This is a genomic window from Corynebacterium sp. ACRQK (assembly GCF_022345965.1).
In the GTDB taxonomy this organism is placed as follows: Bacteria; Actinomycetota; Actinomycetes; order Mycobacteriales; family Mycobacteriaceae; genus Corynebacterium.
Map to the genome: position 1 here is coordinate 1 of NZ_JAKRMU010000001.1, position 114489 is coordinate 114489.

Below are 114489 nucleotides of genomic sequence, written 5' to 3' on the forward strand. Positions count from 1 at the left end.
GTTGTTAGCGGTGGGGTCACGCCCGGTCCCTTTCCGAACCCGGAAGCTAAGCCTACCTGCGCTGATGGTACTGCACCTGGGAGGGTGTGGGAGAGTAAGTCACCGCCGGCACTAAAACTAAAGAAGTGGGGTGTGGGTCGTTGTAGCCTTTCAAAAGGTTGCAGCAACCCACACCTCATTTTTTATGCCTTTATCGCAAAGCTGCGGAAAAGTAGGCGTCATTAGTAAAAGTCAACAACATTGCGCCTCCGCAACAAGCGAAACTAGGATTGATAAGGTTCACGGGACGGGCCCTACAACCCGAAAAGACGAAGACGACGGAAGGTGTACCCCCAAGCATGGCTGAAAACTCAAGCAAAAATCGCGGACGCGGTGGCCGGCCCCAGGGGGAGGGCAAATTCCGCAACAAGGGCGGCTTCAAGCCCAACCGCGGCGGTCGCCCCAGCCGCAACTCCAACAAGAAGCGCGGCTCCAACTGGGAAACCCAGCGTGGCCCACACAGCGGCCCGCAACGGACCGGCTACCGCGAAGAGCGCCTCAACAAGCGGCTTAACGAACCAGAGGTTCCCCAGGATCTCGATCCGAAGGAGCTCGACCCTTCCGTACGCCAGGAACTCCGCAGCCTCTCCAAGGACAACGCGGACATGGTGGCAAAACACCTGATCATGGCCGCCACGCTCCTAGACGATGAGCCGGAGAAGGCGCTCGCCCACGCTCGCGCCGCCAAGGACCGCGCAGGTCGAGTCTCCGTTGCCCGCGAAACCTGCGGCATTGTTGCCTACCACGCAGGCGAGTGGAAGGAAGCCATCTCCGAGCTGCGCGCTGCTCGCCGTATGGCTGGAGGTCCCGGTTTGCTGCCCGTCCTCGCCGACGCGGAGCGCGGGCTAGGCAAGCCCGAGAAAGCCCTGGAAGTAGCCAACGACCCGCAGGCCGACAAGCTCGACGCCGAATCCAAAGCAGAGCTGGCCATCGTCGTCGCCGGCGCCCACCAGGATCTCGGCCAGTCCGACGAAGCCCTGCTGGCCCTGGAAGCTCAGCTGGACAACGCCGAGGCCCCAGACGTAACCCGGATGCGCCTGTACTACGCCTACGCAGACGCGCTTGCCACCGCCAAGCGCACGGATGAAGCGATTGACTGGTTCACTCGTGCAGGCGAAATGGATACCGAAGAGGTTCTGGACGTTCCGGATCGTCTGGCTGAACTGGGCTCGGACTCTAACGGTGCAAATCAGGACAAGGATAAGTAGCCCATGGCACACCCGCTGCTGGATAACTACGACGCTCTGCTGGCGGACCTCGACGGCACCGTGTTCTCTGGCCACACCCCGATTCCTGGCGCGGCAGAAGGCCTGGCAGGCCGCAAGGTCATGTACGTAACCAACAATGCCTCGCGCGCCCCGCAGCAGGTCGCCGAGCACCTGAACTCCATGGGCTTCCCGGCGAAGGCGGAAGAGGTAGTTACCTCCGCCATGGCCGCCTGCGACCTGGGAAAGCGCTACATCGCCGAGTGCAGTATCGAGCAGCCAATTGCATACGTTATCGGCCACGATTCCTTTAAGCAGTTGGTGGCCGACGCCGGTTTCGAGCTTACGGAGACCGCCGACGACCAGCCGCATGTTGTTTTCCACGGCCACAGCCCGGACAACAACTGGGCACGCCTCTCCGAGGGCGCCCTGGCCATCCAGCGCGGCGCCCGCTACTTTGCCTCCAACTTGGATACGACCTTGCCCTCCGAGCGTGGTTTTCTGGTCGGCAACGGTTCTATGGTCGCAGCCGTGACTTCCGCCACGGGAGTCACTCCCGAATCCGCTGGTAAGCCTGGCCCCGCCATGTTCGAGGTCGCCGCCCGCCGCGTCGGTTCTACGAAGCCCCTGGCCGTCGGCGATCGTCTGGATACCGACATCGCAGGTGGTAACGCCGCGGGGATGGACACGCTCTGCACCGTCACTGGGGTGTCTACCCACACCGATATTATTGACGCCCCTTCGTCCCACCGACCCAAGTTCATTGCGGGTAACCTACGCGACCACCTGCCCGGCTGGTCCGCGAGCGTGGACGAGGGAACAGCTCGCATCCGCGTGACCGCCGGCGAGCTGGGAGACGTGGAAGTCATGGCCGCCGAAGCGCTGGCCGTGGCTGCGCCGCTGGCGTGGAAGCTGATCGACGACCCGGAGATCCCGCAGATCACTAGGGCTGAGAACATCGACTTTGTAGGAGCAGACGCGCAGGCCATGGAGGCCCTGGGAGGTTGGAAGTAAGTGGGCGAGGGGCAACCGAAACCTTCGATGCTGTCGGGGGACAGTAGGCGTCAACAAGAAGAGCTGGCACAGGCCGTCGACGAGCTACTCGCGCGCGACGTCCACGGCGCCGAAGAAGCAGCAGTGCTGGAAGAAGCTCACCGGGTAGTCAACGAGGCACTCGGAGGCGAACGCTAATGGCCAAAAGAGGGCCGAAGCTGCAGCGCCTGGACGCGGAACTGGTGGCGCGGAAGATCGCCCGCAGTCGCGAGCATGCCCAGGAAATGATCAAGTCCGGGCGCGTGACCGTCAACGGCATGCTGGCGAAGAAGCCGGCCAGCGGCGTGGACGGGAACGTATCCATCAAGGTCGCAGAATCCGAGGACGACCGCTGGGCAAGCCGCGGCGCGCACAAGCTGCTGGGAGCACTTGAGGCTTTCGAACCGCAGGGCCTCAGCGTGGAAGGCAAAACCGTCCTGGATGCCGGAGCCTCCACCGGCGGCTTTACCGATGTGTGCCTGGATCGCGGTGCGGCGAAGGTAAAGGCAGTGGACGTGGGCTACGGCCAGTTGATCTGGCGGCTGCAGAACGACGACCGGGTGGACGTGATGGATCGCACGAACGTGCGTACCCTCACCCCCGAAAACCTTGGCGGACAGGTGGATCTGATGGTGGGGGACTTGAGCTTCATTTCTATTCGCCTGGTGCTTCCCGCGCTGTCCGCGTGCGTGATGGAAGGCGGGGATCTGCTGCCGATGGTGAAGCCGCAGTTCGAGGTCGGCAAGGATCGTCTGGGCCACGGCGGGGTGGTCCGCAGCCCCGAATTGCGTGCGGAAGTGACCCGCGAGGTGGCCGTCGAAGCGATGAAGTATGGTTTGAGTACAAAGGCCGTTGTCGCCTCTCCGCTGCCGGGGCCGAGCGGCAATGTTGAGTATTTTCTTTGGTTGGTCAAGGACAGTGCTGCGGTTTCACCTAGCATGGTTGAAGAGGCTGACTACACCGGCTTGGACGAGATGATTGCAACCGCCATTAAGGAGGGCCCGCAGTGACCACACCGGGGACTGACCACGCCGCGGATCAGGGCGCGGAATCTGGTGACAAGGGCACCGAGGCTACTTCGGGCGCGAAGACCGAGCGCGAGGTTCTACTGGTCGCGCACACCGGTGTGCACGAGAACCTAGGCCTGGCGGCGGAGGCAGCGTCGCGGCTGCAAAAGGGTGGCATCAACGTTCGCGTGATGGCCACGGCCGATCCTGCTCCGGTGGCTCGCCACGAGATTCTGGGGCGCTTCAAGCGTTTCGGCCACACCAAGGAAGCCGCCACGGGCGTGGAGATGGTGATCGTCCTGGGCGGCGATGGCACCTTCCTGCGCGCAGCTGACATTGCGCACTCCGCGGACGTACCGGTGCTGGGCATCAACATGGGCCATATCGGCTTCCTTGCCGAGTGGGAGCAGGAATCGCTGCAGGAGGCTGTGGATCGGGTGATCGACCGCGATTACCGCATTGAAGACCGCATGACCTTGTCGATCACCGCCCGCGACATGGACGGCCGTGTGCTGGGCACCGGCTGGGCACTGAACGAATGCTCTGTGGAGAACCTCAACCGCCAGGGCGTGCTAGATACGATCCTGGAGGTCGACGAGCGCCCTGTTTCTTCGTTCGGTTGTGACGGTGTTTTGGTATCGACGCCCACAGGATCCACCGCCTACGCCTTCAGTGCAGGTGGCCCGGTTCTGTGGCCAGAGCTGGATGCGATTCTGGTGGTAACCAGCAACGCGCACACGCTCTTTAGCCGCCCGCTGGTGGTCTCCCCGAACTCGATGGTGGCAGTGGAGACGAACCCGTCGACTTCGCCCGCGACCGTGGTGATGGATGGTTTCCGCCAGATCCACATGCCCCCGGGAGCGCGCGTGGAGATCCGCCGCGGCCCGCAGCCGGTGCGCTGGGTGCGCCTCGATTCGGCTCCGTTTACCGACCGCCTGGTACACAAGTTCCGTCTGCCCGTGACGGGCTGGAGGGGTCCGCGCCACTAGTAATGCTGCACGAACTACACATTCGCAACCTCGGCGTGATCGAGGAGGCGACGGCGGAGTTTTCCACGGGCTTGAGCGTTGTTACCGGCGAGACCGGTGCGGGTAAGACGATGGTGGTTAGTTCCCTGCGTCTGCTTTCCGGGCACCGGGCTGATGCTTCCCGCGTGCGCAATGGCGCGGACAGGGCCAGCGTGGAGGGGATTTTCTCTGCGGATTCCGCTGCCGTGGATGAGCTGGTTGAGCAGGTCGGCGGGTATGTCGACGACGGGGAGGTCATTGCTTCCCGTACGGTGAACGCCACGGGGCGTTCGCGTGCGCACCTGGCAGGCAAGACTGTGGCTGCGGGCGTGCTGGGAGAGTTCGCGGGCCACGTCATTACGATCCACGGGCAAAACGACCAACTGCGGCTTCTGGATCCGGTGCGTCAGCTCGGTGCCTTGGATGACTACGCGGGGCTGGGGGAGAAGGTCGCCACCTACCAGGCTCGCCGCGCTGAGTGGCTGCGTTTGGATAAGGATCTGCGCCGTCGCATGGAGGCGCGCCGCGATCTGGCCCTGGAGAGCGAAACTCTGCAGCGCGCGGTGGAGGCGATAGACGAGATCGACCCGCAGCCGGGCGAGGACGTGGAGGTTAAGGCGCAGATCAAACGCCTGCAGGCCGCGGATGATATTCGCGCGGGTCTGCAACGTGCCCAGGCGGCCCTGGACGGCATGGATGGCCTGTCCGGAGATGATTTCGGCGATTCCGAAGGCGCTAGTGCCCTGGTTGGCCAGGCGACCAACGAGCTGACCAACCTGACGGATACCGAGGCGGAGGGCGGCAACCTTTCCGACCTGGCGGACCGGCTGGGCGAGGTGAGCGTGCTGCTGGCCGACATTTCCTCCGAGATCGGACAGGCACTGTTGGACGTTCCCGACCCCGACGAGCTGGACGGGCTGCTGCAGCGCCAGACCCAGCTGCGAGAGCTGCGCAAGTATGCCGTGGACGTGGATGGGGCGCTGGCGTGGCGCGATCAGGCGCGCGAGCGTCTAGAGTCCATGGACGTTTCCGATGAGGCGTTGCAGAAGCTGCAGGACGATGTCGCGGCTGCGCGGGATGCGGCGCGCGCGGTGGCTGAGGAGTTGTCTTCGGCGCGCGTGAGGGCGTCCAAAAAATTTTCGAAGGCCGTCACCGAAGAGATCCGGGGACTGCATATGTCGGCCGAGATCCGCGTTGACGTGCGGCAGCCCGGTGAGAAAGCGGATGAGAAGGCGGGCGAGCTCGGGCCGCACGGCTTCGACGAGGTGGAGTTCCAGCTGGTGCAGGGGGGCAATGTGAATCCGCTGGCGGGTTCGGCTTCCGGCGGTGAACTTTCGCGCGTGATGCTGGCGCTAGAGGTCGTGTTGGCCGCGGGAACGGAGGGCGGCCGGACGATGGTCTTCGACGAGGTCGACGCGGGCGTTGGCGGTAAAGCTGCCGTGGAGATCGGGCGCCGTCTGGCGAAGTTGGCGGTTGATAATCAGGTCATCGTCGTTACTCACTTGCCCCAGGTTGCTGCGTTTGGTGACGCCCACGTGTACGTGGCTAAGGCGACCTCCGCGGACTCGGTAACCTCCTCGGTCCGCACGCTCAGCGAGGATGAGCGGGTGGAGGAGCTGTCGCGCATGTTGGCTGGTTTGGAGTCCGAGACGGGGCGGGCTCACGCCGAAGAGCTGATAGCGATGGCTACGGAAGCGAAAGCGGAGCTGTAGAAAAAATTTTTCTGCCAGCGGGCGCGGGGGTGTGATCGGCGCTACAGTGGTGCTGTGTTAAGAGGGGGAGCGCGCACCCGCAGCGATCTGCGTGCAGTGTGTGGGGGCTAAGACGGTGAAGCGTGTAGCGGCAAGTGTGTTTCTAATTTTTTTTGGATTTGCGTTGACTGCGTGTGGCAGCGAGGGGGATGAACCTGCACTGACCGGCGCTTTTGCTGAAACTGAGGAGCAACCTACAGGCGACGGGCCTGTGGATAACTCGGGTTCGGGTGAGGCCGAAGGCGACGGCCGTATGCTAAAACCTGAGGGGCACAAGGGGATGTGGTTCGAGACCGAGCCGACGGATCCGTGGGAGCACTATGTGTGGGCATCGCAGAAGTTCGTGGGGGATCCCATAGAACTTCCGAAGCTAGAGGGGAAGGCTCCCGACGATCCGCTGGCTGGTCTGCCTGATGTGTGCAACGAGAAAGTGATCGAGCGAATGGAGGAGGTGGGGTTTGAGCGGAGAAAAGGAATGAGTTTTTCTGGATTTTCGAGATGTGGGTTCTCAGATATTGATTTCAGGGGGTATTCTGTCGGCCCCACGTTCATCTCTTTGACATACGACACGAATATTGATGAAAGAACACGGAAAGTTCAAGAACGTGAGTTAAATCCAGAAGATGATCCCCTGTTGATTGAATGGTTGGATTCAAATGAAGTGGATTGTCGTTATGGAGTGGAAGAAGATGAAATGATTGTAGGATATACAACTTTTCATTCGATAGATGATAGCTATGGCGGGAAGTATCAATGTCATGCCGTAAAGCTAGTGTGGCAGTTATTCTATAATTTGACATAAAGTAAACGGGGGGGACAATGTTAAAGTTCGATTTAGCGGCGCTGAGTAAAGTTCAAAACTCATTAACAGAAGCAAATGATGCGCTAATCACCTTTTCTGATGCTGTCAGGAGCAAAGGAGCCTATACAACGGTTCCTTCGTTGGGTTCAGCGTTCGTGCAGCACAGTACTTTCTGGTCTGGTCAGTCAGGATCAGCGATGGAAGTACTGGACATTCTTAAGTCCAATGTGAGTTGGCTGTTGGAGGTATTCTCCAACCAACTGGAAGGCTTCGACCTGCAGGAGCATTTCAGCAAACAATCCTTTGATCAGGTAAATTCCCAGGTCTCGGTCGCCGACAACAAGATGCGGAAGTTTTTTATCCCAACCCGCGATTCCCGGTCGATCGACAACCTGATGTACAACACGCCCGTGACTGTTGCGGAAGCCACGATGCCGCTTGCGTCCCTCATTTCAGCTTTCCAGGGGGATGATTCCGCGCCTCTCGCGGTCGCGGATTCTTGGGAAAATGCGGCCAAGGCGCTCAAAGACTCCATGGATAACCTCAAGAGCGCATCCACTGGCCTGGCCAGCTCCTCCGAGGGTTACTCCTTCGACACAGCCCGTGAGGCCATCGATGACGTCCACAAAACCGGGCTCGTCGTCGCCTCCAACACCACCGCAATGGCCGGCTCCGTTCGCCAGTTCCCACTCGTTCGCAGCACGAACCTGCAAGCACTTGAAACCATCCAAGCTACAACCTCGCTGATCGCCGACCCTGCGGAACGCCTACTCGCCGAACAAGCCGCCGTCGCCAACTTCGTTTCCTCGCAACTGCAGCCATCCCTAGAGATGGTGCGCCCTCCCGTCTCCAACCTCGGGGTTCCGATCGTTGGGCACTCTGGTGGAGGAACTCTGGACGCCACCACCGTCTCCGCCGCCTCCGCGCAACCGACGGTCACGCACATCAACGGCCACACGAATGCCGTTTCTCCGGCAAGCGCCACGGCGCACGGCGAGCAAGCTGCCAACGCAGCAACGAATGCACCTAAACCCACTGCAGCTCCCGCAGCCACTCACGCAGCTCCCGCGCCAGGTGGTTTGCACACCCCTGCCAACACGCCCGCACCCGTCCAACCCGCAGCGGCCACAGCAGCACCTCAGGCGCCCGGATTTGCGCCCGGAGGCATCACGTCACCGGCACAGGCGCCAACGATAGCCCCGCACCAAGCAGCCACGGCCACCGCCACTCCAACCGCTCCCGGCCAGGGCGGTACTTCCATGCCCGGGACGGAGAACCTCATCAACGCACAGAATCGCTTCGGCGCCGGAAATGGCGCAGCTGGGCGCCCCGGCGCGGTCAGTGAACTGGGAGGCAGGGGGAGCGGCCCACAGCTTCGCAACATCAGTGGAGGCGCCGGTTCCGGAAGCGGTGCAAACTCCGTCACCGGCACCCCTAAGGCAGACTTGCGAAACGTCTCCACCACGGCACCTCGCCCGAACCTCCCGGGCAGCCTGAAAGCAATCTCCAGCCCTCTCCACGCCCCTCACGGCGAGAACGCGCACGCGAACACTCCCAACTCCGGAAAGAGTGCAACCTCTGCAGTCCACGGAACCACTGGCGCAAAGGGCGGTGCTGGAGTGAAGGGCGGCGGGAACGTGGCGTCCACAGCAATGGGCAGAGGAACAAGCATCGGCCGAGCAGGCAAGGGGGAGAAGACTGGTCTGCGCGGGTCGGCGGTGACATTCGGCAAGCAGGATCGCTCGTACTTCCGCCGCATTTTCCTTAGCGGAGAGGATCCGCTGATCTCCGGGAAGAAGGCGCGTGACCGGAAGGAACGGGACGCCGACCGAGCTACTGCGCAACAGACTGTAAAGAAGGTGATTCGTTAGAGCAAAACAGCCTTTCACCGGCGCGCCTAACGCAACACAGGCCACATGAATACCACAATGGTGGGCATGATTTTCTCCCGCAGCGACCAGCCCGGAATCAACGGCGCCACCCGTGACCTCACCGGACCCAAGGGATTTACGAAGGCCAGGATCTCCGAGGGCGACATTGCCATTGTCGACGAACCCGATATCAACCGTGCTAACTGCCAAAAACTCATCGACGCGCGCGTAGCCGCCGTGGTGAACGCACAACAGTTCACCACCGGCCAGGTGCCGAACTTCGGACCGCAGATGATGCTCGACGCAGACATTTTGCTGATCGAAAACGCCGGCGAGGACCTGCTCTCCAAGGTCAAGAACGGCAAGAAGGGCCGCGTTGACGAGGGCAAGGTCTACTACGGCGACCGCTCCATCGGCGGTGGCGAATTCCTGGACATGGATACCGCCGCCACCCGCTTCGAGGACGCCCGCGAGGCGCTCGGCGACCACATGGAAGCCCTGTCTGGCAATATGTCCGAGTTCGTCCGCTCCGAGGCCCCGCTGCTGGTCGATGGTCTCGGCATCCCGGATGTCGACGTGGACATGGACGATCGGAAGGTGCTGGTGGCCAGCCCTGATGCGAACATCGAGCAGAAGCTGAAGGACCTGCGCTACTTCATGCGCGAGTATTCGCCAATCATTGTCGCTGTGGAGAACGCAGCCGACAGCCTGATGCGGGAGGGCTACCGCCCGAACGTGATCATCGGCGACCCGGAGAAGATCTCCAACGAGGCTCTGCGCTGCGGCGCCACCGTCGTGTTGCCCGCAGACCCGGACGGCCACGCGGTTGGCCTGGAACGTATCCAGGACCTCGGCGTGGGCGCCATGACTTTCCCCGCCGCCACCCAGGATCCGACCGACTTGGCGCTGCTGCTGGCCAACTACCACGGTGCATCCATGGTGGTAAGCCTCGGCGAGGCGGAGGATCTTGATCGCGTGTTCCAGCGCGCCCAGTCGCCGGAAACCCCGTCGGCTTTGATGTCCCGCCTGCGCGTTGGCCCCCGCCTGGTCGACTCCACCGCAGTGGCGGAGCTCTATCGTGTTTCCCGCTCTGGCGGCGGTTGGATCTGGGCGCTGCTGGGCATCCTGGTCGCCCTGGCCGCCATCGTTGTGATCATCGGCTTCTCTGGCGATGGATCTTTCGTGGACAACCTCGTGGACACCTGGAACAACTTCGCGCTGAGCGTGCAGGATCTGTTCAAGAAGTAACGCAGGAATAGCAGGGAGACAAGAGGCAAAAGCATGAGCAAGAACTCGAAGGGCTCCGCCGGCAGAGTGATCGCCGGCCTGGGCTTCGGCGTGGCCGTCGGCACAGCACTGGGATTTTTCGCCCTCGCCCCGAACGTGCCGGGCGGGCCTGTGGCAAAGGATTCCTCCGCCGAGCAGGAGCTAAAGAGCGAGCAAACCGCGCGCGAGAAGGCTGAGGGACAGTCCACCGCCAGCGACAAGGTCTTGGGCTCCGTCGCGGGCCCGGCGGTGCGCAACCTGTTGCGCGGTTCGTCGGTAGACCTTTTTGTGCTTCCGGACGCCGACCAGGCCAACGTCGATAGCCTCCAGCGCCTGGTCAAAATGGCCGGTGGGGAAGTCCACGGTGTGATCGAGGTGACGGAGAAGGCGCTGGACGCCAACAATGGAGACTCTCTGAAGTCCATCGCGGCGAACTCCCTGCCGGCTGGCGCGAAGCTTTCGGAAGACAAGCTGGACCCGGGTATGCACACCGGCCAGCTGCTGGGCGCAGCCCTGGGCGTAGGTGACAAGGAAGCCAGCGAATCGGACCGGGGCGTGGCCCTGGGCGCACTATCCAACGAGGACTTCATCGCTTACCAAGGAGAGGCGCCGAAGACCGCCGACCTGGCCCTGGTCGTGGGCGGGGACACTGCCGACGACAAGGACCGCGGCAACTACGGCACCAAGTTCGTCGCCGACTTCGCCGCTGGCTTGGATTCCCGCATGAAGGGCGCCGTTCTTGCCGCCCAGGCAGGCAGTGCAGAGGACGACGGCGCGGTGGGCCAGGTTCGTGCGGACCGGGCTTCGAAGGAAGCCGTTTCCACCGTGGATAACGTGGACACCGTCGCAGGTCGCATCGCCACGATTCGCGCGCTGGGCCAGCAGAAGGACGGCAAGGCGGGGCACTACGGCGCTGCTGCGAACGCGTCGGATGCTACGCCTGAATAGGCTTGTGTTAGGCTGAAACCCCGTAGATAGCGAAGTTTAAGCGTCGTTGATTCGGGAGTTACCTTGGCCACTAATTGTGCAAAGAACAGCACTAAATACATCTTCGTCACCGGCGGCGTGGCGTCCTCGCTGGGCAAGGGGCTCACAGCAGCAAGCCTGGGGCAGCTGCTGTCCTCCCGTGGTCTGCGCGTAACGATGCAGAAGCTGGATCCGTACCTGAACGTTGATCCGGGCACCATGAACCCCTTCGAGCATGGCGAAGTGTTCGTCACCGAGGACGGTGCGGAGACCGACCTCGATCTCGGCCACTACGAGCGTTTTCTGGATCGCAACCTCTCCGCCGCGGGCAACGTGACCACCGGCAAGGTGTACTCCAACGTCATCGCCAAGGAGCGCCGCGGAGAGTTCCTGGGCAAGACCGTCCAGGTGATCCCGCACATCACCGACGAAATCAAGGCCGCAGTGCTGGCCATGGGGCAGCCGGATAAGAACGGCCAGGCGCCGGACGTCGTCATCAGCGAGATCGGTGGCACCGTCGGTGACATCGAGTCCCAGCCCTTCCTGGAGGCCATCCGTCAGGTCCGTCACGAGGCCGGTCGCGAGAACATCGCCTTCATCCACGTTTCTCTGGTTCCTTACCTGGCGCCGTCGGGCGAGTTGAAGACGAAGCCGACCCAACACTCCGTCGCGGAGCTGCGCAGCATCGGTATCGTCCCGGATGCAATCGTCCTGCGCGCCGACCGTGAGGTCCCGCAGGCCATGAAGTCCAAGATCGCCCTGATGTGCGACGTGGACGAGGACGGCGTGGTTTCCTGCCCGGATGCGCCTTCCATTTATGACATCCCGAAGGTGCTGCATTCCCAGCACCTGGATAACTACATCATCCGTCGCCTGAACTTGCCGTTCCGTGACGTGGACTGGACGACCTGGGGCAACCTGCTGGAGAGCGTCCACAACCCGCAGGGCGAGGTGACCATCGGCATCGTCGGCAAGTACATCGACCTGCCGGATGCGTACCTCTCCGTCGCGGAAGCCATCCGCGCTGGCGGTTTCGGTGCCAACGTGCGTGCCAACGTGAAGTGGATCGCCTCCGACGAGTGCGAAACCGAGAAGGGCGCGGCCGAGGCTTTGAAGGATGTCGACGGTGTGGTCATCCCCGGTGGCTTCGGCAATCGCGGCATCGAGGGCAAGATCGGCGCCATCACCTACGCACGCAAGAACAAGCTGCCGCTGTTGGGCATTTGCTTGGGTCTGCAGTGCATCGTGATCGAGGCCGCGCGCACCGCGGGGCTCACCGATGCTTCTTCTACCGAGTTTGACGCCAACGCCTCCACCCCTGTGATTTCCACCATGGAGGAGCAGAAGGCGGCTGTCTCAGGCGAGGCAGACTTGGGCGGAACCATGCGTCTGGGCGCCTACCCGGCGCGTCTGGCCGAAGGCTCCCTGGTCGCTGAGATGTACGGCGCCACCGACGTCTCGGAGCGCCACCGCCACCGCTACGAGGTGAATAACGCATACCGCGAGCAGATCACCGAAGGTTCCGGCCTGCAGTTCTCCGGCACCTCCCCGGACGGCACCCTGGTGGAGTTCGTGGAGTACCCGAAGGACGTGCACCCGTACTTCGTGGCCACCCAGGCTCACCCGGAGTACAAGTCCCGCCCGACCCGCTCCCACCCGCTGTTCCAGGGGCTGGTGGACGCTGCGCTGAAGCACCAGGCTGAACGCCCCTAAACCGGCGCTCCTAATCCAGCGCTCCTACACTAGGGAGTCATGAGCAACGACAGCACCCCGTACCGCGTTGTAGATAGTGAACTGCTGCTGGACGCACCAATCATCGGCGTGCGACGCGATACCATCACCACCGCCACCGGCGAGGCGAAGCGCGAGATCGTGGAGCACTTCTCCGCAGTCGCGGTCGCCGCCGTGCGCGATAACCACGTGATGATGATCCGCCAGTACCGCCACGGCGTGGGCCGCCACTTGTGGGAGATCCCCGCCGGCCTGCTGGATCTGGTGGGGGAGGATCCCCTGGAGGCTGCCCGCCGTGAGCTGGCCGAGGAAGCTGGCCTGCGCGCCCACAACTGGCACCTGCTGGGGGATGTCGTGACCTCCCCGGGCTTCAGTGAAGAAATGTGCCGCGTCTACCTGGCCGAAGACTTGGACGATGACCTCTCCGACTTCGACTTGCCGGAGGCTGAGTTCGAGGAGGCGGAGATTGAAACCCGCTGGGTGTCCATCCCCGAAGCCATTGAGTGGGTGCAGACAGGCAAGGTGGAAAACTCCATTGCCACCATCGCCCTGCTGCACCTGGCCGCAGGCACCCGCCGGGACGTCTCCGAGGTCTTCAACTACCACTCCGGCCTCGCCGATCGCCGCTCCGCCAGCGCGGAAGCTAAGCCCGGCACGGACATGAAGTTTATCCGTTGAGCGCAGAGGCCAACCGCAAGCTCGTCACTGCCTATATCCGGCACTTAAAGACCGAGCGCGATGTGTCCGTACACACCCTGTCGAACTACCAGCGCGACCTCGATCGCTACCTGGAGTGGCTAGGGGCCAAGGCGCTGCAGGACGTCACCGCCGCGGACATCGAGGACCACCTGGTTTATCTCCGCAAGGATCTGAACCTCGCGGCATCCTCCGCCGCCCGCGGGCTGGCGGCGATCCGCGGGCTGCACTCCTTCGCCCATGCCGATGGCCGCTTGCACTTCGACGTTGCAGCGGACGTTCCCACGCCCTCGCTGGGCGGTTCCATCCCGAAGGCCCTGAGCCTGGCACAGGTAGAGGCTTTGCTGAACGCGGTGCCGGCGGGCGACGGGGCGTCCCAAATAAACATCCGCGACCGTGCGCTGCTCGAGATGCTCTACTCGACCGGCGCGCGCATCACCGAACTTCTCGACCTCGACGTTGACGACCTCGACCGGGAACAGCGCGTGCTGCTGGTGCGCGGCAAGGGTGGCAAGGAACGCATCGTGCCGCTCGGTCGCCCCGCGCTGGAGTCAGTGGAGCGCTACCTGGTGCGCGCACGGCCGAGCCTGAACAAGAAGGGCAGCCCCGCGCTGTTCCTCAACAACCGCGGGGCGCGCCTCGGCCGACAATCGGGCTTCAAGATCGTTTCGCAGGCGGCGGAGGCGGCGGGGCTAGAGCACGTTTCGCCGCACAGTCTGCGCCATAGCTTCGCCACGCACCTGTTGGAGGGCGGTGCGGATATTCGTGTGGTGCAGGAACTTCTCGGGCACGCTAGCGTGGCCACTACGCAGATTTACACCAAGGTCAGCCCTGAGCACTTGAGGGAAATTTGGGCCTCATCTCACCCCCGTACCTAGTGCGCCTGATAATCTCTAGGGTGTAATTAAAGGCTTTTTATCACAATCAAGGGAAAGGGCTTGACGGGATCGCCGATGTCACGTTCACAGTCACACGCGGATGCGTTGTTTGATAAGCCCGATCAGCGCATCGGCCTGACCGGACGACCGATCAAGGAGCTGCCGGACCCCGAGCCGTTGGACCGCCACGGCCCGGCGGCCATCATCGCGATGTGCAACCAGAAGGGCGGAGTGGGCAAGACCACCTCGACAATCAACATCGGTGCTTCGCTGGCCTCGTTCGGCCGCAAGGTGCTGCTGGTGGACCTGGACCCGCAGGGCGCACTGTCCGCAGGTCTGGGCATTAGCCACGACGAGTTGGACGTTACGGTCTACAACCTGTTGGTCGATTCTTCGGCCTCTATTCTGGACGCCATCCACTCCAGCCCCGTCGACGGTCTGGACGTCGTTCCGGCGAATATCGACCTGTCGGCTGCGGAGATCCAGCTGGTGAACGAGGTCGGCCGCGAGCAAGCCCTGGCCCGCGCGCTGCGGCCCGTGATGCGCGACTACGACTTCATCATCGTCGACTGCCAACCTTCGCTGGGTCTGCTGACGGTCAACGCGCTGAGCTGTGCGGATTCGGTGATCATTCCGGTGGAGTCCGAGTACTTTTCCCTGCGCGGCCTGGCGCTGCTGATGGACACGGTGGATAAGGTCCGCGACCGCCTGAACTTCAAGCTCGAAGTGCTGGGCATCCTGGTGACGATGTTCGACCGCCGGACCCTGCACGCCCGCGAGGTGATGGAGCGGCTGGTGGAGGCGTTCGGGGACAAGGTCTTCGACTCCGTCATCACCCGCACCGTGCGCTTCCCGGAGACCTCGGTAGCCGGCGAACCGATCAACACCTGGGCGCCGAGCTCATCTGGCGCCGTGCAGTACTCGAACCTGGCGAAGGAAGTCATTGAGCGCGTCGCTCAGCAGATCTAGCCAGCCCGTGCAGGAGCCAGCGCAGTCGGAGCAGCCGGAACAGCCGGAGATCACTGGCTTCCGGGTGGCGCTGGCTAACTTCGATGGCCCGTTCGACCTGCTGCTGCAGCTGATCCACTCCCACAAGCTGGACATCACCGAGGTCGCTCTGGCTCAAGTCACCGACGAGTTCATCGCCTACACCAAGAACTTGAGCTCCAGCGCCGAGGACCTGGACGAGGTCACGGAGTTCTTGGTGGTCGCCTCCACGCTGCTGGACCTCAAAGCAGCCCGCCTGGTGCCGCGCGGTGAGGTGGACAGCGAGGAAGATCTCGCACTGCTGGAAACCCGCGACCTGCTGTTCGCCCGCCTGCTGCAGTACCGCGCCTACAAGCAGGTGGCCGACCTTTTCGCCGACTGGCAACGAGACGCCGCCCGTGCCTACCCGGCGACCCTGTCCCTGGAGGAGCACCACGCAAACCTGCTGCCTGAGGTGAAGATCGGCAAGACCGCCGACGAGTTCGCCGAGCTGGCCGCCGCCGTGTTCCGCCCCAAGCCCGACCACGTGGACACCGGACACATCCACCAGGTCGCGGTCTCCGTGCCCGAGCAGGCCGGGCGGATCCTCAATACCCTCAAGGTCGCCGGCGAGAACTCCTGGGTGACCTTCGGTGCGCTCATCGCCGACGCGGAGCTGAACATGATCGTCGTAGGCCGCTTCCTGGCACTGTTGGAGCTGTACAAGGCCCGCGCCATCGGCATCGAGCAGCCCGAGCCGCTGCAGGACATGTCGGTGGCTTGGACCGGGCTGGATGTCGATCCAGCGGTGGTGGCGGCCAGCAACTGGGAGTAGGCGTCACAAAGAAAGAACAGAAAGGCACACACCATGAGCGATCTAAACCCCAACCCCGCGCCGCTGCCGCAGGTGTCGGTGCTGCGCAGCCGCGTGGAATCGCTGCTGCTGGTAAGCGACGAGGCAGTGACACCCACAGAGCTCGCCCGCGTGCTTTCCAACGAGGACAATGCGGTGCCAGAGGCTGAGGTGGCGCGCACCCTCCACGAGATCGCAGCGGAGTACGACGCCCGGGGAAACGGCTTTGAACTGCGTGAACATGAGGGGGCTTTCCGCTTGTACACCAGGCGCGCGAATTCGGACGTGGTGGAGGCGAAGCTGCTGGACGGCACCCAACAGCGCCTGAGCCGCGCGGCCCTGGAGACCCTCGCGGTGGTGGCCTACCGGCAGCCCGTCACGCGCAGCCAGGTGGCGGCGGTGCGCGGTGTGAACTGCGACGGCGTGATGCGCACCCTTTCCCTGCGCGGGCTGATCGCCGAGACAGGGGAGCAGGGCGGGGCGCACCTGTACTCGACGACCGAACTTTTCCTGGAACAGATCGGCATCGAATCGCTGGAGGAACTGCCGGATCTGGCGCCGCTGCTGCCGGAAGTAGACAGCATCGACAGCCTGGACAATATCGACAATTAAGCAGGTTGAGGGGTATAGTTCGGGCTGATAATTCAAGATTTTAGTTCGAAGGGCTAGAAACACCGTGGACACACCCGCTCGCCGAGACGGCACACCGGAGACCGCTCCGAAAGACATCTACCTATCCCAGGCCAAGCCCGCCAAGCGCCAGCACGTGACGGCGCAGGAGGCAGAGGCCGCCCTCAACAAGCCAGATTCGGAGAAGGCCCAGGTACGCCTGCAAAAGGTGCTCGCTTCTGCGGGCGTGGCTAGCCGCCGCATGAGCGAAAAGCTCATCGCAGCCGGTCGCGTGGAAGTAAACGGCGAAATCGTGGTGAAGATGGGCACCCGCATCGACCCGAGCGTGGACATCGTCCGCGTGGACGGCGAGCGCGTGCAGGTCAACGAAGAGATGGTCTACTTCGTGCTGAACAAGCCCCGCGGCGTGCACTCCACGATGAGCGACGACCTGGGCCGTCCGTGCGTAGGAGACCTGGTGGGTACGCGCCTGAAGGAAGGCCAGGGGCTATTCCACGTCGGCCGCCTGGACGCCCAGACCGAAGGCCTGCTGCTGCTCACCAACGACGGCGAGCTGGCCAACCGCCTAATGCACCCCAAATACGAAGTAAAGAAGACCTACATGGCCACCGTGCTGGGCGAGGCGAGCCGCAAGCTGATCCGCGAGCTGAAGGACGGCGTGGAGCTGGACGACGGCATTGCCCGCGCCGACAGCGTGCAGATCGTGGACGTGTGGCAAGGCAAGTCGCTGATCAAGGTGGAGCTGCACGAGGGGCGCAAGCACATCGTACGCCGCATGCTGAAGGAGGCCGGCTTCCCGGTGCAGGCGCTGGTACGCACCAAGATCCACACCGTGCAGCTGGGCGAGCAGAAGCCGGGCACGATCCGCGCGCTGAACCAGGCGGAACTGCAGAGCATGTACAAGAAGGTCGGGCTGTAGTTAGCCAGTAACCAGCCAGCGCAGCTAAAACAGCCGACATAAACACACAATTATTTAGGGGAACGACCTTTCTATGACGAACGCACCTTTCTACGAGCCCGGCTCCGCGCTGGATCAGCTCGCCAGCGCAAAGAACATTGAGGACGGCGGCCTGATCGTCGCCGTCGACGGCCCGAGCGGCACCGGCAAGTCCACCGTCTGCCGCCGCCTGGCCACCGCCGCGGACGCGAAATACCTGGATACCGGCGCTATGTACCGGGTGGCCACGCTGCATGTCCTGCGTCAGGGCATCGACCCTTCCGAGGAATCTGCACGCGAGGCGATCATCGCCGCCACCGCCGACCTGCCGCTGGAGATCAACGAGGATCCCACCTCCACCGAGGTGCTGCTGGACGGCACCGACGTTTCCGGCGAGATCCGCGGCCCCGAGGTCACCGCGCACGTATCCGCCGTCGCCGCCATCCCGGAAGTGCGCGAGAACCTGGTGGCCCTGCAGCGGTCTCTGGCCTTCGCCGCCGGTCGCTGCGTGGTCGAGGGCCGCGACATTGGAACTGTGGTTCTTGAGGACGCCCCAGTGAAGATCTTCATGACGGCCTCCGCCGAGGTGCGGGCCCAGCGCCGCTACGATCAGGACCTGGAAGCTGGCCGGGACGCGGATTACGAGGCTGTACTCGCGGATGTGCAGCGCCGTGATGAGGCCGATTCTTCCCGCAAGACCTCTCCGCTCCGCCCGGCAGAGGATGCCGTGATCGTGGATACCGGCGAGATGGACATCGACGAGGTGCTGGAGAAGCTGGCGCAGCTGACCCTGGCCAGCGCTAAGCCGGACAGTCTGGATTCCCCGGCAGAGCTGATCTTCCGCACCGCCGATGGCGAGGTGCTGGGGGAGTCCGACTTCTCCGCCGCCGAGTTCTCCGAGTACGACGATGACGAGTTCGACGAGGGCAACGAGTCCGGCCCCGAGGAGTTCTTCATCACCGGCCCGGACGACTTCACCCTCGAGGGCGGCGGCGACATGCCGGAATCCGACGAGGACTGGGAAGCCCTGGAGGAGGCCTTCGGCGTGCTCGGCGACGAGGAGGCCGAGCAGGAGGCCCTGTGCACCGTTGCCATCGTCGGCCGCCCGAACGTGGGCAAGTCCACCCTGGTGAACCGCTTCATCGGCCGCCGTGAGGCCGTGGTGGAGGACTTCCCGGGCGTCACCCGCGACCGCATTTCCTACCTGGGCGAGTGGTCCGGCCGCCGCTTCTGGGTGCAGGATACGGGAGGCTGGGACCCGGACGCGAAGGGTATCCACGCAGCCATCGCCCGCCAGGCGGAGACCGCAATGGAAACCGCCGACGTGATCGTCTTCGTGGTCGACTCGAAGGTCGGCATCACCTCCACCGATGAGGTCATCGCCCGCAAGTTGCAGCGCAGTAAGGTGCCCGTGATCGTGGTGGCTAATAAGTGCGATGCGGACGCGCAGCTGGGCGACGTCGCCGAATTTTGGGCGCTGGGCCTGGATAACCCGTACCCGGTGTCCGCACAGCACGGCAAGGGCGCGGCTGACGTCATGGACGAGGTGCTGCGCGTATTCCCGGAGCACCCGCGCGAGCTCTCCGTCGTTTCCGGTCCGCGTCGTGTGGCCCTGGTCGGCCGCCCGAACGTGGGCAAGTCCTCCTTGCTGAACAAGATCACGGGCGAGGAGCGCTCCGTGGTCAACAACGTTGCGGGCACCACCGTGGACCCGGTTGATTCCATCGTGGAGCTGGAGGAAAAGACCTGGAAGTTCGTGGATACCGCCGGCATTCGCAAGAAGACGAAGCACGCGCGCGGCCACGAGTTCTATGCCTCGCTGCGCACCCGCTCCGCGATCGACGCGGCGGAGGTTGCGGTCTTTCTTGTTGACGCCAGCGAGCCCATCGCCGAGCAGGACCAGCGAGTGCTTCGCATGATCCTCGACTCGGGGCGTGCCCTGGTAGTGGCCTACAACAAGTGGGACCTGGTGGATGAGGACCGTCGCGACCTGCTGGAGCGGGAGATCGAGCTGCAGCTTTCCCACGTCCCGTGGGCCCGCCGCGTGAACATTTCCGCAAAGACGGGCCGCGCGCTGCAGAAGCTGGAGCCCGCGATGATCGAGGCCTTGGAGAGCTGGGATCAGCGTATTTCTACCGGCCAGCTGAACACCTGGCTGCGCGCGGTGATTGCGGAGACCCCGCCGCCGATGCGCGGCGGCCGCCTACCACGCGTGCTGTTTGCCACTCAGGCCTCCACCAAGCCGCCGGTGATTGTGCTGTTCACCACTGGCTTCCTGGAGCACGGCTACCGCCGCTTTTTGGAGCGCAAGCTGCGTGAATCCTTCGGCTTCGAGGGCTCGCCGGTGCGCATCGCGGTGCGTGTGCGCGAGAAGAAGCGCAAGAAGTAGGCGCGAAAAGCAGGCGCTAGCGCAGCACCAGGATCCAGATAGCGATGTGGTGCAGCAGCGCCGCCAGGATCGTGGCGGCATGGAAGACCTCGTGGAACCCAAACCACCGCGGGGAGGGGTTGGGCCACTGCTTGGCGTAGATCACCGCGCCGAGGGAATACACGATCCCGCCCAGCAGCATCAGCAGGCTCACGGCTACGCCCAGCTGTTGGTAGTAGCCCACGGCGCCGATGGCAGCCAGCCAGCCGAGGGTGAGGTACGTGGTGGCATCCAGCCATCTCGGGTGATCAATCCACACCAAATTCAGTACCACTGCCGCGGTGGCAGCCAGCCAGCAGACGGCCAGGATCCATAAACCACCCGTGTTGAACCAACCCCAGCCGGTGAACCATCGCGCGCCGAAAGCGCCGACTGTCACCGGCCCGTAGGTTCCGGCGATGAAGACTGCGATCATGGCATGGTCAGCACGCCGCCAGCTGTTTACCGCGCCCTCGGAGCGCCACGGCACGCGGTGGTAAAGCGCGCTCACGGTGAGCATCCCGGCCAGGCACAGTGCGTACAGCGCCGTGGCAAAGGTCATCCAGGACAAGTGGAACTTGGAGGCCGCGACGATAGTCAGTGCAGTTCCCATTCCACCGAAATACCAGGCCGCGGCGGTGTGCAACCGTCCGCGCATATACGGACGTGGCCCGCGGTCGAACACCGGGCGAGGAGAATTCTTCGTTAGCACTTGAGTTTTATGCACGAAATAAAGCTTACGCCCTTTCGCTCTTAGAACAGCCCCGAAATAACCCCCTGCGCGTTCACATCGATGCGTTCGGCCGCGGGCTTCTTCGGCAGACCCGGCAGAGTCATCACGTCGCCCGTGAGCGCCACGACAAAGCCGGCGCCGATGCGCGGCACCAGCTCGCGGACGTGCAGGGTGTGGCCGCTCGGCGCACCCAGGGTCTTGGGGTCATCGCTGAAGGAATACTGCGTCTTCGACACGCACACCGGCAGCTTGTCCCAGCCATTATCCTTCAGAAACGCCAGATCCTTCATGGCCTGCGGGCCGAACTGCACGTCCGCCGCACCGTAGATCTCCTTGGCAAGTGTACGCAGGGTGGCTTCCACGCCATCGACCGGCTGATAGATCTGGTGGCTGGAGCTGGGGGCGTCCTCACCAGAAACACCATCGACGACCTCCAGCACCGCAGAGGCCAGATCCGCCGCGCCGGCACCGCCCTCGGCCCACACGTTGCACTCCACCACGCGCACGCCGAACTGCTCGCCCCAGTCGGCGACCTGAGCGCGCTCGGTGGCGGTGTCAGAGCTAAACAGGTTTAGCGCGACCACGGGTTCCACGCCGAACTTGCGGATGTTGCTGACGTGGCGCTCCAGGTTGGCCAGACCGGCCTTCAGCACGGAATCGCCGTTGTGCTTCAGCGAGCGAATGGTGGCCACCACGACCGTCGCGGCGACGTCGAGGCTACCGGCGCGGGACTTGATGTCGAAGAACTTCTCCGCGCCCAGGTCGCTGCCGAAACCGGCCTCGGTCAGCACAACCTCCGATAGATCCAGTGCCGTGGTGGTTGCGATCAGCGAATTGCAGCCGTGGGCGATGTTGGCGAAAGGCCCACCGTGCACCAGGGCAGGAGTACCACCCAGGGTTTGCACCAGGTTCGGGTTGATCGCGTCGCGCAGCAGGGCGGTGATAGCACCCGCGCACTTTAGGTCGCCCGCGGTGACAGGCTGGCGGTCATAAGTCTGACCCACCACGATGCGCCCGATGCGCTTCTTCAGGTCCTCCAAGTCGGTGGCCAGGCACAGGATAGCCATGATCTCGCTGGCCGCCGTGATGTCGAATCCTCCCTCGCGCGGAGTGCCCTGCCCCGGCCCGCCAAGGCCCGTGACCACGTGGCGCAGCGAGCGGTCATTGACGTCCAGGCAGCGCCGCCACGTCACGCGCCGCGGGTCGATGCCCAGGGCGTTGCCGTGCTGCACGTGGTTGTCGACAATGGCCGCCAGGGTGTTCGTCGCGGCGGTAATGGCGTGCATGTCGCCGGTGAAGTGCAGATTAATGTCCTCCATCGGCACGATCTGCGCATAACCGCCGCCGGCCGCACCACCCTTGATGCCCATGACTGGCCCCTGGGACGGCTCGCGGATCGCCACCATCGTCTGGCGACCAGCCGCGCGCACCGCGTCCGCCAAGCCGATCAGCACGGTGGACTTGCCCTCACCTGCGGGGGTCGGGCTCATTGCGGTCACGAGCACGAGCTTGCCCTTTTTATTGACGCCCTCACGCTCCGCCCGCAAAGCGGGAACGTCGATCTTGGCCTTTGTCCGGCCGTAGGGGATCAAAGCGGCCTCTGGGATGCCGGCGCGCTCCGCGATCGTGGTGATGGGCTCCAGAGTGTGGGCCTGTGCGATGTCGACGTCGCTCGGTTGGGGATTGCTGGATGCAGAAGAGTTAGTCATATTCCCAGAATAAACATCTACCCCTTATCGCCCCCGTAATAGCGGGTGTAAGCGTGGGGGCAACTAGACTTCAGGGGGTAAGAGGGTAACCCCCCGAATATTCGCAAAACGATTACTTCCAGTGAGGTAGTGAGGTATAGATGACCGACAACGCACACACCAAGAGCGCTCTGCACAGCGATTGGAACGAGCGGCTGGCCCTGGCGCAGGAAATGCTGCCTCTGATCAGCCGCCTGCACCGCGATAAGAACGTGGTGACTTCCATCTTCGGCCGGCTGCTTGTCAACGTCACCGATATTGACATCATCAAGTCCCACCGCTACGCCCGCCGTGTCGTGGAAAAAGAGCTGCCGCTGGAGCAGACCCTGCCCGTGCTGCGCGAGCTGGTGGAGATGAACCTGGGCACTGCCTCCATCGATATTGGATCGCTGGCTAGCCGCTACAACAAGGACTCCGAGGGGCTGACCCTGCGCGAGTACCTGGAGCGTGAGCTGGCGGAAGTCATCGATGGCCCGGAGCAGGTCGAGCCCCGCGACATCGTCCTGTATGGCTTCGGCCGCATCGGCCGCCTGCTGGCCCGCATCCTGGTTGCCCGCGAGGCCACCTATGGTGGTGCGCGCCTGCGTGCCGTCGTCGTCCGTTCCAAGGGTGAGGGCGACCTGATCAAGCGTGCCTCTCTGCTGCGCCGCGACTCCGTCCACGGAGCCTTCGATGGCACCATCACCACGGACGAGGAAAACAACACGATCTGGGCCAACGGCACCCCGATCCGCATTATCTACGCCAACAACCCGGCGGAGATCGACTACACCGAATACGGCATCAACGACGCAATCGTGGTGGACAACACTGGCGTGTGGCGCGACCGGGACGGCCTTTCTCAGCACCTGGAGGCCAAGGGCGTGGCCAAGGTTCTGCTGACCGCACCGGGCAAGGGCGATATTAAGAACATCGTCTACGGCATCAACCACGGCGACATCACTGAGGATGATCGCATTCTGTCTGCGGCGTCCTGTACTACCAACGGCATCACCCCGGTGCTGAAGGTCATCAACGACCGCTACGGCGTGGAGCACGGCCACGTGGAGACCGTACACTCCTTCACCAACGACCAGAACCTGATCGACAACTTCCACAAGGGCGATCGCCGTGGCCGCGCTGCAGGCCTGAACATGGTGCTCACCGCCACGGGCGCGGCAAAGGCCGTGGCTAAGGCTCTGCCGGAGTTCGCGGGCAAGCTGACGGGCAACGCTATTCGCGTTCCCACCCCGGACGTATCCATGGCAGTGCTGAACCTGACCCTGAACCAGGATGTTGAGGCCGACGAGGTGAACAACTTCCTGCGCCGGGTCTCCCTGCACTCCACGCTGCGCCAGCAGATCGACTTCATTAAGTCCCCGGAGGTCGTCTCCACCGACTTCGTCGGTACTACCCACGCGGGCATCGTCGACGGCCTGGCCACCATTGCCAACGGCAACCACCTGGTGCTGTATGTCTGGTACGACAACGAGTTCGGCTACTCGAACCAGGTGATCCGCATTGTCGAGGAGATCGCCGGCGTACGCCCGCGCGTGCTGCCGCAGCGTGCCGCTGCACAGGACCTGTAGTAGTTACTAGTGCTGGTGCTGGGTTATAGCAGCATCAGCAGGAGCATCTGGCAGCCGATAATCTTGCCGATCATCGCTGCCGGGTACACGGTGGCGTAGCCACGCATGGGCAGCTCCGTGTCCGCCTGATCGTTGAGATAACTAATCACCGCGGGGTTGGTAGAGACGCCCGCGGCCATGCCCATCGCCTCGTCCCACTTCAGACGTAGCAGCCACATGCCGACAAGGCCACAGACGATGGCTGAGGTCACGGTGATGATGAAGCCGAGGGCGATGTAGTTGAGGGACGTGATGTCCGTCAGTGCGTCGCGGAAACCCGTGCCCGCGATGGTGCCCACGCCAGCCAGGAAGATGGCCAGACCCAGGCTGCTGAGGGCCTTGTTGGCGTGATAAGGGATTTGCCACCCAATGGGGTCGGTGCGGGCAAGTGCTCCAAAGATGAGACCCATGACGATCGGGCCGCCACCGAAGCCCAGGTTGAGCGTGGTGCCGCCGGGCAGGGGGATGGGGATTGCACCGATGAGCAGACCGATGGCCAAGCCCAAAGTGAAGGGCAGCAGGTTAACGTCCGCCAGGGAGCGTTCGGAATCGCCCAGGAACTGGGAGACCTCGTCGATGCGGTGCTTGGGGGTCACCACTCGCACGCGATCGGAGTAGTGGAGCACGTCGTCCGGGCCGGGAACTAGGTCTTCGTCGCCGCGACGGATGCGGGCAATGATGAAACCATGGCTGATCGGGTCGATGTCTTTGATGCTGCGCCCGGCGATGCTGGGGTTAGAGACGGTGATGCGGCGGTAGCCGATGTAGGAGCTATCCACGTCGATGTCGACCTGCTCGCCGAGCGCGGCCGTGGCCTTGTCTAAGGAGTTCGGCGTACCGGTGATCACCACGATCATGCCGGGGTATACCTCCGCATCCGGGTAGGCCAGCTTGTGATCCTTTTCCTGAACGTCCTCGGTGGCGTGGTGGGGGCGAACCAAACGGGTGACGATGATCTTCGCATTCGCGATGGTGCGCAGGTCGCGCACGCAGCCTTCGATGCCGTCGCGTAGGCGTACGCCGCGGTGCTCCAGCGGCGCATGCAGCACCCCCTCGTCGATGGCGTCCTGGCGGTGGTCGACCTTCAAGAGCTTGGTTCCGATGGCAGCAACGGCGATGGCGCCGAGCACACCGCCGGGGTAGGCCAGGGAGTAGCCGACGACCGGGGCGGCGGCCAGCTCTGGGTGGGTGCCTTCCAGCATGTCCACCACGGCCGCCATGCCGGGGGTGGATGTCAGCGCGGCGGCGAAGGAACCGGTGGCCGTGGCGGCCTCGACGCCGAAGAGTGGCACCAACAGCCACGTCATGCCCATTAGGCCGACGAGTAGCACCACAACGAAGAGGATCATGCGCCAGCCGCGCTCGCGGAAGTCGGCGAAGAAGGCGTGCCCGGCTGTCAGGCCGATGGCGTAGACGAAGACTGCCAGGCCGAATTGGAAAATAATAGGGGGCAGCTGGATGTTGGGGTCCGCCGTGGAGAAGGCAATGGCGACGAAGAGAATCGCCGCGGTGCCCAGCGACATGCCGCCGAGGCGGATCTTGCCGATGGCGAAACCGAGGGCGAGGATAATGACTAGAGCGATCAGCGGGTTTTCAGCAAGGAATGCCAGCATGCTCTTGATCCTATAGAGAAATCCCCGCTCACACGAGGTGAGCGGGGACCCAAGAGAAACCTCAGATTAGGACTTTCTGAGTGGTCGGTTTTTACTTGCCGGAGATCAGGCCAGCCAGGCCGGCGAGTGCGCCGCCGATCAGCTCAACGAGACCCTGGAAGAAGCCTGCAATCAGTTCAATCATGGGAGTGATCCTTTCAGTGTGTAGTGTCGGGCGCTAGGGAATTTTGTGGGTTTGTTAGCGCCTTCACACTAACAATCGTTTGGGGTCTCTAAGCGTTACGCCCTAGATACAATTTTTTCGAGAAAATTGTGAAAGACGTTCTTTTCGGAGGTGAGAGCCAGAAAAGAATTTTCCCTACGCTAGGGTACATGGCACGAATCACTCTCTCGGATCTCTTTACTCGCACCAAGAGCCTCGACGGCGCGGGCTACGGCGCCTACAAGAAGCTGAAAGGCGCCTATAGCGAACCGGATCTAACGGTTTCTATCGACCGCGTGCAGGCCGATCCTTACGCTAGCCCCTCCAAGGTGCGGCTCATCCTTTCCATGAAGGCTGCGGGCATCCCACAGCACCTCGTTGACGATGCCACCGGCAGAGTAGCGGTAGCCGACTTCCTGGCCCGGCGGATTCAAGCCGAGTCCCACCGCTCGCGCAACGTCCACATCGGCGACATCGGTCAGCAGGTCCTCGAACGTACTCACGTGCTGGTCACCCCTGATCGCGTGGAGGCCCGCCTGCTCGTAGGCCTTCCGGCCAAAGGCCGCCGTATCCTGGGCCGCCAGGCCGCACACCTGCTGGCCGATGACTTGCCGCAGCTCGCCGACGACTGCCTGCGCCACGATCGTTTCGCTCCCGCCGATGTGCAGGCCCTCGAAGATCACGTGGCACTCCTGCGCGACCAGGAAGCCCTTCGCGCCCAGCTGAAATCTCGCAAGCTCGTCGCCTTCGTCGGCAACGGCGCGATCCTCCCGCGCGCTGCGGGGGATAGCGACCGCCCACTCGCCGCTAACCAGGCCACGACCTTCGAATCCCCGGAATCGCTTTCCCAAACCTTCGAACTCCCCAGCGGCCGCATCGTCACGGGCATGGGTATCCCGGAGGGGCTCACCGTGATCGTCGGCGGTGGCTACCACGGCAAGTCCACGCTCCTGCGCGCCCTGGAGCACGGCATCTACCCTCATATTTCCGGCGATGGCCGCGAGTGGGTGATCTCCCGTGCCGACGTCGCTAGCGTGCGCGCCGAGGATGGCCGCCCCATCACTGATGACGACATTTCGCCGTTCATCACCAACCTGCCCACTGGCGCCGACACGCGCCACTTCACCACCACGAACGCCTCGGGCTCCACCTCCCAGGCCGCCAATGTCGTCGAAGCGCATGCCGCCGGCGCCTCCGCGCTGCTCATCGACGAGGACACCTCTGCCACCAACTTCATGATCCGCGACCGGCTCATGCAGTGCCTCGTACCGAACAACAAGGAGCCCATCACCCCGTTTGTGCAGCGCGTTCGTTCTTTATATGACGCCACCTCGGTCTCGACTGTCCTGATCGCTGGTGGCTCGGGTGCCTATCTGCGGCTGGGCGATACGGTCATTGCGATGGATGCCTACCGTCCCAGCGAGGTGACCGCACGTGCTCATGAGATCGCGCGGGAGGGGGAAGCACCGGAAGATGCAGGGGAGTTCCGCCATATCACTGCGGAGCGTGTCCCGGCATGCGGAACCCTGTCTTCCCGTAAGCCTCCGAAGCCACGCGGTCTGTCTACAATCAGCGTGGACCGCTCCGATATTGACCTGAGCGCTGTCGGGCAGCTAGTTGCCCCGTCTCAGACGGCGGCGATCGCGGCGGCTCTGGCGTGGTTGTCCAAGAACGCCGATGGCCAGACCCCGCTGGTGGATCTGGTTGCTCGTTTGGAGCGGCAGATCACCGAGAAGGGCCTGGCCGTGTTGGTTCCGGGGCGTGATCACCCCGGCCACCTGAGCCGCCCGCGAGGGGCAGAGATCCTGGCTGCGGCAAACCGCTACCGGGAGCTCAAGCTCACCTAGAGAACCTGGAGCTTGTTCTCCTTGAGAACCTCCATGCCACGGGTCGGATAGTCGGTGATCAGACCGTCGACCTTCGCGTCAATCATCGCCTGCATGTCGGGCTTCTCGTTGACGGTCCACGGCAGAACCTGCAGGCCAGCCTCGTGGGCAGAGGCCACGCTTTCCGGGGTGACCAGCTTGTAGTGCGGAGACAGGAACTCCGCGCCCAGCTGGGTCGCGGCCTTGTTTACGTCGCCGCCAACCTTGTCGTAGTCAACGTCGCCGATCCACTGGGAGCCGGACTTCCACGTGGTGGCGTCATAAAGAAGGGCCAGAGAGATATCCGGCTGTGCCTCGCGTACCAGCGGCAACGAGCGCCAGTCGAAGGACTGGATGGTGGTGCGGGATGTCGCCTTGTTATCGCGGACAACCGGCAGGATCGCGTCGACGAATTCTTGCGGGGTGGCGGACTTCTCGCGCTCCTCTGCCTCGATCTTGGTTTCGATGTTGAAGCGCATCTGCGGGTCGGCAGCGGCGATCTCGAACACGTCCTGCAGCTGTAGCAGCTTGTTTTCTTCCTCGGCCTTCGCATCCGGGAAGTCCTTTAACACCTTGTTGCAGTTCAAGGTCTGCAGCTGCTTCCAGTTCAGCTCGTGGACGAGCTTACCCACGTAGGGGAACTCCGGGTCATTTTCGGTGGCGGGCTTGGTGTCGGTGCACTTGTCGGCCTGGATCTCCGGGTCGTGCCAAACAACTGGGGTACCATCCTCGGCCATCACGATGTCCAGTTCCAGGGTGGATACGCCCATCTTCACGGACTCTTCGAATGCCTTGCGGGATTGCTCGGTGTGCTCGCCGCGGCCACCACGGTGGGACTGCAAGTCGAAGCCCTGTGGCTCTTTTGGCTGGGGCTGGGAGGATCCGGCGATGGAGGAGCCGAAGCCAAAGGAGGATCCGGCGATGGAGCCCTGCGCGGCAGCTGCGGTGCCGGCGGAACCGAGGGAAACGATGGCGGCCACTGCTGCGGCAGCGGTCTTGCGCCAGGTGAGGGATGTCTTCATGCTTTCCTAACTGCGAGTCTTCTTGTCTAAGGATCATGTGCCTAATGCGAGACAACGCACATAAATTTAACAAGGATTCAGCTACTCGGCAGCGCGTGCTAGATCCACCCATTCGTCTTCGCCACGTGTGCCGCCTCGTAGCGATTCCCGGCACCTGTCTTCGCCATGATGCTGGAGATGTGGTTACGCACAGTTCCCGGCGATAAGTGCAGCGCCTTGGCGATGGAAGGGGAGCTCTTGCCCTCGAAAAGCTGCTGGCACACCTCGGTTTCCCTCTCGCTAAGGGGATTATCGGGCGTCAATAGGCTTTCCTGGGCGAGCGTCGGGTCGATAACGCGTAGGCCGACATGGACCCGTCGGATAGCATCGGCGAGCTCCTCGGGGGGCGTGTCCTTAACGATGAACCCGTCCACGCCAACCTCCATGGCACGTTTCACGTACCCGGCCTTGCCGAATGTCGTCACGATCAGGCAGCGGCATCGATTACCGGCAAGCTTCTTTGCGGCATCGATGCCGTTCATCCCGGGCATCTCGATGTCCAGCAGAGCCACGTCGATGGGCTGTTCCTGGGCGAGGGCCACGGCCTCGGTCCCGGTCGCGCATTCGGCAACGACCTCGATGTCCGGCTCCGCGTTCAGCAGCGCGATGAGCGCCCCGCGCACGAGCGATTGATCCTCGGCAAGTAGCACACGAATCGTCATCGGGCGGCCTCCTCGGCCACTGCGCTATCGTCGATCAGCTCGTCGTCGTCTTCCATCGCGATCAGCACGGTACTCAGGCCCTGTTCGCGGCACACAATCAGCTTCCCACCGGCTTCCTCGACTCTTTGGCGCAGGCCGGCCAGCCCGCCTGTACCCTGCGTGGCCTCGCCGTTAAATCCGCAGCCGTCATCGGTGACTTGTAACTTGTCGGCTGTGACGCTCACCCAGCACGCGCTCGCCCCGGAGTGCCGCACCACGTTTGTCGTAAGTTCGCGCAGACCCCAGGAAAACACTGTGTCGTGCGCGCCCGGTGCCTGTAGGAGTTCGGGTAGATGCGCGGTGACGCCCTTAGTTTCCAAAGCCCGGCGCGCCGCCTGCAGCTCACCGGCGAAGGTGGGTGTACGCATTCGGGTGACCGTCGAACGCACCTCCGCCAAGGCTAGGCGGGAGAGGTCGCTGATTTCCTTGAGTTCCTGCCTAGCCTGCTCGGGGTTGTTGTCCATTGCCCGCCTGGCGACCTCGGACTTTAGGTTGATCACCGTCAGCGAATGCCCCAGCAGATCGTGCACATCCGTGGCAATGTCCTCCCGCTGCTGCGCCAGGTCCAGCTCGTGCCGCAGCTTGTGGCGGGATTCATCGTATTGGCCGAAAATCCCAAGTGCGACGAGTAATAACGGCATGACGAAAAGGGTGAGTGCGGCCCAGGTAAGGTCGTCCGGCGACCAGTTCCACACTGCAACTGTCCCGAGTACACCCGTTGCCACCACGATCGGCAGTGCCTTCCGCAGCGTCACCGTGAATCCCAACATCGCGGCCAGGTAGGGGGCAAAGGCCACCGAGCCAGTTTGCATCGCTGGCACGCTAGCCAACGCAATGGCTAGCAGAATGCCCCAGCGCAGCAGTGCCCGCGCTAGTGTTCCCCAGGCGCGGGGGAAGTATCGCAGAGAGCCAAAGGCGTAGAAGTAGAACGCGCCGAAAGCCAGCAGGCATATTGTCATCCAGGCTTTCGCCATAATGGCGAATCCTTCCCCTGTGTAAACCTGCAGGGCGACGGGCACCAGGAATATCAGCCATATTGAGGCGAAGATGGCGGAGTTCAACTGAAACCCGTCGAAAGGGCGCATTAGCTGCGCTCCTTGTCGCGCTTGCCCATCAGCAGGCAGAAGCCTACGAAGATCGCCGTCCATACTGCGATGCTAACCCAGGCGTACCACATCGGGTCGTTGATGAATCCGTGGTCGAGCAGTTGAGCGCCTTCGGCCAGCGGCCAGCGAACCAGCGTCACTGCGCCATACATCGGGGTGAAACGGCCCACCTGCAGCAGCGATCCGCTGAGAGGCATAAAAACGTTTCCGGCGAAGGCCAGGATCACGATGGATGCAGTGGCGATGGAAACCGTGTTCGATTTCGGAACCACCAGCGTCCACGCCAAGCCGTAGAAGCCGAAAGGTATGGCACACAGTACACATGCGACAAAACTCAACGCCCATTGGTCGGCCTGCATGTGGGCCCGGGTCAGTCCGCCGACTATAAACACGGCCACGATCGGCAGCACCGCACGCACGGCGATGCTCAGGACATTGGCGAAGGCTAGCTGCCACGGGCGCAGGGGAGTAAGGGCCAGCTGCCTGCCCCAACCACTGCGGTTATCTGTCACGGAAGTACCCGCTGCGCCGACGGCGCCTACTACGCCGGCGTAGAAGGCCATGCCCAGCATGACGAACGCGGAGACGTTTCCGCCGTTCATTTCCTGATCGCCATATTCCTGCATTGCGCCGAAAATCAGGTAGAAGAAGATCGGCAGGCCGACGCTGAAGAACAAGGTGGTCATGTCCCGGCGCAGGCGTAGTAGCTCGTAGCCAGCGAATTTTAGGGTGGTGCTCATTGCTCTAGGCCTCCTGGTTTTCGTTCGTCAGCGTAAGGAACGTGTCCTCCAGGCTGTGGCTGGTGATGTCGAGATCTCGGGCGTCAGTTTCCGTTAATAGGTACCGGGCAAGCGCGTCAGAGTCGTTGGTTGTGATACGAAGGCGACGGCCGTTTACTTCACTCTTTATGACGCCCCTAAGGCTCGATAGCTCGGGGAATCCACCCGGGAACTCGGCGCTAACCACGCGGTTGGCGCTCATGTTTCGCAACTCGTCGGTGGTGCCGTCGACAACAATCTCGCCTTCGTGCATAAGCACAATTCGCTGGGCGAAATTGTCCGCTTCCTCTAGGTAGTGGGTCGCGAAGATGATCGTGCGGCCCAGCTGCGCCTGATGCTTCATGGAGTCCCAGAAGCGGTGGCGTGCGCCGGCGTCCATACCAGCGGTGGGCTCATCGAGGATGAGGATGTCCGGGTTGCCGAGGATTGCTAGGGCGAAGCGAAGGCGCTGCTGCTCGCCACCGGAGCACTTGCCTACGCGGCGCTTGTAGATCGGCTCCAGGTTGGCCTGCTCGATAACCTCTTCGAGCGGTAGGTGCTCGGGGAATGCGGCGGCGATCATCTCCACAGTGTCCTTCACGGTCAGATCGTGGAGCAGGCCACCGGTCTGCATCAGTGCGCTGATGTTTTGGTCGTACACTGCCTGCTTGGGGGAGCGGCCCATGACTCTCACCGTCCCTGTGGTCGGGGAAGTAAGCCCCAGGATCAGGTCCACGAGGGTGGTCTTGCCCGCGCCGTTGGTGCCAAGCAGTGCAATGATCTCGCCAGGGCGAACGCTTAGGCTTACGTCCTTCAGCGCGTGCACCGGTTTGTTGGAACGTGGGTTGAAGGTCTTGCTGATTCCTCTTATTTCTATGGCGTGGGCCAGTTGTGTCGCACTCATGGTCTTCACGTTATTTCGGGTCTGAAAAGTGCACGGATAGTTTTCGTCACGGAATTCACCATGACGTTTGTCATGGGCTGTCTTGGGTGCTGTAGAAAATCCTGTTCTTTGTTGCTAGGTCGTGGTAACCAAAAAGCAACGATTGGCGTTTTAAAGTAAACGAGATGAGTTTTATAGCTTCCACCAGTTCGCGCGGCGCCTCCAAGAGGCTTCCGGGCGCTTTTGGTGCGTTTGTGGCTTTCGCTCTTCTCGCTGCCTATGCAGTGTATCGGCTTACCCTGCCGGAGGTTCGCTCCTCCTGGTTCACGAACCTCTTCAAGTGGCCAACGGACTTCAAGGTCTATTACAACGCTGCGGTTGCCCTGAATAGCGGGCAGGAGTTGTACTCCCAGCCCTTCGTCGGGGGTTTCCCTTTTACTTATCCGCCGTTTTCGGGCGTGATTTTTAGGGTCTTGCCGTTGGCGCGGTTCGAGGTTGCGGCGAGTATCTGGCTAGGCCTCACCGCCTTGGTGCTGTTTGCTGTGATTATCGGGGTCTTCCGCGAGCGCGGTTATGCCTGGTCCCCGGGGCTAATCCTCGTTTCCCTGGCGGCGCTAGTCGCTTCCATCCACCTGGCTCCGGTTTTCGGTACCTTCTTCTGGGGTCAGATCAACATCTTCCTCATGGGCTTGATCGCCTTGGATTTCCTGCGCAGGCGCACTGGCAACCGAGGCGGGGGTATCTTCAGCGGGTTGGCCGCGGGAATCAAGCTCACCCCAGTGTTCTTCTACTTGCCATTGTTGCTGGGGAGGCGCTGGCGGGCGATGGTCTACATGACCGTAACGATCCTCGCGACTGTCGTCATCGGTTTCCTCTTCGTCCCGGACGCCAAGGCATTCTGGCAAACCAAGATCTTCGAAACGCAGCGCATTGGCGGTGAGGACAACCCGGGAGCGCAGTCCCTCGGCGCCGTCTTGCATCGCCTGGGTTACGACAGCACCGTACTGTGGCTCGTCTGTGTGATCGCCATCGTCGTGCTGTACAGCATCGTGGTGTTGGGCTGTTACCGTCGCGGTAACTACTCGATGATCATGGCCCTCGGCGGAGTTGTTGCCTGCATTATTTCGCCGTTTAGCTGGTATCACCACTGGGTGTTCTTGGTGCCGCTCTTTGTCGTTTTTCTGGACGCCGGGTTCCAGCTGGTACAGGCGGTCTCAGACAAGGTGAAGGGAGTGCTGGGCTGGGTTGTTGAGCAGCTTTTGAGCTTCGCAGTGGTGGCGGTATTGACGGTGGTGTTCCTGCCTTTTGTCGGCAACGCCACTTCGCGCAAATTCGGCTTCTTCGGCCAGAGCGTGGCCCACAATAACCCGTTTTGGCAGGGCGCCTTCACCTTCCTTGGCGTGGCCTTCGTCGTGGTGGCTGCTGCGTACTACGCGGTCCGGTTTTTCACGGACCGTCGTACTACTGGAACCGATCGCGACGCTGCTGATTCTCTGTAAAGGTGCGCTCGGCAGAGTGTTTGGTCTGCCGAACTTCTGACGTTGACGACACCTCACATGTGACGTACAGTTTCCTGTACAGGAGGTGTGCTGTGAAAACGTTTAATTATACCGAATCCCGCGCGAACTACGCGAAGGTGCTCAGCGATGTTGTCGACGATCGCGAGGAAGCCATTATTACTCGAGCTGGTCACGAGGACGTCGTGATCGTTTCGCTCTCCGAGTACGAATCGCTGCGAGAAACTGCTTACCTTCTGCGCTCTCCCGAGAACGCTCGCCGCCTCCTCGGTTCCATCGAGAACCTGGAGCGGGGGCGCGGCGCCCACCACGACCTCATTGAGGACTAATGATTCTCGTTTGGGATGAGTCTGCCTGGGAGGACTACTTGTGGTGGCAGACGGCGGATCGCCGCACCCTGAAGAGAATCAACCGGCTCATTAAAGACATTGCCCGCAATGGTAACGAGGGCATCGGCAAGCCTGAAGCCCTCAAGCACGGCCTATCTGGCTATTGGTCCAGGCGGATCACCGACGAGCACCGCCTGGTGTACAAGGTAGTGGACGGAGAGATTCGCATCGCGGCTTGTCGATACCACTACGGGAGCTGACTTAGAACGGGTAGTCCGTGGCGTCGGGCGTCAAGAAAAGAACGCCAACTACCGTGCCCTCTCGGCTGACGGCGATCCGAGACATCAGTTCGCCGGCTTCATGGTTGAGTGTCGAGACGACGACGGAAGTGCCCGTGCTTTTTGTGGAGAGCGCTTCTGACGCCGGTGCCGCGTTGCGGTCTCCCTTGATGGGCACGATCGTCTGGTCGGTGATCTCCTGGAGTTCGCCGAAGTCGGTCAGGATTGAAGTCCACACGTCCACGATGACGGACCAGGGGAGGTCCTCACGGACGTGTGGGTCGAGCATTTCAATGGTTTCTGCTTCTTCGCCTTTGGAAATGTGGCGAATGAGCTTGTCTGAAATCTCGGGGAGATTGTCGATTGATACTGGGGCCATGGTTTCTCCTGTAAAGGGGTTCCGCACCGCACCGAATCGTTTGAAGGCTGCCTGGCGGGAAACATTGAGCGCTTGCCCAATGTCCGCCCATGAATGTCCCGCATGTCTAGCTTGCGCGACGGCATCTTCCAACTCGTGTTCGGCGAGGCTGACTGCTTGCAGTGTGTGTCGGATATTCGTCAATGGATCCATGACCGTAAGTTAACCATGGGTTGACGGTTGTGTCAACTAGTGGTTGACACGGGGCTGGGAGGTCGCTCTTAAACCTTGAAGTAGTGAAGTGGGGTAGGTGCAGCACGTTAGAGAGTGGGGGCGGTGGCTAAGGGTGGTTTATAGGACAAGACAGCAAGGCTTGAAAGATTGAAGTTGTTCGATATTTCGTTCGAGGGTGACAGCACGGTGTCTATCGGGGGTGATGCACTAGAAGGCGAGGCAGCGCGTGCGTGTCTCGAGAACGATTTTGGACAGTGCGTTTACCGTAGCGGCACTGAGACTTTCGGCCCAAGGAGGCATGCCCGGATGAGTACAGCGGAACTCAATCAGTCCGCCGTTTGGAACACAGCAGACAAGTTTCTGCGCTCCATCGTCGAACCTGAAGATTACGGAGACTATATTCTGCCGATGACGGTGCTGCGTCGTCTCGAGTGCATTCTCGCGCCGACCAAAGACGAAGTTCTCGACCTGGTATGGAGTCTCCAGGAGGAGGGCTTCAGTGACGAGATGATCGATTGGGAGGTACAGGCCCGTTTTGGCCTTTCCTTCTATAACTCTTCTCGCCTGGACCTGACGAGGATCGCCCAGCTCGACGATCACGTATATGAGGCGCTGATGGACTACGTCGGCGCGTTCTCGGCCTCCGTCCGCGATGTGTGGGATGCCTTCGATTTCGCGGTGAAGATGAAGACCCTCGATAGCGCTTCTCGTCTGTGGCCGGTGGTCAAACACTTCGCCACCATCGACATGAGCATGGAGGCGCTGCCGGATGCCCAGATGGGTGACCTCTTCGAGCACGTCATGTACAAGGCCTTCGACACAAAAGGCAAGGCCGCGGGTGCGTTCTACACACCGCGTGACGCGATCCGGCTCATGGTGGATATTCTTTTCGCTTCCGACGACATCGGACTGGCCTCGGACGGTGCTTCACGCACCGTGTACGAAACTTTCTTGCCACGACGGATACAAATGCGTGCGAACTGCGTTTTGGTCGTCTGATTGGTTCAAAACGGAGGCAGCTGGTCAATTCAGCGTTTCGCCCCTATTACGGAGCCGCTTGAGTCTCAGCGAATCGCGTATAATCGCGTATAATTAGACTGGATTCGTCGACTGACGACCTACCCGAACCGAGGAGCGTGTAATTCCGGTGAACATGTGATCTCCACTCAGCTCTGCTGAGACGTGACTGAAGTTACTTCTTCCTATTGGAGATTACTATGCCCGAAATTTTGCTCGATTCTATTTCTTTTTCATTCGGCTCCCGCCTTATTCTCGACCGTGTGAGTTTGCATGTGCCAAACGGTGAACGCGCCTTTTTGATTGGCCCGAACGGGGTCGGCAAATCCACCCTGTTAAGGGTCCTCACTGGTGAGTTGACGCCTGATTCGGGCCGAATTGTTTCTGGGCCTGTTCCTCAGCACGTTCCCGATCCAGAGTCTTTCGACGGCAGCGTTGCGCAATTCCTTGACTCGGCGCTTAAACCGTTTAATGAGCTACTCACGCGCTTCGACCAAGCCACAGAAGCCATGGCAGCGGGAGACACTCATCTAGCAATGGAGTTTGACCAACTTCTTGCCCGGTTGAACGCCCTTGATGTGTGGTCGTTGGATGCACGAGTGAATGAAACACTCGCAGGACTGGGACTCGTAGATTTCATGGGGTCGGGAAGCAATCGAATGATGCAGACCCTTTCGCCAGGTCAGCGTGCACGCCTGAAACTGGCTACCCTGCTGATGATGCGACCTGAGGTGTTGATCCTAGACGAGCCGACCAATCATCTCGATCATGAAGCAGCCGATTTCCTCACTGGTGTTGTCAAGAACTGGAACGGCCCTGTGCTCGCTACGAGCCACGACAGATCTTTCATCAACGACACCGCCACTGCCATCTACGACATGGACATCACCGTTTGGCAAGAACTCGCCAAAGCGGACGGACAGAAAGTCGTGGGCTTGTACCGCAACGCAGGGGACTACACGCACTACCTGCTGGCGAAGAAGACTGCCCGTGCAAAACACCGACAGATCCACGCCGCACAGCAAGCTGAGAAACGCGAGCTACACGAGCATCGGCGCGAAAGCATGAAGATCGCCCGTGGTGGGGTTCGGGTTGAAACCGCAACTCGCAAAGAGAAGAAGTTCTTCACCGATCGCGCAGCAGCCACATCGGCAAAAAGAACCCGAAGTGACGACGTCCGCCTGGAACGCATTTCAGAGCGAGAGATACGGAAACCCCGCCACTACAACCTGGCGTTCCCCTCCCTCAAGATTGACCCCGGAACTGGTTTGGCCGTCTCGCTCAGAGATGCGACAGTGGCAGGTCGGCTTTTGCCGGTTACGTTCGATTTAGGGCGAGGCGAGCACCTCCTCGTGACAGGAGAAAACGGGGCGGGTAAATCAACCCTGCTTAACTGGATCGCCACAGGAAACGCACCCGAGGGGACTATGAACAGTGGCACCCTCACCCGTGATGATCCCGTCGGCGTGGTGCCGCAGACGCTTCCTGATGGTTCAATTGCAGGATTTGACTCGGAGAGGTGGCAAGATGGCGTCGGCGAGGCTGGAAAAGGAATTCTGCATCCTTCAATGTGGAGCACTCCCATCGTGAACTTGTCTGCAGGGAATCAACGCCGGGCTCAATTTGCAGTCGCACTAGCGAAACAGCCAGCTTTGTTGATCATTGATGAGCCAACTAACTACCTTGATTTGGAATCGATGGATGCACTCGAGAACGCGCTACGGGACTGGCGAGGAACTCTCATCATCGCCAGTCATGACCGTTGGCTGATTGAACATTGGCACGGACGTCATCTCCACCTCACTTCTGTTCACCAGTCAGCATCGACATGAGACTTGGGAGTCCTCCCTAAATGTGAAGGTCAGAGTTCCTTTCTTGTCGACCTTGGCGTACTCGCCTCGGATTACCGCGTCGGCGAGGGCGTCGATATAGACGGAGGGCTTGGGTGAGGGCGGTGTGGGCTTTGCCGGTGGCGTCGGGGGAGCACCCTTGGAAGTGCCGAGGAGCTGCTTGCCGGAATCAAAGTCAACAACCTCGTGGATCGAGCGTCACAACGGGTTGCCTTAGATGCGGTCGCTCAGTCATTTTTGATAACGACGAAGTGATCGAAGGCCTGCCATATGTAAAGAAGCCTTAGTTATTCTTTGTAGGTCAGTGCCAGCCCAATACCTGCACCAAGGAGAGTTATTCTTTTTCTGTGGTGATGGTGAGGTCATGCCCCCCAGAATAATGAAATTGGTCGGACTGACAGGATTTGAACCTGCGACCCCTACACCCCCAGTGTAGTGCGCTACCAAGCTGCGCCACAGTCCGCCGAAGCCCTACTAAAAGGGCAACGGCGATAGGTTACCCCACTCCCATCGCCGTTAGGAAATCCCCTGCTTAGACCGGCTGCACAATCTCGTCGGAAACGATGATGCCGTCCGAATCGCAGTAAATGTACTCGCCGGGGATAAAGTCCACGCCGCCGAAGCTCACCGTCACGTCGCGCTCGCCCTCGCCGGTCTTCGTGGACTTGCGCGGGTTGGTGCCCAGCGCCTTGCAGCCGAACTCCATCTGGCCAATCACCTTGGAATCACGGATCGGCCCGTTAATCACCACGCCAGCCCAGCCGTGGTCCTTGCCCAGCCCCGCAATAATGTCGCCCACCAGTGCAGTGTGCATCGACGCATCACCGTCGATCACCAGCACACCACCGGGGTTGTCCTCCTGCAGCACGCTCTTCAGTAGCGCATTGTCCTGGAAGCACTTCACCGTGGTGATCTTCCCGCAGAATTCAACCACGCCGCCCAGGTCGCGGAACTGCGTGTCACAGCTGCGCACGTCGCTGCCAATGATGTCCACCAAGTCGGCGGTTGGAATAAAAGTCAGTTTCTCTTCAGCCATGCCACCTACTCTAGGCGCAAGGCCTCCCACGCCGCGATCATTTCGCCTACACGCTGGCCGGATCCCCTCTGCAGAAGCAGGTGATCCATCCCCTCCAGGCTTACCCAGTCCGCGCGAGGCAGAGCCGTCCGCATCGCATGCGCCTCCGCCACGGGAACCACCAGGTCATCGGGGGAGTGCAGCACCAGAGACGTGGCGTCACTAGAAGAAACAGCAGCCACAGTATCGGCCGAATCGGCCGCGGCGAGCTCATCCAACAGCGCCTGGCCCAAAGAAAGCTCCCGCTGGCGCTCGAACATCTGCATAATCTCCGGCGCGCGCTTCGCGGTTTCCTGCAGTTCGAAGGGCGTGCCGACGGTCACAATGCTCTCCACCGAAGCGACCTCCGCCGCCGCCCGCTGCACCGCGGTTCCTCCCAGCGAGTGCCCCACCAGCAGCTCCGCCCCGCCGAACCACTCGGCGGCAGCGCGCACGTCGGAAACATTCGTCCCCAGCGTGGTTTCCTCGAATTCGCCTCCCGAGTCGCCCAGTCCAGCGAAATCGAACCGCAAGCTCGCATAGCCCGCCCGCGCCAAAGCCTTCGAAATGCGCGTCACCCCAATCGCCCCGCGCGTACAAGTGAAGCAGTGCGCGACGACCGCCCGCCGGGGCGCATCCTCTAATTCCACATCCCGCGGCATATCCACCGTTCCCGCCAACTGCCAGCCACTTTCTGTGGGAATGGTCACGTGAACGGAGCGTATCGTGCGGGTCATGGATCGCCTCTCGCCTCAAGTCGATTAACGTGGTCTACATATTCTTACACCTCAAACTCGAAGGGCACATTCATGGCATTTGACTGGTTCTGGAAGGCAATGGGATCTTCCCCGAAGAAGAATCAGAAGAAAAGCCGGGCCGTGGTCGCTCAGGCCGACTCGTCGCGCTACTCGGGGCTAAGCGATGCGGAGCTTCGTGACGCCGCCTCGGACGTGGTGACCGAACAATCCACTAGCGAGGATGGCCACCACTTCGGTGGGCAGGTAGACGACGCCCCCGCGCTGCTGGCAATCCTGCGCGAAGCGGCAAGCCGGACCCTGAACATGGAGCCTTTCGACGTGCAGATGCAGGGCACCTACCGCTTGCTGCACGGCGACGTGGTGGAGATGGCCACCGGTGAGGGTAAGACCCTAGCCGGCGCGATGGCCGCCGTGGGCTTCGCACTGCAGGGCAAGCGCGTGCACGTCATCACGGTCAACAGCTACCTGGCCGGGCGCGATAACGACTGGATGGGCCCGTTGTTCGACTTCTTCGGGCTAACCCACGGCGCGATCCACGAGGACCTCACCGCGGACCAGCGCCGCGACATCTACTCCCGCGACGTCATCTTCGGAGCCATCAACGAGCTCGGTTTCGACGTCCTGCGCGACCAGCTGATCACCCGCCGTGCCGACCAGGTGCGCACCCCGGCGGACGTGGCCGTGATCGATGAGGCCGACTCGGTGATGGTCGACGAAGCCCTGGTGCCGCTGGTGCTCGCCGGTTCCGAGCCCGGCCCCGCGCCCGCCGGCCGCATTACCGACCTGGTCAAGCGTATGGAGGAAGACAAGCACTTCCATGTCTCCGAGGACCACCGCAACGTCTTCCTCACTGACGAGGGCGCGGCCTTCGTGGAGAAGGAACTGGGCGTGGAGTCCCTTTACGAGGACGAGGGCGAGCTACTAGTGCAGGTGAACGTAGCCCTGCACGCCGAGCACCTGCTGATCCGCGACGTTCACTACATCGTGCGCGACGGCAAGGTTGCTCTGATCGACGGCTCCCGTGGCCGTGTGGCCGAGCTGCAGCGTTGGCCCGACGGCCTGCAGGCCGCGGTGGAGGCCAAGGAGGGGCTGGACGTCACCGACGGCGGCCGCATCCTCGACCAGATCACCATCCAGGCGCTCGTCGGCATGTACCCAGAAGTCTGCGGCATGACGGGTACGGCCCTGGCAGCCGGCGACCAGCTACGTCAGTTCTACAACCTGCAGGTTTCCGTCATTGAACCGAACGTGCCGAACATCCGCTTCGACGAAGCCGACCGGGTGTACGTCTCCGCCGCCGAGCGCAACGACGCGGTGGTCAAACACATCGTCGAGGTGCAGAAGACCGGGCAGCCACAGCTGGTGGGCACCCAGGACGTCGCGGAATCCGAGGAGCTGGCCGAGGCCTTGCTCTCCGCGGGCGTGGAATGCTCCGTGCTGAACGCGAAGAACCACGAGGCCGAGGCGGCCGTCGTCGCCGAGGCCGGCCGCCCGGGCCGCGTGACCGTCTCCACGCAGATGGCCGGCCGCGGTACGGACATCAAGCTCGGCGGCACCGACGAGGCCGAGCACGACGAGGTTGTAGAGACCGGTGGCTTGCACGTCGTAGGCGTGGGCCGCTTCCGTTCCCAGCGCTTGGATAACCAGCTGCGCGGCCGCGCGGGCCGTCAGGGCGACCCAGGCAGCTCCCTGTTCTTCGTTTCCCTGGAAGACGATGTGGTTGCCGTGGGCGGCGCAGGGGAGGAGCTGCAGGCCCAGCCAGAGGAGGACGGCTTGCTGCCGCAGAAGAAGGTTCAGCAGTTCGTGGACCACTGCCAGCGCGTGACCGAGGGCCAGATGTTGGACATTCACGCGACTACCTGGAAGTACAACAAGATGATCAAGGACCAGCGCGACATCGTCAACGATCGCCGCGACACCCTGCTGGATACCGCCGCGGCTTGGGACGACCTGAGCTATCACAACGTTGACCGCGCCGCGGAGCTGAAGAAGCAGGGGATTAGCGAGGAAGTGCTGGAGCAGGCCGCCCGCGAGATCATGCTTTTCCACCTGGATAACGAATGGTCGGAGCACCTGGCCTACCTGGATGATGTGCGTGAGTCTATCCACTTGCGCGCCATTGCCCGCGAATCGCCCATCGACGAGTTCCACCGAATGTCCATCGCCGCCTTCGGCGAGCTGGCAGAGCGTGCCGTCAACAAGGCTCGCGAGACGTTTGACGAGGTAGAGATCACTTCCGAGGGCGCCCAGCTGGGCGAGATGGGCCTACACAAGCCTAGCGCTACGTGGACTTACATGGTGAACGACAACCCACTGTCCTCCTCCGGGGGATCTGTGATGGGGTCTATCGTTCAGATGTTCCGCTAGCTGCTTTAGGGTATTGTTAGACGTATTGTTAAAGCCGAACCGATTAGTTCGAATGAGAGGACTTGAAAGCCATGAGCGATAACACCGGAGTGCCTGAGGCATCTGTCGAGACCACGTCAGTCTTTCGCGCAGACCTTCTGAAGGAGATGGAATCTGGCTCTCAGCACGATGCCTCTCCCGCCGGTGTCGAGGGTCTTCCCGAGGGCTCCGCGCTGCTGGTTGTGAAGCGCGGCCCGAACGCCGGATCCCGCTTCCTGCTGGACCAGGACACGACCGCCGCTGGCCGCCACCCGGACAGCGACATCTTCCTGGATGACGTCACCGTTTCCCGCCGCCACGCTGAGTTCCGCCGCAATGGCGACCAGTACGAGGTTGTGGACGTCGGATCCCTGAACGGCACCTACGTCAACCGCGAGCCGAAGAACTCCTCCGTTCTGTCCAACGGCGACGAGATCCAGATCGGCAAGTTCCGCCTGGTGTTCCTGAACGGTTCGAAGGAAGCCTAAGGAAAAGTGAGCGCACAGAGAAGCCACGCTAGCGCTCCTGCACCTGCCTCCTCACCAGCCGGAAAGGTTCTGCCCACCTCGTCTATTGGCGATGTGCTGAAGCAGCTGAAGCCGGATTTCCCGGACGTCACCGTCTCGAAGATCCGCTTCCTGGAATCCGAAGGCTTGGTTAGTCCGCGCCGTTCCCAGAGCGGCTACCGGCGTTTTTCCCCGGAGGATATTTCCAGGCTGCGCTACATCTTGACCCTCCAGCGGGATAATTATCTGCCGCTGAAGGTTATCCGCGAACGCCTGGAGGCCATGGATTCCGGCAAGGTCACCCCCGTGACCGCCGCCCGCAAGTCCGCCCCCGGTGCGATTTCCCCGGAGCAGATGCGGGCCACGCAGTCCCGCCGCTTGACTCGCGCGGACGTTACGGCGCGCGCCAACGTGCAGGATTCCTTCACCGGATCCCTTATCCGCATGGGGCTGATTTCCGCCGACCCGGCCGGTTTCTTCTCGGTCGATGATGTGGAGATCGTGCAGATCGCGCAGAACCTGACCGACCACGGCCTGGACAACCGCCACCTGAAGGCTCTGCTGACCATCGCGAACCGCCAGTTCGACATGGTTTCCCGCATCGCCGACCCGCTGGCTCACGGCCGGGACGAGAACGCCCAGCAGCGCTCCGCCGAGACCGCCCGCGAAATGTCCGCGCTGATCATTTCCCTCAACACCGCGCTGGTGAAGGGCAACCTTGGCTAAAGGCACCGAAGTCGTCTTCCTCGGCCGCGCTGTCGGTAGCTCGCTCGGGTGCGGCGCGCCCGTGCCCGATTGCCTTATTTTTATGACGCCCCAGCGCACCCACATCCTGCCGATCTGGGTAGAGCCAACGCTGGATCTAGGCGGGCGGCCCACGGATGCCGAGGTACTGGCGAACATCCTGAAGCACGATGACGCGCGCGACCCGTGGTTTGCCCGCATCGTCACCAACTCTCGCGGCCAGATGACCGCCGGTTTGGTGCTGGAGGAAGGGGAGTCCGAGCGTTTCATCGACATTCGCCCCTCCATCCTGGAACCCTTGTGGCACGCAGGCGTGATCTTCGACGTGCGCGTGGAACCCGGAGTGGAAAGCGCACTCATTCGCGTAAACCCCGCCTGGGTCGACGAGCTCGAGGCGAAGCTCAAGCAGGTAGACGAGGACGGCGACCAGGTGGACTTCCTGCTGGACTGGAACCCGGAGGACATGGGCTTCACTGCCAGCGACAACGCGGATTCTGACTTCCAACAAATGTGGGAGGGCCTCGGGCTGTCGAGTGACCTCGACGACTGGCTCAAGGAATGACACGCCTGTTGTTACACGTGTGATTTTTGTGACTCGTGTTAAAGTAATGTTCGGCTAGCGGTTGACTGTGCCGCAAACCGGTCTAATCTTTAGAAGAGAATTGAAATTACACCAGGAGTGTTTCATGCAGGATGCCCTATTCGACGTCCACGGCCCCGACGACGAGGTCGGCTACCGCGTACCGATCGCCTGCCAAGTCGCCGGCATCACCTACCGTCAGCTGGACTACTGGGCCCGCACCAAGCTGGTTCAGCCCAGCATCCGTAACGCCGCCGGCTCCGGCTCCCAGCGCCTGTACTCCTTCCGCGACATCCTGGTGCTGAAGATCGTGAAGGGCCTGCTGGATACCGGCATCTCCCTGCAGAACATCCGCAAGGCCGTGGAAAAGCTGGAGAACCTGGGCGTCGATGACCTCGCCGGCATCACCCTCGTCTCCGACGGCCACACCGTCTACGAGTGCCGCTCCTCCGAGGAGGTCATTGACCTCCTCAACGGTGGGCAGGGTGTATTCGGCATCGCTGTCCCGGGTCTGATGAAGGAACTCACCGGCACCATCACCGCCTTCCCCTCCGAGAAGGTCGTGCAGGACGCCGCCATCGACGAGCTGGCCGAGCGCCGCCGTCGCCGTATGGCCTAGAGCTGCCTCAGAAAAGCTCCCCGCGCCCGCTGGTTCAGCTCCGGCAGGGGACTGTCCCGCAGCTGCGGGGCCAACACTCCACCATTCTCTTCTGCGGTCTCCACCTTGGAGACCGCCAGCGCCTCATCAGCCAGCTGTCTATCCGCTGGCTTCCACAGCTCCGCGCCCGGCTGGCCACCCTCACCCCACGCCTTGTAAGCCTTAATCGCCTCCGCGTCCGGCTTACGCACAACCTCCGCCCTCAGGCAGTGGTCCAGCTCCACCTCGCCCGCATCGTTGAACTCCTGCACCGCATCCTTCAACTCTGCCTCATCTGCAGCCCACACCTGCACCACGAAGTCCCCCTGCGGGCATTCCGGCGCGGCCAAGTCGTCCTGGTTATTCCGCGCCAGTGCAACCCACCCGGCCACCAGGAGCGCCACCACGACAACGGCCGCGAGCGCTGCCCAGACCCATCCGGCAACCCGATAGTTCTGCTTTCCGCTTGCGTGACGTGCCACGATTCTTCTTCCTCCCAGTAGTTTCTATCCAGTGTAGGCCAGCAGCCGCTTGCGCAGCTCCTGTCCGCGTTCCATCAGCCCCTTTTGCCGAGCCACGTACTCCGCCCGCCCCGCCGGGGTCTCGATCCGCACGGGCTCGAAACCCCACTCGCGCAGATCATAGGGCGAAGCCTCCATGTCCAGCCGACGCACGTCGCACGCCAGCTCGAAGCAGTCCAGCCACAACTCGCCGGGGATCAGCGGCCCCAGCTTCGTGGCCCACTTGTATAGATCCATAGTGGCGTGCAGGCAGCCCGGCTGCTCGAGCTGGGACTGCGAGTCGCGTGTTGGGGTGTGGGCGTTGCGGGGCGCTGCGGCGTCCGTAAAAAAGCGATAAGCGTCAAAGTGCGTGCACTTCAACTGCGACGCTTCCACCACCTCGTCGGTACCGGCCGCACCCAGCCGCAAAGGCTCGGGGTGGCGGGGCGCATCTTTGTAGACCATCGCCCACTCGTGCAGTCCGAAGCAGCCGAGCACGGGCGGGTGCCGATACGTCGCCTCCAACAACCGCGCGATATAGCGCACCGTCTTGCCTCGCGCGGCCATAAACCGTTCCGCATCGAGGGACCACACGTCGCCACGGCGCACATAGTGGTCCTTGTAGTGCGGCAGGTCGCCGTCGTCATCCCACACCACACCCTTATTGACGCCCGGATGCCAGTGGCTCAACTTCCCAGGAGAAGTGGGGTAGTAGGTGAACATGAAATCCCACACTGGGTGCCTTTCACCCTCCGCGCGGCGCCGGCGGTGCCCCTCGGTGAGGCGCTGCACGCGCTCCCGGTGGGCGGCTTGTCTATCGCGCCAGTCGTGCAGTACCTCAGTCATGGGTCCAGTCGCGGACCGTACCGACGAGCTCTTCGATGATGTCCTCCAGCGTGATCATGCCGATAATCTGCCCATTTGCATCCACTACCGCGGCGATGTGGCTGGAGGTGCGCCGCATGTTGCGCATTGCTACGTCGAAGCTGGAGCCAGTCTCGACTTCCAGAAGCGGTCGGATGTCCGTGGTATCCAACTGGCCGTCGGGCTCCACCAGGTTGTCCAGCACGTCCTTGACGTGGACGTAGCCGATCCACTTGCCCTTGGCATCGGTAACGGGGAAGCGGGAGTAGCCCGTCTCCTGCACCGCCTTCTCTACGGCCGCGACCTTCATCCGCGGGCCATCCTGTCGGATGCAGTGCACGTCGGCCGCGGGGATCAGCACCTCGTCCAGCGTGCGCCGCGATGAGCTCAAAGCCTTGTCCAGACGGTTGGCCTCCTCCGGGGCGATCAGCCCTTCGGAGCGGGAATCCTGGATCATGCTGGCCAGCTCGGCGGGGGAGACGGTGGAATCCAGTTCGTCCTTCTGCTCCACGCCCACCAGCTTGAGCGTATGGCGGGCGATCCAGTTCAGCAGCTGCATGATCGGGTTTGTGACCTTCACGAACAAAAGGTGCAGCGGCACCACGAACGTCGCCACAGTCTCCGGGCCGGCCAGGGCGATGTTCTTCGGCACCATCTCACCCAGGATGATGTGCAGCATTGTCACGACCAGCAGGGCAATCGCAAAGCTCACTGGGTGCAGCAGCTCCGGCGGTAGCCCCAGCGCCTCAAACGGCGCCTCGATGAGGTGCGCGATCGCGGGCTCGCCGACCTTACCCAGCAGCAGCGAGGCGATCGTGATGCCGAACTGCGCGCCCGCCAGCATGATTGACAGGTGCTCACTGGCGTAAAGCACCCGCTTGGCTCGCTTGTTGCCCGCGGCGATCATGGAGTCCAGGCGATCCCTGCGCGAGGAAATCAGTGCGAACTCCACCGCCACAAAGTAGCCGTTGAGTGCCAACAGGAAGACGGCGAAAACTATGGCCCAAATGTCACCCATTAGTTTGCCTCCTCCTTAGTCAGCGGCTGCAGCAGCACCTTGTCCACGCGCCGGTTATCCATCTCCTTGACGATGGCCCGCCAGCGTCCGGACATGCCCGTTTCGAAGCTCTCCATCATCTCATTATCACCGGCGGGCAGCAGAACCTCATCACCCTCTGCGGGGATGCGCCCCAGCGTGGCCATGATTAGACCGCCGAGCGTATCGTAGTCGCCCTCTGGCGCGGTGTAGCCCACGGCATCTGGCAGCTCGTCAGTGCGCACCAGGCCGGAAACCTCCCAGTGGGTGCCCGTCTTGCGGACTTCCTTGTCCTCTTCCACATCGTCGTGCTCGTCCCACACCTCGCCGAGGATCTCCTCGACCACGTCCTCGATCGTCACGATGCCGGCGGTGCCGCCGTACTCGTCCACGACCATCACCAGCTGCGAGCCCGCGGCTCGCACCTGGTTCAGCACGTCATCGCCGCTCAAGGAATCTGGCACGGAGGGGACGTTCTTCATCAGCTTGTTCAAGGTGGTGGTGGGGCGCGAGTCGTGGGGGATAGTCAGCGCATCCTTCACGTGCACCACTCCGACAGTCTCGTCCAGATCCCCGCGGGTCACGGGAAAGCGCGAGTGTCCGGTCTCCAGCGCCAGCTCGATCAGATCCAGCGCGGTCTCATCGACAGTTAGAGATTCGACGGTCGACCGGGGTGTCATTACATCCTCCGCTGAGGCGTCACTAAACCGCAGCGACAGATCCAGAATCCGCGCTTTAGACTCGGTGAACCCACCGTTGCCTGTCGAGTTCCTAACCAGCGCCGAGAGCTCTTCGGCCGATCTTGCGGACGCCAACTCGTCCGCCGGCTCAATGCCCAGCTTCCGCACAACCGCGTTCGCAGTAGCGTTCATCCCGTTGATGAACCATTTCAGCGCCACGTTGAACGTCCATGCCGGTCGGATAGCGGTTCGCGCCACTTCGATGGGGTGGGTGATCGCCAGGTTCTTCGGCACCAGTTCGCCGAACACCATCGACAGCACCGTCGCCACAATCAGCGACAGAACCAGCGCGATGGGCATGGCGGCGGCCTCGCTTAACCCCATCCACTCCAGCACCGGGTCGAAGAACTTCGCCAGGATCGGCTCTGCCAGATATCCCGTCGCCAGGGTGGTGATCGTAATGCCCAGCTGGGCGCCAGAGAGCAGGAAGGAGAGCTCCCCGTGCGCCTTTTGCAGCAGCTTCGCCGTGCCGTCGCCCTTGGTGCGGGCGTGCTCGTCGATGGTAGAGCGTTCCAGGCCCGTCATCGCGAATTCCACGGCCACGAACAGGCCAGTTGCGCCTGTAAGCAGCACAAACAGGACTAGCCCAACTAGGGAAAGAACTATGTCCACTTGAGTATTCCGACTCCTAAATCTATTTCAGCTCGGCGACCAATTTGGCACCCGGCAGCACGGTTGGGTGTACCCCGGCCTTGGCCATCATTTTCTCGGTATCAGCTTGCTGGTCTGCGAAGGAAAGCGTCACCACCGTGCCGCTGGCCCCGGCGCGGGCGGTGCGCCCGGCTCGGTGGACATACGCCTTGTGCTCTGCGGGCGGGTCGATGTGCACGACCAGTTCCACGTCCTTCACGTCGATCCCGCGGGCGGCAATATCGGTGGCCACCAGTACGGTGTTCTTGCCTTGGGTAAAGCCGTCCAACGCCGCTTGGCGGGTGTTCTGTCCCTTGTTTCCGTGGATCCCCACGGCGGGGACTCCCGCTCGCACCAGCTTCTTGACCTGCCGGTCCACAGCGTATTTTGTGCGCATAAACATTACAGTGCGCTTCCGCAGCTTTCCAATGGCCACGACCAGCTCGTTGCGCTCCTCGCGGCTTTCCACCACGCCCAGCAGGTGGCGCATCGTGTCTACGCTGGCGGTGGCCTCGCCGGTGGAGTGCGTCACGGGGTCGCGCATGTACTTATCCACCAGCACCTGCACGTCGCCGTCCAGGGTGGCGGAAAACAGCAGATGCTGCGCCTGCTTCGGCATGCGGTCCAGCAGTTTGGTCACCTGTGGCAAGAAGCCCATGTCGGCCATCTGGTCGGCTTCGTCGATGGCTACGACCTTCACGTCGGAAAAGTCCAGCATGCCTTGACCCAGCAAATCCAGGGCGCGCCCCGGCGTGGCCACCAGAATGTCTACCGGCCTGGCCAGCGCCGTAATGTTCCGCTGAATCTTCACCCCGCCGACGACCTCAAGCAGCCGCTGACCGGCCGCGTTCGCAATCGGATCCAGCCGCGAGCGCACCTGCGTCGCCAGCTCTCTGGTCGGTACCAGCACCACACCACGCGGCCTTTTTGGTTTGGACGCCCCCCGCCTCAGCAGCTGAATCATCGGCAGCCCGAACGTGAATGTTTTGCCGGAACCTGTCGGTCCACGGCCGAGAACATCCCGCCCCTCGACGGCCGCGGGGATGGCGGCCGCCTGGATGGGGAAGGGCTTGGTTATTCCCTCGGCGGAAAGCTCCTTGGTGATGCAATCATCTAGCCCGAGCTTTCCGAACTCTGATCGGGACAATTACGCTTCGACCTCACTGCGATCCCCGGACCAGAGGGTGTGGAAAGAGCCCTCGCGGTCGGTACGGCGGTAGGTGTGGGCGCCGAAGTAGTCGCGCTGGCCCTGAATCAGGGCCGCCGGCAGACGCTCGGCGCGCAGCGAGTCGTAGTAGGACAGGGAAGATGCGAACACCGGAACCGGCTGGCCCAGCTGGGTAGCCAGGATAACCACGCGGCGCCAAGAGTCGATCAGGCCGCCCAACTCGCCCTTGAAATACGGGTCCAGCAGCAGGGAGGGCAGCTCCGCGTTCGCGTCGTAGGCCTCGCGGATGCGGTTCAGGAACTTCGCACGAATGATGCAGCCGCCACGCCAGATGGTGGCCAAGTCGCGGGGGTCCACGCCCCACTTGTGCTCCTCGGAGCCGGCCTTGATCTCGTCGAAGCCCTGCGCGTATGCCACCAGCTTGGAGGCGTACAGCGCGCGGCGGACGTCCTCGATGAACTCCTCCTTCGGCACGTCCAGGGTGGACAGCTCGCCGCTGGGCAGGTTGCCGATGGTAGCGTCGCGCTGCTCGCGGGCGCCGGACAGCGCACGGGCGAACACGGCCTCACCAATACCGGTGGTCGGGATGCCCAGGTCCAGGGCCGCCTTCACAGTCCAGCGGCCGGTGCCTTTCTGCCCCGCGGAGTCCACGATCACGTCGATCAGCGGCTTGCCGGTCTTCTCATCGGTCTGCGAAAGCACCTCGGCAGTGATCTCGATCAGGTAGGAATCTAGGTCACCCTCGTTCCAGGCCTTGAACACTTCCGCGATCTCCGCCGGCTCCATGCCCGCGCCGTAGCGCAGCAGCTGGTAGGCCTCGCCGATGACCTGCATGTCGGCATACTCGATGCCGTTGTGCACCATCTTCACAAAGTGGCCCGCGCCGTCGGGGCCGATGTGCGTCACGCACGGGGTGCCGTCGACCTTCGCGGCCACGGACTCCAGCAGCGGCCCCAGGGCCTCCCAGGAAGCCGCCGGGCCACCGGGCATGATCGCCGGGCCGTTCAGCGCGCCTTCCTCACCGCCGGAAATGCCGGCGCCGACAAAGTTCAGGCCGCGCTCGGACATCTCGGCCTCGTGGCGGATCGTGTCGGTGTACAGAGCATTACCACCATCAATGATGATGTCGCCTTCGTCCATTTCCTCGGCGAGCTGGGAAATAACGGCGTCAGTACCAGCACCTGCCTGTACCATGATGAGGGCGCGACGGGGCCGCTCCAGCGACTTAACGAAATCGGCGATTGTTTCCGCGGGAACGAAGTTGCCGGTCTCGCCGAAGTCCTCCATGAACTTGTCGGTCTTCGCAGTGGTGCGGTTGTAGACGGCCACGGTGTGACCGTTATTGGCAAAGTTCCGGGCGATGTTGGAGCCCATCACGGCCAGTCCAACAACACCAATCTGGGCGGTTCCTTCAGCAGTAGTCATGGTTTTACATCTTACAGGGCGATGTCTTGGTTAGTCTTAGGCACATGTCCAATATTTTCATTGAACTAATTCGTGTCGCCACCGAGCGTGATCTCACCGAGCAGGAGATCGCCACCCTCAACGAACTGCTGGCCAAACACCCCACCCTCGACCGCACTCTTGGCGTGCAGTACCGCGCCGTCGGCCCGGACAAGATGCAGCTGGCCCTCGAAATCACCGAGGACCACCTGCAGCCCTGGGGTGTGACCAACGGCGGCGTGTACGCCAGCCTGGGGGAGACCGCCGGTTCGATGGCCAGCTTCGTCGCCGCGGGCGCCGGCCCGGCAGTCGTGGGTACTTCTAACCAGACGCACTTCCTGCGCCCGTCCGTCAAGGGCGACGTCATCGTCTCCACCGTCCAGGCAGAGCATGTTGGGCGCACCACGCACCTGTTCCGCATTGAGCACAAGAACGAAAAAACCGGCAAGACCTGCGCCTTGACCTTCCTCAAGACGCAGGTAGTGCCGGATATGCCGAAGGCCTAGTCGGAGACTGCGCGGGTGTCGCGGCCCTCGCCGAAGCGCAGGTTGTCGCGCACCTCGATGGAGCGGATGCCTTCCTTGTCCTCCAGGTCGCGCAGCTTGCGGATCGCGTTGCGCGCGTGCAGCTGCTGGCGGGTTGCCACCAGCTGCCAGCGGCGGCGGGACACGGAGTTCAGGCCCCAGCTGAAAGCTGCGACTGCACGGTTGCGGAAGCCGACCATGTACAGCAGGTGCAGCACCAGCCACATGACCCAGCCGAAGAAGCCGGAGACCTCGGCCTTGTTCATCTTCACGACCGCGTTGAAGCGGGAAACGATCGCCATGGAGCCCTTGTCGAAGTAGCTAAACGGAACGCGCCCCTCGGGGGAGGTGCCGTTGTTGACCTCATCCAGGATGGTGCTTGCCGCGTACTGGCCGCCCTGCATCGCCACCTGGGCCACGCCCGGCAGACGGTCCTTGCTCATCATGTCACCGACGATGAAGATGTTGCGGTGCTCGCCCAGGGTCAGGTCGTCGTTAACCGGCACGCGACCCGCACGGTCGACCTCGATGCCAGCCTGCTCGGCCACGTGCTTGCCCAGCGGAGAAGCGGCGACACCAGCGGACCAGATCTTGGCGTAGGAGGGCACAAAGTGCTCCTCCTCGGTCTTCATGTCCTTGTAGCGCACGCCCTCCTTGGATACGTCGGTGACCAGGGAGTTGAGGATGATTTCCACGCCCAGATCCTCCAGGCGTCGGGCAGCCTTGCGACCCAGGCGTTTGCCGAACGGCGCCAGCACCTGCGGGCCACCGTCGATCAGCAGGATGCGGGTGTCCTCGGTGTTGATCTCGCGGAACTCGTCGCGCAGGGTGCGGTGGGACATTTCTGCCAGCTGGCCGGCCAGCTCCACGCCGGTTGGGCCGGCGCCGACGACCACGAAGGTCAGCAGGCGTTTGCGGGCCTCCGGGTCGGTGGTGATCTCGGCGCGCTCGAAGGCGCCGGTCACGCGGGCACGGATCTCCAGCGCGTCATCGACGGACTTCATGCCCGGCGCGAACTCGGCGAACTGCTCGTTGCCGAAGTAGGACTGGCCGGCGCCGGCCGCCAGGATCAGCGAGTCGTAGTTCAGTACGGCATCGGTGCCGCCCAGGTCGGCGGTGACGGTCTGCTCGTTAATGTCTACGTTGCGGACCTCGCCCTTGACCACGCGGACGTTGTCCTGGTCCGCCAGGATCTGGCGAATGGACGGAGCGATTTCGCCCTCGGAGAGGATGCCGGTCGCAACCTGGTAAAGCAGCGGCTGGAACAGGTGGTGGTTCGTCCGGTCGACGATCGTGACCTGGACGTTTTCGTTCTTAAACTTCTTCGCCGCAAACAGTCCACCGAAGCCCGCGCCGATGATTACGACGTGGTGGCGGTTTGATGTGCTGGTCATCTAGTTGCTTCTCCTCAATGATGGTTGTAATCCGGCACCATCTTAATTGGTTAAGGCGTGTCCTTCATACCGAGAGCCCCCGGTTTTCGAGAAAATTGGGCGCTTTCGGTTGCGCCTCGGAAGGCAAAAGTTGTTTTCCTAGTAACTTCGGGGGGAGTTGAAGCGCAAAAGGAAGGCAAGATGACGTCTCCATACATCGACGAGGAACGCTGGCCGCGCCTGGTTGCCGCCCCGCACTCTCGTTTTATGGGCCGCCGGGCCGAGGCCGTCACCACGCGCATGGAAGCGCTACTTTCTTCTCACGGAATTGCTTTGGACGCCGGCACGGTGCCGCACATGGTCGTTCGGGATGGCCAGGTGATCGATCGGGTGGTCGCTGAGGGCTGGTTGGGTCTGGCAGAGGGATACATGGCCGGGGAGTGGTCCGCCGAACCCCTCCCGGAGGTCCTCGGAGCCTTGATGGATCAACCCTTCGAGGGGAAGTTCGGGGAGTTTTTTGCTCGCCGGACTACGAAGCGCCGCGGCCCTGTCCCGGGGGAGCTGCCAGAGGCTCTCGTAGAGCTCTACGCCGGTGCCACCCGCGCCACTGGTGCCGCTCAATTCAACAGTGCTTCCCGCACGAGTGCGCACGAGGAAGGTATTGATTTCACCTGGTTTGGTGAGCCGGATCCCGTGGAACGTCTCGACCTGGACGACGCGCAGCGCCGCCGCATCACCACCATGCTCGACGAGGCCGAGGTCGACCCCGGCGACCGCGTGCTGGAGATGCCCTCTTCCGGTGGCCAGCTGGCCGTTCAGGCTGCCAAGCGCGGCGCTCGCGTAGACGTCCTGACCAGCGACGAAGACCACGCGGACGCTGTGCGTGCCCGCGTCCACACCGCCGGGGTTGGGGGAGCGGTAAACGTGGAGGTCATTGCCGGGCCGGTGCCCTCCCCACGCCAGTGGTCCGGCCGCTACGAGGCCATCTTCTCCGTCGAACGCATGGAGACTTTAGGACTTGGCGGGTTGAGCCACTACCTCAAGGCCGTCGACCGCATGCTCTCCGACGACGGACTGGCTGTCATCCAGTCGATCATCGCCACCGACGAGATGCGGGAGACCTCTCGCGAGTCCCTGGATGTCATGCGTGCCTACGTCTGGCCCGCCCTGGAGTATCCCACCGTCCAACAGGTTCGCGAGGCCACAGCCGAGCATACCCAGCTCACCGTCGTCGCGGAGAACAACCTCAGCGCCCACCTGCGTGCGACGTTACCTCTGTGGCGTGCGAACTTCCTCTCCCGCGAGCGCCAGGCCGCGGCCGCCGGCTTTGACCCGGTGTTCCGCCACCTCTGGGATTACCAGCTGGCCCTCCACGAGGCTCTGGCCGCCGCTGAGGACATCGGGTGCGTCCAATTCGTCCTCGCCCCTAAGTAGTTTTGCGATTTCCTCGCGGGGCTCGCCGGATAGTTTTAGCGTAATAATAACTATTCGCACATAACCCCGAGAGGAACTCTTCTGTGACCACTCCCACTAACCCCGATGTCATCATCGTTGGCGCCGGTCTAGCCGGCCTCGTCGCCGCCTATGAGGCGCAGAAGTCGGGGCTGAAGGTCCTTATCCTGGACCAAGAAAATCGCAACAACCTGGGCGGACAGGCCTTCTGGTCGCTCGGTGGCCTGTTCTATGTGGGAAGCCCCGAGCAGAAGCTGATGGGAGTCAAGGATTCCGAGGAGCTCGCTTGGCGCGACTGGGAGAACTCCGCGCAGTTCGACGACTCCCAGAACGATTACTGGCCGCGCCGCTGGGGTCGCGAGTACGTTCGTTTCGCAGCCACTGAGAAGCGCGACTACCTCAAGGCGCTCGGCCTCAACGTGCTGCCCACTGTCGGCTGGGCCGAGCGCGGTTCCGGAGACGCCAGCGGCCACGGCAACTCCGTGCCCCGCTTCCACCTGACCTGGGGCACCGGTCCCGAGGTCGTGCGCGTCTTCCGCGAGCCCATTGAGGCCGCCGAGGCAGAGGGCAAGGTCGAGTTCCGCTTCCGGCACCAGGTCGACGAGCTAATCTTAGAAAATGACGCCGTCGTCGGCGTGCGCGGCAGCGTGCTGGAACCGAGCGATCTGGACCGCGGCGTGGCGTCATCTAGAAAGACCGTAGGGGAGTTCGAGCTGCGCGCGCGTGCCGTTGTAGTGACCTCCGGCGGCATCGGCGGCAACCTCGACCTGGTGCGCCGCGCGTGGCCGACCGACCAGTGGGGTCCGGTGCCGAACGACATGGTCACCGGCGTGCCCGCTCACGTGGACGGCCGCATGATCACGATCTCCGAAACCGCTGGTGCGAACCTGGTGAACACGGATCGCATGTGGGCCTACACCGAGGGCATGAAGAACTGGAATTCCATCTGGCCTGGCCACGGCATCCGCATCATCCCGGGCCCGTCCTCGCTGTGGATCGACGCGACCGGCAAGCGCTTCCCCAGCAACATCATCCCAGGTGGCGACACGATCTCCACCATGAAGCACCTCGGTACCACGGGCCACAGCTACTCCTGGTTCATCCTGAACAAGACGATCGCCGACAAGGAGTTCATCTTCTCCGGCTCCGAGCAGAACCCGGATCTGACCATCAAGAAGGTCAAGAACCTGCTCTCCAAGGTCGGCCCTGGCACCCACCCGGCTGTAAAGGCATTCATGGATCACGGCGAGGACTGGGTGGTCGCCGACGACCTGGGCTCCCTGGTCGAGGGTATGAACGCCATCGCCGACGATGATGCCCCCGCCATCGACGTCCACGACCTGCGCCGCATTATCGAGGATCGCGACTCGCAGGTGGACAACAACTTCAGCAAAGACGCGCAGATCAATTACATCCGCACCGCCCGCGGATACCTGGGCGACAAGATCGTCCGCTGCGCCGCCCCGCACCGCCTGCTCGATGAGTCGAAAGGGCCGCTGATCGCCGTCAAGCTGCACGTGCTGACCCGCAAGACGCTCGGTGGCATCGAAACCGACCTTTCCGGCCGCTGTCTGCGTACCGACGGCTCGGTCCTGCCCGGCCTCTACGCCGCCGGCGAGGTCGCCGGCTTCGGCGGTGGCGGCATGCACGGCAAGAACGCTCTCGAGGGCACCTTCCTCGGTGGTTGCATCCACTCCGGCAAGCGGGTCGGCGAGAATCTGAAGGCTACCATTGCTCAGCTCTAGTGAATGGCGCGCTGAGGCGCTGGAAGACGGCGCTGTACCGCTCATTGAGAAGACCCTGCGCCGCATCCGCGCCCAGGACCGGCACTTCAATGCCATCTCGGTACTCCTGGACGATGAAGCGCTGGCAGCCGCCGCCGACCTAGATTCCAGCACCGACCCCGGCCCACTGCACGGCGTGCCGGTGCTCATCAAGGAGGAAGTCGCGGTCCGCGGAGTACCCACCACCTTCGGCACGAACGCGAACCCCACGCCCGCTACCGCCGACGACGAAATCGTTCGCCGCTTGCGCAAAGCCGGGGCGATCATTCTAGGCAAAACTACCATGCCTGCGTTTGGCGCATTCCCGTTCACCGAGTCCGTGGCCCGCGGGATCACCCGCAACCCGCACAATCCGCGTTTTACCCCGGGCGGTTCCTCCGGAGGCTCTGCAGTCGCCATTGCCGCAGGTTGGGTGCCTTTCGCCGTCGGCGGTGACGGCGGCGGGTCCATCCGCATTCCCTCCGCGCACTGTGGCCTTTACGGTCTTAAGCCCGCCCGCGGCACACTGCCGGGGGAGGATCTGTGGTGCCGTCTCGGCACCGCCGGCCCTATCGCTCGTTCTGCACGCGACTGTGCCCTTCTTTTTGACGCCCTATCTGACTCCGTCGCTACCGAAACCGAGGGGGCGTCACTAAGAATCGGTGTGAGCCTGCAACCCTCAACGCCGCTAGCCCCACCGCACCGAGACCACGTCCGTGCTGTGCGCGCGATGGCTGACCGGTTGCGCGGAATGGGCCACGAGGTGCGCGACTGCACACTGCAGCATAAGGATCCGACGGCGGCGTTCGTCACGCAGTTCTTCGCGGGGATTCGCAAGGAGATCGCACAGCTGGAATATCCCGGCCGCATCGAAAGGCGCCACAAGGTCACTCGCGCGGCAGGAGTGTGGGCGCAAGGTCCGGTGCTGCGCTGGGCCGAAGAGTTTTCAGATCGGCTGGGGGAACAGTTGGATCGGGTATTCGACGACATCGACGTGCTGCTGACCCCAACCGTCGCTTCCCGCCCGGCTCGCGCCGGTGTGCTGTCGGGCAAGGGCATGCTGGCTGCGCAGATCGCTAGCTTGCCGTCGGTCGCTTACACTGCCTTGTGGAATGTTTCCGGACACCCCGCGATAAGCATTCCTGCAGGTAAGGGGAGTGATGGCCTGCCTGTCGGCGTGCAGCTAGTCGCCCGCGATGAGCGGCTATTGCTGGAGTTAGCTAGCGCTTCATCACCCGCGCCATAATCTCCGTCATGGCGCGCCGTGGCATGCGCTGCGACACGCTCATCAGCACCTTGTTGAACGTGCCCGCGACCACGGACGGCGGCGGGGACTTGCGCAGCAGTGCTTCGATGCCGGCAGCTACAACGTCGCGGCTGCTCATGCGTTTTAGGCCGCCGTCGGCCCGGTCGCTGCCGGCTACGCGGAAGAATTCGGTCTCCGTCGGCCCTGGACACAACGCCATAATCCGCACGCCGGAGCCCTTGCGCTCGGCGTACAGCCCCTCCGTGAACGACAGCACAAACGACTTCGTGGCGCCGTAAACGACCATGCCAGGGGAGGGCTGGAACCCCGCGATAGACGCCACATTCAGGATGAAGCCATTCCCGCGATCCTCGAACCGTGGCAGGAACATGTGGGTCAGCTCCACCAGCGCGTGCACGTTCACTGCGATCTCCGCGCGGAGGCGGTCGGTTGGGATGTCGCTGAAGGATTCGTAGTTGGCGAAGCCCGCGTTGTTGATCAGCGAGGTCACCGTGATCCCGCGCGTCGAAAGTTCCCACGAGATCTCGCCCGCCACGCCGTGCTCGGATAGGTCTTTGGCTATTACCTCGACCTTTACTTTATGACGCCTCTTAATCTCCGTCGCAATCTTGTTCAGCCGATCCTGGCGGCGTGCGACCAGAACGAGGTTTGCGCCCTTGGCTGCCAGTTGGGTGGCGAATTCCTTGCCGAGACCCGAGCTGGCGCCGGTGATGAGGACGGTTTCTTGGGAGAGATCCAAAGTGCTCATGGTGTTATTTTTACACGAAATCTGGTGGTTGGGTGGCGAAAGAAGAATGGTTCAAACGTTCTAGTCAAGGTTGAGTCTTAGCATTTAATTCGCTAGGGATATTGACATAGTTCGATTATGTGTTCTAAACTAGATTTAGTTCACGAAGGGGATCGTATGAACACCACTACACTCACCACAAACACCACCGAACCACCGCCCGATACCGTCGAACCTTACTACCGGCTTGCGCGTTCCGACGACCCACTAACGGCGACGTCCCGTGCCCTCAATCTGACCCACCTCGCCATGGTCGAGCAGTCTACTCCGGGGCCGGACGACCTCGTTCCCGATCATGTTTCCAAGCTCGCCGTGCGTTTCGGTATCAGCAAGGTAGTGGCGGCCAACTATGCCGACGCTGGACTGATGCTCCAAATCTTCCCACAACTCCACCAGTTGTTCCGCAGCGGCGCTTTCACTATTCGCCATATCCAGCAGGTCACGGAGGCGGTTCAGGCTGTAGCCCCGGACAAGCGCGCCGAGGTGGAGCAGGAGATCCTGAAGGCCCTCAAACCCACCGTGCCGAACCAGCAGGTTCCCACCCCGCGGGCGGCGTACAACAAGGTCAAGGCGATTGTGGGGGATCGGGACAAGCTGGCGGCTCCATTGGACGATACTCCGCCCATGGATACGAATTCGCCGGAGCTGGTGATCGACCGCAGTCAGTACGAGACCACTGCGTTTACCCTCACAGTTCCGCGCCTGCGTGGCGTGGAACTGCACAAGGCGGTGAAGGCGGCCTCCCTGAAGCGCGGATGCTCCATGGGAGAGGCCTTCTTGGTGATGCTCGAGCAAAACATCACCACCGAGGTCACCTTGAACCTGTATAAGGCCGTCGGGTCGCAACCCCGCGGAGTCTTCGCCGAGGACCACTGGCTATCCGAGGCCGCTAGCTGCGAGTGGCTCGCGAAAGTCACCCACCTGGCAGCCCCCGGTTACACCGCGACGGAGGGATACCAGCCGACGGAGTTGCTGCGGGCGTCAGTAATAGGGCGCGATGGGCACTGCCGTTTCCCGGGCTGCGATGCGCCGGGGTACACATGCGACATCGACCATGTGCACCGCCACGCCGACAGCGGACCGACGTCGACGACGAATATGCATCTGCTTTGTCGTACCCATCACCGCCTGAAGACGGCTGGTACCTGGGACGTCGCGCTGCACGCTGACGGCACCGAAGTGTGGACCTCGCACGGTGACGGCCACGAGGTTGTGACCGTGCCCGACGGGCCGCTAGCACGCGAAAACTTCGCGGAGCGTGGGGTGCGCAAGGCGAGGGTGGTGCGCAAACTCAACGAGGAGAAGCTCAACGCCGATCCGATGATGCCTCGCGGGCTGTCTATCACCCGCGAGGAGCTGCAGAAGATGCTGAACTGTGCCTCCGTGGAGGAAATCAAGGAAGAGCTACAGCGACGGATCAACAGTGAAATCACGATTGCCAACGCCATCGCCGAATTGGCGCGAGAGGAACTAAACAGCCAGATCGAGCAGCTCGAACAGCTACAAAAGGACGAAGAGGAGCCGCCGTTCTAGCCACTACTTTGAGGAGGTGACGGGCAGAACCAGCAGTGCACCGAAAACGCAGATGATACTGCACATCAGGAACATGCCGGGGTAATCGAAATGCCTCAGCGCAAGGGCTGCCAGGCCACCACAGAACATATTGCTGACCCCTTGGGTGAGCGACATTAGTGACACGTCGCGCGCACGGTTCTTCTTGCTGGGCAGCGACTCGTTAACCATGGCCTGATCCACGCTGCTGAACACTCCCCAGCTCAACCCCAACAGCATCGCCGCGGCATAAACCAAACCCATGCCGGTGGCGATAGTCATCATGCCCGTAGCAACAGCGACACCAAGTGCCGAGATGACCACCAGAATCTTCCGTCGCTCCAGCCGATCCGACACGCCACCGCTGATAAACGCAGTGATGATGGTGAAGATCGCATACAACAGGGTCAGCCCCAGCACGCCCGCATCCGGATCCGGTATTCCAATGTGATCCCGCAGGTAATACAGCAAGTAGAACAGGCTGGTGTAGTTGGCCAGATGAATCACGAAACGGCTGGTGAAGACAAGCCAATAATTGCGGTACGAGCCCTCGTCGCCGACCGTCGCGGACAGCGAATCGTACGGGCGCACGTGCATGTCCACGTGACCACGACCGAAAGCGAATTGGAAGATAAAGAGAAGGGAAATGACGCCCACAACCCAGTACGCCTGCTGGATCGGCAAAGCCGCGGCAACGGCGGTCCCGCCAACGATTCCGAAGGTGTAGGTCGCGCCGACAATTCCAGACACCAACCCGAACTTCTCCTGCGGGACAACATCTGCGGTGACCGTCATCAGGTTATTCGTTACAAAGGCAACAAACACCTGCACCAGGCACCACAGCCCAGTGAGTACCCAAAAGTCGGGGGTGAAAGACATCAGCAGCAACCCCAGCGTGGCCAGGGGCGCAGCCAGCAGAACCCACGGGAGCCGCTTGCCCCAACGCCCCACCCAGAACCAGCTGCGGTCGGCGATATAGCCGGTCAGCAGGCTCGTTACTACGGCGGTCGCGCCGCCGAGCATCATCATCAGGGCGAGGGAATCCTCCTTGGTGTCCGGCCGTAGTTCAATCATCTGCAAGCCCAGCAGCAGCTGCGTGGGGCCTGCCCAGGTGAAGACGGATCCGAAGAAGGCCACGCCGAACTTCCAATAGAACCACTTCGGCTCGCGCTCGGCGGAAGTAAGAGTCTGCAACATCACTGGCCCTTCTCTCTGAACTTGGCATCGATTTCCGGGGTGATGGCGCCCTCGCGGATCAGCGCTTGCAGCAGACGCCCAGCGGGCTTGACCTGCCGATCAACGTCCACCACGCCAAACTTCTGCGCCATGCCCTCGGACCACTCCCAGTTGTCCACGAAGCACCAGTGGTAGTAACGCTCGACCTCTGGCACGCGGGAAAGCTCCGCCAGGTGATCCAGGATGAAGGCGCAGCGGAAGCGTTCGGCGGCGTCGGCGGTTCCGTTCTCCGTGATCCAGACCGGCAGCTGGTAGCGCTTGGCCAGCTCGGCGGAGACCTCCGCAATCCCCGGCGGGTAGATCTCCCAGCCGAGGTCATTGGTTGGGGTGGCGGGGAAGGTGGCGTCAGAAAAACCGCGAACCGCCGTGCGCGAGTAGTAGTTAATGGCCACAGCATCGGCGAAGACCCCGCCGCTGGGCAGGTCGAGGCTAGGGCGACCGAGCACGGGGTGGAAGCGCCCCTCGAAGAAAGCGGGCTCGATCGCGCCTTGGAAAAGCCATTCGACCAGGGAAGTAAGCAGCCGGTGGATGGGGTTGCGCGGGTTCATGGGCGCGAAGACTCGGCGGTGGTGGGCGAAGGCAACTCGCGGATTATCCAAGCGTGAGTGGATGCGTTGGTAGGCCAGTAGGTGCGCAGCCGCCATGTTCCGCAGGCACGGGCGCACCTTTGGCAGACCCCCGCGGCCGGGTGGGGTGGAGCCGAAGAGGTAGGCCTCGGTGGCGAAGACGTTCGGCTCGTTGATGGTGATCCAGTCGGTCACCACGTCACCCAAGTGGTCGAGCACGACGTCGACATAGCGCAGGAAAATCTCCACGTTCGACTCGCGGGTGAACGCGCCGTTGGCTTCGAACCAGGCGGGATGGCCGAAATGATGCAGGGTGACTAGTGGTTCGATTCCGCGTTCGCGCAGGTCGAGGAACTCTTCTCTGTAGCGTTGAAGCGCGTCGTGGTCGTAGCGGCCGGGCTCGGGTTCCACGCGCGACCACTCCACGCCGACGCGAGCGATCTGCAGGCCGAGGTCGCTCATGAGCTGGTTGTCTTCGCGCCAGCGGCGCCAGTGGTCAGTGGTGGGGTGCGGGGTGGTGCCGTCTTTGGCGACCCACTCGCTCCAGTTGTTGGGGCGCGGTGATCCTTCGATCTGCAGCCCGGCCGATGCGGTACCGATGCGGATGTTGCTGAGGTCCATGTACTTAACTTATTGACGCCCTTAGTTTCTGTTGGCAAAGTTTTCGGTTTTTACCCCATCAGGGGTAGTTGGTTTGGTACAACAAAGTAATGCTCAAGAAAACAGTAGCGCTCGCATGCGCAACAGCCATTGCATTTACCGGATTCGCGTCGCCCGCCGAGGCTGCGCAGATAACTAAGAGGGAGAAGGTCGCATATTCCAATGTGTTCGGCGACCTGCACATGAGGATGCCGAAGACGGTGGACCGAATCGAATACACGACGACCACCTCGGACGGGAAGAAAGCCCAGGTCAGCGGCTACATCGTGGAGCCGGTCGTGGAGTGGAAAGGCGAGGGGCCGCGCCCGACAGTGGTGATCGGCCGCGGAACGGTCGGGCAGGGCGACCAGTGTGCGCCGAGTAGGAACTGGCCGCTGGACGGGCAGCCGGATCCGATCAAGGCGAAGCGGGCGGTGAACCTGGAAGGTATCTACGACTGGGTATTTGCCTCCAAGGGGGTGCGCGTGGTGGTGACGGACTACATCGGTATGGGAACCCCGGGGATTCATACGTACATGAACCGCGACGATCAGGCGCATGCGATGCTGGATGCGGCGCGTGCGGCTGGCGTGGGTGACGGACCGGTGGCGTTTTATGGACACTCGCAGGGCGGAGGCGCGTCGGCTGCGGCGGTTGAGGCGGCGGCTGAGTATGCTCCGGAGCTCAATGTGGTCGGGGCGTATGCATCTGCGCCGCCGGCGGACTTGGAGGCGGTGCAGCGCAACATTGACGGTTCAGACCTTATGGGAGCAATCGGCTTCACAATCAACGGCCTGTTGGAACGCTATCCGCACCTGCAGCCGCTGCTGGATAAGCACCTCAACGAAGAGGGTAAGCAGGCGCTGAAGGATCTATCCACGATGTGCACTGGGGAGATTACGGACAAATATGGCCACAAGAAGACCAGCGAGTGGACAAAGTCGGGCAAGACGCTCGATGAGTTGTTGAAGGCGATGCCCGAGGCGCGGGAAGCTATGGAAGATCAGCGCATTGGGCTTAAGCGTCCGGTGGCGCCGGTGATGGTGATATCTGGGCGTCACGACAAGAACGTCGAGTACAACCAGGCGAAGGAACTGGCGCGCACGTGGTGCGAGAAGGGCGCACAGGTTGAGTACCGCGACGACATCATGCCGCCGGTGGGCGAATACAATCACTTCATCCAGGCGGTGACGGGCGGCGCGTTCGGTATCGACTTCATCTTGAAGCGTTTCCGCGGCGAGCCGCTGGGGCGCACGTGTGAGGCGCCGGTGGGGCAGCTGCAGGGGTCTGTGGAAGGCAGCGCAGCGCTACCCAACGTGGCAGGAAGCTAAAGTGTCATAATGTATATTATCGGCTAATTCCTGGACTGCCACAGCTGATAGCAGGTGGCAGCCAGGAACAGCGCACAGACCGCGGCGAAGAAATACGTCAGGCCCGTGCCCTGCCACAGCAGATAGCCGATAAAGAACAACAGCACCACGATGCGCATGATGCGCGAGTACTTGAGCATCTCTGGAGACATTTGACCGAGCCTACTTATCCTGCTCGAGTACGAGCAATAGATCGATGGTGCCTTCGTCGGCGATCGTTGCGGCGACGAACTGCGGAGTCTGGATGTCGAACTCGCTGCGCTTAAACGGAATGTTGCCCTGCAGGATCACGTTCTCGCCGGTGCGCAGAACCTTCAGCTCGGCGGTCACCGGATTCTTCTTGCCGCGCAGCTCGAGGTCGCCGGTTACTTTCACCTTCTCGGTCGTGCCGTCGTCCGGCAGATTGGAGACGTCGGCGGGCTCCGTCAGTGTGAACGTGGCCTTCGGGAACTTATCGGTGTGCAGGATGCTCTTGCGCACGTTGATGTCGCGTTTTTCCACATCACTGCTGATGCTGGCGACGTCGACCGTGATCTTGCCCTCGGTGAGTTTCTTATCCTCAACCGTGACGTCACCCTCAACGTCCTCGGTGCGCCCCGAGGTGGTCTTGGAGCCCGCGGGCAGCTTCTCGTCGAAGGTGTAGCCAGCCTGCGAAGTGTTGTCGCCGGCTCCCCGTACCACGTGCCAGGAGCCGTCCATTCCCACGCTAGCGGGCTCTCCACCTGCGGTAATGTCGGCAGTTCGCAGTCCCCGGTCGCTAAAGTAGTTCGCCACCAGCGGCCCGAAAGCCATCAGCACACCGACAATCATGCCAATTACGGCGAGAGTGATGATTCCCTTACGCATGCCCTATAGCATAGCTCTTCCTACCTGTGTCCCCTAAGTTGCTCGATGCGGCGAGCAAGGTTCTCTAGTTCTGACGCCAACTCCTCCACCACCTCGGAGGACTCCCCTTCCTTTACCGCGGTGCATAGGTCCTCGGCTGCGCAGCGCAGCTCGAAGAGGTCATCGTGGAACCGCTCGGCCGCGCGCGCCGACATGATGACGGAATCCGCGGGAATCGAGGTGCCCGCCAACTGGGCGCGCTGCTCGTAGGCGCGCTGACGGCACGACTGGTTGCAGAACTTGCGGGGCCGGTTCGTCGGGCCGGGTTCAACTACCCTGCCGCACCAGGCGCAGTGCTTGGGTCGACGCATGGAACAATTCTTACCGAGACTTCGTTGATATGATGGATTAGTTCGAACTGATTTAGGAGTGATGAAGAATGGCCGATCGCGTACTGCGCGGAAGTCGCATGGGTGCCGTTTCCTATGAGACGGATCGCGACCACGACCTAGCCCCCCGCCGCATGGTGAAATACCGCACCGAAGCTGGGGAAATCTACGAGGTTCCCTTCGCTGACGATGCGGAGGTTCCGCAGGAGTGGATGTGCAAGAACGGCCAGATGGGCACGCTGGTTGAGGGCGAAGGCCAGGAATCCAAGCCGGTGAAGCCCCCGCGCACTCACTGGGACATGCTGCGCGAGCGCCGCAGCCTCGAGGAGCTCGACGAGCTGCTAGATGAGCGCATCGAACTGCTCCGTAAGCGCCGCCGCACTGCGGTGAAGCTTATGAAGGAGCAGCAGGAAGCAAATCAGAAGTAGCTACGTACGGTGCCGACGCCGATGCGCCAAGACTCCTGAGCCAGGTTCTTCACCTGGTTAAAGCGGTGCGCGGCACCCCACTTCGTCACCTGCAGCAGAGCCTCGGAGACGATGTTGCTGCTCATCTTGGAATCGCCGATCTCCCGCTCAGTGAAGGTGATCGGCACCTCCCGCACGTCGAAGCCGGCCTCGACTGCGCGCCAAGCCAGATCCACCTGGAAAACATAGCCAGCGGAATCCACGGCATCCAGGTCGATCTCCTCCAGCACCTCGCGGCGGTACGCACGGTAGCCGCCGGTAATGTCGGACAGACCCGCGCCCAGCGCCAGAGAGGCGTAAATGTTGCCGCCGCGGGACAGAACCTCTCGGCTGACCGGCCAGTTCACGGTCTTGCCGCCCTTGACGTAACGGGAGCCCAGGACCATCTCCGCGCCCGCGTCGATGCGGTCCAACAGCAGGTATAGCTGCTCGGGAGCGTGGGAGCCGTCGGCATCCATCTCGCAGAGGATTTCGTAGTCCCGCTCCAGGCCCCAGTGGAAGCCAGCGATATAAGCGCCGCCCAGGCCGCCCTTGCCGCCGCGGTGCATAACGTGAATCTTTGAGTTCTCAGCGGCCATCTCGTCGGCCAGCTCCCCGGTGCCGTCCGGGCTGGAATCATCGACGATGAGGACGTCCACGCGCTCGGGCTCGGCCTTCAGCAGTCGACCGATGATCAGAGGAAGGTTTTCCCTCTCGTTGTAGGTCGGGATAATGACCAGTGTTTTATCGCTCAGCTTAGTCATGAAAAGCTTTCTTACCTCTCCTATAAGTAAATGCCACGGACAGCAGACCCAGAATAGCTAGAATCCATTCCACCCATGGGCCGACGCGGGCTGACAGTGTCATTGTATCGCTTAGGGGCAACTCGGCCTCGAGGGCGTCAGAAGTAAAAATGGCGGTGCGCTGCTCCACCGAACCATCGGGCTTGACGATCGCCGAAACACCCGAGGTCGCGGCGACCACCACTGCGCGATCATACTCCTTAGCTCGCATGCGAGACATTGCGAGCTGCTGGTACGTCATGTCTGTAAACCCGAAGGTCGCGTTGTTCGTCGGGCTCGTGAGAATCTGCGCGCCGCCCTGCACAGCCATGCGGAACGCCCCGTCGAAGCTGACCTCGTAGCAGGTCGCCACGCCGACGGGGACGCCGTTCATATGGACCACTCCATTGTCGTCGCCGGGCTGGAAGTTGCCGGCGCGATCGACATGCTCGCTGAACCTGCGCAGGAAATCACGGAAGGGCATGTACTCGCCGAAGGGCTGCAGAAAGCGCTTGACGTGGCTCTCCCCTGGGCCGTCGCTATCCCAGACCATCATCGTATTGTGCTCCGGGCTGACGGTACCGACGAGGATTGGCGCGTCAATGGACCGCTGGGCGCGTTCAATCTGCTGGCGGGCGGCGGGGTCGCTAAAAGGATTGACATCCGAGGAGTTTTCCGGCCAGATGACTATATCCGGGTGTGAATGCAGCTGCTCAGTGCGCCGCACATGGTTATCCAATACGGCGCGGCGCTGCGCATTGAAGTCCAGGCCTAGACGCGGAACGTTGCCCTGTACGGCGACCACATCCACGGTGCGGTCGGCAGGTGTGGCGGGAATCAACAGCGCATAGGCGGCGATTATGGCCACCACGCCAGCCAAGGAATACGCGGGCGAGCGGTGTTTACGGATACTCAAAGCCAGGAGCAGGCCGATCAGCACCACGGCGAAGGTGACAAGTGCGGGGCCGCCGAGACGGATCAGCCAGCTGATCGGGCCGCTGGCCTGGCCCCACGCGATGCGCCCCCATGGAAAGCCGCCAAAGGGAAAGGAAGAGCGCAGCCATTCAGTGGCGACGAACCAGGTCGGAATGCCGATGATCTGGGTGCTAAGGGGGCGCTGGACTAAAAGCTTTAGCCCTGCGCCGAACAGCAGACTGTAGAGGGACTGGACCAGCGCCAAAGCGATCCAGGCGGCCGCGCCGACGAACTCCCCGACCCACGGCAGTAACAAGCCGTAGATGGTGAGGCCTTGCACCCAGGCCATCAGCATGGCGTGGCGGTGGTCGGCGAAGTAGAACAGCAGCGCGAACCCGAGCGGCGCGGCCCACCACAGGCCGGTCGGCTCAAAGGCGGCAAAGACCATCACGCCGCTAAAGACAGCGGCGAGGAGCCTTAGAATCATCCGTTCTCGCCCGCGCGGTGGTCGATGACGTCTCCCCAACCGCCCGAGTTCTGGATGTGGCTAACGCGCGAAAAGGTGGTCACGCCGAAACGCTCCAGGGAACGGCGCGCAGCCTGGCCCAGCATCCTGCGGATCAAGGAACGGGTCGGCGGAATCAGGAAGAAGATGCCGAAGAAGCTCGAGACAATGCCGGGAACGGCCACGCCCACTGCACCCACCATGGACAGCGCCATGTCGGCCGTGAGCTCGCCGGGATGATCATTCTGCTGCAGCGCGCGGACGGTGAGCTCGCGCATCTGCCAGGTGGCCAGGGCGATACCCAGCACAAACAAGCCCAACAGGAGCAGCAGCGCCCAGCCCCAGCCGATCCACACTCCCAGGAGGATGAAGGCGATGATTTCTACGACGAGATACACGGCGGGTAAGAATTGCATGGCTGTAGGGAGACTCCTATAGTATCTGTCTGAAAATTTGTTATGAAAACGCGATCTTTGTAACGAAATCGTGCTTACATAACGATAACGAAAGTGTGGGAAAAATAGTTCCTACACGCGATAGCTTAACTACGTTTTAGGGAGTACTTCGATGCGTCTACGCCGCTCTATCTTCGCTGCAGTTCTGGCCCCCACGGTTGCTCTGGCATCCGTCACCCCGGCAGTGGCAGAAACTGACACCCAGAATTCCAGCACCAGCTCCAGCTCGACGACAGAGGGCTCTAGCTCCAGCTCGAGCGACTCCGACGAGTGGTGGGAGAACCTGAACCCGATCGCCAAGGTTGCGATCGGCATCGCAGCGGCTACCGGCATCTCCGTGGCCTTCGGAATCCTGCGGACGATCTTCTACAACATCTTCCACGTCTAGCGTGGTGCGCGCCGCCACAGCCAACGCGGGACCACCTGCATGACGGCGGCCAGCAGCTTTAGGGAGCGCGGGATCCACACGGATTCCGCGCTTTCGTCGTTGATAGCGCGCACCGTGGCCTCGGCGACCACATCCGGCGTGGTGGACAGAGGCGCCGGATCCATGCCACGGGTCATACGGCCAATCACGAAGCCCGGGCGCACGATCACCAGTCGCACGCCGGTGCCCTGCAGCGCGTCCTGCATGCCCTGGCAGAAGCCGTCCAGGCCGGCCTTCGCCGAGCCGTAGACGTAGTTCGGGCGGCGCACGCGAGCCCCGGCGATGGAGGAATAGGCCACCAGCACTCCCCTGCCGCGATCCTTCATCACCTGGGACAGCTCCGTCAGGAGTACCGCCTGGGCGGTGAAGTCCGTGTGCAACACGCGGTAGACCTCGGAGGAATCGCGCTCCGCGAGCTCCTGGTCTCCCAGCACGCCGAACATCGCCAGCGCTACGTCCAGCGGGCCGGTGGCCTCGATCTCCGCAATGAGGTCGGCGTGGGAATCCACGTCGGTGGCGTCAAAAAAGAAGGAATCAACCTGCGTGGCACCAAGGCGGTACAGCTCATCGGCCAGGTCCGTGGTTCGGCGGGCGGCAAGCACCAGGTGGTTGCCAGGGGCGAGCAGGCGGGCGATCTCGCCGCCGATTTCGCTGGTCGCACCGAAGATCGCAATTTTCTTAGCCATCGAGGGCCACAACTCCTCGTCTCATTGCGGCGACCGCCTTGCGGGAGGCCGCCTTCACTTCATTGGAATAGCCAGTCAGCTTGATCTGATCCAGCAGGTCGATAACGCGGCGGCACCAGCGCACGAAATCGCCGGGGGTCAGGGTAGCGCCGCTGGCCTCGGCTGCGCGCAGGCAGTACTCCAGCGGAGCGCCGGCGGTCCACTGATGCACCGCGGTGGCAAAGCCCAGCTCCGGCTCGCGCGTCACAGTCAGGCGGTGGCGCTGCTCGTCGGTGGAAAGTTCCTGGTAGATGCGCCACGTCTGGCTGATCGCCTCGGCCAGCGGCTCGGTGGGCACCCCATCGTCCTTGGCACCGGAATCGCGACGGTTCTCGAACACGCAGGTGCTGGCCACTGCCGCCAGCTCCGCCGGGTCGAGCTCGTCCCAGATCCCGCGGCGCAGGCACTGGGCGACCAGCAGATCGGACTCGTGGTGGATCTTGGACAGCCGCTCGCCCTCCATTGTGATGCGGGCGGTGTTGTCCTCGAGCTCCACGTAGTCCAGCTCCGCCAGCAGCGCAAGAATTCGGTTGAACTGGGCGGACAGGGAATCGGATTCCTGCGGCTGCTCCTTCTGTTCGAACTCCAGGCGGCGGGCTGCCTTCAGGTACTGCTCGGCGGCGCGGCAAAGTTCCTCGCGGCCTTCCCAGGCGTGCACCGGGTGGGCGTGCACCTGCTCGCGCAGCTCAACAGCGCGCAGCGAGCGGCGGCGCGCCCGGGGCCGGAGCTTCTTGGGCTTATCCAGCTGCAGACGGCGCAGGTTGGCGGCCACTCCCCTGGCCTGCCGCTTCGGGTTGCGTGCCACGCCTTTGTGCAGGCGCATGTGGCCGATGTGCACCGGGGTGTTGCCGAACATGTCCGGGTTGATGCGCTCCACCCAACCGTCGTCAGTGATGATCGTCGGCCGACCGCGGTGGTCGGCACGCGCAATAACGGCGGTGGTGGGGTTCTTGCCGGTAGGCAGCGCGATCACGTCGCCGGGCTGCAGGGACTGCAGCAGTGCCGTGGTTTCCGTCGAGGCCTCGTCGATGACCATGCGTTTGGCGCGGCGCTCCTCCTGTGAAAGCTCGCGGCGCAGCTGGCCATACTCGGTGACCAGCTGGAAGTCCTCGTTGAGGCTGTTCGACGGGCGGCGCACCTCGCGGATTGTGGCCTTGAGCTGCTTTTCCTGCTGGGCCAGCTCACGGCGGCGCTTTTCAATCTGCTCGGCGCTTTCCACCACCGCGCCATTGGTCTGGTACTGCGCAAAGGAACGCAGCAGCAGCCGGTGGGCCTCGTCCAGCCCCATCGTGCCGATGAGGTTCACGGCCATGTTGTAGCCGGGACGGAAGGTGGAATCCAGCGGATAGGTTCTTGTTGACGCCAAGTCTGCAACCCCATAAGGGTCCAGCCCCTGGCTCCACAGCACCACCGCGTTACCCTTCGTGTCTATGCCACGGCGGCCAGCGCGGCCGGTGAGCTGCGTGTATTGGCCTGGGGTGAGGTCGGCGTGCGTCTCGCCGTTGAACTTCACCAGCTTCTCCAGCACCACCGAGCGGGCAGGCATGTTGATGCCCAGCGCCAGAGTCTCCGTGGCGAAGCAAACCTTCAGCAGTCCGCGGGCGAACAGATCCTCCACGATGTGGCGGAAGGCCGGCAGCATGCCGGCGTGGTGAGCGGCGAAACCGCGCGACAGGGCGCGCCGCCATTGGCGGAAGCCCAGGACGTTCAGGTCTTCCTCCGTCAGATCGGAAACGCCTGCGTCGATCGTGCGCAGGATCTCCTCCCTTTCCGACGGAGACGAGTAGTCCACGCGATCGATCAGCAGGGCGCGGACGGCGGCGTCACAACCAACGCGCGAGAAGATAAAGTAAATCGCAGGCAACATACCCGCGGTGGCCATGTGCTGTACCACGTCGCTGCGTTTCGGCCCGCGGCGCTTGTCGGTTTCCTCGGCCTTCGCCGCAGCGGCGACGACCTTGCGGTTGATGGCGCCGAGGTGCTGCTCCGAGCCTTCGAAAAGGGGCAGGACCTGGCGGCCGACCATCATGAACTGGGTCAGCGGCACCGGCCGCTTCTCGGTGACGATGATTTCGGTATCGCCACGGACAGCGGACAGCCAGCCGCCGAACTCCTCGACGTTGGAGACGGTGGCCGACAGGGACACGAGGATTACGCGGGGGTCCAGGTTGAGAATGGCCTCCTCCCAGACCGGACCGCGGGAACGGTCGGCCAGGAAGTGCACCTCGTCCATGACGACGTGCGTGAGGCTTTCCAGCCGCTCGGAGTCGGCGTAGATCATGTTGCGCAAGACCTCGGTGGTCATCACAACGATGGGCGCGTCGCCGTTGATGGTGACGTCGCCGGTGAGCAGGCCCACGTTGGCCTCGCCGTAGCGCTCCACCAGGTCGTGGAACTTCTGGTTGCTCAATGCCTTGATAGGCGTGGTGTAAAAGCAGGTGCCGTCACCGTGGAAGGCGGCGAACACAGCGAACTCGCCGACGATGGTCTTGCCCGCGCCAGTCGGGGCGGCGACGAGCACCCCCTTGCCCCGGTCGATGGCTTCGGCCGCTTGAACCTGGAAGTCGTCCAGCGGGAAGTCGTACTGGGCGCAGAAGCGCTCTACCTGAGGGCTAGAGAATGTCATCGAAATCGCTGCGGGTGAAGTCTTGAGCCTTGGGATCCTGGCGCTTCGGCGAGTCAATTGGGCGGGCCGCGCTGGTGGACTGCGGCGCCGGGGTTGCCGTCACCGGGGCAATGGGTGCCGGGGTGGCGATGCCGGTGGTCTCGTCATCATCCACCTCGAGCCAGTCCGCCTCGTTCTTTTTGCGGCGCTTGTCGTTCAGGCGGGCGATCTGAGTAGCGATTTCCATCATCGCGCACAGCGAGATCGCCAGGATCACCATCGAAATCGGGTCCTGACCCGGGGTGACGAACGCAGCGAAGAGGAACAGGAAAGCCCAGATGAAACGGCGCTTTTCCTTCAGCTGCTGGTACGTGACGACGTGCGCCAAGTTCAGCAGCACGGTAATGAGCGGCACCTCGAAGCTCACACCGAATATTAGCAGCAGCGCCATGGCGAAGCTGAAGTATTTCTCGCCGTTCAGGGCAGCGATCTGCGCCTCGTCGCCGATGGTCAGCAGGAACTCCAGACCGAAGGCGAGTACGAAGTAGGCCAGCACCGCGCCGACGGTAAACAGCAGGCCGGCGGACATGCCTACGCCCAAAGTCCAGCGCTTCTCGTTCTTGTGCAGCCCCGGGGTGATATACGCCCAGATCTGGCCCAACCAAATGGGCGAGGAAAAGACCATGCCTGCTAGGGCGCCGACTTTCAGGCGCAGCATGAACATCTCGAACGGGCTGGTCGCCAGCAGGCGGCACTCCCCCGCCTCGGAACCGAAGCGGGCTTCCGGCGGCAGGTTGCAGTACGGCCCGCGCAGTACCTCGCCCAGCGAAGGGATCGGACCGACTTCGACGTTGTACCAGATGTAGCCGATAATCGTGCCGATGAAGATGGCAACCAGGGAAATGAATACGCGCTTGCGCAGCTCATTGATGTGCTCGACGATGGTCATCGAACCATCGGCAGGCTTCTTTAGCTTCTTAGCCACTTAACTTTTAAGCGTTGTGCTCGTTCGGCTGCTCGGACTTGGGCTGAGCCAGGTCTTGGGCCTGCTGCTGCTCGGCGGTCGGAGCCTGCTTCTCGGTCAGCTCCTTGTTGTCCTTGTCGGTCTTCATCTCGTCCATCTCGGACTTGAAGATACGCATCGAACGGCCCAGGGAACGTGCAGCGCTGGGCAGGCGGGTCGCTCCGAACAGCAGGAAAATGACCAGAGCGATGATTAGTAGTTCAGGAACGCCAAGGTTCGGCATTATCTACGAGCTTTCTGTCGTTGGGGATCGGTCTTACTATCCTAGCCCGCGAGCCTCGTAGGCATCGAGGCCACGCCGCGCTAGGGCTTTTAAGTTCTCGGCTAATGGTAGCGGTTCTACCTTGCGAATACCGGGTGAAAACCCTAGCAGGAACCGTAAAAACCATTCACCGGTGTCGGGCACGTCGACGACCAGCCGGGTTTCGTCCTCGACTACCCACATGGGGAAGTACTCCAACATCCACCGCAGCGACTCGTCTAACTCCAGGCGTGCCCATTTGTCGCTGAGGCCGAAACCGAAGGGATCCTCTGGGTCGATCTCGGGTACCTGTTGGGCACTGGCCGAACCCTCCTCCCTCAGGTCAAGCCCGTCGATGCGCGCAAGCGCAAAGGTTTTTGTGGTGACGCCACGTTCCCGCGCCCACAGGTAATACTCGCCGTCCACGAGAGCCACATGGTCGGGGTCTACCGTGCGGGTATTGAAGCTATCGCTGGATATCGACTGGTAGTTGAACGTGACCTGGCGGCGGGATTGGATGGCCTCCGAGAGCTGACGGCGCAGCTGCACATAGGCGGGGGTTGAGGGCGCCGTTTCGGGGGTGAAGGAATCCGTGTACTCGCGCCGGGAGCGCAAGAGAGCCTGAATCTTCGCGCTGGCGGAGTCGATGTCCGCCTGTGCCTCCGCCGGCGCGGTGGAGCGCAGTGCCTGCAAGTTCAGCAGCAGCACACCGGCCTCCATCGCGGTCAGGGCCAGCGGGCGATCCAGACCCGCGGAAAACTCCACTGAGGCGTGCATGCGATCCACGGTGACCTCCACCGGCATGTCGAGGATGCTGGCGGGCACGCGGCACTGGGAAACCTGACCGAGCTCGTGGGCGATCTGCGCGGTGGATAGGTCCAGCGCTCGAGAGGCCGCCATCAGGCTGCTGTCCGGGTGGGACCGGAACCAGGCGAGGACGGACAGGGTACGGAGGAACTGTTCGGCATTGGAACGAGGGGGCGTCATGAAGCAGCCTCCTTTAAAACGGCAACAACATCGGCGACGACATCCGGCGGCGAGGTAACCACCACATGGGGTGCGTAGGCAGCGGCGGTGCGGACAAACCAGTCGCGCTCCACCGGGCCGATCTGGCCATGATCGTCGGCCAGGCGCCGCAGCTCCCAGGCGCCAGGTTCGGGGAATTCCACGGTGGCGGTGACCATCTGGCGGCTGCTCAAAAGCCCCTGCTGGATCAGCTGCTGTGGAGTGCCTTCTGGGCGTGGGTGCTGGGCGAATTCGGGGAGGGCGGTGACGGAATCGATGCGCGCCAGGCGGAATGTGCGCTGGGCCTCGCGGTCCGGGTCGAAGCCGGTGACGTAGACCAGGCCGTCCTTGGCGCCGTAGGCCCAGGGTTCCAGGCGACGCAGCTGGGGAGTGTCGACCAGCGAAGGATAGTAGTTGAAGCTTAAGATCAGGCCGTTGTCGAGGGCGCGGAAAATCGCGTCGAGGGAATCGCCATCCAGGGCGGTATGGTCCGGGACGCTGGGGACAGCCACCTCGCCGGTGGACACGCGGTGCTGCATGCCCGCGGCGGCCAGTTTGGTGTATGCGGAGCGGGCGGCGTGCTGCATCTCCCCCGACTGGGCCCACCGGCTGGCGGCGGCGAGGACAGTGGCCTCGCCGTCGGTGAACTCGATATCCTGCAGGAAGGTTTGGGCGGGGTCGAGGAACAGCATGTCTTCGCCTGTGATGTGCACGCCCAGCTCGGCGAGGTCCTGGCGGTCGCGGCTCAGCTGTTTGCGGGCGGAGCCATCCTTGGCGTGCTGATAGCCCTCGACGTTGGCGAGCACCCATTCGATAGAGCGCGGGGTGTCGGAGTTCAGCAGTGCGATCACCAGGTTAAACAGGCGCGTGGCACCCGAAATCCAGTGAGTCTCGACGGGGCGATTGCGGTTCATCGGGCTTCCAGGGACTCGATGATGCGGTCAACGTCCTCGCTAGTGTTAGCGAAGGGGTCGGCCAGCAGGGCCTCGGCACCGTTCTCGCCGTTGACCTTCACGCGCATCCAATCCACCGTGTAGGAAAGTTCCGGGCGGGCGCGGACCGCAGCGATGAAGCGGCCGCGTACCGCCGCGCGGGTTGTTGGCGGGGCTTGGCGGACGGCCTGCTCGATCGTCTCCGAAGCCAACAACGTGCGCGCCAGGCCGCGGCGGGCCAGCACGTTAAACAGGCCGCGGGTGGGGTGAATGTCGTGATACATCAGGTCGAGCTGCGCCAGGCGCGGGTCGATGGGATCCAGGCCGCGGGCGGCGGCCATGCGGTCCAGCAGCGACTTCTTGATGACCCAGTCGATTTCCGTGGAGACCGGTGAAAAGTCGCCCGTGTCGAAGCAGTCCAGCACGCGGCCCCACAGGTCCACCACGGGGGTTAGCTCTGCGTTGGGAGTGCCCCGCTCCGGGTCTTCACGCGAGGCGAGGTAGGCGCAGGCGGCGTCATAGAAAGCGCGCTGGATCTCCAGCGGCGTGGCAGTCGACCCGCTGCGCAGCGCAATGTCCACCTGGCCGGTGAAGTCGCGGGAGATCTCGCGGATAGAGCGGATCTCGTTGGCCATCTCGAAGTCCGGGAGGGCCACGCCGGCCTCGATCATCTCCAGCACCAGCAGCGTGGAGCCAACCTTCAGAGCCGTGGTGACCTCCGACATGTTCGAATCGCCGACGATGACGTGCAGGCGGCGGTACTTAGAGGAATCGGCGTGCGGCTCGTCGCGGGTGTTGATGATGGGGCGTGAGCGGGTCGTCGCGCTGGACACTCCCTCCCAGACGTGGTCGGCGCGCTGGCTCATGGTGTAGCCCGGGCCGAAGTTCTCGTTCGGCGCGCCGGGATAAGGGATCGCGAGCTTGCCCGCGCCACAGATCAGCTGGCGGGTAACCAGGAAAGGCAGCAACTGCTTGCTGAGGCCCTTCAGAGGAATATCACGGCTGACCAGGTAGTTCTCGTGGCAGCCATAAGAGTTGCCCAGGGAGTCCGTGTTGTTCTTCAGCAGATAGACCTTGCCACCGACGGCCTGCTCGGCGCGGTCGGCCAACTCGTGAAACATCAGGTCGCCAGAGCGGTCGTAGGCGATCAGCTGGTGCAGACTATCGCACTCCGCGGTGGCGAACTCCGGGTGCGCGCCGACGTCCAGGTACAGGCGCGAGGCATTCTCGGTGTAGATGTTCGAGCTGCGGTGCTTTTCCACCACGGGGGCGAAGAGCGTGCGGGCAATCTCGTCGGGGCCGAGACGCCGGGAGGAATCCTGCATGTTGGCGATTCCATACTCCGTCTCCAGGCCCATAATGCGGCGGCGGATGGCGGTCACTGGCCGCCCTTTTGTACGTAGGAGCGAACGAACTCCTCCGCGTTGTTCTCCAGCAGTCCGTCGATCTCGTCCAGCAGATCGTCGGTTCCGGTGACGTTCACCTGCTGGGTGCCCGCGCCGGAGGTCTGCTCGATTGCTTCGTCGTCGTCGCGCCGACCGCCGCCGGCGCTGACCTGTCCGCCCTGTGCCATGATTAGTCTTCCTTTCTGCCAATCCCGGAGATCTTGTCCGGGTTGATTTCCTTCAAGCCTGCCACGAGCTCGCCGATGCCGGGGCGCGGTTGCGCTTCCAGCACCGCGCGTAGCTCCAACTGGTTGAACCCGCGGGGGTCGTCCATAGTGATCTGCACCGCGCCGTCCGGGGTGTCCACGATGACGCTATCCCAGTTTGCCGAGAGGATGTCGGCGGAGTAGTTCGCCACCAGGTGCCCGCGCAGCCACGCGCGCGTGGCCTCCGGCGGGGTGTCCATCGCGGCCTCGATCTCCACCGGGTCCAGCAGGGTTTGCATCCGGCCCTTCCGCACCAGGGCGTGGTAGAGCCCGCGGCGCGGGTCGATGTCCGAATACTGCAGGTCCACCAGGGCCAGGCGGGGGTCGGTCCACTCCAGGCCGCGCGCCCTGTAGGCGTTCATCAGCTGCAGTTTGGCCGTCCAGTCCAGCCGGTCGGCGGTGGACAGCGGATCGGACTCTAGATCGTCGAGGAGCTTGCCCCACAGCTCATAGACCTCCAGGTCGTCGCCGCGCAGCTCCATGATTTCCCCCACGCGCTTGCGGATCTCCCGCTGCGTCTCGATGGCCGTGCGTTCTGCCTGTCCGTAGAAGCGCAGGCGGTAGGTGCAGTCCAGATCTCGGGAGACGCGCTGGACGTCAGCCACCGGCTCTAGCAGCCGTAGGTCGCCGAAGTACGCACCCTGGGCCACTGCCGCCAGCACCAGTGCGGTGGTGCCGAACTTCAGGTAGTTGGAGAACTCGCTTAGGTTCGCATCCCCGATGATCACGTGCAGGCGACGCCACTTGTCGGCCTCCGCGTGCGGCTCGTCGCGGGTGTTCACGATGCCGCGGTTAAGCGTGGTCTCTAGCGAGACCTCCGTCTCGATGTAGTCGGCGCGCTGGCTGATCTGGAAGCCCGGCTGCTCCCCCTGTTGCCCCAGCCCGATGCGGCCGGCGCCGCAGTAAACCTGCCGGGTGACGAAGTGCGGGATCAGTGCCGCCTGCACGTCCTCGACGTCCAGGTCGCGCGGGTACAGGTAGTTCTCGTGCGAGCCGTAGCTGGCGCCTTTGCCATCCACATTGTTCTTGTAAATCTTCAGCTCCGGCTCGGCGGCCTCGGCGGCGCGGTGCATGATGATGTCCCCGGCCTTGTCCCACACCACCGCGTCGCGGGCGGTTGTGGTCTCCGGGGAGGAATACTCCGGGTGCGCGTGATCCACGTAGAAACGCGCGCCGTTGGCGGTAATGACGTTCGCCGCGCCGAGCGCGTTCGGATCCAGCACCGGGGCGGAACCACGACGGTAACGGCGCAGATCGAAGCCGCGGATGTCGCGCAGGGGGGATTCGTTCTCGTAGTCCCAGCGGGTGCGACGGTTCACCCCCTGGCCGCTGTGCTCGGCATAAGCCACAACGGCCTGGGTGGAGGTGTGAATAGGGCTGGCCGACGGGTCATCCACGGCGACGATGCCGTACTCCGTCTCCGAGCCAATGATGTGCGGACCAAACAAACTTGTATCCTCCCTAGACCTTGTGCACGTCGATGTCCACGACGCGCTTCGTGCCATGGCCATAGATGCGCGCCCACTCCGCGGGGTTGGTGGTATCTGGCAGATCTTCGGAATCCCCCACCTCGGCCAGAACGGCCGCGTTTACGTGCTCCGGGCGCAGGCCGTCTGTGCCGTTATGCAGCGCGTCCTTGATAGTTAGGGTCTTCGCTCGGTCTACGATGTTCGCAAGCATCGCGCCGGAAACGAAGTCTGCCCAGTACAGGTCCTCGCGACTGCCGTCGGCGTAGTGGAGCGTGACATAGCGGTGCGCCTCGTCGCGGGTAAACAGCTCGTCGACGATGCTCTGCCGCAGGGCCGCCGCTGCTGCGTCGTTGGAACCGGCGGCGGCGGAGAAGTTGGCGTCAATAGGTAGAGAAGCATCGAGGTGCTTCGACAGGATGGCAGCCGCACCGTCGGCATCGGGGCGGGCGATGCGGATCTTCACGTCCAGGCGGCCGGGGCGCAGGATGGCCGGGTCGATGAGCTCCTCGCGGTTCGAGGCGCCGATGATGATGACGTTGCCCGCGGCCTCCACGCCGTCGAGCTCGGCGAGCAGCTGCGGGACGACGGTGGACTCCATGTCGGAGCTCACACCCGTGCCGCGGGTGCGGAACAGCGCTTCCATCTCGTCGAAGAATACGATGACGGGGCGGCCGGAGCTGGCCAGGCGGCGGGCCTGCTCGAAGATCGCGCGGATCTGGCGTTCGGTTTCGCCCACGAACTTGTTCAGCAGTTCGGGGCCCTTGATGTTCAGGAAGTACGGGGAATCCGACTGCGCCAGAGAGTTCGCCACGGCCTTCGCAATCAGGGTCTTACCGTTGCCAGGTGGGCCGTAGAGCAGCACACCCTTCGGCGGGCGCAGGCCGTAGCGGGTGTAGATCTCGGGGTGCAGGAAAGGCAGCTCGACCGCGTCGCGGATCTGCGTGATCTGCTGGCCCAGGCCGCCGATGTCGTCGTAAGTGACGTCCGGGACGTCCTCCAGGATCAGGTTGTTCGTCTCCGCGCGGGGAACGGCCTCGAAGGCCCAGCCGGACTTGCGGTCCACGATCACGGAATCCCCGGTAACCACATCGCCTGCCAGGTCGCCGGCGGCCTTGACCACGTACTCCTCGCCCACCTTGTCGGCGATGATCAGCCGGTCGCCGGTAACCTCCACGACCTGTGCGATGCCGCCGAAGTCCGGCTGGCCGGTGACTTCCACGACCTGCTGGCCCTCCCCCAGGCGCACCATCGCGCCGGGCACTAGCTGGTGCTGTGGGACGTGTGGCGAGACCATCAGGCGCATCCGGCGGCCGGCGGTGAAGACTTCGGCGGTGAAGTCCCGGTTGGCCTGCAGCAGCGTGCCGTAGGTGCTTGGTGGTTCGGCCAGCGCTTCCAGCCGACCGTTGATCTCCTCCAGCTTCGTGCGGCTGGCCTGCAGCAGCTCCACAAGCTTCGCGTTGCGCGCACCGAGTTGTCGGTTAGCGATCTGCAACTCGCGCAGAGTCTGTGGCCCTTCCGCTGATGTGTTCTCGGTCATACTGACCAGTCTACTAACGGCGCGCGCGGCGTTGCGGTCGAGGTGCGGTGACGCCATCAGCCAGCCTGCGTGCCAGGATCAGAAATGCCGTGTGCGCGTTCATCCGGTGCTCGGGGCGGGTGGCCAGGCCATCGACCTTCCACTCACGAACTAGGGATTCCCAGGCCTTCGGTTCGGTGAAGCCGCCCGTCTCGCGGATGCCCTCCATGACCTTCATCAGCTGCGGGACAGTGGCGACGTAGGTCATGAACACCCCGCCGGGGATCAGCACGTCCTTGACGGTGTCCAGCATCTCCCAGGGTTCCAGCATGTCCAACAGCACGCGGTCGACGTCGCCGACATCCTCCTTGGTGACGGTCTTCAGGTCGCCCAAGCGCAGATCCCAGTTGTCCGGATGGCCGTCGAAGTAGTTCTCCACGTTTTCCTTGGCGTAGGCCAGGTGATCCTCGCGGATCTCGTAGCTGATGACCTTGCCCTTTGGCCCTACGGCTCGCAGCAACCAGGTGCTCATGGCGCCGGAACCCGCGCCGGCCTCCAGCACCGTGGCACCAGGGAAGATGTCGCCTTCCACGAGGATCTGGGCGGCGTCCTTCGGGTAGATCACCGCCGCGCCGCGGGGCATGGAAAGCACGTGGTCGACCAGCAGGTGGCGGAAGCACAGGTATTCGGCGGCTCCGGACGACTTGACCACGGTGCCCTCGTGCTGGCCGATTATGTCGTCGTGGCGGATTTCGCCCTTGTGGGTGAAGAAACTCTCGCCCTTGGCCAGGGTGATGGTGAAGTGGCGGCGCTTGGCGTCTGTGAGCTGCACGCGGTCGCCTTCGGTGAAACGGCCGGAATATGCCATGTGGTCTTCCTTCCTGCTTTAAGAGATCCGGTTCATTTTACTAGGGTGGAGCGGGTGACTACGAAACTAGCTCTCTCCCCTTCCCGCGCCAACGACTACAAGCAATGCCCGCTGCTTTACCGTTTTCGGGCCATTGACAAGTTGGAAGAGCCAAGCACGATTGCCCAGGTGAAGGGCACGCTGGTTCACGCGGTGCTGGAAAATCTGCACCAGCTGCCACGCGGCGGTCGCACCTACCCGGCGGCGGTGAAGATGATCCGCCCAGAGTGGGAGAAAATGCGGGCCAAGGATCCAGAACTTTCCGAGTTGGTGCCTGAACAGTCCACCGTGGAGTTCTGGGAGGAGTGCCGCGCGCTGGTGAAGGGCTACTTCCAGATGGAGAATCCGGATGGTTTTGACGCCCACGAGTGCGAGCAATTCGTGAATCTAACGCTGCCCAACGATGTGCCGGTGCGCGGATTCATCGACCGGGTGGACATCGCGGAGACCGGCCAGGTGCGTGTGGTGGACTACAAGACGGGCAAGAAACCCGCGCCCCGCTTTGCGGACTCAGCCCGCTTCCAGATGATGTTCTACGCCCTGGTGTGGTGGCGCATGACGGGCGAACTGCCCACCCAGCTGCGGCTGATGTACTTAAAGGTCAGCGACGACATGGTGCTAAGCCCCACCGCCACCGAGCTGGCTGCCTTCGAGCGCGAGCTGGGCGAGCTGTGGGCACGCATCCTGGCGGATGTGCGCAGCGGCAACTTCCAGCCGCGCACGACCAAGTTGTGCGGGTGGTGCCACTTCCAGGACCTCTGCCCTGCCTTCGGTGGCACCCCGCCGGACTATCCCTTGGAGGTTTCCTCCTCGTAGTCCGTGTACAGCTTGCCCTGGAACGTCGGGTTCAGCAGATTCTCCGGGCTCAAAACCTCGTCGAGAGTTTTCTCGTCCAACAGGCCCTTTTCCAGAACCAGGTCACGCACGGACTTGCCGGTGCGAGCGGCCTCCTTGCCCACTAGGTCGCCATTGTGGTGACCGATCAGCGGGTTCAGGTAGGTGATGATGCCGATGGAGTTCTCCACGTAGCGGCGGCATACGTCGGCGTTGGCTGTGATGTCCACTACGCACAGGGCCCGCAGCGTGGTGCAGGCACGGGCAAGGAAACGAACGGACTCGAACACGCATTGGGCGATGACCGGCTCCATGACGTTGAGCTGCAGCTGGCCAGCCTCGGCAGCCATGGACACCGTCTGGTCGTTGCCGAAAACCTTGAAGCAGATCTGGTTCACAACCTCGGGGATGACCGGGTTCACCTTGGCCGGCATGATCGACGAGCCGGCCTGGCGCTCCGGCAGATTGATCTCGTTCAAGCCGGCGCGCGGGCCGGAAGACAGTAGGCGCAGGTCGTTACAGATCTTCGACAGCTTCATGGCTACGCGCTTCACGGCGGCGTGGGCATTAACGTACGCGCCGGTATCGCTGGTGGCCTCGATAAGGTCGCGAGCCGGTTCGATCTTCAGGCCGCTGACCTCGCTGAGCGCGCGGATAACGGCGTTCTGGTAGCCGGGTGGGGTGTTGACGCCCGTACCGATGGCGGTGGCGCCGAGGTTCATCTCGCGCAGCTGTGCCTGGGAACGTTCGAGCTGCAGTCGCTCCTCGGCGATGTTGTAGCCGAAGGCGCGGAACTCCTGGCCCAGGGACATTGGCACGGCGTCCTGGAGCTGGGTGCGCCCCATCTTCAGGATGTTGCGGAACTCGTGCCCTTTGGCCAGAAACGCGCGCTCGAGGGCATCAAGGTGCTTAATCAGCTGGTCGATTGCGAAGTGCAGACCCAGGCGGAAGCCGGTGGGGTAAGCGTCGTTAGTGGACTGGGACATGTTGACATCATCGTTGGGGTTGATGACGTCGTAGGAACCCTTGGGGTGCCCCAGGTATTCCAGCGCGAGGTTTGCGATGACCTCGTTGGTGTTCATATTCACACTGGTGCCCGCGCCGCCCTGGAACACGTCGATCGGGAACTGATCCATGCAGCGGTGCTCTTCCAGCACCTGGTCACAGGCCCAGATGATTGCTTCCGCTTTCTCATCCGGTAGGGCAAAAATCTCGTTGTTGGCGATCGCGGTGGCCTTCTTGACCATCACCATGCCACGGATGAACTCTGGGATTTGGTTGATGGTGGTACGCGAAATCTGGAAGTTATCTACCGCGCGAAGGGTGTGCACGCCGTAGTAGGCGTGATCCGGAACCTCCATGGTTCCCAGCAGGTCCTCTTCGGTGCGGAAGTTCTTTGCAGCACGCGCCAGCTGGGAGTGTGTTTCAGCCGACGTGATGATGTCAGTGGAGCTCACGACTGTATCGCCGTGAACCTCCGCCGCTGCCTTCGACGGAATTGGTTTATCGGTCACGATTCGTCCTCTGGTTGGGGAACAACTTTCTGTTCCCCCACCCTAACGAAAATGAACCTAGATGCGCGCGATCCTTATGTCGGTGGCCAGAATTGCCTCCGCACCCAGTGCCGAAAGCTCGTCCATCAGGGAGTTGGCCTGGGTCTTTGGCACCATCGCGCGGACAGCCACCCAGCTGTCGTTGGCCAGCGGAGAGACGGTCGGGGCGGACAGGCCTGGCGTGATGGCGGCGACCTTGTCCAGGTTCTCGCGGGCCACGTTGTAGTCCAGCATCACGTAGTTGTGGGCGTGCAGGATGCCCTGGATGCGCTTGATAAGCACCTGCTGCTCCCCGGTGACCTTCGCTCCCTTGCGGCCAACGATCACGGCCTCGGAGACGCACAGTGGGTCGCCGAAAGGCTTTAGCCCCTGCTGGCGCAGCGTCCGGCCAGTGGAGACCACGTCGGCGATGACGTCGGCCACGCCCAGGCGAATGGAAATCTCCACCGCGCCGTCCAGGCGAATCACTTGTGCCTCCAGGCCCCGGTTGGCGAGGTCCTTGCGCACCAAGTTCGGGTAGCTGGTGGCGATGCGTTTGCCGGCGAGCTGCTCTACCGTCCAGTCCTCGTCCTTCGGCGCGGCATAGCGGAAGGTGGAAGCGCCGAAGCCCAGGGGTAGCAGCTCATCGACCTCCTCGCGCGTGTCCGCAGCCAGGTCGCGGCCGGTGATGCCGATGTCCAGGTGGCCAGAGGCGATGTAGATCGCGATGTCCTTGGGGCGCAGGAAGTAGAACTCCACCCCGTTGTCCTCGTCGGCGATAGTCAGAGACTTCGAATCGCCGCGGGTGGCGTAGCCGGCCTCCTTCAGAATCGAGGTGGCCGTCTCGGACAGGGATCCCTTGTTGGGGACTGCGACGCGCAGCATGATCGTGGTGGCTGCCTTTCTCGGGTTTGCTTTCTGGGGGTTTAAAGGTACTTGTAAACGTCAGCGGGGGTCAGGCCACGGCCAACCATCACGACCTGCAGCCAGTACAGAAGCTGGGAGATCTCCTCGGCCAGTTCCTCGTCCGACTCGTACTCCGCGGCCAGCCACACCTCGCCGGCCTCTTCGACGATTTTCTTGCCCTGGAAATGCACCCCGGCATCCAGAGCCTTGACCGTGCCGGAGCCCTCGGGGCGCTCCTTGGCGCGGGAAGACAGCTCGGCGAAAAGGGAATCGAAGGTCTTGAGTTCTTGTTCGTTCACATCTTCCATTGTGGCAGATCGCACACTGGCAGTGGTGGTGTGCCCCAGCTCTGCGTGAATCTGGCGCAGATCCTCCAACGCGAAGCCGCTTAAGCTCTGGGCTCCCCCGCGCAGCTCAGCCAGGGTGCGCACCCCCTGCGGGATCGCGGTTTCCGGGTCGGTGGGGGCGCCCAGCACGCGGCAGCCCGCGTCGCGGGCGGCGGTCATGCCCGTAGTGGAATCCTCCACCACCAGGCACTCGTCGGGGGCGAAACCAAAGCGCGCGGCGGCGGTGGCGTAGATATCCGGGGCGGGCTTGCCATTGGGCACCTCGTCGCCGCACAGGGTGAAGTCGAAGAACTCGCGGCCAATGGAGTTCAGCGAAACCTCCGTCAGGGCGCGGTTCGTGTTTGTCACCAGCGCCATCGGGAACCCAGCGGCCTTGGCTTCGCTAAGAATCTCCCTGATACCGGGGCGGAATTCCAGCTGCCCCGCAAGGAGCTCCTCGACGCGCGTGTACATGAAGTTAAGCCAGTCGGCCTTGGCGGCGTCATCAAGCGCCAACCCCGCATGAGCCGCGCAGATCTCGACGGTGGTGGGGGTGGTCGCGCCGACCGTCTTCTCGCGTACTTCCGCGGTCAGCGGGCGACCCATCTTCTCGCCCATCTCGAAGGTCGCGATGCCCCACAGCGGTTCGGTGTCGACCAGGGTGCCGTCCATGTCCCAAAGTATTGCTTTCATGATGACGTTCAGTTTAGGTCAATTGCGCTTCCCACTGGCGCCCCTGTGCCATAGTTAGTGACGTAGCACACACCCCAGGACTAAGGAGCGCGATGAGCGAGCAGTCGGCATACTTCATCCCCGGCAAGATCACGGAGGAAGAAGGCCAGATCTACCGCAACTACCACCCCACCCAGCACACGGAAAGCCCCTGGGGGCCGGGTTTCCAACACGGCTCCCCGCCCGCCGCACTGGTAGCCACGGTGTTGGAAGACGGTGCGCGAGACGCCGGGCTGTCCCTGGAAGAAGGCCGTTTTAGCCGCATGACCGTCGAGATCCTGGGGGCCGTTCCGCTCAGCGAACTGCGCACCCACGCGCGGGTGGTGCGCCCCGGCAAGCGCATCAGCTTCCTGGAGGCGATCGTCACCGACGAAACTGGCCGCGAGTTCATCCGGGGCTCCGGCTGGTGGATCCGCCGCGGGGATACAAAGGAGATCGAGCGCACCGTCGGCGAGCCCATGCCTGGGCCCTCCGGCGCCGGGGACGGCAGCGACTTCCTCGAACGCTGGGCCAGTGGCTATATCAACTCCATCGAGGCCCGCCGTGCCGACCTGGACGAGCGCCACTTGGACGTCGACGAATCCCGCAACCCCGCGATCTACTGGTCGCGAACCGACCTGCCCGCCGTCGAGGGTAAGGAAGATTCCACGTGGGTGCGCCTGATGAAAACGGTGGACATCGCCAACGGCCTGAATAATCTGCTGGATACGGATAAGTGGACGTACATGAACGTCGATACCACTGTCTACCTGCACCACGAGATGCGCGGCGAGTGGCTAGGCCTATCTGCCGAGGCCAACTACGGCAACGATGGCATCGGTACCACCGTCACGCGAATCTATGACGAGCAGGGTCTGATCGGCACTTGTAACCAGGGGATTATGCTGGCCCCGCGCTAGGCCTCGCAGACGGCCTCGGCCTGGGTAGCCACGAACATATCGTCGGCATCCAGGTCCACGGCCAGCTTCTCCACCAGGGCGAGCAGGTCTTTGATTTCCTCGTCCTCCAGCAGCGCGTCGTCGTGGCGGGCGGAGAGCTCCTTGAGTTTTTCGATGTGCTGGTTGATCACGGCGGTGATCGCGAGGGTGGTTGCGGTCGGCTGCTCGTCGGCGCTCTCCTCGGTGTTCTGCAGGTGCAGAGAGGCGGCTACCTTCCTCAGCTCTGCTTCGTTGCTGGAGGCCACGGACTGCGCAGCCTGCAGCATGCCGTCGACGATGGCCTGTGCGTCGTCCACCGCGGACTCCGGGTACGGGGCTTCCCAAAACTCGCGATCCTCGTCGCGCAGGTAGCTGCCTGTCGCCATTTGGCGCAGGTTGTCGAGGAACTCTTCGCGGGCGGATGTGGTGGCTGTGCTCAGCTGTGTGGTACTCATAAGAGACAGTTTGCCCTGTGTGAGCTAGAGGCGCACGCCCAGCAGCGCATCGATTGCGGTTTTTACTTCTGACGCCGCAGCCTCATCCCCTGCCGCCCCAGCTTTGGTGGCCGCGGCCCAGTCGTCGAGCGCCTCCAGAGCAGCCGCCGTGTCGAGGTCATTGGCCAGGTGGCCGCGCACGGTGGCTACCAGCTCGCGGGCCTCGTCCGCGGTGGTGGAGCCTGCGGCCAGGGCAGCCCGCCAGCTAGCCAGGCGATGCTCGGCGTGGGCCAGCACGTCCTTGGTCCAGTCGCGGTTCTGGCGATAGTGGCCCGCGTACACGCCTAGGCGGATGGACGCGGGCTCGTGGCCGGCGGCGGTGAGCTTGGAGACGAAGACGAGGTTGCCCAGCGACTTGCTCATCTTGGTGCCGTCCAGGCCGATCATGCCGGTGTGGACGTAGTGGTGGGCCATGCGATCCACCCCGTGGGCGGCCTCGGCGTGGGTGGCGGAGAACTCGTGGTGTGGGAAACGCAGGTCGCTGCCGCCGCCCTGGATCGCAAAGGGGGCGCCCAGGCGGTTGACGGCGATGGCCGAGCATTCGATGTGCCAGCCGGGGCGGCCGGGGCCGAAGGGGGAATCCCAATTCGGCTCGCCGTCGCGGCGGGCGCGCCACAGCAGCGCGTCCATCGGGTGCCGCTTGCCAGGGCGCTCCGGGTCTCCACCACGCTCGGCGAAGAACTCCGCCATCTGCTCCTCGTCGTAGCGGGATTCGTAGCCGAACTGTGGCAAGAAGGTGTGGTCGGCGTAGATGTCCGGGTACTCGTCGCCTTCCAACTGGTAGGCGGCGCCGACTTCCAGGAGCTTTGCCACCATTTCGATGACCTCGTCGATGGATTCCATCGCGCCGATGTAGTCGCGCGGCGGGATGACCGCCAGGTCCTCCATGTCGGAGCGGAACAGGTCGATCTGGCTAGTGCCCAAATCCTGCCAATCCACCCCGTCCCGCTCGGCGCGCTCGAACAGCGGATCGTCCACGTCGGTGATGTTCTGCACGTAGTGCACGCCGTGGCCGCCCGCGCGCAGGTAGCGGTGGATCAGGTCGAAGGTCAGATAGGTGGCTGCGTGGCCCAGGTGGGTGGAGTCGTACGGGGTAATGCCGCAGACGTACATTCCCACCTCCCCGGCGGGAATCTCGACGGGCTTAACTGCGTCGTCGGCGGTGTCGTACAGGCGAAGCTGCGGGGCATCACCCGGCAGCTGTGGGACTTCCGGTTCGGGCCAAGAGTGCATGGGTTCCGATTCTAGGCTGGCAGTACCCCGAATGCGAGCAGACCCATAACCGCGAGGCCCAGCGGGATGCGCCACAGCGCGAACCAGGCAAAGGAGTGGTTGGCCACGAACTTCAGCAGCCAGGCGATAGACGCATAGCCCACGGCAAAGGCAATTGCCGTGCCCACGAACAACTGGGCGCCCGAGGCGGCCTGTCCGGCGTCGGGGCTAAAGGCGTCAGGAAGCGAGAAAAGCCCCGAGGCCAGCACAGCAGGGATGGCGAGCAGGAAAGAGTAACGGGTGGCGACCTCGCGATCCAGGTTCAAGAACAGGCCGGCGGAGACCGTGCCGCCGGAGCGGGAAACACCCGGGATGAGCGCCAGGCACTGCGCGAAGCCCATGATCACCGAATCGCGCATGGTCAGCTCGTCGAAGCTGCGCTCGCGGCGACCCATGCGCTCGGCGAGGATGAAGACGAAGGAAAACAGCACCAGCATGGTGGCCGTGATCCAGAGGTTGCGCAGGTTATCGCGGATCAGGTCCTTGCCCAGGTAGCCCAAGACGGCCACGGGCAGGGTACCGACGATGACCATCCACCCCATCCGGTAATCGAAGGTCTCCCGGTGAACGCGGCGGCCGTGCTTGCCGGTGAGGTCGCTGAGCCACTCCCACACGCCCTTGCACCAGGCACTGGCGATGTTCCAGATGTCCTTGGCGAAGAACACCAGCACCGCCAGCTCCGTGCCCAGCTGGATGACGGCCGTGAACGACGCACCGGCATCCTCGCCCCACAACAAGGTGGAGAAGATGCGCAGGTGGCCGGACGAAGACACAGGTAGGAACTCCGTCAGACCCTGGATAAGCGACAGAATGATCGTCTGCGCCCAAGTCATATCTGTAGTCATGGGGATTGAGCCTAGTCCTTCTCCCCCGTCGTGAAAGAGTGACGTGGCCGGGCTGGTAGCGTTAGAAGTTGTGAATGTGCACGTCAATCGCTTTAGCCGAACCCTCTGCGTGACCGCCACTGCCGCCCTGGCCCTGGGGTCACTTTCCGCCTGTGGATCCGAAGAACCGGAAGAAAACGCGCCCGTTGCAGGTGAGCCCGCGCAGCCGCAGGACTCCCCCGATAGTTCGTCCGGTCTGGGCGAGCAGATTGAGCTGGGAGAATCCACCCTCGGAGCCGCGCGCGTGGGGCTTTCTGCCGACGAGAACGCGCCGGGGGCGAACCTGGTTGCGGTTCTTACAAAGGGCAAGGTGCACTTTATTGACGCCACCAGTCCCAAGGACAAACCAAGTCAGGTAGACGTCGACGATTCCTGCGACAACATCTCCACCACCGCGACCGGCGTGGCGGTCGCTTGCCAGGACAAGGCCATCGAGCTGGGCTCGGACGGCAAGGAAACGCGCAGCCTTGACGTAGATGGCAAGGTGACCACCGTGACCTTCCTGGAAAACGGCAAGGCCGTGCTGGGCAAGGCAGGCGAGGACAAGGCGCGCTTCTACGATAAGGACGGCAACGAGACCGGCGAGGCGATCGTGAGCCGGAGCCTGGACGAGGCGGTGTTGGTGAAGCCGCACGGCCGTGGGCAGCGCGCCGCGTTGATCGACCGGGGGCAGACCAGCATCAACGACGTGGACGTGGACGACGGATCACTGAACGCTTCCCTGCGCATCGGCCAGGGCGTGGGGCAGGTGGCCACCGGGCGCGGCGACGACGGCGTGGTGGTTGCCAGCGATGCGCGCCAGGACCAGATGCTGATTTACACCTTGAACGACGTTGTGCGCCTGCACCAGGCAATCCCGACGAAGGCCTCCCCGTGGGGCGTGGCGTGGGATGCGAAGCGCCAACTGGCTTGGGTTGGGTCGGTAGGAGAAAACAAGCTGACGGCCTTCCGCATCGACAGCGGCGCTCCGGTGAAGGTTGCCGAAGTCGAGGCACCGAGCAAGCTACGCGGGGTTCTAGACGCTGCCAATGGCGCGTTAGTACTGGTCACAGAGGACGGAAAGGTCAACGTGTACAGCGCCCGGAACGTGGACGACGCGGTGAAGGATAAGCAGACAGCGCCGGATGACGAGTACCCGGCGGAGAAGGAATAAAAGGGGATCAGAAATGCTAAGGAAGATTCGCCACGGCGCCTACCAGGTGGCGCTGAAGGGAATGTTTACCCTGCGCCCAGAGCGCATTCATGGGCTGATGTCCCGCGGGCTGCAGCAGGTGGCGGGCTCCAGGGCGGCCTTGTCCGCGATGGATGGCGCGCTGGCCGTGCACGATGATGCGCTGAGCCAGCAGATTGCCGGGCTTACCTTCCCACGCCCCCTCGGTCTGGCTGCGGGCTTTGACAAGGACGCCAAGGAGGTAGACGCGTGGGGTCCGCTGGGCTTCGGTTTCGCAGAAATCGGCACCGTCACCGCCCTGGCACAGCCGGGAAACCCCACCCCGCGCCTGTTCCGTCTGCCGAAGGACAAGGCCATTCTCAACCGCATGGGCTTCAATAACGAGGGCTCCCGCGCGGCGGCAATGCGCTTGCAGAAACGCAGCACGGACATCCCGGTTGGGGCGAACCTGGGCAAATCCAAGCTGGTGGCCGCTGAGATTGCGGACCGCGACTACCGCGAGTCCGCCAAGGCCATCGGCGGGGTGGCTGACTACCTGGTTATCAACGTCTCCTCCCCCAACACGCCTGGACTGCGCGACCTGCAGGCGGTGGAATCCCTGCGCCCGATCATCAGCGCGGTGCAGGAGGAAAGCACCCGCCCGCTGTTTGTGAAGATCGCCCCGGACTTAAGCGATGAGGACATTGACAAGGTCTGCGACCTGGCTATCGAGATGGGGGTCACTGGGCTTATCGCCACGAACACCACCATCAGCCGAGAAGGCCTGAAGACCCCGGCCCACGAGGTGGAGGCCATGGGTGCGGGCGGCATTTCGGGCGCTCCGGTAGCAGCCCGCGCGCTGGAGGTTCTGCGCCGCCTGGCGGCCCGTGCCGACGGGAAGCTGGTGCTGATCGGAGTGGGGGGCATCGACACCCCGCGGGCGGCGTGGGAGCGCATCGCCGCTGGCGCCAGCCTGATCCAGGGCTACACACCGTTCATCTACGGCGGCCCGGACTGGATCCGCGAGATCCACCAGGGCCTGTCCGCGCAGCTGAAAGCCCACGGCCTGGAGAATATCTCGCAGGCCGTGGGCAGTGGGTTGCCGTGGGTGGAAGCTTAGCTAGTTCTCGGCCCAACCCCAGATGATGCCGCGGGCGGTGGCCTTGAAGTTCAGGTTGAAGCCCAGGACGGTCGGGGTCTGGCGGTCGTCGATGTCCAGCTCCTCGTCTACCGCGTGGACGGCGAACAGGTAGCGGTGCGGACCGTGGCCAGCCGGCGGGTTGGCACCGTAGTAGCCCCAGGAACGGCTGTCGCCGCGCAATGCCACTGCCCCCTTGGGTAGGCCGCTGAGGTCTTCGTTGCCAGCTCCTAGCTGCAGGGAGGTTACATCCGCCGGGATGTTAAAGACGGCCCAGTGCCAGAAGCCGCTGGCCGTAGGGGCGTCCGGATCAAAACAGGTAACCGCGTAAGTCTTCGTGCCCTCCGGGCCTGCAGACCAGCTCAGCTGGGGCGAGACGTCGTTGCCTCCCAGCTGATCCTCTGGCAGGCGATCGCCATCGGCGAAAGTCTCGCTGGTGACCTCCAGCGCGGGCAGGTCCGTCAGTGGCGCGTAAGGATCCGGGCCGGGGAAACGGTCGTCGATGTAAGTGGGCTGGTGCTGTGCGTTGCTATCGGACATAGCACCACGCTAGTCAAAGCTTTGGGCGAGCGCACTAAAGTGATTATCCAGATACAAGTAACTCACCCTGACCTGTGTATTTGTGCAAATCACTGGCTTGGCATTAAAGTGGCGGGAGTTGCCACCACTTCCTGTGGTGTGCGCAACCCAAGTCCGGGTGGCGGAATGGCAGACGCGCTAGCTTGAGGTGCTAGTGTCCTATTAACGGACGTGGGGGTTCAAGTCCCCCTCCGGACACAACATGAAGATTGCACGCTTTGTAGGCCATGCCTTTAGCGCGTGGTGGGGGCTAAAGCTGCGGTACCGCTTCCTAAGCGTCCTAGTTCCGATCCTGCTGGTCGCTTTCGTCTACTTCGTTCCGAAGCCCGCGGTCGACGATATTCGAACGTGGGTCGCCTCTACTGGCGCGTGGGCGCCGCTGACTTTTGTAGTGCTGTTGGTTGCCTTTACCCAGCTACCGGCCCCCCGCACGATCTGGACCATCGCCGCGGGGGTGATGTTTGGATCCCTGTGGGGCTCGGTGCTGGCACTGGTGGGCGTGGGCGCCTCCGCCGCGCTGTCGCTGATACTGGTGCATGCTGTCGGCGGCACGTGGGTGGAAAAGAAGACCCGTAACGATCAGCGCATCCAGCTGCTGCAAGAAAGGATCGCCGAGCGCGGCTGGATCGCCGTGCTGGGGCTACGCATGGTTCCGGCCATCCCCTTTTCGCTGCTGAACTACGCCTGTGGGTTAAGCCGTATCCCGTTTGTGCCCTATGTGCTGGCCACGATCTTCGGTTCCGCGCCGAATACCATCGCCACTGTCATGGCCTCTGACGCGCTTGCGACCGGTGGCCAGCCGTGGATCCTGATCCTTAGCTTCGTGGTGGTGTGCACCGGTTTCGCTCTCGCCGCGAACGAGATTCGACTCTGGCGCCAGCTGCGCAAAGCCAATGAAGTAGGTTTATAAACATGTTTGCCGTGTATGCCGCCTACAGGGGTCGTTCGCAACGCCGTGGAGAGTACGTCCGCGACGTCGCAGCGGCACTGGAGCGATCCTCGATGGTCGAGTCTGTGGAGATGAAGGGCATCGAGGACTTTGTCTGCATCGCGCCCGGCCCTGACGAGGCCGGCGGTCTAGTGATGTCTTTGTTGCAAGCGGGTGACTTCGCGCTCGGCATTGGCTCGGTGGTGGCGGAGGTTGATGGTGACGCCCCGTCGTCCGTCGCAGATGCCATCGGCGCAGCCACCCGCGCGGTGACCCGCTCGCAGCGGGCGGGAGCGGTATCGGTGCGGATTGAGAAGCCGGGCCCAAGCGGGGTGATCGCCCCAGGGCGTGCGGCGGAGGTGGCCCAGGATATCGCGGCGGCCTTTACCCTGCTGGCACACGTGCTGGCACGGCGCACGAAGGAAGGCCGCGAGGCCACTGCCCTGCTGCGCGCTGGGCATTTGCAGGCCGAGGCGGCAGAGATTGTGGGCATTAGCAAGCAGGCGATGAGCCAGCGACTGGCCGCGGCGGGCTGGCATGCGGAGCAGGCCGGCTGGACCCTGGCCGTGCACATGTTGGCCAGGGCAGACGAGCTAAAGAACTAGCCCTCGTTGTAGGGATTCTCGAGCGCAGCTTCGTCGACGGGCTTGTTCGCCACGGCATTGGCGGCGGCCACAGCCTCGGCGATCTCAGGCGAGGAGGCGGTGTTGAACCAGTCCTCGGAGCTGGACTCGTTGGCCTGCTCGCGAGTGGCATCGTCCACCGGTTTTGGCTCGTAGCGGAACACGCCTTCGTCGTCCTTCTTTGCCAGAGCCTTGGCGAACTGCTCCAGGGAGTCGCCGAACTGCATGGGGATCATCCAGGTCTTGTTGGCAGAGCCCTTTGCCATCTCCGGCAGCTTCTCCAGATACTGGTAGGCCAGCACCTCGGGCGTGACCTGGGCGGACTTGATGGCCGCGTTGACCTTCTGGATGGCCTTGGCCTCACCCTGGGCCTCCAGATAGCGCGCCGCGCGGGTACCCTCGGCGCGCAGGATGGCGGCCTGGCGCTCGGCCTCCGCAGCCAGGATGTGCGCGTGCTTTTCACCCTCAGCGGCCAGGATGCGAGCCTGCTTTTCACCCTCAGCGGTCTTGATGTCCGACTCACGGCGACCCTCGGCGGTCAGAATCATGGCGCGCTTTTCGCGGTCCGCCTTCATCTGCATCTCCATCGACTGCTGGATCGATGCCGGGGGGTCGATGGCCTTCAGCTCCACGCGGGAGATGCGCAGCCCCCACTTGGTGGTGGCCGCATCCAGCTCGCCACGCAGGCGGCGGTTGATGACCTCGCGGGAGGTAAGAGTCTCCTCCAGCGTCATGCCACCGACCACGTCGCGGAGCGTGGCAACGGAGATCTGCTCCACACCCACAATGTAGTTGTTCACGCCGTAGATGGCGCGGGCTGGATCGTTGATCTGAAAGGTGACCACGGTATCGATGGCGACTGTCAGGTTATCCTGCGTGATCACGGCCTGGGGCGGGAAGCTCACGACCTGCTCACGGGTGTCGACCTTGTCGCGGATACGGTCGACAAAGGGAACGAGAAGCGTCAAACCACCAGAAACAGTGCGGGTGTACGTACCCAAGCGTTCGATAACAGCCGCCTCACCCTGTGGGATGAGGGCCACCATCTTGATGATCACCGTAGCGATGATGAGCAGCAAGACCACCAAGAAAATTGTGAAGCTCATAAGTCGTTAAGCCCTTCTATTAGTTCTTCCACACGACCGCAGTCGTGCCGTCGATGTCTATCACCTGTACGGACTCTCCCTGGGAATAAACATCCCCTGGGGTTGCCGAGCGCGCCGACCACAGCTCGCCGGCGATGCGCACCATACCGCCGCTTTGTACTTCGGCACTAACAGCCTCAACCACCACCGCGCTTTTACCTGTCAGTTCGGCGTGGTCGAATGTATGTTCAGAGCGTGCTTGCATAAGGCGTTTGCGTAGGATGGGCCGAATCGTCAAGATGGTCGCCAGTGAAGCCAGACCGAAAACCAGTATCTCTGCCCATACCGGAATCTCCGCCAGCGAAACCCCGGCAGTGATCAGTGCAGCCGCACTGAGCATGAGCAAGGACATATCCGCAACGAGGAGCTCGCCAAGGGCCAACACTCCCGCTGCGATTAACCAAATGATCGGACCCATAGTCAGGATCCTAGTTGGTGTTTCAGTATTCTGGCGGGACAGTAACGAAATCGATCAGCCTTTCCACCGCACCGATAAGAGTGGAGTCCAGATCGCGAAAGGTCTTGGCTGCAGCCGCCACCCGACGCCAACCGTCCTGTGGGGTGCCCCAGCCGAGCTCTTGGCACACGCCTGTCTTCCAATCGATGCCGCGCGGGATCTTCGGCCACTCGCGGATGCCAACGCTTTGCGGCTTCACGGCCTCCCAGATGTCGATGTACGGGTGGCCGGTGACCATCACGTGCGGACCTAAGGATGCGGTCAAACGCGCCTCTTTCGTTCCCTCGACGAGGTGGTCCGCAAGCACGCCCACACGGCGGGTCGCGGAGGGCTGGAACTCGGAGAGCCGCTCCGGCAGATTGTCGAGGCCCTCCAGGTACTCGACCACTACGCCTTCCACGCGCAAGTCATGCCCCCAGACTTGTTCGACAATTGCGGCATCGTGAATGCCTTCCACCCAAATGCGGGAGGGCGCCGCGACTTTGGCTTGTACGTTTTTTACTCGCCGCGAGCCTGAGTTGGAGGTGTGCTGCTTCGGTGGCAGCATCCTGGGATCTACATAACGAGTCAAGGTAATAGGCTTGCCCTCAAGTAGAAATGCGCCCTCGCGAAGCTTAAACAGGCGCGTTTTTCCGTAGCGATCCTCCAGGCGAATGAAGTCGCCGTCGGCGGTCTTCTCCCCACCCACCACGGCGCCGACGAAGTCATCGGCGATGACCTCCACCACCATGCCCAGCTCCGGCGTGACGCGCGGAATGCTGGGTTTCTGGTTGCGAGAGTGGCCCTTCATGATGTCACCGTAATTGAAGCTCATGGGCAACCAGCTTAGGCTAGGAAAAATGACTGATCCGGTACCGACGTGGCTTGGGGCGCAACTGTGGTCGCCCGTGCAGAACACCTCCCTATGGCTGGCCTGGTGGCTGCACGGGATCATCGGGGCAGACGAAGTGATCGACGCCTTCCACGCCACTCAGGGTAAGCATCACCGCTTGGAGCCCGACGGGGGCGGACTGGTGGAGATGCTCGGCCATATCCGCTCCGTGGCCGACGAGGCGCCCGTCGGATTGGACGAACGCCCCTTGATCCAGCTGGCGCTTTCCGGCCCCGGCGACGCGACCGTGCTGCCAGTTGGCCCGGAGGGGGCGTCATTAATCATCGCCGATCGCGACCCCCTGGTCAGTCACGTGCTTAGCCCTAGTGTTATTGACGCCCACCTGGTCAGTTGGTCGTGGGATCAGGTAGAGGGGCCGGTTCCGCCGCTGCCGGTCTACTCGCCGGGCGAGGCGGATCAGCTGCTGCGTGAGGCTGCGGATAATGCAACGCGGATGGTGCGGAACGCGGGGCACGTGCCGAGAGGTGGCGCGGCATTTCAACGCGCCGAGCTGGCTGTGGGGGCCTTAAACGATGCTTTCGGGCTACCCGGGATGCCGCCGGGAGTGCCCAGTCGCGCCGCGAAGCTGATGGCCAGGGCCGATCAGGTGGCGGCGATTGTGGAGGTCACCAAGCGTTCCGAGGTGGGTGCGAGCCTGGACCCTCATCTAATGCCAATGCTCCGGGCGGTAAGAACCGCCCGGATGGTGGCTGTGGACTATGCGCAGCGGGAGCTGTTGCGCTAGATCATCACTCGATCATGCGGACAGCCATGGGCTGCATGCCACCCCAGCGCACATCGGAAATCTTGACGACATCGCCGGACTGCGGGGCTTCGATCATTTTGCCGTCACCGAGGTAGAGGGCGACGTGGCCGGGCCAGAACAGCATGTCGCCGCGCTTGGCCTCCGAGGAAGGAACCTGCTTGCCGGCCGTGTACTGGTAGCCGGAGTAGTGCTGCAGCTCGATGCCTACTTCGTAGAAGGCGTACATCATCAGGCCGGAGCAGTCGAAGCCAACCTTGTTGTAGTCGCCGTGCGCGTCGGCTACACCGCCGTCGCGAATACCCTTGGTCGGGCCGTGGAAGTTGCCGCCGCCCCATGCGTAGGGCAAGCCCAGCTGGCTTTCGGCACGCTTGATGACGCGCTCGATCTTCTCTTCGGCGCTGCCGGAGGTATCGGGGCTGCTCGGATCCAGTGCGTCAGCGATGGCCTCAGCCGGGTTCTCCGGAGTTTCCGGGGCAACGGCCTCGTCGGGAGCCTCGGGTGTCTCTGCAGTCTCCGGGTTCTCCGGAGCTTCAGGAGCCTCGGGAGCCTCTGCAGCTTCCGGGTTTTCCTGCGCCGCTGGTGCGGTGCTAGTACCGGCGCCCATGGCGCGGTCATACTCCTGGCCTGCTGTTTCGCGGCCCGCGTGGGCCGCGGCTGCCACGGCACCATCCGGGTTGCCGGATAATGCGGTGGTGAAGCCGGCCATCAGCGCGGATTCGCCGGCCTTGCGCAGACCGTCGAGGGCAGCCTGGCGCTGGTCATCGCCACTGGGGTTCAGGTCGTAGGAGGACTGCAGCTCCGCCGGGAGCTCCGGCAGACCCGCCGGGTTGCCAAGGGAACCCTGTGCCGGGGATTCGTCGGACTGGTCGGACAGGTCGGACTCAGTGGATTCGTTAGCCTCAGCCGGCTGAGCGCCCTCAGCGTTCTCAGTGGTCTCGGAGTTTTCAGTGTTTTTGGTGTTCTCGGTGTTCTCGGCGGAGTCCTCAGTGGACTGAGTCTCCTCCGCCGGAGTCTCCTGGGACTTATCTTCGGAGTCCTCGGCCTTCTCGACCTCGGCGCCGGCCTTCTCTGCCGCCTTCTCGGCGACCTTGCGCTTGTCCCAGCTAGAAGCCTCCGGGTGGGTGTTGGTAAAGGTTTCCACAGCGGCGCGAGCCTCGCGCAGTGCCTTTTCCGCCTTCGACTTCTCATCGAGCAGGCGCTTGTATTCCTTCTGCTTCTCGGTGAGGCTGTTCTGGGAGTTGTTCAGCGTGTCGCGCGCGGTGTTGTACTTGCTTACTGCGTCGTCGACGGCGGAGTTCGCCTTGTCGCGGGAGTCGCGCAGCGAGGATTCCTCGTTGGCGTTCTGGGTGCGCGCTAGGTCGAGGCGGTCGACCTCGTTCTGTTGCTTCTTGGAGGCTGCGTCGATATAGGAGGAGCGATCGAGCGAGTCACTAACTGCGTCGCTTCCGCCGGCAGCCAGGTTCACTGCGGAGGCGTCGCCTCCTTGGGCGTAGGCGGAACGCGCGATGTCGTTCAGCTTCGCCTGTGCCTTGGTTACCTCGGTATCGGAATCCTTGAGGCGCCCGCGCGCGTCCACGACCTTGTCCTGGGCCGTTTGGGCAGCGGACTGGCTGTTAACGAGGTCGACGCGAGCCTTGTTGGCATCCTCTCGCAGCGACCCCATAAGCGTCTCCATCTCGGAAACCTGGGTCTTAGCGCGAGAAACCTGGCCGACGAGGTCGGCCAGGAAGCTTTCGACGGTGCGCTTGTCGTCGGCCTGGGCGACCATAGTCGTCGACTGCAGCGTCACTCCAGCGGTCACTGCGACGGCCAACACCGTTCGCTTACGGCTTTGTGGTCGTGGTGTCACGATCGATTCTCCTGGTGTTTATACAACTGGCTTTGAAGCGAGTGAAACCCTCGGTCCAGCTGACCGCACTTCCCCATGCGATCAGTACAGGTCCCGTCGGGTGACTCTCAAAAATCACTTCGAGATCAACTCGTTTCAAAAGTTGACACTGGGAACCCTAGAGCACACGAGTCAAGGCCGTAAACTTTTTCACCATGAATCCCATGAATCGCACTAGTCACATAAGTAACGGCAATTGCCTTGACCTGCGAATAGTAACGGAAAAGTTACGAATGTGATTTATGTCACATTTACGAGCGCGTAGGTGTGTCGCATTGCAATGTCCGTAGGAAGCCCTAGCTTCTCTAGATTCACCCTTAAGGTTAGTCAATCCCCCAGGCTTGACTATTTTAAACCGTTATCTACTTCTGCTTAGTCCGCAGCTTTGACAACGAAGCGATTACGGCCGCCACGGCCACTGCTAGAACCACTCCCACGTTGGCCAGACCGGTTGGAGCTTCATACCCTGCTGCCTGATTGAGGAACTCCTGTGTCGCCTCCGGGTGACTGTTGGCGCCATAGAGAATCTTGTAGTTCGATTCGATGGCATAGCGCGACAAATTCTCCGACACTGCCGTCGCCTGACTCGGGGACTTCAGAATCACCGTGTCCGCGTCTGTGCCGTCGAGCACCTTCTGTGCGGCGTCGCGCAGATTGTTGTGGCGCTCCCCGTCCTGACTGATGTAGCCGATCTTTAGGGTGCCTATTTTGGACGCCGACTCTCCCCTCTCGGTCGCCTCAACCACCTCGTTGAGGCCCTTGGATAGGCCGGCCGATCCAGACTCCACCTCGGTCGGGAAATCCTCGGCAACGAAGACTGGGGCGTCATTAAGAGAGGTGATGAGCTGCGCAACGTTGTCCGAAGGGGCAGGGTTAGGCGTATCGGTCATGGGACGTTTTTAGCACCAAAAGAGGGGTGGGGGTATCGGCGACACGCTTAAACCCGCAGGATTCGCAGCAGGACAATCGTACTGTTAAAATTTGTTGTGACGTCGCGGCAAGAATGCTGCCACAATGGTAAGCAGAGCCTCCGCCGCGGGCGGCTGTCCCGTGCGTGGCGGCGACCACATCGACGACGACATTTCGACTAAGAGAAGAGATTAAAGGAGCTCACTGTGGCTGAAAGCATTAACTCCTTCGATTCCAAGAGCACTCTGCAGGTCGGCGAGAAGTCTTACGACTACTTCGCGCTGGATGCTGTGCCGGGAATGGAGAAGCTTCCCTACTCCCTGAAGGTTCTCGGCGAGAACCTGCTTCGCAACGAGGATGGTAAGAACATCACTCGCGAGCACATCGAGGCCATCGCCAACTGGGATCCTTCCGCAGAGCCCAACTTCGAGATCCAGTTCACCCCGGCCCGCGTTATCATGCAGGACTTCACCGGCGTGGCCTGCATCGTTGACCTGGCTACCATTCGTGACGCCGTGGTTGCACTGGGTGGCGACGCAGACGACGTTAACCCTCTGAACCCGGCTGAGATGGTCATCGACCACTCCGTTATCATCGAAGCATTCGGTAACGCCGACGCTCTGGAAAAGAACGTCGAGATCGAGTACCAGCGCAACGACGAGCGCTACAAGTTCCTGCGCTGGGGCACCGGCGCCTTCGAGAACTTCCGCGTTGTTCCTCCGGGAACCGGCATCGTCCACCAGGTGAACATCGAGTACCTGGCCCGCTCCGTCTTCGACAACAACGGCCTGGCATACCCGGACACCTGTGTTGGTACCGACTCCCACACCACCATGGAAAACGGCCTGGGCATCCTGGGCTGGGGTGTCGGCGGCATCGAGGCTGAGGCTGCAATGCTCGGCCAGCCGATCTCCATGCTGATCCCGCGCGTCGTTGGTTTCAAGCTAACCGGCGAGATCCCGGCTGGCGTTACCGCCACCGACGTCGTTCTGACCATCACCGACATGCTGCGCCAGCACGGCGTGGTCGGCAAGTTCGTCGAGTTCTACGGCAAGGGTGTTGGCGAGCTGCCGCTGGCCAACCGCGCAACCATCGGTAATATGTCCCCGGAGTTCGGCTCCACCGCTGCTATGTTCCCGATCGACGAAGAGACCGTGAAGTACCTGGAGCTGACCGGCCGCGACCAGGAGACCTTGGACCGCGTCGAGGCTTACGCCAAGGCACAGGGCATGTGGCTGGACCCGGAGAAGGAAGTCGAGTACTCCGAGTACCTCGAGCTGGATCTGTCCACCGTCGTTCCTTCCATCGCTGGCCCGAAGCGTCCGCAGGACCGCATCGAGCTGAACGACTCCAAGGCACAGTTCCGCAAGGACCTGCACAACTACGTCGACGCCGACGCTTCTGCCTCTACCCCAGACTTCGACGCAGAGGGCCCGGCTACCGAGAACACTTCTGCCCAGGCTGCCGGCACCCCGGCATCCGCTGCTGATGCGAAGGGGAACATTCCTTCCGCAGCAGCAGGCGCAGAGGGCCGCCCGTCCAACCCGGTCACCGTCAACTACAACGGCGAGGACATCGAGTTGGATCACGGTATGGTCGCCATCGCTTCCATCACCTCTTGCACCAACACCTCCAACCCGTCCGTCATGGTCGGCGCTGGCCTGCTGGCACGCAACGCTGCTGCCAAGGGCCTGAAGTCCGCACCGTGGGTTAAGACCTCCATGGCGCCGGGTTCCCAGGTTGTTAACGGCTACTACGAGAAGGCGGGTCTGTGGAAGGACCTAGAGGCCATGGGCTTCTACCTGGTCGGCTACGGCTGCACCACCTGTATCGGTAACTCCGGTCCGTTGCCGGAGGAGATCTCCGCAGGCATCAACGAGGGCGACCTGGCCGCCACCGCTGTCCTGTCTGGTAACCGTAACTTCGAGGGACGCATCAACCCGGACGTCAAGATGAACTACTTGGCCTCCCCGATCCTGGTAATCGCCTACGCGATCGCCGGCACGATGGACTTCGACTTCGAGACCCAGCCGCTGGGTCAGGATCAGGATGGCAACGATGTCTTCCTGAAGGACATCTGGCCGTCCACCGAGGACATCGAGGAAGTTATCGCTTCCTCCATCACCAAGGACCTGTACGCCGAGGACTACGCAAACGTCTTCGAGGGTGACGAGCGCTGGCGTTCCCTGGAGGTTCCGTCCGGCAAGACCTTCGACTGGGATCCGAAGTCCACCTACATCCGCAAGGCTCCGTACTTCGACGGCATGAGCAAGGAGCCGGAGGACGTCAACGACGTCAAGGGTGCACGCGTCCTGGCTCTGCTGGGTGACTCCGTGACCACCGACCACATCTCCCCTGCTTCCACCATTAAGCCGGGCACCCCGGCTGCTCAGTACCTGGATGCAAACGGTGTGGAGCGCAAGGACTACAACTCCCTGGGCGCACGTCGTGGTAACCACGAGGTCATGGTTCGCGGTACCTTCGCTAACATCCGCCTGCAGAACCAGCTGCTCGACGGTGTTTCCGGCGGCTACACCCGCGATTTCACCCAGGAGGGTGGCCCGCAGTCCTTCATCTACGACGCCGCTATGAACTACCAGAAGGAGAACACTCCGCTGGTCGTTCTGGGTGGTAAGGAGTACGGCACCGGCTCCTCCCGCGACTGGGCTGCTAAGGGCACCCTGCTGCTGGGCGTGAAGGCCGTTATCGCCGAGTCCTTCGAACGTATCCACCGCTCCAACCTGATCGGCATGGGTGTAGTCCCGCTGCAGTTCCCGGAGGGTGAGTCCTGGAAGTCCCTGGGCATCGAGGGCACCGAGACCTTCGACATCGAGGGCATCGAGGAGCTCAACAACGGCTCCACCCCGAAGACCGTCAAGGTAACTGCTACCAAGGAGAACGGCGAGAAGATTGAGTTCGACGCCGTGACCCGCATCGATACCCCCGGTGAGGCAGACTACTACCGCAACGGCGGCATCCTGCAGTTCGTTCTGCGCAACATGATGTCCGGCAAGTAAGGAATAACTCCTTATAGGCCTGGCATAAGGCGGTGACCGGCGCCCTCTTCCCCACAGGGAGAGAAGCGCGGGTCACCGCCTTTGTGCTCTTAGACAACACAACGAGGTTAAGCAGATGCCCAAAGTGAGCGACATGGACCTGGCAGAGCGGAAGGTAGAGATCCTATCCGGCGCGCGCCACTGCTTCGCTACCTACGGCTACGACGGCGCGACCGTCGCCCGGCTGGAAGAAACCATCGGCAAGTCCCGCGGCGCGATCTTCCACCATTACGGCAACAAAGATCAGCTGTTTCTCGAGGTTGCCCATGAAGACATGCGCAAGATGGCCGAACTAGCGGCCGACGAGGGGCTGATCGGCGCGATCCGCGCCCTAGTCAAGTCAAAAGACTTGACCGATTGGTGGGGTATGCGAGTGGAAATCACCCGTCGGGTGAACATTGATCCCTGCTTCGCGGCGAAGTGGGAGCTGGACCAGCTGGCGCTACGTGAGACCGTTCGCACCCGCCTGCGAGAACAGCGCGCCAGCGGGCGAATCCGTAAGGACGTGGAGATCGAAACAATTGCCCAGACCCTCGAGCTGGTGCTCGAGGGTGTCCTTGGCCGGCTTGCCCAGCGACAGGGCACCGAAGGGCTATCCGACGCGCTGGACTTCGTGGAAAGCGCGCTGCGTTCCCCCGGACAATAGGCTGTCCAGCCCGGTGAGTAGCATGTAGTGCATGATCGCAATCATGACCGTCACCGGGCTGGACCACACTGGGATTATCGCCGCCGTGTCCACTGCCCTGGCCGAGCTAGACGTCAATATTCTCAACGTTTCCCAGACCATCATGGACGACTACTTCACCATGATCCTGCACGTTCGGATCGACGACTCCCAGCACGGGATCGCCGATGTGCAGGATCGCATGGCGGAGGTCGAGAAGCAGGAGAAGCTTGTCATCCGAGTGCAGTCGGAGGCCATCTTCTCCGCTATGCACGACGTGTAAGAATTCGAAGGGGCTAAAAATGAATCCACGTCGTGGCGTCACCAACCAAAGCAACAACATCCTAGAAACCATCGAGATGATCGAGAAATACCGTCTCGACATCCGAACGGTAACGATGGGCATTAACCTCATGCCCTGCATCCGCGAAACGATGGAGGCCACCGCTGAAGCGGTGTTTGAGCGCGTGGTGGACTATGCGCGGAACCTCGTGCCGGTGGCTCAGGAGATCGAACGCGAGCTGGGCATCCCCATCGTGAACAAACGTATCTCCGTAACCCCGGTGGGCATCCTCGCCTCGGCTGTAGAGGGCAACCCGGTGCGCATTGCAGAAGCGCTAGACCGCGCGGCCACCGAGGTGGGCGTGAACTTCATCGGCGGCTACTCCGCCTTGGTGGACAAGGGGGCCACGCGCGGCGAGCTGGACCTGATCCGCTCGCTACCCGAGGCGCTGAACGAGACTAATGTCGTCTGCGCGTCTGTGAACGTCGGCAGCTCGAAGGCCGGCATCAACATGAACGCGGTCCGCGAGATGGGGCACGTTATTAAGGATGCCTCCACTTATGGTGCGGGCGGTACGCTGGCCTGCGCGAAGCTGGTTGTGTTTGCCAATTCTGTTTCCGACAACCCGTTTATGGCTGGCGCATACCACGGGGTGGAAGAGCAGGATTGTGTGATCAACGTGGGCGTATCCGGCCCCGGCGTGGTTGACCGTGCAGTTGCCGGAATGGAAGGCGCAACGCTCAACGAGGTCTCCGAGGAGATCAAGCGCGCGGCATTTAAGATCACCCGCACCGGCCAACTGGTGGGCGTGATGGCCGCGCAGCGGTTGGGTGTTCCCTTCGGTATCGTGGATCTGTCCTTGGCCCCCACTGCCGAACTCGGCGATTCCGTGGCGCATATCTTGGAACACATGGGGCTCGGCCAGGTGGGCACTCACGGCACCACCGCCGCCCTGGCGCTGCTGAACGATGCGGTGAAGAAAGGCGGCATGATGGCCTGCTCGCGCGTGGGTGGCCTCTCGGGTTCCTTCATTCCGGTCTCCGAGGACAAGGGGATGATCGACGCCGTGCGCAGCGGCGCCATCAGCATCGACAAACTGGAGGCTATGACGGCCATCTGCTCCGTCGGCCTGGACATGATCGCAATCCCGGGCGACACTCCCGCGGAGTCGATTGCCGGCATGATCGCCGATGAGGTGGCCATCGGTGTGATGAACCATAAGACCACGGCAGTGCGTGTCATTCCAGCTGTCGGCACAAAGGTAGGCGACGACGTGGACTTCGGCGGCCTGCTGGGTTATGCGCCGGTGATCGGCGTGAACCGGGCAAGCAGCGCCGAGTTCATCAACCGCGGTGGCTTCATCTCCGCCCCGCTGCACGGCTACCGCAACTAGGAAGGGGTATTCGCTCGCATGGTGGAGGTCTTTAGGTACGGTCGCTCTTCGGTTGTAATCGATGATCCGCTCGATGGGCTCGTGCGGGGAGAGCAATCGGGCACATTCGATCAGCGTTGCACTCTACCCGCAGGGTCGGCCGCACTGAATGCTGCTTTGTCTAACAACGGCCGCATGCCGGTCGCCGGCAACACCGCAGGATTTAGCGTGGTGCAAACGGTGGTGCTGACAATCGGCGTGGTGCTGTTGGGTCTGGGAGGCTTCCTAGTTGCCCGTGGAAGTACGCAGCCTCTGGTGATCGGCTTGGTGATCGGGGCTATCGGCCTGCTGATGGCAGGTGTTGCCCTGTATAGCGCAGCCAAGCGCCGCAGCCGTCTGCGTATCTTGGGCAAGGCCTGGGGAAACGGCTGGCTGCGCTTCGCTCCCGCCCGAGTGGGAGGCGTGTGGATTGCCCGGGTATCGACGCATAACGACAACGGGGAACGCACCAATACCGAGCGGCGCTATTACTACAAGGCGATGGTGCAGGCCTACCCCACCGACGGCGCCGAACCTTTCACGTTTCGCACCGGCGAATTCAACGCCCCCGCCAACTGGGAGGGGCAGCCCTATAACCTGCACATGGCCGACGGTCCCATGGATGTGCTGGAGCCCGAGTTCACGAACGGCTGGACCATCTGCCGGTACATCGCGGGTCGTCCGGAAACAGCCACGATCTCTACCGACTTGTCGGCCAAGCAGGTCAAGGCGGCTCTAGAGGTTTCGCAGGTCCGCTAGGGCCTGCAGCAGCTGGCCGTGGCGGGCGGGGATGCGGGAGCGCAGGATGATCTCCGTTCGCGTGCGCTGCACCCCTTCGACTTCCTGCAATTTCAGGGTGATCTGCTCTAGGTGCTCGTGATCGCGCGCCACCACTCGGCATGACAGGTCGTAGGGTCCGGCGATGGAGTGTGCCTCTGTGATCCACGGGATCCTCAGGATCGCCGCCGTCGCCTGATCTAACGCCCGCTGGTCCAGCGTGACGTGCACGAAAGCGCCTAGCGGGCAGCCGAGCGCGCCCGGGTCGAAATGCGGGGCGAAGCTGCCGATCACCCCCCTTTCCACGAGTTTGTCTATACGACTGCTCACCGTCGCGCGCGCCACCCCGAGCATGCGCGCGTACTCGCGTACCCCGGCCTTGGGTCTTTCGTTGAGTAGCATGCAGAGCTCGATGTCTATCCGGTCGAGGTCTCTCATTCTTCCGACCTTTCTTTGTTACGCCCACGAACGGCCTGTTGGCAAGAAACATCTACTTTTGTGTGCAAATCTGGTCTTGCTTGGGTTGGATTCTAGGCCATTGGCCTAGTTTTCGACCCTGGAACCTAAAAAACCTTTGCTAAATGAACTATTTTTCCGAGCAAGCTATCTGGTTCCACCAGCTGTCGCTTAATGTGATTCAAACCACAAACTGACAGCTCGTACGAAAGGGTGAACAGCGATGACCTCCACCTTCATCCCCGACACAATTTCCACCACCCAGGACCTTCCCGACTACACCCAGTCGCGCTACAGGGAGAAGACTGGCCACATCCACCTGACCGGCATCCAGGCTCTCGTGCGCACCGTGCTGGATCGCGCGGAGGCTGACCGCGAGATCGGGCTGAGAACCTCCAGCTTTGTCTCCGGCTACGAAGGTTCCCCACTGGGCGGATACGACCTCGAGCTGGGGCGCCGCAAATCGCTGCTCGACCAGTTTGATGTGCAGCACTTCCCTGCTGTCAATGAGGAGCTGGGCGTCACCGCCGTAGCGGGATCGCAGATGACGGATCGGGCGACGGTCAAGGAAGGCATCGACGGCGTGGTCGGCTACTGGTACGGCAAGGCGCCGGGACTGGATAGGGCGGCCGATGCGCTGCGACACGCGAATATGACCGGCACCACCAGCACGGGTGGTGCGGTGGCCTTCGTAGGCGATGACCCGACGGCGAAGTCCTCGACGATTCCCTCGGCCTCCGGGCGAATCCTGGCGGATCTGGGGTTGCCGACCCTCGTGCCGGCGGACGCGGGCGACGTGCTGCGCCTCGGAACCCACGCGGTTTGGATGTCACGCTACAGCGGACTGTGGACGGCGCTGCGCATCACCACCCCTGTGGCCGACGGCTCGGCCAGCGTTGATCTGGAGGCTATCCGCACAGCCACGGCGGCCCGTGGCCTGGAGCAGGGCGGCAAGCATGTTCCGGAAGCGCGCCTGCTGGGCAAGCGACTGCTGGATCTGGAGGATACCCGCGTGGGGGAGCGACTGGATCGCGCCTTGGAATACGCCCGCAAGCACCAGCTGAACCGCTGGTGGGGCGCGCGGGACGGCGACCGCGTGGGTGTGATCTGTGCGGGCAACACCTCCCTGGAGGTAGCGGAGGTCGTGGGTGAGGCGCACTTGCGAGTCCTGCAGCTGGCAATGACGTACCCGCTGGACCCGCAAGAGTTAGAGCGCTTCTGTGAGGGACTGGATACTCTGGTGGTGGCCGAGGAGCTCGGCACCCATCTGCTGGAGTCCGTCCGTGCTTGCCTCTACGACCTCCCGGTGCGTCCCACGATCGAGCATGTGAATGACCCGCTGAAGCAGCTGCCCAAGCTCCTGCGCAACGAAGGTATCGAGGTTGCTGGCGTGACGAGCGGCCCAACGCGTATCTCCCTGCCACTAGCGGTCCCCAACCGCGTGCCCCACTTCTGCTCCGGCTGCCCGCACAACCTCTCCACCCGCGCAGATGAGGACACTCTGGTGGGAGCCGGAATCGGCTGCCATGCCATGGTGATGCTGATGGACGACAAGCGCGTAGGCAAGATCATGGGCACCGCACAGATGGGGGGCGAGGGCGCACACTGGATCGGAATGCACAGCTTCGTGTCCGAGGAGCACTTCGTGCAAAACATGGGCGACGGAACGTTCCTGCATTCGGGATCGCTGGCACTGCGGGCAATGGTGGCGTCCAAGGTAAACGCAACCCTGAAGCTACTGCACAACGGCACGGTGGCGATGACCGGCGGCCAAGATCCTGTCGGGCAGCCGAGCTTGGCGGGGCTGGTCGACATGGTGCGGGCAGAGAATCCGGCCAGGATCGTTGTGACTAGTGACGATGTGCGGCGCACACGACGTGCTTTGCGGGGGTCCGGCGTGCAGGTGCGCCCGCGCGAGGACCTGGCCAAGGTGCAAAAGGAGCTGGAGGCTCAAAAGGGGGTCTCCGTGCTAATCCACGACCAGGAGTGTGCCGCCGAGAAACGTCGCGCCCGCAACCGCAACCAACGTGCCGAAGCGACCGAGAAAATCGTGATCAACGAGCGCATCTGCGAAGGCTGCGGCGACTGTGGCGAGAAGTCCGGCTGCCTTTCCCTGCAGCCAGTGGACACGCAGTTTGGCCGCAAGACCCGCGTGGATCAGACCAGCTGTAATACCGACCGTTCGTGCCTGTCCGGTGATTGCCCGGCCTTCACGACCGTCGTTGCGGTCGAGGAGAAGCGCGAGGTGCCGCCTATTGACGCCAGCGCGCTCGACCCGGTTCCGGAAAGTGCGCTGGACAGCAAGCACCCGTGGAACATACGCATTTCGGGCGTGGGTGGCACGGGCGTGATGACGGCCTCGGCCGTTATCGCCACTGCCGCGCACCTCGATGGACTAGCAGTTCGGGGCACGGACATGACGGGCCTGGCGCAGAAGGGCGGGTCGGTGGTTTCCGACCTGCGCATCTCCAGGGACATTGGCCAGCACACAGGCACGGTGCCGCGCGGTAGTGCGGATCTTCTGATCGCGCTGGACGGCGTGACGGGCGCAGAAGACGCCAGTACGTCGGTGCTCAATGCAGCGCGGACGATTGCGGTGCTGTCGAACTCCGCGACCCCTACGGGGCAAATGTGCACGGACGTCAAGGCCACCCGTCCCGACGGCGTGCAGATTACTGGTGCGCTGGGGCATGCAGCCAAGCGGGCGATCATTACCGACGCGATCCGCGTGTCCACCAAGCTCTTCGGCGAGTCCACGTTCCAGATCATGCTGCTCATCGGTGCTGCCGTGCAGGCAGGTGCGCTGCCGGTTACCCCGGAGTCGATGGAAAAGGCCCTGCGGATCAATGGCAAGAAGGCCGAGGCCAACATCCAGGCCTTCCGCCGCGGCCGCCAGCTAGTGAGCCGCCCGGAGGCGTTGATCGAACTTATGGGCGTGGAACCCGACTACGCCCAGTACCAGGAAGTTCAGCCCCTTGACCGCACTCGGGAAAAGATCGAAGAGGTGCTGGAGCCGAGCCTGGTGGATGAAGTTGCGGTGTACTTTGACGAGATGCGCCGCTGGGGCTCTGAGCAGGACGCCCAGGATTACCTGACAGATGTGCGTGCGGTCTACGCCCACGAGCGCCGTGTGAACCCGGATGGTCCCGCAGAACTAACCCGCAGCTTCGCTGCCGGACTCCACAAGCTTTCGGCGTACAAGGACGAGTACGAGGTGGCCCGCCTGGCGCTGGATCCCGGATTTGCAGAGGCACAGAAGGGCGGCAAAGTAACGGTGCAGTTCCAGCCGCCGCTGCTGCGAGCCCTGGGGCTGAACCGCAAGATCGGGCTCGGGCCGCGTATGCGCCCGGTGCTCAGTGCGCTGGCGAAGGCCAAGGGGCTGCGTGGCACGCGCCTGGACATCTTCGGCTACGCGGAGGTGCGGAAGATGGAGCGGAAGCTCGTGAACGCCTACAGGGAGGAAATCCTGAGCCGGGCGCGAAACCTGCACACGCTCGAGCAGGTAGTGGAGCTGACCGGATTGGCCGCTGCGGCCGATGGGGTGCGGGGATTCGAGGATAAGAAAATCGACAGTGCGCAAGAGTTGTTGCAGAAACTGGGGCGCGAGGGCGTCAAATAATAGTAAATAGACCAAGCGGTCTGTTACAGTAGCGAATGTGACTTTCGTACTGCTAAGCCCCCGCAGCGGCGTCGAGGTGCTCGCCGCGGAATATGCCGATTTCCTCAGCTATAGCGGGCTCACCCCCGCCGAGCTCGAACAGCGACCGCTGGATAACCCCGACGCCGATCTGGGAAGCTTCGACGGCATGGAGGGGGTGTTCATCGGCGGCTCGCCGTTTACAATCACCCGCCCGGTCGATGTGGAGTGGCAGGAAGCGATTTCGCAGAAGCTGGTGGAGTTCATACAGGTCGAATCCGAACGGCAGCGCTTCGGCATCTTCTCCACCTGCTACGGCACCTCCATGCTGGCGCACTACCTGGACGGCGAGGTCAATAGCCTGTACTCGGAATCGGCTGGCACCAGCGAGGTTTCTCTTACTGACGCCGGGCGTGTCGATCCCATTACGAGTGCGCTCCCCGACCGCTTCACCGCGCTGACGGGCCACAAGGATTCCGTGGTGCGCGTGCCCGAGGAAGCCACCCTGCTGGCCACCGGCGAGACTTGCCCGGTGCAGATCTATCGCTACCGCGAAAACGTCTGGACCAGCCAATTCCACCCGGAGATGGATGCGGCGGGCATCACCCGGCGACTCAGCTTCTACGAGGACGAGGGCTACTGCGACCCCGCGGAGATTACGCAGACCTACGCCCGCTTCGAGGGGCAGGATACGGCGGCGGCGAACTCGCTATTGGGACGCTTTGTGGAGCATTCCCGCAGTTCGCTGGGGATGGTGGGCTAGCTCGCTGGGCTAGGCCAGCTCGACGATCTCCATGTACTCGTCGCTCCACAGATCCTCCACGCCGTCGGGCAGTACGATCACACGCTCGGGTTCCAGAGCTTTGACAGCGCCAGGGTCGTGGGTGACTAGCACTACCGCACCGGTGTAGGTTCGCAGGGCGTCGAGCACCTGCTCGCGGGACTGCGGATCCAAGTTATTGGTTGGCTCGTCCAGCAGCAGCACGTTCGCCCGGGAGCTCACGAGGGTGGCCAGAGCCAAGCGAGTCTTCTCGCCGCCGGACAGGGTGCCGGCGGGCTGCTCCAGCTGCTCGCCGGAGAACATGAAGGCACCCAGCAAGCCGCGGAGGTCCTGCTCGCCTGCATCGGGGCAGGCCTCGATGGCGTTGTCCCAGACGGACTTGTCCGGGTCGATAGTGTCGTGCTCCTGGGCGAAATAGCCGACCTTCAGGCCGTGGCCGGTGACGATCCCTCCCTCGCCGTCGGTGCGTTCCACACCCGCCAGCAACTTCAGCAGCGTGGTCTTTCCGGCACCGTTGAATCCGAGTACCACCACGCGGGAGCCCTTGTCGATGGCCAGGTCCACCCCGGCAAAGACTTCCAGGGAGCCGTACATCTTGGTCAGCCCCTTGGCGTTCATAGGGGTCTTGCCGCATGGGGCGGGCTCCGGGAAGCTGATGTTGGCCACGCGATCCTCGACGCGAATCTCGTCCAGATTGCCTAGCATCTTCTCTGCGCGGGCGGCCATCTGCTTGGCGGCCTTCGCCTTGGTGGCCTTGGCGCCCAGTTTCTCGGCCTGCTGCTTCAGCGCGCCGGCCTTCTTTTCTGCGTTGGCTTTCTCGCGGCGGCGGCGCGCCTCGTCGGTGGCGCGGGCGTCCTTGTATTTGGTCCAGCCCATGTTGTAGACGTCGGCCTCGCCGCGCACGGCGTCCAGAAACCAGATTTTGTTGCAGACGTCGTCTAGCAGCTCCACGTCGTGGCTGATCATAATCAGCCCGCCCTCGTGCTTGGCCAAGAAGCTGCGTAGCCAGGTGATGGAGTCGGCGTCTAGGTGGTTTGTCGGCTCGTCCAAAAGCAGTGTCGTCTGCGAACGGCCGGAGCCGGCGGTGGCTGCAAAGAGGATCTGCGCCAACTCCACGCGGCGGCGCTGGCCACCGGAGAGGGTCTTCAGCGGCTGGTCCAGCACCCGTTCGGGCAGCCCCAGTGAGTCGCAGATCTGCGCGGCTTCACTGTCGGCCTCGTACCCGCCGAGGGCGTGGTACTTCTCCTCCAAGCGGCTGTACTTGAGGATCGCGGCATCGCGCTGTCCAGCGGATTCGCTGGTCTCCATGATCTCCTGCTGGCGCTCCATGGAGTGCCGGATGCGGTCCAGGCCACGCGCGGAAAGCACGCGGTCGCGCGCACTCTGTTCGATGTCGCCTTCTTTGGAGTCTTGCGGCAGGTAGCCCATCTCGCCGCTGCGTGTGACGGTGCCACCGTAGGGTTCGCCCTCGCCCGCCAAAATGCGCATGGTAGTGGTCTTACCCGCACCGTTTCGCCCGACCAGGCCGATGCGATCGCCGGGCTGCACTCGCAGGTGCTGCCCGGGTGCGTTCAGCAGGGTTCGGGCCCCCACCCGAACCTCGAGGTCATTAGTAACAATCACAAGGAAGAAGCCTATCAGCCATCCCCGCCGGCGACCCTTCCCACCCCATGAACACCGGAGTCGCGTTGCCCGGGTCCCCCACAGTCCCGAGTCGCATCCGGTGTGTGTCACCGACGGGGTTGTCTTCTTCTCGTGCCCCACCTTTCGGTATGTTCGTACCGAGTAGGACAACGTTTATGTTAGAAACTGTGTTTGGTGCCCGCAGGCTAAGCGTCACACCCGATTTTGGCCTGTCCCCCAAACCTTGAACTTAAACCTGAGCTTGCGAAACTTCTTATTCTATTAGGCAATTCTTATACATGCAGCTAATGCATTAAGCCGCAAAATTTCCTAAAGAAGCGATGAGTAAAACACCGCTGTGTAAGTTCGGGGGTAAGAATCCTGAATCGGAGGTTTAAAATGACCCAGCGGCTCGCGCTTAAAGGCCTCGGACCAGCCGGTGCGCTTCTAGCCATTCGAGCTGCACAGCGCGGTTTCCACGTCACCGCCTATGATCCGGCCTTCGACGACCACAGCTCTTCCCCCTTCCCCGGCACCTATGGGGTGTTCTCCACGCAGATACCCTTCTGGGCCGATCACTTGTTTGGCCCACCAGAATCTTTGGAGGTCGTCGCGGGTACTCCCCTCACCCGCCGCACCCTCGGATTTAGCTATCGGATGCTGAACCAGGAGGCGGTGGTCGAAGTACTGAGAAGCTCGGGCGTGCGCATCAAACCTGAGCGCCTTCCCAATGGTGTCGAGGCTATTGACTGCACCGGCGCCCCACGTACGGACGCCGCACTGTGGCAACTGGCTGTCGGATGGTTCCTGCCTTTTGGTGACGCCCCTTCAGAATCCACCCCCACCTTCATGGATTGGACCGGAACGGTGGCTCAGGCCGGGGATTGCTCGCCCAGTTTCTGCTACGTTCAGCGCACGGACGACGGCTGGCTATACGAGGAAACGATCCTGGCGGTCCACTGCAGTGCTGACACGGCGAAGCAGGAGCAAGTATTCGAGGTTCTGCGGGCGCGCCTAGCAGAACGCGTAGGCACCCAGACGGTACTGCGCGAAGAACGGGTCGCGATCCCGATGGGGACCAGGCGGCGTCATAAAGAAAGAAAGTTCGGCGCCGCGGCGGGGTTTATCAATCCCGCGACGGGCTACTCGCTGGGCCATGCCCTGGAGGCTGCCGACGGTTTTCTGGACGGCAAACACGCCGGCGGGTGGCTGGCGTATGGGCTGCGGCAGGTCGGCGGGGAGCTCATTGCCCGGGCCGACGGCGCCGCGCTTCAGGACTTCTTTGGGCACTTCTTCGCCTTGGACACACGGGCGCAGCTGGCCTATTTAAGCGGGCAGGACGGGCTGACCGTGGCGCGTACAATGTGGGCCCTTAAGGAGGGAACTGGGCTGCGCCACGAGTTCCTCCGTCCTCTATACCGCCACCCCTGGTCGGTGGGGCGGGCGGTTTGTAAGAGGCTGTTCGCGGGTTAGACCGTGAAGCCGAGGAAACGCAGCTGCTCGCGGCCTTCTTCGTTGATCATGTGCGGGCCCCAGGCCGGGGTCCACACCCAGTTGATCTGCAGGTCGGAAACCTCGTCGACGTTGTTGATCACAGCATCGCGCGCCTGATCCTCCAGCACGTCCTGCAGCGGACAGGCCGGGGAGGTCAGAGTCATGTTCAGCACCGCGGTCTTGTCCTCGATCCAAATGTCGTAGACCAGGCCCAGATCGATGACGTTGATGCCGAGCTCCGGGTCGATAACGTCCAGCAGGTGCTCTTCGACCTTGCCGGCCAGCGCCATGTCCTCCGGGCTGCGCTCCGACGGGCCCTCCGGAGCCTTGTCCAGCGGCGAGGGATCCATCTCCGGGGCGGTGGGTTCTGCGTTCTCAGTCATGGTGTGTTCCTTACTCTGTGTTGGTGTTAGTGCTCACGCCAGCCTCAGTGGCAGCGGCCTCGAAGGCCTTCCAGCCCAGCAGGGCGCACTTCACGCGGGCGGGGTACTTGGAGACACCCGCGAAGGCAATGCCGTCGCCGATGATCTCGTCGTCGCCTTCGACCTTGCCGCGGGAGGTGACCATGCGCTCGAACTCCGCCAGTTTGGCGAAGGCTTCCGCAACGGGACGGCCGACCAGCTCCTCGGCCATGACGGACGTGGAGGCCTGGCTAATGGAGCACCCGACCGCATCGTAGGAAATGTCTTCGACCGTCTGGTTGTCCTCGCTGAGGTGCAGGCGCAGCGTGAGCTCGTCGCCACATGAGGTGTTCACGTGGTGTACTTCGACCTCGAAAGGCTCGCGCAAGCCCGCGTACTGCGGGTGCTTGTAGTGGTCCAGGATCACTTCCTGGTACATCTGCTCAAGTTTCATAGGGGCCTAGTATCCTCTAGTACTTTCCTCAATCGCCGATTCTGCGCTTTTACTTTTACGCCGTTGTCTTCTACGCCGTGCCGAAAAACTCTTGTGCCTTGCGGATGGCAGCAACCAGCGCGTCGACCTCCGAAAGGTCATTGTAGATGTAGAAGCTGGCGCGAGCGGTAGCCTGCACATTCATGCATGTGTGTACCGGCCATGCGCAGTGGTGGCCCACGCGGATGCACACGCCCTGATCGTCGACGACCTGCCCCAGATCGTGTGGGTGGATACCGTCAACGACGAAGCTCAGTGCACTTCCGCGATCCGCCGAGTCGGTGGGGCCAATGATGCGCAAGCCCTCGATGGTCTGCAGCTGTTCCAGGGCATAGGCCGTCAGCTCCGCCTCGTGGGCGGCAACCCTGTCCATACCTAGCTCCTCCAGGTACTTCACGGCTGCGCCTAGCCCCACGACCTGGGAGGTCATCTGCGTGCCCGCCTCGAAACGCTGCGGGGCCTCGGTGAAGGTCGTTCGCTCCATTGTGACCTTCTCCACCATCGAACCACCCGTCAGGAAAGGAGGTAGCTGAGCAAAGTGCTGGGCCTTGCCATAAAGGACGCCGACGCCGTTAGGCCCCAGCATCTTGTGCCCGGAGAACGCGGCGAAGTCCACATCCAGCTCGTGGAAATCCACGGGCATGTGCGGCACGGATTGGCAGGCGTCCAAAACAAAGAGTGCCCCGACTTCGCGTGCGCGACGGACGGCCTCCTTGACATCCAGCACGGCGCCGGTGACGTTCGACTGGTGCGTCAGCGCAACCAC

The 114489-nt window shown here is 62.7% G+C and carries 108 protein-coding genes, 2 tRNA genes and 1 rRNA gene (1 of these 111 only partly in view); 55 read left to right on the forward strand and 56 right to left on the reverse strand.

Annotated features, from left to right (window positions below; all coding sequences use genetic code 11):
• The 19 genes from rrf to der form a co-directional block, all read left to right on the forward strand.
• A 5S ribosomal RNA gene (rrf, locus tag MHX63_RS00005) occupies positions 1-111 on the forward strand; the annotation flags it as partial.
• 227 nt (positions 112-338) lie between these two features.
• Complete coding sequence (locus MHX63_RS00010; protein ID WP_239386543.1) at positions 339-1247, forward strand: lipopolysaccharide assembly protein LapB; 909 nt, start codon at positions 339-341, stop codon at positions 1245-1247.
• A 3-nt stretch (positions 1248-1250) separates the two neighbouring features.
• The gene (locus MHX63_RS00015) at positions 1251-2258 is read left to right on the forward strand and encodes an HAD-IIA family hydrolase (protein WP_239386544.1); all 1008 of its coding nucleotides are present in this window, start codon (positions 1251-1253) and stop codon (positions 2256-2258) included.
• Positions 2259-2435 (forward strand): hypothetical protein, encoded by a 177-nt coding sequence (locus MHX63_RS00020; protein WP_005294519.1) that lies wholly within the window; start codon positions 2259-2261, stop codon positions 2433-2435. It begins immediately after the preceding gene.
• Positions 2435-3286 carry a TlyA family RNA methyltransferase gene (locus tag MHX63_RS00025; RefSeq protein ID WP_239386545.1) on the forward strand — a complete coding sequence of 284 codons (852 nt, stop codon included), beginning with the start codon at positions 2435-2437 and terminating at the stop codon, positions 3284-3286. The genes MHX63_RS00020 and MHX63_RS00025 overlap by 1 nt, the downstream gene beginning before the upstream one ends.
• Entirely contained in the window at positions 3283-4272 is a 990-nt protein-coding gene (locus MHX63_RS00030) for an NAD kinase (RefSeq protein ID WP_239386546.1), read from the forward strand. The genes MHX63_RS00025 and MHX63_RS00030 overlap by 4 nt, the downstream gene beginning before the upstream one ends.
• Before the next feature lie 2 nt (positions 4273-4274).
• The gene (gene recN, locus MHX63_RS00035; protein ID WP_239386548.1) at positions 4275-6002 is read left to right on the forward strand and encodes a DNA repair protein RecN; all 1728 of its coding nucleotides are present in this window, start codon (positions 4275-4277) and stop codon (positions 6000-6002) included.
• A 115-nt stretch (positions 6003-6117) separates the two neighbouring features.
• Positions 6118-6843, forward strand: coding sequence for a hypothetical protein (locus tag MHX63_RS00040; protein ID WP_239386550.1), 726 nt, complete (start codon positions 6118-6120; stop codon positions 6841-6843).
• Between the two features lie 197 nt (positions 6844-7040).
• The gene (locus MHX63_RS00045) at positions 7041-8714 is read left to right on the forward strand and encodes a hypothetical protein (RefSeq protein ID WP_239386551.1); all 1674 of its coding nucleotides are present in this window, start codon (positions 7041-7043) and stop codon (positions 8712-8714) included.
• 45 nt (positions 8715-8759) lie between these two features.
• Entirely contained in the window at positions 8760-9962 is a 1203-nt protein-coding gene (gene steA / locus MHX63_RS00050; RefSeq protein ID WP_239386553.1) for a putative cytokinetic ring protein SteA, read from the forward strand.
• Positions 9963-9995: 33 nt separating this feature from the next.
• Positions 9996-10928, forward strand: a complete 933-nt coding sequence (locus MHX63_RS00055; RefSeq protein WP_239386555.1) for a copper transporter — start codon at positions 9996-9998, stop codon at positions 10926-10928.
• A gap of 63 nt (positions 10929-10991) precedes the next feature.
• Entirely contained in the window at positions 10992-12659 is a 1668-nt protein-coding gene (locus MHX63_RS00060; RefSeq protein WP_239386556.1) for a CTP synthase, read from the forward strand.
• Positions 12660-12698: 39 nt separating this feature from the next.
• Positions 12699-13355, forward strand: a complete 657-nt coding sequence (locus tag MHX63_RS00065) for an NUDIX domain-containing protein (protein ID WP_239386558.1) — start codon at positions 12699-12701, stop codon at positions 13353-13355.
• The gene (locus tag MHX63_RS00070) at positions 13352-14251 is read left to right on the forward strand and encodes a site-specific tyrosine recombinase XerD (protein WP_239386560.1); all 900 of its coding nucleotides are present in this window, start codon (positions 13352-13354) and stop codon (positions 14249-14251) included. Before MHX63_RS00065 ends, MHX63_RS00070 begins: the two co-directional genes overlap by 4 nt.
• Positions 14252-14326: 75 nt before the next feature.
• Entirely contained in the window at positions 14327-15220 is an 894-nt protein-coding gene (locus MHX63_RS00075) for a ParA family protein (RefSeq protein ID WP_239386562.1), read from the forward strand.
• Between the two features lie 7 nt (positions 15221-15227).
• Positions 15228-16052 (forward strand): ScpA family protein, encoded by an 825-nt coding sequence (locus MHX63_RS00080; RefSeq protein WP_239387130.1) that lies wholly within the window; start codon positions 15228-15230, stop codon positions 16050-16052.
• 33 nt (positions 16053-16085) lie between these two features.
• Positions 16086-16682 (forward strand): SMC-Scp complex subunit ScpB, encoded by a 597-nt coding sequence (gene scpB, locus MHX63_RS00085; RefSeq protein ID WP_239386563.1) that lies wholly within the window; start codon positions 16086-16088, stop codon positions 16680-16682.
• A gap of 64 nt (positions 16683-16746) precedes the next feature.
• The gene (locus MHX63_RS00090; RefSeq protein WP_239386564.1) at positions 16747-17619 is read left to right on the forward strand and encodes a pseudouridine synthase; all 873 of its coding nucleotides are present in this window, start codon (positions 16747-16749) and stop codon (positions 17617-17619) included.
• Between the two features lie 73 nt (positions 17620-17692).
• A complete protein-coding gene (gene der, locus MHX63_RS00095; RefSeq protein ID WP_239386565.1) occupies positions 17693-20026 on the forward strand; it encodes a bifunctional cytidylate kinase/GTPase Der in 2334 nt (777 codons plus the stop codon).
• Positions 20027-20042: 16 nt separating this feature from the next.
• On the opposite strand, the gene MHX63_RS00100 is transcribed toward der, so the two are convergent.
• The gene (locus MHX63_RS00100) at positions 20043-20702 is read right to left on the reverse strand and encodes a hemolysin III family protein (protein WP_255710145.1); all 660 of its coding nucleotides are present in this window, start codon (positions 20700-20702) and stop codon (positions 20043-20045) included.
• 95 nt (positions 20703-20797) lie between these two features.
• Positions 20798-22486 carry a formate--tetrahydrofolate ligase gene (locus MHX63_RS00105; RefSeq protein ID WP_239386567.1) on the reverse strand — a complete coding sequence of 563 codons (1689 nt, stop codon included), beginning with the start codon at positions 22484-22486 and terminating at the stop codon, positions 20798-20800.
• Between the two features lie 140 nt (positions 22487-22626).
• Here MHX63_RS00105 and MHX63_RS00110 point away from each other — a divergent pair, with 140 nt between their 5' ends.
• Positions 22627-24093: a glyceraldehyde-3-phosphate dehydrogenase gene (locus tag MHX63_RS00110; RefSeq protein ID WP_239386569.1), complete on the forward strand. Its 1467-nt coding sequence runs from the start codon at positions 22627-22629 to the stop codon at positions 24091-24093.
• Positions 24094-24116: 23 nt separating this feature from the next.
• Here the strand turns inward: MHX63_RS00110 and MHX63_RS00115 are convergent, their stop codons facing one another.
• The gene (locus tag MHX63_RS00115; protein WP_239386570.1) at positions 24117-25745 is read right to left on the reverse strand and encodes an aspartate:alanine exchanger family transporter; all 1629 of its coding nucleotides are present in this window, start codon (positions 25743-25745) and stop codon (positions 24117-24119) included.
• Between the two features lie 372 nt (positions 25746-26117).
• On the opposite strand from MHX63_RS00115, the gene MHX63_RS00120 reads away from it, so the two are divergent.
• Complete coding sequence (locus tag MHX63_RS00120) at positions 26118-27794, forward strand: ABC-ATPase domain-containing protein (protein WP_239386572.1); 1677 nt, start codon at positions 26118-26120, stop codon at positions 27792-27794.
• On the opposite strand, the gene MHX63_RS00125 is transcribed toward MHX63_RS00120, so the two are convergent.
• From MHX63_RS00125 to MHX63_RS00145, 5 genes are all read right to left on the reverse strand, one after another.
• Entirely contained in the window at positions 27791-28834 is a 1044-nt protein-coding gene (locus MHX63_RS00125) for a glycerophosphodiester phosphodiesterase family protein (RefSeq protein ID WP_239386574.1), read from the reverse strand. The genes MHX63_RS00120 and MHX63_RS00125 overlap by 4 nt on opposite strands.
• 98 nt (positions 28835-28932) lie before the next feature.
• Complete coding sequence (locus MHX63_RS00130) at positions 28933-29535, reverse strand: response regulator transcription factor (protein ID WP_239386576.1); 603 nt, start codon at positions 29533-29535, stop codon at positions 28933-28935.
• Positions 29532-30659 carry a sensor histidine kinase gene (locus MHX63_RS00135; RefSeq protein ID WP_239386578.1) on the reverse strand — a complete coding sequence of 376 codons (1128 nt, stop codon included), beginning with the start codon at positions 30657-30659 and terminating at the stop codon, positions 29532-29534. Before MHX63_RS00135 ends, MHX63_RS00130 begins: the two co-directional genes overlap by 4 nt.
• Positions 30659-31420 carry an ABC transporter permease gene (locus MHX63_RS00140; RefSeq protein ID WP_239386580.1) on the reverse strand — a complete coding sequence of 254 codons (762 nt, stop codon included), beginning with the start codon at positions 31418-31420 and terminating at the stop codon, positions 30659-30661. The genes MHX63_RS00135 and MHX63_RS00140 overlap by 1 nt, the downstream gene beginning before the upstream one ends.
• 4 nt (positions 31421-31424) lie before the next feature.
• Positions 31425-32342 carry an ABC transporter ATP-binding protein gene (locus MHX63_RS00145; RefSeq protein ID WP_239386582.1) on the reverse strand — a complete coding sequence of 306 codons (918 nt, stop codon included), beginning with the start codon at positions 32340-32342 and terminating at the stop codon, positions 31425-31427.
• Between the two features lie 164 nt (positions 32343-32506).
• On the opposite strand from MHX63_RS00145, the gene MHX63_RS00150 reads away from it, so the two are divergent.
• The 3 genes from MHX63_RS00150 (at position 32507) to MHX63_RS00160 (ending at position 34427) form a co-directional block, all read left to right on the forward strand.
• Positions 32507-33820, forward strand: a complete 1314-nt coding sequence (locus tag MHX63_RS00150) for a glycosyltransferase family 87 protein (RefSeq protein WP_239386584.1) — start codon at positions 32507-32509, stop codon at positions 33818-33820.
• 92 nt (positions 33821-33912) lie between these two features.
• The gene (locus MHX63_RS00155) at positions 33913-34167 is read left to right on the forward strand and encodes a type II toxin-antitoxin system prevent-host-death family antitoxin (RefSeq protein WP_239386586.1); all 255 of its coding nucleotides are present in this window, start codon (positions 33913-33915) and stop codon (positions 34165-34167) included.
• Positions 34167-34427 carry a Txe/YoeB family addiction module toxin gene (locus MHX63_RS00160; protein ID WP_239386587.1) on the forward strand — a complete coding sequence of 87 codons (261 nt, stop codon included), beginning with the start codon at positions 34167-34169 and terminating at the stop codon, positions 34425-34427. The genes MHX63_RS00155 and MHX63_RS00160 overlap by 1 nt, the downstream gene beginning before the upstream one ends.
• Position 34428: 1 nt before the next feature.
• On the opposite strand, the gene MHX63_RS00165 is transcribed toward MHX63_RS00160, so the two are convergent.
• Positions 34429-34824, reverse strand: coding sequence for a hypothetical protein (locus MHX63_RS00165; protein ID WP_239386589.1), 396 nt, complete (start codon positions 34822-34824; stop codon positions 34429-34431).
• Between the two features lie 519 nt (positions 34825-35343).
• Here MHX63_RS00165 and MHX63_RS00170 point away from each other — a divergent pair.
• Together MHX63_RS00170 and MHX63_RS00175 are read left to right on the forward strand one after the other, a co-directional pair.
• Complete coding sequence (locus MHX63_RS00170; RefSeq protein WP_239386591.1) at positions 35344-36036, forward strand: type I restriction-modification system subunit M; 693 nt, start codon at positions 35344-35346, stop codon at positions 36034-36036.
• A gap of 218 nt (positions 36037-36254) precedes the next feature.
• Entirely contained in the window at positions 36255-37886 is a 1632-nt protein-coding gene (locus MHX63_RS00175) for an ABC-F family ATP-binding cassette domain-containing protein (protein WP_034981901.1), read from the forward strand.
• 404 nt (positions 37887-38290) lie between these two features.
• On the opposite strand, the gene MHX63_RS00180 is transcribed toward MHX63_RS00175, so the two are convergent.
• The 3 genes from MHX63_RS00180 to MHX63_RS00190 form a co-directional block, all read right to left on the reverse strand.
• Positions 38291-38367: transfer RNA gene (locus tag MHX63_RS00180), tRNA-Pro, on the reverse strand.
• A gap of 69 nt (positions 38368-38436) precedes the next feature.
• Positions 38437-38940, reverse strand: a complete 504-nt coding sequence (rraA, locus tag MHX63_RS00185; protein WP_011273490.1) for a ribonuclease E activity regulator RraA — start codon at positions 38938-38940, stop codon at positions 38437-38439.
• Between the two features lie 5 nt (positions 38941-38945).
• Complete coding sequence (locus MHX63_RS00190) at positions 38946-39695, reverse strand: S9 family peptidase (protein WP_239386592.1); 750 nt, start codon at positions 39693-39695, stop codon at positions 38946-38948.
• Between the two features lie 72 nt (positions 39696-39767).
• Here MHX63_RS00190 and secA2 point away from each other — a divergent pair, with 72 nt between their 5' ends.
• The 5 genes from secA2 to MHX63_RS00215 all read left to right on the forward strand — a co-directional run bounded on the left by secA2 (position 39768) and on the right by MHX63_RS00215 (position 44550).
• A complete protein-coding gene (secA2, locus tag MHX63_RS00195; RefSeq protein ID WP_239386593.1) occupies positions 39768-42083 on the forward strand; it encodes an accessory Sec system translocase SecA2 in 2316 nt (771 codons plus the stop codon).
• 71 nt (positions 42084-42154) lie between these two features.
• A complete protein-coding gene (gene odhI / locus MHX63_RS00200) occupies positions 42155-42589 on the forward strand; it encodes an oxoglutarate dehydrogenase inhibitor Odhl (protein ID WP_034987504.1) in 435 nt (144 codons plus the stop codon).
• A gap of 6 nt (positions 42590-42595) precedes the next feature.
• Positions 42596-43333, forward strand: coding sequence for a MerR family transcriptional regulator (locus tag MHX63_RS00205; RefSeq protein WP_034987506.1), 738 nt, complete (start codon positions 42596-42598; stop codon positions 43331-43333).
• On the forward strand, positions 43326-43913 hold the full coding sequence (locus MHX63_RS00210; protein WP_239386594.1) for a hypothetical protein: 588 nt from the start codon (positions 43326-43328) through the stop codon (positions 43911-43913). The genes MHX63_RS00205 and MHX63_RS00210 overlap by 8 nt, the downstream gene beginning before the upstream one ends.
• Positions 43914-44037: 124 nt before the next feature.
• Positions 44038-44550 (forward strand): MerR family transcriptional regulator, encoded by a 513-nt coding sequence (locus MHX63_RS00215; RefSeq protein ID WP_005294601.1) that lies wholly within the window; start codon positions 44038-44040, stop codon positions 44548-44550.
• Here the strand turns inward: MHX63_RS00215 and MHX63_RS00220 are convergent.
• Genes MHX63_RS00220 through gndA form a run of 6 tightly spaced genes read right to left on the reverse strand, consistent with a single transcriptional unit; the run spans position 44547 to position 50931 of the window.
• Entirely contained in the window at positions 44547-45050 is a 504-nt protein-coding gene (locus MHX63_RS00220) for a hypothetical protein (protein WP_239386595.1), read from the reverse strand. The genes MHX63_RS00215 and MHX63_RS00220 overlap by 4 nt on opposite strands.
• A 24-nt stretch (positions 45051-45074) precedes the next feature.
• Positions 45075-45914: a 3-methyladenine DNA glycosylase gene (locus MHX63_RS00225; protein WP_239386597.1), complete on the reverse strand. Its 840-nt coding sequence runs from the start codon at positions 45912-45914 to the stop codon at positions 45075-45077.
• Positions 45907-46950, reverse strand: a complete 1044-nt coding sequence (locus MHX63_RS00230; RefSeq protein WP_239386599.1) for a hemolysin family protein — start codon at positions 46948-46950, stop codon at positions 45907-45909. The genes MHX63_RS00225 and MHX63_RS00230 overlap by 8 nt, the downstream gene beginning before the upstream one ends.
• Positions 46950-48320, reverse strand: a complete 1371-nt coding sequence (locus MHX63_RS00235; RefSeq protein ID WP_239386601.1) for a hemolysin family protein — start codon at positions 48318-48320, stop codon at positions 46950-46952. Before MHX63_RS00235 ends, MHX63_RS00230 begins: the two co-directional genes overlap by 1 nt.
• A 22-nt stretch (positions 48321-48342) precedes the next feature.
• Positions 48343-49485: a DEAD/DEAH box helicase gene (locus tag MHX63_RS00240; RefSeq protein ID WP_239386603.1), complete on the reverse strand. Its 1143-nt coding sequence runs from the start codon at positions 49483-49485 to the stop codon at positions 48343-48345.
• Positions 49486-50931, reverse strand: a complete 1446-nt coding sequence (gndA, locus tag MHX63_RS00245; protein ID WP_239386605.1) for an NADP-dependent phosphogluconate dehydrogenase — start codon at positions 50929-50931, stop codon at positions 49486-49488.
• Positions 50932-50975: 44 nt separating this feature from the next.
• Here gndA and MHX63_RS00250 point away from each other — a divergent pair, with 44 nt between their 5' ends.
• A complete protein-coding gene (locus MHX63_RS00250; RefSeq protein WP_239386607.1) occupies positions 50976-51455 on the forward strand; it encodes a PaaI family thioesterase in 480 nt (159 codons plus the stop codon).
• On the opposite strand, the gene MHX63_RS00255 is transcribed toward MHX63_RS00250, so the two are convergent.
• On the reverse strand, positions 51452-52867 hold the full coding sequence (locus MHX63_RS00255) for an NAD(P)/FAD-dependent oxidoreductase (protein WP_239386609.1): 1416 nt from the start codon (positions 52865-52867) through the stop codon (positions 51452-51454). The two genes, MHX63_RS00250 and MHX63_RS00255, sit on opposite strands and share 4 nt — an antisense overlap.
• 180 nt (positions 52868-53047) lie before the next feature.
• Here MHX63_RS00255 and MHX63_RS00260 point away from each other — a divergent pair, with 180 nt between their 5' ends.
• The 3 genes from MHX63_RS00260 (at position 53048) to MHX63_RS00270 (ending at position 57307) form a co-directional block, all read left to right on the forward strand.
• Complete coding sequence (locus MHX63_RS00260) at positions 53048-54280, forward strand: class I SAM-dependent methyltransferase (protein WP_239386611.1); 1233 nt, start codon at positions 53048-53050, stop codon at positions 54278-54280.
• An 83-nt stretch (positions 54281-54363) separates the two neighbouring features.
• Positions 54364-56043, forward strand: coding sequence for an FAD-binding dehydrogenase (locus MHX63_RS00265; protein WP_239386613.1), 1680 nt, complete (start codon positions 54364-54366; stop codon positions 56041-56043).
• Positions 56030-57307, forward strand: a complete 1278-nt coding sequence (locus MHX63_RS00270) for an amidase family protein (protein WP_239386615.1) — start codon at positions 56030-56032, stop codon at positions 57305-57307. The genes MHX63_RS00265 and MHX63_RS00270 overlap by 14 nt, the downstream gene beginning before the upstream one ends.
• Here the strand turns inward: MHX63_RS00270 and MHX63_RS00275 are convergent.
• The gene (locus tag MHX63_RS00275) at positions 57282-58076 is read right to left on the reverse strand and encodes an SDR family oxidoreductase (protein ID WP_239386617.1); all 795 of its coding nucleotides are present in this window, start codon (positions 58074-58076) and stop codon (positions 57282-57284) included. The genes MHX63_RS00270 and MHX63_RS00275 overlap by 26 nt on opposite strands.
• 156 nt (positions 58077-58232) lie before the next feature.
• On the opposite strand from MHX63_RS00275, the gene MHX63_RS00280 reads away from it, so the two are divergent.
• Positions 58233-59648 (forward strand): HNH endonuclease, encoded by a 1416-nt coding sequence (locus tag MHX63_RS00280; RefSeq protein WP_239386619.1) that lies wholly within the window; start codon positions 58233-58235, stop codon positions 59646-59648.
• Between the two features lie 3 nt (positions 59649-59651).
• On the opposite strand, the gene MHX63_RS00285 is transcribed toward MHX63_RS00280, so the two are convergent.
• Together MHX63_RS00285 and MHX63_RS00290 are read right to left on the reverse strand one after the other, a co-directional pair.
• The gene (locus MHX63_RS00285; protein WP_239387131.1) at positions 59652-60863 is read right to left on the reverse strand and encodes an MFS transporter; all 1212 of its coding nucleotides are present in this window, start codon (positions 60861-60863) and stop codon (positions 59652-59654) included.
• On the reverse strand, positions 60863-62089 hold the full coding sequence (locus MHX63_RS00290) for a glycoside hydrolase family 1 protein (protein ID WP_239386621.1): 1227 nt from the start codon (positions 62087-62089) through the stop codon (positions 60863-60865). Before MHX63_RS00290 ends, MHX63_RS00285 begins: the two co-directional genes overlap by 1 nt.
• 89 nt (positions 62090-62178) lie before the next feature.
• Here MHX63_RS00290 and MHX63_RS00295 point away from each other — a divergent pair, with 89 nt between their 5' ends.
• Positions 62179-63438: an alpha/beta fold hydrolase gene (locus MHX63_RS00295; protein ID WP_239386623.1), complete on the forward strand. Its 1260-nt coding sequence runs from the start codon at positions 62179-62181 to the stop codon at positions 63436-63438.
• A gap of 23 nt (positions 63439-63461) precedes the next feature.
• Here MHX63_RS00295 and MHX63_RS00300 read toward each other — a convergent pair whose 3' ends face one another.
• From MHX63_RS00300 to MHX63_RS00310, 3 genes are read right to left on the reverse strand one after another with little or no spacing between them, the layout of a single operon-like run.
• A complete protein-coding gene (locus MHX63_RS00300; protein WP_239386625.1) occupies positions 63462-63629 on the reverse strand; it encodes a hypothetical protein in 168 nt (55 codons plus the stop codon).
• Between the two features lie 10 nt (positions 63630-63639).
• The gene (locus tag MHX63_RS00305; RefSeq protein WP_239386627.1) at positions 63640-64323 is read right to left on the reverse strand and encodes a YceI family protein; all 684 of its coding nucleotides are present in this window, start codon (positions 64321-64323) and stop codon (positions 63640-63642) included.
• Between the two features lie 20 nt (positions 64324-64343).
• Positions 64344-64673, reverse strand: coding sequence for a hypothetical protein (locus MHX63_RS00310; protein WP_239386628.1), 330 nt, complete (start codon positions 64671-64673; stop codon positions 64344-64346).
• A gap of 68 nt (positions 64674-64741) precedes the next feature.
• Here MHX63_RS00310 and MHX63_RS00315 point away from each other — a divergent pair, with 68 nt between their 5' ends.
• Positions 64742-65119 (forward strand): RNA polymerase-binding protein RbpA, encoded by a 378-nt coding sequence (locus MHX63_RS00315; protein WP_011273522.1) that lies wholly within the window; start codon positions 64742-64744, stop codon positions 65117-65119.
• Here the strand turns inward: MHX63_RS00315 and MHX63_RS00320 are convergent.
• From MHX63_RS00320 to MHX63_RS00330, 3 genes are read right to left on the reverse strand one after another with little or no spacing between them, the layout of a single operon-like run.
• On the reverse strand, positions 65110-65901 hold the full coding sequence (locus MHX63_RS00320; protein WP_239386629.1) for a polyprenol monophosphomannose synthase: 792 nt from the start codon (positions 65899-65901) through the stop codon (positions 65110-65112). The two genes, MHX63_RS00315 and MHX63_RS00320, sit on opposite strands and share 10 nt — an antisense overlap.
• Positions 65894-67321, reverse strand: coding sequence for an apolipoprotein N-acyltransferase (lnt, locus tag MHX63_RS00325; RefSeq protein ID WP_239386630.1), 1428 nt, complete (start codon positions 67319-67321; stop codon positions 65894-65896). Before lnt ends, MHX63_RS00320 begins: the two co-directional genes overlap by 8 nt.
• On the reverse strand, positions 67318-67755 hold the full coding sequence (locus tag MHX63_RS00330) for an FxsA family protein (protein WP_239386631.1): 438 nt from the start codon (positions 67753-67755) through the stop codon (positions 67318-67320). Before MHX63_RS00330 ends, lnt begins: the two co-directional genes overlap by 4 nt.
• A gap of 151 nt (positions 67756-67906) precedes the next feature.
• On the opposite strand from MHX63_RS00330, the gene MHX63_RS00335 reads away from it, so the two are divergent.
• On the forward strand, positions 67907-68182 hold the full coding sequence (locus MHX63_RS00335; protein ID WP_239386633.1) for a hypothetical protein: 276 nt from the start codon (positions 67907-67909) through the stop codon (positions 68180-68182).
• On the opposite strand, the gene MHX63_RS00340 is transcribed toward MHX63_RS00335, so the two are convergent.
• Genes MHX63_RS00340 through MHX63_RS00390 form a run of 11 tightly spaced genes read right to left on the reverse strand, consistent with a single transcriptional unit; the run spans position 68179 to position 80257 of the window.
• The gene (locus tag MHX63_RS00340) at positions 68179-68907 is read right to left on the reverse strand and encodes an SDR family NAD(P)-dependent oxidoreductase (RefSeq protein ID WP_239386635.1); all 729 of its coding nucleotides are present in this window, start codon (positions 68905-68907) and stop codon (positions 68179-68181) included. The two genes, MHX63_RS00335 and MHX63_RS00340, sit on opposite strands and share 4 nt — an antisense overlap.
• Complete coding sequence (locus tag MHX63_RS00345) at positions 68900-71572, reverse strand: RNA helicase (protein WP_239386637.1); 2673 nt, start codon at positions 71570-71572, stop codon at positions 68900-68902. The genes MHX63_RS00340 and MHX63_RS00345 overlap by 8 nt, the downstream gene beginning before the upstream one ends.
• Complete coding sequence (tatC, locus tag MHX63_RS00350; protein ID WP_239386639.1) at positions 71559-72536, reverse strand: twin-arginine translocase subunit TatC; 978 nt, start codon at positions 72534-72536, stop codon at positions 71559-71561. Before tatC ends, MHX63_RS00345 begins: the two co-directional genes overlap by 14 nt.
• A 7-nt stretch (positions 72537-72543) precedes the next feature.
• Positions 72544-72798 carry a Sec-independent protein translocase subunit TatA gene (gene tatA / locus MHX63_RS00355; protein WP_239386641.1) on the reverse strand — a complete coding sequence of 85 codons (255 nt, stop codon included), beginning with the start codon at positions 72796-72798 and terminating at the stop codon, positions 72544-72546.
• 36 nt (positions 72799-72834) lie between these two features.
• On the reverse strand, positions 72835-73803 hold the full coding sequence (locus MHX63_RS00360) for a WYL domain-containing protein (protein WP_239386643.1): 969 nt from the start codon (positions 73801-73803) through the stop codon (positions 72835-72837).
• Positions 73800-74735 carry a YafY family protein gene (locus MHX63_RS00365; protein WP_239386645.1) on the reverse strand — a complete coding sequence of 312 codons (936 nt, stop codon included), beginning with the start codon at positions 74733-74735 and terminating at the stop codon, positions 73800-73802. The genes MHX63_RS00360 and MHX63_RS00365 overlap by 4 nt, the downstream gene beginning before the upstream one ends.
• Complete coding sequence (gene pafA / locus MHX63_RS00370) at positions 74732-76135, reverse strand: Pup--protein ligase (protein ID WP_239386647.1); 1404 nt, start codon at positions 76133-76135, stop codon at positions 74732-74734. The genes MHX63_RS00365 and pafA overlap by 4 nt, the downstream gene beginning before the upstream one ends.
• Positions 76132-76326 (reverse strand): ubiquitin-like protein Pup, encoded by a 195-nt coding sequence (locus tag MHX63_RS00375; RefSeq protein ID WP_034987587.1) that lies wholly within the window; start codon positions 76324-76326, stop codon positions 76132-76134. Before MHX63_RS00375 ends, pafA begins: the two co-directional genes overlap by 4 nt.
• 2 nt (positions 76327-76328) lie before the next feature.
• Positions 76329-77852, reverse strand: coding sequence for a depupylase/deamidase Dop (dop, locus tag MHX63_RS00380; protein ID WP_239386649.1), 1524 nt, complete (start codon positions 77850-77852; stop codon positions 76329-76331).
• A gap of 13 nt (positions 77853-77865) precedes the next feature.
• Entirely contained in the window at positions 77866-79410 is a 1545-nt protein-coding gene (arc, locus tag MHX63_RS00385; protein WP_239386651.1) for a proteasome ATPase, read from the reverse strand.
• Positions 79411-79423: 13 nt separating this feature from the next.
• On the reverse strand, positions 79424-80257 hold the full coding sequence (locus MHX63_RS00390) for a tRNA (adenine-N1)-methyltransferase (RefSeq protein WP_239386652.1): 834 nt from the start codon (positions 80255-80257) through the stop codon (positions 79424-79426).
• Positions 80258-80302: 45 nt separating this feature from the next.
• Here MHX63_RS00390 and MHX63_RS00395 point away from each other — a divergent pair, with 45 nt between their 5' ends.
• Positions 80303-81112: a RecB family exonuclease gene (locus MHX63_RS00395; RefSeq protein WP_370643938.1), complete on the forward strand. Its 810-nt coding sequence runs from the start codon at positions 80303-80305 to the stop codon at positions 81110-81112.
• Here MHX63_RS00395 and aspA read toward each other — a convergent pair.
• The 3 genes from aspA to MHX63_RS00410 are packed head-to-tail and all read right to left on the reverse strand — an operon-like array spanning position 81085 to position 84587.
• The gene (gene aspA / locus MHX63_RS00400) at positions 81085-82644 is read right to left on the reverse strand and encodes an aspartate ammonia-lyase (RefSeq protein WP_370643939.1); all 1560 of its coding nucleotides are present in this window, start codon (positions 82642-82644) and stop codon (positions 81085-81087) included. The genes MHX63_RS00395 and aspA overlap by 28 nt on opposite strands.
• Before the next feature lie 57 nt (positions 82645-82701).
• Positions 82702-83547 carry an ATP phosphoribosyltransferase gene (gene hisG, locus MHX63_RS00405; RefSeq protein ID WP_239386656.1) on the reverse strand — a complete coding sequence of 282 codons (846 nt, stop codon included), beginning with the start codon at positions 83545-83547 and terminating at the stop codon, positions 82702-82704.
• A gap of 41 nt (positions 83548-83588) precedes the next feature.
• Complete coding sequence (locus tag MHX63_RS00410) at positions 83589-84587, reverse strand: phosphoribosyl-ATP diphosphatase (protein ID WP_239386658.1); 999 nt, start codon at positions 84585-84587, stop codon at positions 83589-83591.
• A gap of 92 nt (positions 84588-84679) precedes the next feature.
• On the opposite strand from MHX63_RS00410, the gene MHX63_RS00415 reads away from it, so the two are divergent.
• The gene (locus tag MHX63_RS00415; protein WP_239386660.1) at positions 84680-85525 is read left to right on the forward strand and encodes a thioesterase family protein; all 846 of its coding nucleotides are present in this window, start codon (positions 84680-84682) and stop codon (positions 85523-85525) included.
• Here MHX63_RS00415 and MHX63_RS00420 read toward each other — a convergent pair.
• Genes MHX63_RS00420 through MHX63_RS00430 form a run of 3 tightly spaced genes read right to left on the reverse strand, consistent with a single transcriptional unit; the run spans position 85522 to position 88154 of the window.
• Complete coding sequence (locus MHX63_RS00420; protein WP_239386662.1) at positions 85522-85998, reverse strand: hypothetical protein; 477 nt, start codon at positions 85996-85998, stop codon at positions 85522-85524. The two genes, MHX63_RS00415 and MHX63_RS00420, sit on opposite strands and share 4 nt — an antisense overlap.
• Before the next feature lie 24 nt (positions 85999-86022).
• Entirely contained in the window at positions 86023-87270 is a 1248-nt protein-coding gene (gene mshC / locus MHX63_RS00425) for a cysteine--1-D-myo-inosityl 2-amino-2-deoxy-alpha-D-glucopyranoside ligase (RefSeq protein WP_239386664.1), read from the reverse strand.
• Positions 87271-87281: 11 nt separating this feature from the next.
• Complete coding sequence (locus MHX63_RS00430; RefSeq protein ID WP_239386666.1) at positions 87282-88154, reverse strand: undecaprenyl-diphosphate phosphatase; 873 nt, start codon at positions 88152-88154, stop codon at positions 87282-87284.
• Between the two features lie 70 nt (positions 88155-88224).
• Here MHX63_RS00430 and MHX63_RS00435 point away from each other — a divergent pair, with 70 nt between their 5' ends.
• Positions 88225-89346: a hypothetical protein gene (locus tag MHX63_RS00435; protein WP_239386667.1), complete on the forward strand. Its 1122-nt coding sequence runs from the start codon at positions 88225-88227 to the stop codon at positions 89344-89346.
• A 13-nt stretch (positions 89347-89359) separates the two neighbouring features.
• Positions 89360-90463 carry a quinone-dependent dihydroorotate dehydrogenase gene (locus MHX63_RS00440; RefSeq protein ID WP_239386668.1) on the forward strand — a complete coding sequence of 368 codons (1104 nt, stop codon included), beginning with the start codon at positions 89360-89362 and terminating at the stop codon, positions 90461-90463.
• Here MHX63_RS00440 and MHX63_RS00445 read toward each other — a convergent pair whose 3' ends face one another.
• Positions 90464-91021, reverse strand: a complete 558-nt coding sequence (locus MHX63_RS00445) for a YbhB/YbcL family Raf kinase inhibitor-like protein (protein WP_239386669.1) — start codon at positions 91019-91021, stop codon at positions 90464-90466. It abuts the gene before it with no gap.
• A gap of 151 nt (positions 91022-91172) precedes the next feature.
• Here MHX63_RS00445 and MHX63_RS00450 point away from each other — a divergent pair.
• The 3 genes from MHX63_RS00450 (at position 91173) to MHX63_RS00460 (ending at position 92593) form a co-directional block, all read left to right on the forward strand.
• A tRNA-Leu gene (locus MHX63_RS00450) sits at positions 91173-91258 on the forward strand.
• Between the two features lie 4 nt (positions 91259-91262).
• Complete coding sequence (locus MHX63_RS00455) at positions 91263-91970, forward strand: TVP38/TMEM64 family protein (protein ID WP_239386670.1); 708 nt, start codon at positions 91263-91265, stop codon at positions 91968-91970.
• Positions 91971-91972: 2 nt separating this feature from the next.
• On the forward strand, positions 91973-92593 hold the full coding sequence (locus MHX63_RS00460) for a DNA-binding protein (RefSeq protein WP_239386671.1): 621 nt from the start codon (positions 91973-91975) through the stop codon (positions 92591-92593).
• Here MHX63_RS00460 and MHX63_RS00465 read toward each other — a convergent pair.
• The 3 genes from MHX63_RS00465 to MHX63_RS00475 are packed head-to-tail and all read right to left on the reverse strand — an operon-like array spanning position 92590 to position 95027.
• Positions 92590-93717 (reverse strand): SPFH domain-containing protein, encoded by a 1128-nt coding sequence (locus MHX63_RS00465; RefSeq protein WP_239386673.1) that lies wholly within the window; start codon positions 93715-93717, stop codon positions 92590-92592. The two genes, MHX63_RS00460 and MHX63_RS00465, sit on opposite strands and share 4 nt — an antisense overlap.
• A gap of 19 nt (positions 93718-93736) precedes the next feature.
• Positions 93737-94174: an NfeD family protein gene (locus MHX63_RS00470; protein ID WP_239386675.1), complete on the reverse strand. Its 438-nt coding sequence runs from the start codon at positions 94172-94174 to the stop codon at positions 93737-93739.
• A gap of 22 nt (positions 94175-94196) precedes the next feature.
• Entirely contained in the window at positions 94197-95027 is an 831-nt protein-coding gene (locus MHX63_RS00475; protein ID WP_239386677.1) for a DUF3097 domain-containing protein, read from the reverse strand.
• Between the two features lie 25 nt (positions 95028-95052).
• On the opposite strand from MHX63_RS00475, the gene MHX63_RS00480 reads away from it, so the two are divergent.
• Positions 95053-95829, forward strand: a complete 777-nt coding sequence (locus tag MHX63_RS00480) for a hypothetical protein (RefSeq protein ID WP_239386679.1) — start codon at positions 95053-95055, stop codon at positions 95827-95829.
• Positions 95830-95833: 4 nt separating this feature from the next.
• Here the strand turns inward: MHX63_RS00480 and MHX63_RS00485 are convergent, their stop codons facing one another.
• Both MHX63_RS00485 and MHX63_RS00490 read right to left on the reverse strand, forming a co-directional pair.
• Positions 95834-97699, reverse strand: a complete 1866-nt coding sequence (locus tag MHX63_RS00485) for a DIP1281 family NlpC/P60 protein (protein WP_239386681.1) — start codon at positions 97697-97699, stop codon at positions 95834-95836.
• Positions 97700-98100: 401 nt separating this feature from the next.
• Positions 98101-98628 carry a DUF6676 family protein gene (locus tag MHX63_RS00490; protein WP_239386683.1) on the reverse strand — a complete coding sequence of 176 codons (528 nt, stop codon included), beginning with the start codon at positions 98626-98628 and terminating at the stop codon, positions 98101-98103.
• A gap of 225 nt (positions 98629-98853) precedes the next feature.
• Between MHX63_RS00490 and MHX63_RS00495 the strand changes: the two genes are divergently transcribed.
• The 5 genes from MHX63_RS00495 to MHX63_RS00515 all read left to right on the forward strand — a co-directional run bounded on the left by MHX63_RS00495 (position 98854) and on the right by MHX63_RS00515 (position 104820).
• Entirely contained in the window at positions 98854-101664 is a 2811-nt protein-coding gene (locus MHX63_RS00495) for an aconitate hydratase (RefSeq protein ID WP_239386684.1), read from the forward strand.
• Between the two features lie 115 nt (positions 101665-101779).
• A complete protein-coding gene (locus MHX63_RS00500) occupies positions 101780-102349 on the forward strand; it encodes a TetR/AcrR family transcriptional regulator (protein WP_239386686.1) in 570 nt (189 codons plus the stop codon).
• A gap of 31 nt (positions 102350-102380) precedes the next feature.
• Positions 102381-102650 (forward strand): ACT domain-containing protein, encoded by a 270-nt coding sequence (locus MHX63_RS00505; protein ID WP_005294749.1) that lies wholly within the window; start codon positions 102381-102383, stop codon positions 102648-102650.
• A gap of 19 nt (positions 102651-102669) precedes the next feature.
• The gene (locus tag MHX63_RS00510; protein ID WP_239386688.1) at positions 102670-104043 is read left to right on the forward strand and encodes a PFL family protein; all 1374 of its coding nucleotides are present in this window, start codon (positions 102670-102672) and stop codon (positions 104041-104043) included.
• A gap of 156 nt (positions 104044-104199) precedes the next feature.
• Positions 104200-104820 (forward strand): hypothetical protein, encoded by a 621-nt coding sequence (locus MHX63_RS00515; RefSeq protein ID WP_239386689.1) that lies wholly within the window; start codon positions 104200-104202, stop codon positions 104818-104820.
• Here MHX63_RS00515 and MHX63_RS00520 read toward each other — a convergent pair.
• Positions 104797-105276, reverse strand: a complete 480-nt coding sequence (locus MHX63_RS00520) for an Lrp/AsnC family transcriptional regulator (protein ID WP_239386691.1) — start codon at positions 105274-105276, stop codon at positions 104797-104799. The two genes, MHX63_RS00515 and MHX63_RS00520, sit on opposite strands and share 24 nt — an antisense overlap.
• Before the next feature lie 241 nt (positions 105277-105517).
• Here MHX63_RS00520 and MHX63_RS00525 point away from each other — a divergent pair, with 241 nt between their 5' ends.
• On the forward strand, positions 105518-108913 hold the full coding sequence (locus MHX63_RS00525; protein WP_239386693.1) for an indolepyruvate ferredoxin oxidoreductase family protein: 3396 nt from the start codon (positions 105518-105520) through the stop codon (positions 108911-108913).
• A 37-nt stretch (positions 108914-108950) separates the two neighbouring features.
• Positions 108951-109694: a glutamine amidotransferase gene (locus tag MHX63_RS00530; RefSeq protein ID WP_239386695.1), complete on the forward strand. Its 744-nt coding sequence runs from the start codon at positions 108951-108953 to the stop codon at positions 109692-109694.
• A 9-nt stretch (positions 109695-109703) separates the two neighbouring features.
• Here the strand turns inward: MHX63_RS00530 and MHX63_RS00535 are convergent, their stop codons facing one another.
• Positions 109704-111335 carry an ABC-F family ATP-binding cassette domain-containing protein gene (locus tag MHX63_RS00535; protein ID WP_239386697.1) on the reverse strand — a complete coding sequence of 544 codons (1632 nt, stop codon included), beginning with the start codon at positions 111333-111335 and terminating at the stop codon, positions 109704-109706.
• A 399-nt stretch (positions 111336-111734) separates the two neighbouring features.
• Between MHX63_RS00535 and MHX63_RS00540 the strand changes: the two genes are divergently transcribed.
• Complete coding sequence (locus tag MHX63_RS00540; RefSeq protein ID WP_239386699.1) at positions 111735-112808, forward strand: lycopene cyclase family protein; 1074 nt, start codon at positions 111735-111737, stop codon at positions 112806-112808.
• Here the strand turns inward: MHX63_RS00540 and MHX63_RS00545 are convergent.
• The 3 genes from MHX63_RS00545 to MHX63_RS00555 form a co-directional block, all read right to left on the reverse strand.
• Entirely contained in the window at positions 112805-113212 is a 408-nt protein-coding gene (locus MHX63_RS00545) for a metal-sulfur cluster assembly factor (protein WP_011273558.1), read from the reverse strand. The two genes, MHX63_RS00540 and MHX63_RS00545, sit on opposite strands and share 4 nt — an antisense overlap.
• A 10-nt stretch (positions 113213-113222) precedes the next feature.
• Positions 113223-113684 carry a Fe-S cluster assembly sulfur transfer protein SufU gene (sufU, locus tag MHX63_RS00550; RefSeq protein ID WP_239386701.1) on the reverse strand — a complete coding sequence of 154 codons (462 nt, stop codon included), beginning with the start codon at positions 113682-113684 and terminating at the stop codon, positions 113223-113225.
• 70 nt (positions 113685-113754) lie between these two features.
• Positions 113755-114489, reverse strand: the 3' portion of a protein-coding gene (locus tag MHX63_RS00555; protein WP_239386702.1) for a cysteine desulfurase. The gene runs 519 nt beyond the window's last position; only the last 735 of its 1254 coding nucleotides appear in the window; its start codon lies beyond the right edge, outside the window — the gene reads right to left on this strand; its stop codon occupies positions 113755-113757.

Coding starts and splice junctions, on each gene's coding strand:
- MHX63_RS00010 (WP_239386543.1), top strand. CDS start 339: ATGGCTGAAAACTCAAGCAAAAATCGCGGACGCGGTGGCCGGCCCCAG.
- MHX63_RS00015 (WP_239386544.1), top strand. CDS start 1,251: ATGGCACACCCGCTGCTGGATAACTACGACGCTCTGCTGGCGGACCTC.
- MHX63_RS00025 (WP_239386545.1), top strand. CDS start 2,435: ATGGCCAAAAGAGGGCCGAAGCTGCAGCGCCTGGACGCGGAACTGGTG.
- recN (WP_239386548.1), top strand. CDS start 4,275: ATGCTGCACGAACTACACATTCGCAACCTCGGCGTGATCGAGGAGGCG.
- MHX63_RS00045 (WP_239386551.1), top strand. CDS start 7,041: ATGGAAGTACTGGACATTCTTAAGTCCAATGTGAGTTGGCTGTTGGAG.
- steA (WP_239386553.1), top strand. CDS start 8,760: ATGAATACCACAATGGTGGGCATGATTTTCTCCCGCAGCGACCAGCCC.
- MHX63_RS00055 (WP_239386555.1), top strand. CDS start 9,996: ATGAGCAAGAACTCGAAGGGCTCCGCCGGCAGAGTGATCGCCGGCCTG.
- MHX63_RS00065 (WP_239386558.1), top strand. CDS start 12,699: ATGAGCAACGACAGCACCCCGTACCGCGTTGTAGATAGTGAACTGCTG.
- MHX63_RS00075 (WP_239386562.1), top strand. CDS start 14,327: ATGTCACGTTCACAGTCACACGCGGATGCGTTGTTTGATAAGCCCGAT.
- scpB (WP_239386563.1), top strand. CDS start 16,086: ATGAGCGATCTAAACCCCAACCCCGCGCCGCTGCCGCAGGTGTCGGTG.
- der (WP_239386565.1), top strand. CDS start 17,693: ATGACGAACGCACCTTTCTACGAGCCCGGCTCCGCGCTGGATCAGCTC.
- MHX63_RS00100 (WP_255710145.1), bottom strand. CDS start 20,702: ATGCGCGGACGGTTGCACACCGCCGCGGCCTGGTATTTCGGTGGAATG.
- MHX63_RS00105 (WP_239386567.1), bottom strand. CDS start 22,486: ATGACTAACTCTTCTGCATCCAGCAATCCCCAACCGAGCGACGTCGAC.
- MHX63_RS00110 (WP_239386569.1), top strand. CDS start 22,627: ATGACCGACAACGCACACACCAAGAGCGCTCTGCACAGCGATTGGAAC.
- MHX63_RS00115 (WP_239386570.1), bottom strand. CDS start 25,745: ATGCTGGCATTCCTTGCTGAAAACCCGCTGATCGCTCTAGTCATTATC.
- MHX63_RS00120 (WP_239386572.1), top strand. CDS start 26,118: ATGGCACGAATCACTCTCTCGGATCTCTTTACTCGCACCAAGAGCCTC.
- MHX63_RS00125 (WP_239386574.1), bottom strand. CDS start 28,834: ATGAAGACATCCCTCACCTGGCGCAAGACCGCTGCCGCAGCAGTGGCC.
- MHX63_RS00130 (WP_239386576.1), bottom strand. CDS start 29,535: ATGACGATTCGTGTGCTACTTGCCGAGGATCAATCGCTCGTGCGCGGG.
- MHX63_RS00135 (WP_239386578.1), bottom strand. CDS start 30,659: ATGCGCCCTTTCGACGGGTTTCAGTTGAACTCCGCCATCTTCGCCTCA.
- MHX63_RS00140 (WP_239386580.1), bottom strand. CDS start 31,420: ATGAGCACCACCCTAAAATTCGCTGGCTACGAGCTACTACGCCTGCGC.
- MHX63_RS00145 (WP_239386582.1), bottom strand. CDS start 32,342: ATGAGTGCGACACAACTGGCCCACGCCATAGAAATAAGAGGAATCAGC.
- MHX63_RS00150 (WP_239386584.1), top strand. CDS start 32,507: ATGAGTTTTATAGCTTCCACCAGTTCGCGCGGCGCCTCCAAGAGGCTT.
- MHX63_RS00160 (WP_239386587.1), top strand. CDS start 34,167: ATGATTCTCGTTTGGGATGAGTCTGCCTGGGAGGACTACTTGTGGTGG.
- MHX63_RS00165 (WP_239386589.1), bottom strand. CDS start 34,824: ATGGCCCCAGTATCAATCGACAATCTCCCCGAGATTTCAGACAAGCTC.
- MHX63_RS00170 (WP_239386591.1), top strand. CDS start 35,344: ATGAGTACAGCGGAACTCAATCAGTCCGCCGTTTGGAACACAGCAGAC.
- MHX63_RS00175 (WP_034981901.1), top strand. CDS start 36,255: ATGCCCGAAATTTTGCTCGATTCTATTTCTTTTTCATTCGGCTCCCGC.
- rraA (WP_011273490.1), bottom strand. CDS start 38,940: ATGGCTGAAGAGAAACTGACTTTTATTCCAACCGCCGACTTGGTGGAC.
- MHX63_RS00190 (WP_239386592.1), bottom strand. CDS start 39,695: ATGACCCGCACGATACGCTCCGTTCACGTGACCATTCCCACAGAAAGT.
- secA2 (WP_239386593.1), top strand. CDS start 39,768: ATGGCATTTGACTGGTTCTGGAAGGCAATGGGATCTTCCCCGAAGAAG.
- odhI (WP_034987504.1), top strand. CDS start 42,155: ATGAGCGATAACACCGGAGTGCCTGAGGCATCTGTCGAGACCACGTCA.
- MHX63_RS00215 (WP_005294601.1), top strand. CDS start 44,038: ATGCAGGATGCCCTATTCGACGTCCACGGCCCCGACGACGAGGTCGGC.
- MHX63_RS00225 (WP_239386597.1), bottom strand. CDS start 45,914: ATGACTGAGGTACTGCACGACTGGCGCGATAGACAAGCCGCCCACCGG.
- MHX63_RS00230 (WP_239386599.1), bottom strand. CDS start 46,950: ATGGGTGACATTTGGGCCATAGTTTTCGCCGTCTTCCTGTTGGCACTC.
- gndA (WP_239386605.1), bottom strand. CDS start 50,931: ATGACTACTGCTGAAGGAACCGCCCAGATTGGTGTTGTTGGACTGGCC.
- MHX63_RS00250 (WP_239386607.1), top strand. CDS start 50,976: ATGTCCAATATTTTCATTGAACTAATTCGTGTCGCCACCGAGCGTGAT.
- MHX63_RS00255 (WP_239386609.1), bottom strand. CDS start 52,867: ATGACCAGCACATCAAACCGCCACCACGTCGTAATCATCGGCGCGGGC.
- MHX63_RS00260 (WP_239386611.1), top strand. CDS start 53,048: ATGACGTCTCCATACATCGACGAGGAACGCTGGCCGCGCCTGGTTGCC.
- MHX63_RS00275 (WP_239386617.1), bottom strand. CDS start 58,076: ATGAGCACTTTGGATCTCTCCCAAGAAACCGTCCTCATCACCGGCGCC.
- MHX63_RS00280 (WP_239386619.1), top strand. CDS start 58,233: ATGAACACCACTACACTCACCACAAACACCACCGAACCACCGCCCGAT.
- MHX63_RS00285 (WP_239387131.1), bottom strand. CDS start 60,863: ATGTTGCAGACTCTTACTTCCGCCGAGCGCGAGCCGAAGTGGTTCTAT.
- MHX63_RS00290 (WP_239386621.1), bottom strand. CDS start 62,089: ATGGACCTCAGCAACATCCGCATCGGTACCGCATCGGCCGGGCTGCAG.
- MHX63_RS00295 (WP_239386623.1), top strand. CDS start 62,179: ATGCTCAAGAAAACAGTAGCGCTCGCATGCGCAACAGCCATTGCATTT.
- MHX63_RS00300 (WP_239386625.1), bottom strand. CDS start 63,629: ATGTCTCCAGAGATGCTCAAGTACTCGCGCATCATGCGCATCGTGGTG.
- MHX63_RS00305 (WP_239386627.1), bottom strand. CDS start 64,323: ATGCGTAAGGGAATCATCACTCTCGCCGTAATTGGCATGATTGTCGGT.
- MHX63_RS00310 (WP_239386628.1), bottom strand. CDS start 64,673: ATGCGTCGACCCAAGCACTGCGCCTGGTGCGGCAGGGTAGTTGAACCC.
- MHX63_RS00315 (WP_011273522.1), top strand. CDS start 64,742: ATGGCCGATCGCGTACTGCGCGGAAGTCGCATGGGTGCCGTTTCCTAT.
- MHX63_RS00320 (WP_239386629.1), bottom strand. CDS start 65,901: ATGACTAAGCTGAGCGATAAAACACTGGTCATTATCCCGACCTACAAC.
- lnt (WP_239386630.1), bottom strand. CDS start 67,321: ATGATTCTAAGGCTCCTCGCCGCTGTCTTTAGCGGCGTGATGGTCTTT.
- MHX63_RS00330 (WP_239386631.1), bottom strand. CDS start 67,755: ATGCAATTCTTACCCGCCGTGTATCTCGTCGTAGAAATCATCGCCTTC.
- MHX63_RS00335 (WP_239386633.1), top strand. CDS start 67,907: ATGCGTCTACGCCGCTCTATCTTCGCTGCAGTTCTGGCCCCCACGGTT.
- MHX63_RS00340 (WP_239386635.1), bottom strand. CDS start 68,907: ATGGCTAAGAAAATTGCGATCTTCGGTGCGACCAGCGAAATCGGCGGC.
- MHX63_RS00345 (WP_239386637.1), bottom strand. CDS start 71,572: ATGACATTCTCTAGCCCTCAGGTAGAGCGCTTCTGCGCCCAGTACGAC.
- tatA (WP_239386641.1), bottom strand. CDS start 72,798: ATGCCGAACCTTGGCGTTCCTGAACTACTAATCATCGCTCTGGTCATT.
- MHX63_RS00360 (WP_239386643.1), bottom strand. CDS start 73,803: ATGACGCCCCCTCGTTCCAATGCCGAACAGTTCCTCCGTACCCTGTCC.
- MHX63_RS00365 (WP_239386645.1), bottom strand. CDS start 74,735: ATGAACCGCAATCGCCCCGTCGAGACTCACTGGATTTCGGGTGCCACG.
- MHX63_RS00375 (WP_034987587.1), bottom strand. CDS start 76,326: ATGGCACAGGGCGGACAGGTCAGCGCCGGCGGCGGTCGGCGCGACGAC.
- arc (WP_239386651.1), bottom strand. CDS start 79,410: ATGACCGAGAACACATCAGCGGAAGGGCCACAGACTCTGCGCGAGTTG.
- MHX63_RS00390 (WP_239386652.1), bottom strand. CDS start 80,257: ATGGCATATTCCGGCCGTTTCACCGAAGGCGACCGCGTGCAGCTCACA.
- hisG (WP_239386656.1), bottom strand. CDS start 83,547: ATGCTGCGCGTCGCAGTCCCCAACAAGGGATCCCTGTCCGAGACGGCC.
- MHX63_RS00410 (WP_239386658.1), bottom strand. CDS start 84,587: ATGAAAGCAATACTTTGGGACATGGACGGCACCCTGGTCGACACCGAA.
- MHX63_RS00415 (WP_239386660.1), top strand. CDS start 84,680: ATGAGCGAGCAGTCGGCATACTTCATCCCCGGCAAGATCACGGAGGAA.
- MHX63_RS00420 (WP_239386662.1), bottom strand. CDS start 85,998: ATGAGTACCACACAGCTGAGCACAGCCACCACATCCGCCCGCGAAGAG.
- mshC (WP_239386664.1), bottom strand. CDS start 87,270: ATGCACTCTTGGCCCGAACCGGAAGTCCCACAGCTGCCGGGTGATGCC.
- MHX63_RS00430 (WP_239386666.1), bottom strand. CDS start 88,154: ATGACTACAGATATGACTTGGGCGCAGACGATCATTCTGTCGCTTATC.
- MHX63_RS00440 (WP_239386668.1), top strand. CDS start 89,360: ATGCTAAGGAAGATTCGCCACGGCGCCTACCAGGTGGCGCTGAAGGGA.
- MHX63_RS00445 (WP_239386669.1), bottom strand. CDS start 91,021: ATGTCCGATAGCAACGCACAGCACCAGCCCACTTACATCGACGACCGT.
- MHX63_RS00455 (WP_239386670.1), top strand. CDS start 91,263: ATGAAGATTGCACGCTTTGTAGGCCATGCCTTTAGCGCGTGGTGGGGG.
- MHX63_RS00460 (WP_239386671.1), top strand. CDS start 91,973: ATGTTTGCCGTGTATGCCGCCTACAGGGGTCGTTCGCAACGCCGTGGA.
- MHX63_RS00465 (WP_239386673.1), bottom strand. CDS start 93,717: ATGAGCTTCACAATTTTCTTGGTGGTCTTGCTGCTCATCATCGCTACG.
- MHX63_RS00470 (WP_239386675.1), bottom strand. CDS start 94,174: ATGGGTCCGATCATTTGGTTAATCGCAGCGGGAGTGTTGGCCCTTGGC.
- MHX63_RS00475 (WP_239386677.1), bottom strand. CDS start 95,027: ATGAGCTTCAATTACGGTGACATCATGAAGGGCCACTCTCGCAACCAG.
- MHX63_RS00480 (WP_239386679.1), top strand. CDS start 95,053: ATGACTGATCCGGTACCGACGTGGCTTGGGGCGCAACTGTGGTCGCCC.
- MHX63_RS00490 (WP_239386683.1), bottom strand. CDS start 98,628: ATGACCGATACGCCTAACCCTGCCCCTTCGGACAACGTTGCGCAGCTC.
- MHX63_RS00500 (WP_239386686.1), top strand. CDS start 101,780: ATGCCCAAAGTGAGCGACATGGACCTGGCAGAGCGGAAGGTAGAGATC.
- MHX63_RS00505 (WP_005294749.1), top strand. CDS start 102,381: ATGATCGCAATCATGACCGTCACCGGGCTGGACCACACTGGGATTATC.
- MHX63_RS00510 (WP_239386688.1), top strand. CDS start 102,670: ATGAATCCACGTCGTGGCGTCACCAACCAAAGCAACAACATCCTAGAA.
- MHX63_RS00520 (WP_239386691.1), bottom strand. CDS start 105,276: ATGAGAGACCTCGACCGGATAGACATCGAGCTCTGCATGCTACTCAAC.
- MHX63_RS00525 (WP_239386693.1), top strand. CDS start 105,518: ATGACCTCCACCTTCATCCCCGACACAATTTCCACCACCCAGGACCTT.
- MHX63_RS00540 (WP_239386699.1), top strand. CDS start 111,735: ATGACCCAGCGGCTCGCGCTTAAAGGCCTCGGACCAGCCGGTGCGCTT.
- MHX63_RS00545 (WP_011273558.1), bottom strand. CDS start 113,212: ATGACTGAGAACGCAGAACCCACCGCCCCGGAGATGGATCCCTCGCCG.
- sufU (WP_239386701.1), bottom strand. CDS start 113,684: ATGAAACTTGAGCAGATGTACCAGGAAGTGATCCTGGACCACTACAAG.